Origin of the sequence: Bradyrhizobium sp. BRP22, assembly GCF_020194175.1 — a bacterium.
Classification (GTDB): Bacteria; Pseudomonadota; Alphaproteobacteria; order Rhizobiales; family Xanthobacteraceae; genus Bradyrhizobium.
Window position 1 is genome coordinate 56,948 of sequence record NZ_JADYVX010000001.1, and the last position, 115,343, is coordinate 172,290.

Here is a 115,343-nt window from a genome sequence, read left to right on the forward strand (position 1 = left end):
TCCACATCATCAACCGCCCCGGCCAGCCGTTCCTCGGCAGCGGCGAGACCGGCCAGGGCCCCGCCGCAGCCTCGATCGCCAACGCCATTGCCCATGCCACCGGTAAACGCCTGCGCGACCTGCCACTGACGCGCAAGCGCATCAAGGACGCGATCGATGCGTGAGGGCTACTGATACGTCGCGACGATATCCGACACCGCGCGTTCGAGCTGCTGGGCGGTGGCGCATTGGCGCACCACGCTGCAGAAGGTGGCGTAACGCGGCATCTCCGAATCGCCGAAGCCCCAGGTCATGCGGCCTTCGGGATTGAGCCAGACCAGGCGTTTTGAACGTTCCGCTATGCGGCGCAGGATGTCGGCACGCGGATCGAGATTGTTGCTGCGGGCATCGCCGAGCACGATCACGGTGGTCTGCGGCGTGATCGTGTCCATCCATCCCTTCTCGAAATCGTCAAAGGAGTTGCCGTAGTCGGAGGAGCCGAAGCCGACCTTCGACATGATCTCGGCCATCGCTGCTTCCGGCGATTTCTCCTCGAGGATATCGCTGAGCTCGATCAGATGGCCGGAGAACGCAAAGGACCGGACGTCGTCGACCACTTCGTGCAAGGAGTGGATCAACAGCAGGAAGAAATCGGACACGCGCGCCACCGAGCCCGAGACGTCACAGAGCGCAACGATCTTCGGCCGGTCGCGGTGCTTGCGTTTCCAGGCGGTGAGGAAGGGCACGCCGCCCCAGGCCGCGTTTCGCCGCAGCGTGCGGCGCACGTCGAGATGGCCGCGGCGCTGGCGCTTGCGCGGCTTCGAGTAGCGTTCGCGCAGGCGGCGGGCGATCTGGCGGATCAGCGCGCGCATCTGCTCGACCTGGCGCGGCTCGATCCGGGCGAGCGGCGCATTGCGCAGGATCTCGTTGCGCAGGTTCTCGGCCTCCTCGCGGCCGTAGAGCAGCAGCGCCTGCGAGACCGTGTCGCGGACGGTGCCGCGCAATCCGTCGAGCGCGGCCTGCAGCCGCTCGGCCAGCGCCGGGTTGGTCGCCGTCAGGTTGTCGAGATCGTCGCGCAGGCGCTGGAGGCCCATCGCGTCCAGGATGCGGCCCGAGAAGATGCCGCGCTGGGTGAAGTATCTGATGTTGGAAAGCGAGGCCGCGCCGGAGGCGTTGGCGATCGCCGCCGATATCGCGTTGCGATCCTGCAACAGCAGCATCTGCGCGAGGGGGCCGAGAGTCTCGGTCTGATCTCCATCGCCGCTTTCGCTCGAAGCATCGGAGAAGCCTGCGCCGGAATCATCCTGTTCCGAATTGCCGGCCTTGGTCCCTTCCGTCGCATCCTGCGCCGGCTCGGGCTTGCTGAAGAAGAGATCAAAACATTCGCCGAGTGCGCGCTTCTCGTCCTGTGACTTCGCGAGCGTCAGCAGGAAGGTGTCGCGCAGGACGTCACGGTCGGCAAAGCCGATCCGCGACACCGCGCGCATCGCATCGATGCTTTCGGCGGGCGAGACCCGGACCCCGGCGCCGCGCGCGGCACGAAAGAACCGATGAAGGTTCTCGCGCATGGCGTCTATCCGAACACGTTCTGCCGCGACGCCTTGGCGATGAAGGCGGTGAGTTGCGGCCGCGCGGCCTCGATGTCGGCCTCGTATTTGAGCAGGACGTTGAGCGTGTCCTTGACGATCTCATGGTCGAGCTCGGTCGCCTGCAACAGCACCAGCACGCGCGCCCAGTCGATGGTCTCGCTCACCGACGGCAGCTTCTTCAAGTCGAGGGTGCGGATCTCGTGGATGAAGCCCACCATCTGCCGGCGCAGCGTCTGCGAGATGCCGGGTACGCGACTCTCGACGATACGCTCTTCCAGCTTCTGTTCGGGAAAGCCGATATGCAGATGCAGGCAGCGCCGCTTCAGGGCGTCGCCGAGATCGCGTTCGCTGTTGGAAGTGAGGATCACGGTCGGCGGCGCGATCGCCGAAACCGTGCCGAGCTCGGGAATGGTGACCTGGAAATCGCTGAGGATTTCCAGCAGCAGCGACTCGAACTCGGCGTCCGACTTGTCGATCTCGTCGATCAGCAGCACGCAGCCCGCCGCCTGCTCCAGCGCCTGCAGCAGCGGCCGCGGCTCGACGAATTCCTTGGAGAAGAACACGTCGCCGAAGGTGTGGAGCTGGTCGAGCGCCTGATGCAGCGTCTGTGCGCCGCCCAGCACCTCGCCGAGCTTGTCCTTCAAGATCTGCGTGTAGAGGAGCTGCTTGGCGTATTTCCACTCGTACAGCGCCTTGGCCTCGTCGAGCCCCTCATAGCACTGCAGGCGGATCATCTTCATGCCGCGCCAGGCGGCGATCGCCTTCGCCAGCTCGGTCTTGCCGACGCCGGCAGGGCCTTCGACCAGGATCGGTTTCTCGATCTCCTGCGACAGATAAACCGCGGTCGCGATCTGCCGGCTCGCGATGTAGCCCTGCGCGGCGAGGCCGCTTTCGACAGCCTCGATCGAGGCCGCAGGCCGATTGTCAGCCACCGATGTGAGCTCCGGATTTGCCTTGGTACATCAGGTTGTTGTGCCTGCCTTGGCGGCAAAGCACAAGGCTCGTTTGCGTGAGGGCAGCCCCGGTTCCGGCATTTTCCGCCTAGCGCAATACCAGCCCTGTGGCGGCCTCTAGCTCTGAAAGGGCCTGGCCCGCGCTGACCACCTTGATCGTGGTCATGCCTATTTGGCGCGCCGGCTTCAGGTTGACGCCGAGATCGTCGAGATAGACGCAATTGTTTGGATCGACCTTCAGCGCTTCCACCATCATCCGGTAGATGCGCGGGTCGGGCTTGCGCAGGCCGATCTTGGCGGATTCGATCACGTGATCGAACAGCGCCATCACCTCGGCGACATAGAGCGTGCGGCCGCCTTTGCTCCCGATCGCGTTCGCCGGCAGGTTGTTGGTGATGCAGCCGGTCTTGAATTTAGCATTGATGCGCTTCAGCGCCTCGACCATTTCCGGGCGCAGGTCGCCCTGCAGGAGCGGCAGCACGTCCCTGCCGCGCACCTCGGCGCCGAGCGCCAGTGATTCCGCTGCGAACAGCGTATCGAAGGTCTCGATATCCACCTCGGCGCGCTCGAATTTGGCCCAGGCGTTTTCCAGGTGATTGGCGGCGTTGGTGCGGCGGATGATGTCGGCTGGCAGGCCGCGCTCGGTCTCGAACCGGGTGAACGCCTCGAACGGCGAGGTGGTCAAGACGCCGCCGAAATCCCAGATCACTGCCTCGATCATTTCCCTCTGCCTGCTGTTGTGCGTGTTGTGGCCACTTCGCTCGAAAACGCTTTAGCCTGAATCCGGCGGCTTGGCGATGCGCGCGGCGCAAGCTATTGCTGTGCCCATGAAAGCCTTGCTTGCGATATCGGCAGCGCTTGCGCTGCTCGCCTCCACGCCGGCCTCCGCCATTGTCGGCGGCGGCGTGCCGACCGCCGAGGGCGTCGGCCGTTCCATCATCACCATCGTCGGCTCGCGCGGCAATTTCTGCACCGGCGCGCTGATTGCGCCGAAGGTGGTGCTGACGGCCGCGCATTGCGTGCAGCCCGGCGCGGACTACAAGATCGTCGAATATGGCCCGGACCGGCAGCCGCAGTTGAAGGACATCAAGAGCATCGCGATCCATCCCGCGTTCAGGATGGACGCCATGACCTCCCATCGCGCCACCGCCGACGTGGCGTTGCTGCAGCTTGCCGCGCCCGCCGCCGGCAAGGCGCCCGCGGCGCTCGGCGCGCCCAACATTCCCGTCATCGTCGGCAGCCGCTTTACCATCGCGGGCATCGGCGTCACCGTGCGCGGCGAGGGCAAGAGCGGCGGCATCGTCCGCGTCGCCGGGCTGATCGCGACCGGGCAGCCGGGCACGCTGCAGATCCGCCTGGTCGATCCGCTCAGTCAGGGTGCGCGCGACGGGCTAGGGGCATGCACCGGCGATTCCGGCGGGCCGGTGTTCGAGGACAAGCAGACCGGGCCTGCGATCATCGGCGTCATCAGCTGGTCGACCGGGCCGAACAATTCTGCCGGCTGCGGCGGCATCACCGGCGTCACGCCGCTGACGCTGTATCGCGATTGGATATTGCAGACCGCAAGGCAGTGGGGCGCGGTGTTTTGACGTCCACCCGCAATGGTGGGCATGCGACGCTTTGCCCAGCCTACGGATTTCACGAATTTTCCGCTGTTATTCCGGGGCGCGCGAAGCGCGAACTATGATGTGCAATCGCACATCAGAGAATCCATTTCTCCGCCTGCGCCTGTGGCCCGATGGATTCCGGGCCTGCGTGCTTTGCACGCATCCCGGAATGACGATAGAGAACTCGCTCACAGCCTGCTGGGATCAATGCCCCGCCGCTTTGTTCGCTGCGGCATTGTTCAGCACGATCAAGGCATCCACGGCAACACCTAGCTTCATGTTGATCAGGAACGGATTGACGTCGATCGAAGCGATGCGGTTGCCGGCGTCGGCGATCAGGTTGGAGAGCCCGACTAGGGCCTTCACCGCGGACGTTTCGTGCAGCGCCGGCTTGCCGCGATAGCCTTTCAGCTTGATACCGGCCTTGGTCTTGGCGATGAGCTGTTTTGCCTCTTCCGCATCGAGCGGTGCGCCGGCGAGCGCGACGTCCTTCAATAATTCGATGTCTACGCCGCCGGTGCCGAACAGCACGACCGGGCCCATCTCGGCATCGAGCGAGGCGCCGACCACGAGCTCCAGATCGGCCTTGACCTGCTGGGCGATCAGGATGCCCTCGAGCTTCGGCTTGTTCTTGAGCTTCCTGACCCGCGCCGTGATGTCGTTGAATGCCTTCTTCACCTCGGCGGCGCTGTTGAGGTTCAGCACCACGCCGCCGATATCGGACTTGTGCAGGATATCAGGGCTGACCACCTTCGCGACCACGGGGAAGCCGATCTTCCTGGCGATGGTCGCCGCCTCGGCTGCCGTCCGCGCGATCGCCTCCTTCGAGATCGGGATGCCGTAAGCCTTGAGCAGTTTCTTCGAGGCAACCTCGTCGAGCGCGGCGGCGCCGTTGGCGCTGTTCAGAACCTTCTCCAGCACGGCTCGCGCGGACGCCGTCGAACTCGAGGCGATATCCGGCACTTCCTTGCGGAGCTGCGCGTATTCGATCAGCGACTTGATCGCGCCGACCGCGCGGTCGAGGCCCTGCAGCACGGCGACGTTTGGCAGCGTCTTGCGTAGCGCCTTGGTGTGATCGGTGAAGCCGATCGACATCGCGCTGATATAGATCACGGGTTTGCCCGCCTTCGCGGCCATCTCGTTGACGATGCGAAGATTGCGCTCGCGCAGCTCATGCGGCGCCTTTGGCAGCTCGGCATCGATGATGACGATATCGGTGTCGGGATCGTCGATCATGATCTTGATGGACTTCATGTAAACGGAGGGATCGACCACGGCGGCAAAGCCTGCGTCCAGCGGATTGCCGACGATGCTGCCGGGGCCAAGCATTGTTGCGAGCTGCTCGGTCGCGCTCGGGCCGAGCGGCGCGAAATTCAGTCCCGCCGCATAGAACGCGTCGATCAGCAGTCCACGCTTGCCGCCGGACAGCGACACCGCGGCGAGCCGGTTGCCCTTCGGCAGATCGGCATGCACGAAGCATTCGGTGGTCTCGATCAACTCGTCGAGGCCGCGGACGCGGATCACGCCTTCCCGGGTCGATATCGCGTCAAAAGTCTCGATCGAGCCGGCGAGCGCGCCGGTGTGCGCCATCGCCGCGGCGCGGCCGCCTTCGGAGGCGCCGAGCTTGAGCGCGATCACCGGCTTGCCGGCGGCGCGCGCGGCCTTGCAGGCATCGCGGAATGCTTTGGTGTTCCGCACGCCTTCGAGATAGACCACGATCACGCGGATGCTCGGATCGGCGGCGAAATAATTCATCAGGTCGGGCGTGGTCAGCCCCACCTCGTTGCCGGTCGTCACCATGTAGCCGACACCGACGCCGCGATCCTCCAGCGTCTGGCGGATCGCCATCACGATGGCGCCGGATTGGCCGGCGATCGCCACCGGTCCGGCTTCCATGGTGACGATGCGGTCGTCGATATTGGTGAAGAGGTTTTCGCCGGCGCTCAGGTTTCCAAGACAATTGGGTCCCGTCACCGCAAGCCCGGTTTCCTGCACCGCCTGCTTCAATTCGACCGCGAGCCGCTGGCTCTCCTCGTCCTGCAATTCGCTGAAGCCCGAAGTGACGATGGTTGCCGAGCGCGCGCCGGCTGCGGCCGCATCGCGGATCACTTGCACCGCAAAGCGCGCCGGCACCAGCACCAGCACGTGATCTGGCTCTTCGGGAAGGCTCGCAAAATCCTTGTAGCAGGTGACGCCCCAGATCGTTTCGCGCTTGGCGTTAACGGGATAAAGCCCGCCGCGATATCCGTACTTGATCAGGTTGTTCCAGATGCGCTCGGCATAATTGCCGGGCTTGTCGGTGGCCCCGACCAGCACGATGTTGCGGGGGTGCAGCATCGCATGGATCTGCTTGACGATGTCGCTGGCATCACGCGACGGCGACCATTTCTCGGGTGCAGCGGACGCGGGGCTGAACTGTGCTTCCATGGACCTCGCCTTGTCGTTTCCTGCGGCGCTGCAGCGAACGCTGTGCGCCATGCTTTTTGCTATTTCTATTGAGGCTTGTGCAGCGTGGCAACTTACACTGGCTGCATGCGGCTACGCGCTGCTGCGATATCCCACCATGCGGATAATTCTTTCGGCTGCCACGCTTCAGGAGCCGGATTCGATCATCGTGGCGGGCAGAAGATAGCGTTCCGGTCCCGATGTCAGCGCGTCGAACGGCCAGCAGGTCGAGAGCACCAGCTCGTATCCATTCGACAGCGGATCGATGCCGGAAGCATCGAAGCGCATTACGGAGCTGGCGAGAGCCGGAACGGGCGTCGCCCGGCTTGATGAACGCGGCCGGCGGCTTGATCGCGGCCGACCATACCGGCGCGAAGTTCACGAACAAGGCCGCGAACCCGATGATGAGCGCGGCAATGCCTTCGACCAGGAAGAACAGCACTATTCGCATCCAGCGTGACAGCCGCGGGCGGCCGGTCACGATACAATCGCACGTCGTTATTTCCCTCTCCCGAGGGACGTCTAGGACGCGCAAAGTTTTTCGAGAAAGTGCGTCGAGGCGCGAGCAGAATGATCGGCATTGTTCAGCCACAAGGAGGCGCGGCGCGCCGCGCTGTTGCCCGGCTTTGTGCGGTTTTGTGCCGAAATGTGCGGTCTGGTAGAGTCGGCGTGAATCTTCCTGCCGGGCTAGTGACCCTAAGCCCGTCGCAGCGGCGAGGGCGAAACGACGGCGGCGAGCAGCACGGCGAGAATGCCGGTCAGGAACACGCCGTCAAACGTGCCGGCGCCGCCGATCGAGGCGATCGGCGCACCCAGGCTGCCGATCTTGTCCAGGTTGAGAAGATCGGCGCCGATCAGCGTTCCGACTGAACCCGCGATATAGGCGAGCGGCGCGGCATATTCACGCGAAAGCAGCAGCGCGATGATCGCGACGCTGACGACGGGCACGAACACCGGCACCGCGATGCCAATTCCCGGCACCGGCGTCGCCAGCCAATGGACGATGAGCGCGATGATGGCGGTCGCGATCGCGGCCCTGACCCAGAGCTCGTATCTGACGACCAGATAGATCGACATCAAGGTCGGGATCAGCGCGCCGCCGACATTCACGGCCAGGATCGTGCTGGGCGCGGTCACCAGCGGCACGACATAGCGCATGCCGAAGAAGTCGACGACCTCGCCGGATCTGACAGGCGGGCCAGACAATTCCGTGATCGGAATATTGAGATAGCTGCCGATCAGGGAGCCGAACAGCAGCAGGAATGCAGCTCCCGGACTCACACCGAGGCTCAGATAGGCATATCTGAGGATGCGGAGCTGGATCAGGATCACCAGCACCAATGCGAGGAACACCAGGATCGAAAACGATCCCGGCGTCATCGGCAGATAGTGCATCTGGCTATCCACGATCGGTGGCTCGCTGTGCTTTACCACCTGGTGAAGTGGGGAGCCGTCAGCATGATCTCAAGCTCTCGACTTACCTCTCCCGCTTGCGAGGGAGGTCGGCGCGAAGCGCCGGGTGGGGGGTCTCTCCATACGAAGAGTGTTCATCGTGGAGACACCCTCACCCCGGCCCTCTCCCGCAAGCGGGAGAGGGAGCGCCTCGACCCTACCCGACTAACCGCCCGTCTCGGCACTGATGATGTCGCCGAACAATTCCCATTGCCCCTTGGTGAACCGCATCATCTTGAGCTGCTCGATCGGAGCGAAGTCGTTCGGGCCGGTGCTGATCTTGATGCCGGGGATCAGCGTATCCGGCGCGAAGTCCTTCAGGCTTGCGGCCTGCTTCATCACGTTTTCGCGGGTGAGATTGTCGCCGCACTGTTTCAGCACCTGCACCAGCGTCTGGGCTGCGGCGTAGCCATAAACGGTGTTGGCGTCGGAGATGTTGGCGCCCGGCATGTATTTGTCGATGAAGGCCATGAACTTCTTCATGCCCTCGTCGTCCTTCCACTGCGGATCGGACGCATCCTTCAGGTAACCTGCCGACAGCACGCCTTCGGAGGCCTCCAGCCCTGCCGGCTTCATGACCGCGCCGATCGAGATCGAGACATCGGTCATTACCTGCATCGGCTTCCAGTCCAGCTCGGCGATTTTCTTGATCGCCTGCGCCGCGAATTTCGGCGTCGCGATGTTGACGAAGACATCGGCGCCGGTGCCCTTCAGCTTGACGATGTGGGAATCGATCGAGGGCTCGGTGGTCTCGTAGCTTTCCTCGGCGACGATCAGGCTGGACGCCTTGTCGCCGAAGATCTCCTTGATGCCAGCGAGATAGTCTTTGCCGAAATCGTCATTGGCATAGAAGATGGCGACCTTGGCATTGGGCTTGGTCTTGAGAATGTATTTCGCGAAGATCCTGGCCTCGACGCGGTAGCTCGGCTGGAAACCCATGGTCCAGGGAAAATCCTTCGGGTCGTTCCACTTGCTGGCGCCGGTGGCGAGGAAGAGCTGCGGCACCTTCTTGGCGTTGTGATATTTCTGCACCGCGGTCTGGGTCGGCGTGCCCAGCGCGTTGAACACCAGGAACACCTCGTCGCCCTCGATCAGTTTGCGGACCTGCTCCACTGTCTTCGGCGGCGAATAGCCGTCGTCATAGGAGATCCAGTTGATCTTGCGGCCGTTCACGCCGCCCTGGTCGTTGATCATCTTGAAATAGGCTTCTTCGGTCTTGCCGATGATGCCGTAGGCCGAGGCCGGCCCGCTATAGGCCTCGACATTGCCTATCCTGATCTCGGTGTCGGAGGCGCCGGTGTCGTATTTCTTCTGCGCGAACGCGCCCTGGGCAGAGAGCAGCGAAAGCGCCGCGACGGCGGCAAGCAAGGCGATTTTCTTGTTCTTCATACAGCAGTTTCCTCGGCTTTTTATGGTTAAGGACGAACGCACGAAAAATCGCCGCCGGACCTGGCAGGCGGCGGCGAATCTTGTCACCGGATCATATCATGAAGCTTGCGCCAGATCGGTCGGCTTTAATTCCGCGAATTGCTTGCGCAGCGTCGGCTTGTGGATCTTGCCGGTCGCATTGCGCGGCAACGCTTCGATGAATTCGATTCTGCGCGGGCATTTGAAGCGCGCCAGATTGGCCGCGCAATGCGCGTGGACCTCCGCCGGCGTCAGTCTCTCGCCCGGCTTGACCGCGACGATCGCCATGCCGACCTCGCCCCATTGCTCATCGGGAATGCCGATCACGGCAGCCTCGGAAACGGCCGGGATCTGGTGCAGCACATTCTCGACTTCGGCCGGATAGACGTTCTCGCCGCCGGAAATGTACATGTCCTTCCAGCGGTCGACGATATAGTAGAAGCCTTCCTCGTCGATGCGCGTCGCATCGCCCGTGTGCAGCCAGCCGTCGGTGAAGGAAGAGGCATTGGCGTCGGGCCGGTTCCAATAGCCCGGCGTGATGTTCGGGCCGCGGACCCAGAGCTCGCCAAGTTCGCCGACCGCGGCGTCGGTGCCGTCGGGGCGCACGATCCGCACTTCCGTGTGCAGCACCGGCTTGCCGGCGGAGCCCGCTTTGCGCGCGGCGTCCTCGCGGTCGAGCGCCATTACCGCGGGCGATGTCTCGGTCATGCCATAGCCCTGCTGCAGCGCCACGCCGCGCGCTTCCCATACCTTGAGCAGCGGCACCGGCATCGGCGCGCCGCCGACCCCGCCGATGATCAGCCGGCCGAAATCGGCGCTCGCAAATGAGGGATGCTGCGCCATGAACTGGTAGATCGCGGGCACGCCGAAGAAGACGTTGATGCCCTCGGTGGGATCACTGATCAGCCGCAATGCCTCGCCGGGATCGAAGCTGCGCATGATCAAGACGTTGCCGCCGGCGTGCAGCACCGGATTGGTGTAGCAATTGAGCCCGCCGGTGTGGAACAGCGGCAGCACGCAGAGGAATACCGAGGACGGCGAGATATAGGCGAGGCCGCCGAGATTGACGCAATTGAAGAACGTCATGCCGTGGGTGATGATGGCGCCCTTCGGCTGGCCTGTCGTGCCCGAGGTGTACATGATGGTCGAGATGTCATCGAGCGTGACAGGCTCAAAGCTCTCGATCGGCTGTGCGGAGGCGATGCCGGCTTCATAGGAGCCATCCGGGCCGAGCAGCAGCGTCGAGGACACGTTGCAGAGCCTGGCGACACTGAGCGCCGTCTCGGCGAGGTCGCCGTCATGGATCATCACTTTCGGCGAGGCGTCGCCGACGATGAACTGCAGCTCAGGCACGGTGAGGCGGGTGTTGAGCGGCAGGAACACGGCGCCCAGCCGCCCGCAGGCGAACTGCACTTCCAGCGTGTCTGATGTGTTCAGCGCCAGCACCGCGACGCGGTCGCCGCGCGCGACCTTCAGCGTGTCGCGCAAATGCGCGGCGAGCCTCGAGATCCGCCTGTCGGATTGCGCATAGGTGAAACGGCGGCCGCTGGCGAGATCCACCATCGCAACCTTGTCGGGCGTCCTCCGGCCGTAATGGGCGATCCAGTCGTAGTAACGAACCGGCAAATTTCCCTCCCACGCTGGGCGGTCTGGCGCCGCCTGATCGTGATCCGCAAGGCTGCAGTGGACGGGCGGGGGCCGGAACCTGTCTTGCGTTTAGTGGCTGGAACCGGGCTGGATGGGCGCGCATTCGCCGCCGGCAGCCACTCGACGCAAGTTGGCGCGGCGATTTCCGGACATCGTCGGGCAGAAGAATCGATGGAGCAAGGGGATGGCGAGCCCATTCTACGGCAGCGAGCACGAGGTCTTTCGCGAAGCGGTGCGCCGCTTCGTGCAAAAGGAGATCGAGCCCCACGCCCATGAGTGGGACGAAGCGGGCGAGTTTCCGCGCGAGCTCTATCGCAGGGCCTCCGAGATCGGGCTGTTGGGGCTCGGCTTCCCGGAGGAATATGGCGGCATTCCCGCCGACCAGTTCATGAAGATCGTGGCGTCGCAGGAACTGGCGCGGGCCGGCGCCGGCGGCGTCTCGTCGAGCCTGATGAGCCATACCATCGGCTCGCCGCCGATCGCGCGTGCCGCCCGTCCCGAGGTCAAGGCGCGCGTGCTGCCGGAGGTGCTGCGGGGTGAGAAGATTTCCGCGCTCGCGATCACTGAGCCGAGCGGAGGCTCCGATGTCGCGAACTTGCGCACCAAGGCGCGTCGCGACGGCGATCATTATATCGTCAGCGGCGAGAAGACGTTCATCACCTCGGGCGTGCGCGCCGATTATCTGACGGTCGCCGTGCGCACCGGCGGCGAAGGTGCCGGCGGCGTCAGCCTGCTGCTGATCGAAGGCGATACGCCCGGCCTGTCGCGGACCAAGCTGAAGAAGATGGGCTGGTGGGCGTCGGATACAGCGACGCTGCATTTCGACGAGTGCCGGGTGCCGGCCGGAAACCTGATCGGCGAGGAGGGCCAGGGCTTCAAGATCATCATGCAGAATTTCAACAGCGAGCGCATGGGCATGGCCGCGAGCTGCACGGCCTATGCCCGCGTCTGCGTCGAGGACGCCATTGCCTATGCCAAGGAGCGCAAGACCTTCGGCAAGCCGATCGCCCAGCACCAGGTGATCCGCCACAAGATCGTCGACATGGCGCAGAAGGTCGCCGCCTCCCAGGCGATGCTGGAGATGCTGGCCTGGCGGCTGGAGCAGGGCGAAAGCCCGGTCGCCGAGATCTGCATGATGAAGAACCAGGCCACCCAGACCATGGCATTCTGCGCCTCGGAGGCGGTGCAGATCTTCGGCGGCGCCGGCTTCATGCGCGGCGTCAAGGTCGAGCGCATCTACCGCGAGGTCAAGGTCAACGCCATCGGCGGCGGCACCGAGGAGATCATGAAGGACCTCGCCAGCCGCCAGATGGGATTGTGAGAGCACACGCCGCCGTCATTCCGGGGCGCGCAAAGCGCGAGCCCGGAATTTAGAGATGAGTCCGACAATGCCGAGATTCCGGGTTCGACGCTGCGCGTCGCCCCGGAATGACCAGGAAAGCAGAAAAAATGATCTTCACCGCCGACCACGACGAACCACGCCGCATCTTGCAGAAATTCATCGCGGCCGAGATCAATCCTTTCGTTGACGAATGGGAGGATGCCGGCATCTTCCCCGCGCATGAGCTGTTCAAGAAGCTCGGCACGCTCGGCTTTCTCGGCCTCAACAAGCCGGAGCAATTCGGCGGCCAGGGGCTCGACTACAGCTATGCGCTGATGATGGCGGAGGAGCTCGGCGCTATCAGATGCGGCGGCGTGCCGATGGCGATCGGGGTGCAGACGGATATGGCGACGCCGGCGCTGGCGCGGTTCGGCTCAGACGAGGTGCGGCGCGAGTTTCTGGCGCCGGCGATCTCAGGCGATCAAGTGGCCTGCGTCGGCGTTTCCGAGCCAGGCGCCGGCTCCGACGTCGCCTCGATCAAGACGCAGGCGCGTTCCGATGGCGACGATTACGTCATCAATGGCGGCAAGATGTGGATCACCAACGGCACGCAGGCGGACTGGATCTGCCTGCTCGCCAACACCAGCGACGGCCAGGTCCATCGCAACAAGTCGCTGATCTGCGTTCCCATGAAGAGCAAGGGCGTCACCATCGCGCGAAAGCTCGACAAGATGGGCATGCGTTCCTCCGATACCGCGCAGATCTTCTTCGACAATGTCCGGGTGCCCAAGCGCAACCGGATCGGCGAGGAAGGCAAGGGTTTCACCTACCAGATGATCCAGTTCCAGGAGGAGCGGCTGTGGGGCGCGGCCGCCTGCCTGAAGGCGCATGAATTCATCATCAACGAGACGATCGAATACACCCGCAACCGGAAAGCGTTCGGCGGCACGATCCTCGACAACCAGGTGGTGCACTTCAAGCTCGCGGAACTGCAGACCGAGGTCGAGCTGTTGCGTTCGCTGATCTATCGCGCGGGCGAGGCGCTGGTCGCGGGCGAAGACGTCACGCGGCTCGCCACCATGGCCAAGCTGAAGGCGGGTCGGCTCGGGCGCGAACTCACCGACGCCTGCCTGCAGTTCTGGGGCGGCATGGGCTTCATGAACGAGACCCCGGTCAGCCGCGCCTATCGCGACAGCCGCCTGACCTCGATTGGCGGCGGCGCTGACGAGGTGATGCTGATGGTGCTATGCAAGATGATGGGGACGCTGCCAGGGCTGAAGAAGGGAAGTCAATGATCACGCTCTATCACTGCGACGCCGCGCGTTCGTTCCGGCCGCTCTGGATGCTGGAAGAGCTCGGGCTTCCATACGAGCTCAAGATGCTGCCGTTCCCGCCGCGCGTGTTCGCGAAGGACTATCTCGCGCTCAACCCGCTCGGCACGATTCCCTTCCTGATCGATGGCGAGACGCGGATGACGGAGTCCTCCGGCATCTGCCATTATCTTGGTACCAAATACGGCCCGACCCCTTTGATCGTCGGGCCCGACGAGCCGGCCTATGGCGCCTTCCTGAACTGGATGTATTTTTCCGACGCCACGCTGACCTTTCCGCAGACGCTGGTGCTTCGTTATAGCCAGCTCGAACCGGAGGAGCGGCGCAATCCGCAGGTCGCCGGCGATTACGCGAAATGGTTCCTCGGCCGCCTCCGTGCGGTCGAAGCAGCGACCGGCAAGGCCGAGACGCTGTGTGCCGACCGTTTCACTGCCGCCGACATTGCCATCGGCTATGCGCTCCGGCTCGCGGACAATATCGGCCTCGGTAAGGATTTCGGTCCCAATGTCTCAGCCTATTGGGCAAGGCTGCAGCAGCGCGAGGGATACCAGCGGGCGGTGGCTGCGGAACGCAAGGCAGGCATGGAGCAAAACGTCGCGCCACGGGTGCGGCCGTAGCGCTCTGTCATTCCGGGGCACGCGCAGCGTGAACCCGGAATCTCGAGATTCCGGGTTCGATGCGTCGCATCGCCCCGGAATGACGGCGGCTCTGACCACCACTTTGTAACGGTGACTTCAGCCAGATTTCGGCTATGGTTGGCGCCGCAGCGGCCGAAAGAGCCGCGCGAGGAGGAACCACCATGGACGATCTGGCCCGCGAAGTCGGCCATCTGATGCTGATCACGCCGGAGCGCGTGTTTTACGCCGGACTGCTCGGCCGGCCGCGCGAGCGCTGTCCGGGCGCATTCCATGTCTATGTCGCGATCAGGGGCGGCCTGCACCTCGCGACCAGCGACGGGCGGGAAGCCTATGGCGACCTCGTCGTGACCATGCCGAACCTGCGCCATACCATCGCGAGCGACTATCGTTCCGCGATCTGCGTCGCCATCGAGCCCGAAAGCGTCCGCGTCGGCGCGCTCGAATTGTTCGCCAAGCAGTTGATGGGTCCTGAGAGCCAAGTCTTCGCCGACCGCATTCGGGCCGCCTACGCCGCGCTCGGACGACGGCAATATGGCGACGACCTCTCGAACGCCGAGTTCGACATCATGTGTTTCGGCCAGGCGTTACCGCAGCGTGCGCTCGATCCGCGCGTGATGCGGGCGATCGCGCGCATCGGCAAGTTCTCCGGCGAACCGGTGACGGCGGTGGACTGCGCGACGGATGCCTCGCTGTCGCCCTCGCGCTTCCTGCATTTGTTCAAGGAGGAGACCGGGATCTCGTTCCGTTCCTTCCGGGCCTGGAAGCGGGCGCGGCATCTCTTGCATTTCGCCAACCAGGACATCAACCTCGCCCATCTGGCGCAGGACATCGGCTATCCCGACTCCACCCATTTCAGCCACTCGATCCGCCGCTTCTATGGCCTGAAGCCGCGCGCGATCTTCTCCGGCTCGCGCGATCTGGCGATCTATCGCAGCAGCGGATCGTTTACGGAGGTGGTGGTCCCCTAATCGTCATGCCCGGGCTTGTCCCGGGCATCCACGTCTTCCTTTGGCGTCGCCAGCACGTGGATGGCCGGGACAAGCCCGGCCATGACGGAGAGGGCGTCTACAAATTCGCCCCACCTGGCCGAACCGAGGCCAGCTGCCGCCATCAATGCGACAGCAGCACGGGCAGGGGCGGGTGCGACATCATGCTGAGCGTGGCGCCGCCGAGCACGAATTGGCGGAAGCGGGAGTGGCCGAAGGCGCCCATGACCAGAAGATCGCTGTCATGGCTCGTCAGCGCGGCCTCCAGCGCATGCGCAACCGTGCGGCCCGCGGCGTCGACGGTGTCGAGGATCACCTCGACGCCGTGGCGGGCGAGATGTTTCGCAAGTTCCGGACCGGACCGCTTGGTGTCGATGCGCTTCTCGTTGGTCACCGTCACGATGTGAACGCGCTTGGCCTGCGTGAGCAGCGGCAGCGCATCCGCAACCGCCCGCGCGGCCGGACGGCTGAAATCCCAGGTCACCGTTGCCGTATTCAGGACAAACGGCTTGCGGCTGGTTTGCGGCAGCAGCAGGACCGGGCGGCCGGATTCGAAAATGATCGGCTCGGCATTCCAGGCACCGAACAGCGCGTCGTCCTGAACCGGGATGATAGTGAGGTCGCGAAGGCGCGCATAGTCGACCAACAGCTCGCGCAGCTCGGAGGTCAGGCCGCGCTCCAGGATGCGCTCCTCGAACACGCCGCGCTTTTCCGCGGCGGCCTGGAATGCCGCGAGCGAAGCCTCGGCTTGAAGGCGTGATTTCTTTTCGTCGCTGGCGGCGATGCCGGGAACGTCGAGCAGCGCCGGGCTCAGGAAGCTGCCGGGTATCGCGACCCGGATCTCACAGGCGATCGCGGAGATCCTGGCGCCGATCGCGGCGGCGAAATCGGTCGCCAGATCGATCGCCGATGGCGGCGTCGTTTCCGGGTAGCTCGCGAGCGTCAAGAGAAGGTCTTTGTAGGCCATGTCTGCATCTCCGCAAGTACAGGTAACTCATAGCCCCGACCCGGCCAGCCGGTTTGATGCAGAGCAAACTTTTCATGCGCGCTAGTGCCGCGGCAATCGGCCTGCCGTTGCGGCATTAGCCAGTCAACGCAAGAGGGCTCGGGCCAAATCCCGCATCATGCAAAAAATCGAGCCATTCAAATACGTTGGACGGGATGCATGAGTGACAAGGCCGTGATCACCTGCGCGCTGAACGGCGTGCTGACCGATCCAAAACAGCACAATGTGCCGGTGACGCCGGAACAGATGGCGCGCGAGGCCAGGGCTGCGTTCGACGCCGGCGCCAGCATCATGCATATCCATCTGCGCCAGCAGGCCCCCGGCAAGGGCCACTTGCCGTCCTGGGAGGTCGGCGTCAGCAAGGAGATCCAGCAGGCGATCCGCGAGGCGTGCCCCGGCGTCATCATCAACCACACCACCGGCACCTCCGGCCCGAATTACCAGGGCGCGCTCGATTGCGTGCGTGAAACCAGGCCCGAGATCGCCGCCTGCAACGCCGGCTCGCTGAACTATCTGAAGGTGAAGGCGGACAACACCTGGGCCTGGCCGCCCATGCTGTTCGATAACGCGGTCGAGAAAGTGCAAGACTATCTCGACGTCATGAAGGATGCCGGCACGATTCCGGAATTCGAATGTTTCGACGTCGGCATCGTGCGCTGCGTCGGCATGTACCGGCAGACCGGCATGTATTCCGGCCCGCTCGAATACAATTTCGTGATGGGCGTCGCCTCCGGCATGCCGGCCGATCCGGAATTGCTGCCGATCCTGTTGAAGCTGAAAGCGCCGGACGCGCATTGGCAGGTCACAGCGATCGGCCGCGCCGAGATCTGGCCGCTGCATCAGCGCGCCGCCGATCTCGGCGGGCACCTGCGCACGGGATTGGAAGACACCTTCTATCTGGCTGATGGCACCAAGGTGACATCCAACGGCCAGTTGATCGATGCGATCGCCGCCTGCGCCCGCAGGGCGGGGCGCGAAATCGCCAGCCCGGCGGAAGCGCGGCAGATTTTTGGGGTGAGGCACTGAGCCCCGTCATTCCGGGGCGCGCGCAGCGCGAGCCCGGAATCCATCAGGCCGCATTGTCCGCGGCGAAATGGATTCCGGGCTCATCGCTTCGCGATGCCCCGGAATGACGGTTGGTCGAGGGGGAGGGATCAAAATGAACAATCTCATAGCAACCGGCGGCGTGCCGGGCCCGGGGCAGATCGGGCGGATCGCGATCGGCGATCTCCTGAAGCGCGCGGCACGGCGTTTCCCTGGCCGGATCGCGCTCACCGACGGCGCGCGTCGCGTCACCTTCACCGAGCTCGAACGTGACGCCAACCGCTTTGCCAACTATCTCGTGCAGCGCGGCCTGAAGCCGGGCGAGAAAATCTCGACGATCTGCAACAACTCGGTCGAATTCGTCAAAGCGCTGTTCGGCATTCATCGCGCCGGCCTGGTCTGGGTGCCGATCAACACCATGCTCGGTCCCGCCGACATGGATTACATCCTCGGCCATGCCGAGGTCCGCTTTGCGCTGATCGACGACAATCTGCATGCGCAAGCGGAGCGGCGCGCGGCGCTGGAACAGCGCGGCATTCAGATGGTCGCGATCGATCTTGCCGGAAAAGTCGCAGCGACCGGCCTCGAGAACTTCAACGATCTTATCCAAGGTCAGTCCGACATCGAGCCGGAGATCGAGATCAACGATCGCGATCTGGCCATGATCATCTACACCTCGGGCACGACCTCGCGGCCGAAGGGCGCGATGCACTGCCATCTCGCGGTGGTGATGGCCGTGATGAGCAATTGCATCGAGATGCAGCTCTCGCGCGATGACGGCATCACCGGGCAGTTCCCGCTGTTCCACTGCGCCGGCCATGTGCTGCTGCTCAGCTATCTCTCGGTCGGCGGCCGCATGGCGCTGATGCGCGGGTTCGATCCCGTGGTCTGCATGGAGGCGATCGTCCGCGACAAGCTCACCGTGTTCGTCGGGCTGTCGCTGATGTACCAGGCGATCCTCGATCACCCGCGTCGTCGCGAGTTCGATCTCTCCGGCTTGCGCTGCTGCATCTACACCATGGCGCCGATGGGCCGCCCGCTGCTGGAGCGTGCGGTCACCGAGCTCTGCCCGAATTTCGTGCTCTCCAGCGGCCAGACCGAGATGTACCCGGCGACCACGATGTCGCGGCCCGAGGTGCAGCTCAATCGCTTCGGCAATTACTGGGGCGAGTCGCTGATCGTCAACGAGACCGCGATCATGGATGACAACGGCAACCTCCTGCCGCGCGGCGAGATCGGCGAACTCGTGCATCGCGGGCCGAATGTGATGATGGGCTATTACAAAGACCCAAAGGCGACCGAGGAGGCGCGCAAATTCGGCTGGCACCACACCGGCGACCTCGCGCTGATCGATGAGAGCGGTGAGGTGCTGTTCCTCGACCGCAAGAAGGATATGATCAAGTCCGGCGGTGAGAACGTCGCCTCGGTGAAGATCGAGGAGACGCTGCTCGCCCACCCCGCCGTGCAGAATGCGGCGGTGGTCGGCCTGCCGCATCCGCAATGGGGCGAGGCCGTATCCGCCTTCGTCAAACTGAAGCCGAATGCCGTGGTCGACGAAGCCGGGATCATCGAACATTGCCGAAAGCATCTCGGCGGCTTCCAGGTGCCGAAACTGGTGCGTATTCTCGAGGAGCTGCCGATGACGGCGACCGGCAAGCTGCGCAAGGTCGAACTGCGGCAGGCCTATAGTGAGCATTTCTCGGAAGCGAAAAGCGCGTGATGCTGGCCAAGAACACTCCTGTCATTCCGGGGCGCGCGAAGCGCGAGCCCGGAATCCATTTCTCCACAAGCGTCCGCGGCCCGATGGATTCCGGGCCAGCCCCAAGAGGGGCGCCCCGGAATGACGGAGAGGGCTGAGCCCATGGCCATCATCGAAAACACCATCTCGCCCTCCGGCGCCGCGTTCCAGGCCAATCGCGATGGCATGCTCGCGCTGGTCTCCCGCATGCGTGCGCTGGAACAGCGTACCCGCGCGGCGTCCGCCGCGGCAAAGGACCGCTTCCACAAGCGCGGGCAGCTCCTGCCGCGCGAGCGGGTGGCGCTGGTGCTCGATCCCGGTTCGCCCTTCCTCGAACTGTCGACGCTCGCCGGCTACATGTTCGACGTCGCCGACGCCGAAAAGAGCGTGCCGGGTGGCGGGCTGATCGCCGGCATCGGCTTCGTCTCCGGCATCCGCTGCATGGTCAGCGCCAATGATGCGGGCATCGATGCCGGCGCGCTGCAGCCCTATGGCCTCGACAAGACGCTGCGGGTGCAGGAACTGGCGCTGGAGAACAAGCTGCCTTACGTGCAGCTCGTCGAAAGCGCCGGCGCCAATCTGTTGCGCTACCGCGTCGAGGACTTTGTCAGGGGCGGCAACATCTTTCGCAATCTGGCGCGGCTGTCGGCCGCCGGCCTGCCGGTCGTGACTGTGACGCATGGCTCGTCCACCGCCGGCGGGGCCTATCAGACCGGGCTCTCCGATTACATCGTGATGGTGCGCGGCCGCACCCGCGCCTTTCTCGCCGGGCCGCCGCTGCTGAAAGCCGCAACCGGTGAGATCGCGACCGAGGAGGAACTCGGCGGCGCCGAGATGCACACCTCGATTTCCGGCCTCGGCGATTACCTCGCCGAGGACGACCGCGACGCCATCCGGATCGCGCGCGATATCATGTCCGGTCTCGAATGGGATCGGCGCACGGTCGCGAACGCGTCGTTCAAGCCGCCGCGCTATGATGCGGAAGAATTGCTCGGCATCATGCCGATGGACCACAAGCGTCCCGTCGACATGCGCCAGGCGATCGCGCGTTTCGTCGACGATTCCGATTTCACCGAGTTCGGCGCCAATTACGGCCCGGCCACCATCTGCGGCCATGCCCGCATCGAGGGGCAGGCGATCGGCATCATCACCAATAACGGCCCGCTCGACCCGGCCGGCGCCAACAAGGCCACGCATTTCATCCAGGCCTGCTGCCAGTCGCGCACGCCGCTGCTCTATCTGAACAACACCACCGGCTACATGGTGGGCAAAGCCTATGAAGAGGCCGGCATGATCAAGCACGGCTCCAAGATGATCCAGGCGGTGACCTCGGCGACGGTGCCGCAGATCACGATCTACTGCGGCGCCTCGTTCGGTGCCGGCAATTACGGCATGTGCGGCCGCGGCTTCCATCCGCGCTTCTGTTTCTCCTGGCCCAATGCCAAGACCGCGGTCATGGGCGGCGAGCAGGCCGCCGAGACCATGGCGATCGTCACCGAAGCCGCCGCCGCGCGGCGCGGCAAGCCGGTCCCGAAAGAGAAACTGGATGCGATGAAGGCCGAGATCATCGGCGTGTTCGACGGCCAGATGGACGTGTTCTCCACCAGTGCGCGCGTGCTCGACGACGGCGTGATCGATCCGCGCGACACCCGCAGCGTGCTCAGCGAGGTGCTTGCGATCTGCCGCGAGGCGGAGGCGCGCAGTCCCCAGCGCATGCAGTTCTCTGTGGCACGGCCATGATTAGAGCATGATCCGGAAAAGTGGAAACCGGTTTTCCGAAAAGATCATGCTCAAAGCAAAGAGATGAGATCATGATCCGATTTTCGTCTAATCGGATCATGATCGAGTGACGGGGGTGGGATGTTCTACCGGATCCTGATTGCCAATCGCGGCGAGATCGCGCTGCGGATCATGCGCACCGCGCGGCGGCTCGGCTATGGCGTGGTCGCCGTCTATTCCGATGCCGACCGCGATGCGCTGCATGTCCGCGAGGCCGATCACGCGGTGCGCATCGGCGAGGCGCTGCCGTCGCAATCCTATCTCAAGATCGATGCGATCATCGCCGCGGCCAAGGCGAGCGGCGCCGGCGCCGTGCATCCCGGCTACGGCTTCCTCGCCGAGAACGAGGAGTTTGCGCAGGCTTGCCACGACGCCGGCCTCGTCTTCATCGGTCCCGCGCCGGAGGCGATCCGCGCGATGGGCAACAAGGCCGGTGCCAAAGAGATCATGCAGAAGGCCGGTGTGCCCTGCGTGCCCGGCTATCAGGGTGCCGACCAGAGCGACGAGGTGATGCTGGCGGAAGCCAGGAAGATCGGCTTTCCCGTGATGATCAAGGCGGTCGCCGGCGGCGGTGGCCGCGGCATGCGGCTGGTTGCCGACGCTGCGTCGTTCCCGGATGCGCTGCGCAGCGCGCGCTCGGAAGCGCAGGGTGCCTTCGGCGATGCAACGGTCATCCTGGAGCGCGCGATCATTAATCCCCGTCACATCGAGATCCAGGTGTTCGGCGACCGTCACGGCAACGCCATCCATCTCGGGGAGCGCGACTGCTCGGTGCAGCGCAGGCACCAGAAGCTGATCGAGGAGGCGCCGTCGCCGGCGGTGTCGCCCGAGTTGCGGGCGCGGATGGGCGCGGTTGCGGTCCAGGCGGTGAAGGCGCTTCACTACGAGGGCGCCGGCACGCTGGAATTCCTGCTCGACGGCAGCGGCGATTTCTACTTCATGGAGATGAACACGCGCCTGCAGGTCGAGCATCCCGTCACCGAGGCGATCACTGGGCTCGACCTGGTCGAACTGCAGTTGCGCGTGGCCCGTGGTGAGCCGCTCGGCGTGAAGCAGGAGGACATCACATTCTCCGGCCACGCGATCGAGGTGCGGCTGTGCTCGGAAGACGCGGCCCATGATTTCATGCCGCAATCCGGCAGGATGGCGCGCTGGCGGATGCCGGAAGGCGTCCGCGTCGAGCACGCGCTGCAATCGGGCTCGGAAATCCCGCCGTTCTACGACTCCATGATCGCCAAGATCATCAGCCATGGCGCCGACCGGCGCGAGGCGCAGAGCAAGCTGATCGTCGCGCTGGAGCAGGTTGAAGCCTTCGGCGTCACCACCAACCAGGATTTCCTGATCTCCTGCCTGCGCCACCAGGCATTTGCGCGCGGAGAGGCCACGACATCGTTCATTCCGGCGCATCGCAATGAGCTGCTGGCGCCGCGCCCGAACGAAAGCGCCGATGTGGCGCTGGCGGCGCTCTTGCTCTACGTCACCCATCCGCACGCGCCGCCCTGGCGCAGCGGCCGCTCGCTCGCGGCGACGTTCCCGCTGGCATTGCGTGTCGATCTCGGCCGCGGCCTGCGCGAGGTCGAGATCGTGCGCGAGCGCGACGGCTTCTATGTCGCCGACGTCGGGGGGCGCGCGCATCGCTTCGAGATCGATGACCTTGGCGCGGACGCGATTCGCTATCGCACCAATGGTCTCATGGCGCGCGCGAAATTCCTGCGCGACGGCGATCGTCTCTATATCCTGAATCATGACGTCACCCTCGCGGTCCGTGACCTGACGCTGGCGCCGCCTGAAGCCGCCACAGGAGCCAATGGCGACGGCAAGGTCCGCGCCGCCATGAACGGCCGCGTCGTCGCGGTGCTGGTCAAGCCGGGCGACCAGGTTGCCGCCGGCCAGCCCGTGATGACGCTGGAAGCGATGAAGATGGAGCACGTGCACACGGCCGGCGTGGCGGGCACGGTGTCGGCGATCGACGTCGCCGAAGGCGAGCAGGTGACGACGGGGAGGATTGTCGTCGAGATCGAGGCGGCGGCCTAACCACCGTCATTGCGAGGAGCAAAGCGACGAAGCAATCCATAACTCCGCGTGTGGTGACATGGATTGCTTCGCTTCGCTTGCAATGACGGCGATTAAGCTGAGTTCGCCCGCCCCGTTCCCTCATTCAGCCAGCACGCCACCTGATGTCTTGCGCCCGCGTCCACCAGCGGCGGTCGCTCGAGCTTGCAGCGATCCATCGCGTAGCGGCAGCGTGTATGAAAGGCGCAGCCGGAGGGCGGGTTGATCGGGCTCGGCACGTCGCCTTCGACCAGCGGCGTCAGCCGCCTGATCCGAGGGTTGGCGACCGGCACCGAGGCGAGCAGCGCCTGGGTGTAGGGATGGCGTGGATTGGCGAATAGCTCGGCCTTGTCAGCGATCTCGACGATGCGGCCGAGATACATCACGGCGACGCGGTGGCTGATATGGGCGACGACGGCGAGATCATGCGCGATGAACAGATAGGAAAAGTTGCGCTGGCGCTGCAGGTCGATCAACAGGTTGATCACCTGCGCCTGGATCGAAACGTCGAGCGCGGAGACCGGTTCGTCGCAGACGATCAGGCTCGGCCCGAGCGACAGCGCGCGTGCGATGCAGATGCGCTGGCGCTGGCCGCCGGAGAACTGATGCGGATAGTTCTTCATCTGGTCGGGCCGCAGGCCCACCTGCTGGAACAGTTCCGCGACGCGTTCCCGCTTCTGCTCGCCCGAGGCCAGTCCGTGTACGCTCAAGGGTTCGCCGACGATGTCGCCCGCGGTCATGCGCGGGTTGAGCGAGGCGAACGGATCCTGGAACACGATCTGCATCGAGCGCCGATAGGGACGCAGCTCCGACTTGCTCAAGCGCGTGATCGCCTCGCCGTTCAGCCGGATCTCGCCGCTCGATGGCTCGACCAGCCGCAGCACGCTGCGCGCCACCGTCGACTTGCCGCAGCCGGATTCGCCGACCAGCCCGAGCGTCTCGCCGGGAGCCAGCGAAAAGCTGACGCCATCGACCGCATGCACGGTGCCGACCTGCCGCCGCAGCACGCCGCCGCGCACCGCATAGTGCTTCACGAGGTCGGTGACTTCCAGCAGCGGCTGCACCTCGCTCATGACGCCTCCGCCATTTCGCCCGCCCGCCAACACGCAGCAAGATGCCGGCCGCCGAAATCGCCGAGCGGCGGATATTCCTCGCGGCAGCGTGGGATCGCGAACCGGCAGCGCGGCGCGAACGCGCAGCCCTGCGGCAGTTTCGTCAGCGATGGCACCATGCCGGGGATTTCGACCAGCCGCACATCGGCCTTTGCGTCAAGCGCGGGCACAGCCGGGATCGAGGCCATCAGGCCGCGCGTATAGGGATGCAGCGGATTCTCGAACAGCGCCTCGACGCTCGCCTCCTCGACCTTCCTGCCGGCATACATCACGATCACGCGCTGCGCGGTCTGCGCGACCACGCCGAGATCGTGCGTGATCAGGATCAGTCCGGTGCCGAGCTTCTTCTGCAGGTCGACCATCAGCGCCAGGATCTGCGCCTGGATCGTCACATCCAGCGCAGTCGTCGGCTCGTCCGCGATCAGCAGCACCGGCCGGCAGGCCAGCGCCATCGCGATCATCGCGCGCTGGCGCATGCCGCCCGAGAGCTGGTGCGGATATTCCTGCGCGCGCCGCTCCGGCTCGGGGATGCGGACCAGGCGCAGCATGTCGACTGCCTGTTTCCAGGCTTCCCTGCCGCTGATGTCCTGATGCAGGCGCAACGCTTCCGTGATCTGGTCGCCGATCCGCATCACCGGATTGAGCGAGGTCATCGGCTCCTGGAAGATCATCGAGATGCGGTTGCCGCGGATCTTGCGCATCGCCTCGTCATCGAGCGCGAGCAGATCCTTGCCTTCGAGCACGATCTCGCCGCCGACGATCCTGCCGGGCGGATCCGGCACCAGCCGCATCACTGAGAGCGCGGTCACGCTCTTGCCGCAGCCGGATTCGCCGACGATCGCCAGCGTCTCGCCGCGGCGGACGCTGAAGGAGACGTCGTCGACCGCCTTGAACAGTCCTGAATTGGTGAAGAACACGGTTTTCAGGTTCTTCACCTCGAGGACCGGTTCTGTCTTGCTTGCTCCGTTCATCAGATCGGAATGCCTCTTCTTCGAATTGTCATTCCGCTCTGTCTCCTTTGTTTGAGCATGATCTTTTCGGAAAACCGGTTCCCCACTTTTCCGGATCATGCTCTAGCCGCGCTGCCTTGGATCGAGAATGTCGCGCAGGGCGTCGCCGAACAGATTGGTGCCGAACACCGCCAGGCTGATCGCGATTCCCGGGAAAATCACGAGCCATGGCGCGACGCGCACATATTCGGCGGCTGATTCCGAAAGCATGCGGCCCCACGATGGATAGGGCTCGGGAATGCCGAGACCGAGAAACGACAAGGACGCCTCCGTCAGGATGGTGGAGCCGAGCTGCGCGGTCGCGAGCACGATCAGGGGCGCCAGCGTATTTGGCAGCACGTGGCGCAGTGCGATCCGCATCTCGCTCATGCCGATCGACTTGGCCGCTTCCACGAACGGCAGTTCGCGCAGCGCCAGCGTGTTGGCGCGGATCACGCGCGCGACCGTCGGGATCAGCGGGATCGCGATCGCGATGATGACGTTCGGCAGCGACGGGCCGAGCGCGGCCGTCATCACCAGCGCCAGCACCAGCAGCGGCAGCGACTGCAGGATGTCGGTGATGCGCTGGAACAGGAGATCGACCCAGCCGGAGAGATAGCCGGAGGCGAGCCCCACAATGACGCCGATCGAGGCGCCGAGCGCGGTCGAACCGATACCGACCGCCAGCGAGATCCGCGCGCCATAGATGATGCGGCTCCAGACGTCGCGGCCGAACGAATCGGTTCCGAACCAGTGCCGTGCGTCCGGCGCGGCCAGACGATGCGCCGAATCGACCGCAAGCGGATCGTAGCGGCTGATCAGGTCGGCCGAGAGCGCCATCGCGACGAACAACACCATGATGATGAGGCCGATCGTGCCGAGCAGATAACGCTGCGCAAGGAAGGTCAGCCGCCGCCACCCGTGAGTGGCGTCAGCGCCGGCGCGTTTCAGTTCGGCATCGAAGTTGATGACTGCCAAGAGTTAATCTCCGTAGCGAATGCGCGGGTCGATCGCGGCGTAGAGCATGTCGACCGTGAAGTTGACGACGACCACGACGACCGCGAGGAACATCACGAGGTTCTGCACGATGGGATAATCGCGCCAGCGCAGCGCCTCGACCAGGAAGCGGGCGATGCCGGGGATGTTGAACACGGTCTCGGTGACGATCAATCCGCCGATCAGGAACGCCGCCTCGATGCCGATCACGGTGATGACAGGCAGCACCGCGTTCTTCAGCGCGTGGTGATAGTTGACGGAAGCCTCGGAGGCGCCCTTGGCGCGGGCGGTGCGGATATAATCCTGCCGCAGGATCTCCAGCATCGAGGAGCGGGTGATGCGCATGGTCAGCGCCGCGCTGCGGAAGCCGACCGCCATCGCCGGAATGCAGTAGATCGCGAACGCCTCGGCCCAGGTCTGCGGATTGGGGTTGAAGATCGGCATCCAGCCGAGCATCGACACCGAAGCCATCAGGATCAGAAGCCCGAGCCAGAACGATGGCAGCGACAATCCGCTCAGGCTGACCACGCGCAGGGCATAGTCAAGCCGCGTGCCCTGATGCACCGCGCTGAGCACGCCCAAGGGAATGCCGATCGAGGCCGAGAACAACAGCGCAAGGCCGGCGAGCTTTGCCGTGATCGGGATCCGCGGCAGGATCTCCTGCAGCGCCGGTTTCTCGGAGACATAGGAATAGCCGAGATCGCCGTGCAGCAGGCCGCCGATCCAGCTCAGATATTGCATCACGATCGGCTGGCTGAGGCCGAGTTCCTTCTCCAGATTGGCCTTGTCGGCAGGATCGACATAGCCGGCAGCGTCGAACAGGATATCGACGATGTTGCCGGGCACGACGCGCAGCAGCACGAAGATGATGACCGAGATCCCGAACAGGGTCACGAGCATCAGGAAGAGGCGCCTGACGATATAGGCTAGCACCTGGCCTTCCTCCCTGATCCGCCTTCGACGCCTATCTCGCGTGCGACCGGAGATTACTTATCCATCCAGACGTCTTCGTAACGGTAGCCGTTGTAGGAGCTGTTGGACATCACCGTGACGTTCTTGACGTAAGGCTGCCAGCAGGTTCCGGTGCGGCTATGCAGGATGATGGGCCGCGCCACGTCTTCCTGCAGTTTCTTGTCAATCTCCCAGACCAGCTTCTTGCGCTTGTCGGCATCGGTTTCGGCCGACTGCTCGTTGAACAGCTTTTCGATCTCGCGATTGCAGTAGTTGGTGTAGTTCCGCTCGGATTCGCAGGAATAGTTCTCGTAGAAAGACTGGTCAGGCTCGTCGACCGCGTTGCCGGTGAGGTTCAGGCCCAGCGAATAGTCCTTGCGCGCGACCTTCGGGAACCATTGCGCGGTGTCGACAACGTCGAGCTCGGCGTCGATATAGATGGTCTTGAGCTGGTCGATCAGGATGATGGCCGGATCGCGGTAGATCGGGATATTGCGGGTCGATACCTTGATCTGCAAATGCTTGTCGGGCCCGTAGCCCGCCTTCTGCATCAGCTTGCGGGCCTGCTCGCGGTTGGCGTTGACGTCGGGGTCATAGCCCGGGATCGTCTCCAGCATCTCCTTGGGCATCGCCCACAGTCCTGATGGCGCGGGCTGCATGGTGCCGCCGATATCGGCCTGGCCCTCGTACAGGATCGAGATGAACGCCTTGCGGTCAATGGTGAGCGCGAGCGCGCGGCGGATGTCGAGATTGTCGAACGGCGGAGCCGACGAGTTGATGATGATGTTGGTGGCGACGTTGCTTGGCTCCACCACGCATACGGCATTGGGCGCCTGCGTTTTGACGTCCTTGAGCAGCGGGATCGATACTTCGGTCGGGAACGTCATGTCGAACTTGCCGGAGACGAAGCCCAGGATCGCCGTCGAGCGGTTCGGGACGATGGTGAATTCGATGCCGTCGAGATAGGGCAGGCCCTTCTTTAGGTAGTCCGGGTTCTTGGTCAGCTTGATCGACTCGTTGGCCTTGAACTCGACGAACTTGAACGGACCGGTGCCGATCGGCTTGGTGCGCATCTCCGCCGGCGTAACGTGGCAGGGGTAGATCGGCGTATAGCCGGAGGCGAGCAGCGATAGCAGCGCCGGTTGCGGCCGCTTCAGGTTGAAGGAGGCCTCGTAATCGCCATTGGTAGAGACGTCGCTGACCTGGTCGTACCAGGACTTGCGCGGGTTCTGGCGGAACTTCTGCTGCGACTTGCCCATCAACAGGTCGAAGGTGCATTTGACGTCAGCCGATGTGAACGGCTTGCCGTCATGCCACTTGACGTCCTTACGCAGCTTGAATGTCAGCTTTTTCTTGTCGTCGCTCCAGGCCCAGCTCTCCGCCAGTTCCGGCATGATCGTGTGGACGCTGTTCTGCGGAACATGCTGGTCGAAGATCACCAGGTTGTTGAAGACCGGCATGAAGGGAACATTGAAGGAATAGCTTGCGCCCTCGTGGATCGAGGCGCTGCCCGGACTGTCGCGGTGATACATTTTGAGGATGCCGCCGGACTTCGGTTCCTGCGCCAGCGAAACATCGTAAGCCGAAAGCCAACACAACGCTGCCACGGCAAGCGCTCGCACGCTCCGCATCATTTCCTCCCGATGTTCGGTCTCTATGGCCGATTTGGCATGGAGGATACCATGGCGAGACATCTGAGCAACCAGCGTCGTGCGCGTGAGGCTTGGCAATTCGCATGAATTGCCGAGCCTGCGACCTTCGGCGCTGCACTGCGGCCGCTATTCCGCCGCTTGCGGCGACGGCAGGCCCATGGTGGTGAGACCGTCGGCCTCGGTTGCCGAGATCGTGGTGCGGATCATCAGTCGCGGCTCATGCGCCGGCCATGGCCGTCCGCGATGCATGGTGGCGCGATTGTCCCACATCACGACGTCGCCTTGCCGCCATTTGTGCAGGTAGGCCGTTCCCGGCGCGGTCGCTGCCGCCATCAGCTCATCGATCAGCTTCTTGCCCGCGGCAGCGCTCATGCCTTCGACTGCATAAGCGTGCGATGCGAGATAAAGCGCGCCACGGCCATTGGCGGGATTGCGCCACACCATGCGCCAGCACACCGGCGGCAGCACCGCCATCTCCTCGGGCGTCGCAAGGCCCGGTGCGATCTGGCCGCGCGAATGCGCGTAGGAATGCCAGGCGAAGGAATTTTCGAGCTGCTTTGCCAGCCCGTCGTCGAGCAGCTCGAACGCAAGGCGCGTGGAGACGAATTCGGTTTCGCCGCCATGACCGGGAATGACTCGCGCCGACAGGATCGAGGTCAGCGCCGGCACGCGCTTGAAGGAGGAATCGGTATGCCAGAGCTGGTTGGCCTTGCTGCGCAGGGCCTGACGGTGATCGGGCGGCACCACCCTGCCGTCGGGACCGATGGTCGTGAGGATCACGAAATGCGACCCCGTCCCCATGGAACCGACCTTTGTCACTTCCGGCGGGCCGAAGCGGCGCGAGAATGCCAATTGTTTTTCGTCTGATACATCCTGGTCGCGAAACACCAGGACGGAATGCGTTTCAAACGCCGCACGCATTGCAGCATAGGCAGCATCGCTTCTTGCGACTTGGTCAAGCGTCACGCCGCGAATTTCCGCAGCGAATCCCGGACCCACCCGGACCACGTCCATCGGCCGTTCTCCCCGAATTTTCTTGTTACGAAACGTTTAGGGGAAATCCCGATACCGAGCAACGCGGCGGCCTATCAACCCATCGCGATCAGGCTCTGTCGTCCACGTCGAGCCCGATGCGCCACGTCACACGATGCGTGAGGTCTTGTTGCCCCAATAGCGGTCGCGCAACAGGCGCTTGTAGAGCTTGCCGGTCGGCAGCCGCGGCAGTTCCGCCTCGAAATCGATCGAGCGCGGCACTTTCTGGCGCGACAGCGATTGCGCGCAGAACGCGATCAGCTCCTCGGCAAGGTCCGGTCCCGGCGTCACGTCGCTCATCGGCTGCACCACCGCCTTCACCTCCTCGCCGAGATCGGGATTGGGGACGCCGAACACCGCGGCGTCCGCGACCTTGGGATGGGTGATCAGGAGGTTCTCGCATTCCTGCGGGTAGATGTTGACGCCGCCGGAGATGATCATGAAGGTCGAGCGGTCGGTGAGATAGAGATAGCCGTCGTCGTCGACATAGCCGACGTCGCCGACCGTGCTCATGCTGCCGTCCGGCGAACGCGCCTCGCTGGTCTTGGCGGGATCGTTGAAATATTCAAAGGGCGAGGCGGTCTTGAACCACACCGTGCCCGGCGTCCCTTTCGGGCTGGGCTGCATGTTCTCGTCGAGGATATGCAGGTCGCCCAGCAGCACCTTGCCGACAGTGCCGCGATGCGCAAGCCACTCCTCGGTGTTGCAGGCGGTGAAGCCGAGACCTTCGGTCGCGCCGTAATATTCGTGGATGATCGGCCCCCACCAGTTGATGATGTCCTCCTTCACGAGCGCAGGGCAGGGCGCGGCGGCGTGGATCGCGATCTCCAGCGACGACAGGTCGTAGCGGCTGCGCACTTCCTCCGGCAGCTTCAGCATCCGCGAGAACATGGTCGGCACGAGCTGCGAGTGCGTGATGCCCCATTGCTCGACGAGCTGCAGATAGCGCTCGGGATCGAAACTCTCCATGATCACGACGGTCCCGCCGACGCGGATGGTGAGATTGACGGCCGCCTGCGGCGCCGAATGATAGAGCGGCGCCGGCGACAGGTAGATCATCCCTTCGCGGTAGTGCCAGAGTTTCTGCAGGAAATCGAACAGCGGCAGTTGCTGCGATGGCGGCTGCTCCGGTAACGGCCGCAGGATGCCTTTGGGCCGGCCTGTGGTGCCGGACGAATAGAGCATCGCGGTGCCGATGGCTTCATCCTCGATCGGCGTCGCGGGAAGGCTGGAGGTCGCCTCGCGCAGGCCGACGATGCGATCGCTTTCTCCATCACCGTCGGCGACGATACAGAGCTCGACCCGCGGACATTCCTTCAGCGCCTCGCGCGCGACGTCGAGCTTCGCCTTTGATGTGATCAGGATGCGCGACTGGCTGTTGGTGAGGATATAGGCGAGCTCGCCCGGGGTCAGATAGGAGTTCACGCAGGTGAAATAGAGGCCGGAGCGCTCGCCGGCGCCGCAAGCCTCGAGATAGCGACTGTTGTTTTCCATGAAGATCGCATAGTGGTCGAGCCGCCTCAATCCGCGCTTTCGAAACAGATGCGCCAGCCGGTTGCTGCGCGCCTCGAGTTCGCGATAGGTGACGGTCTCGCCCGTCGCAGCCATGATGAAGGCGGGTTGCAACGGGCGCAGATAAGCATGCTTTCCAGTGTACATTGGTGGACAATTTCCCTCATGCTGCCAACAGAAGAATTTCGCGGACCTGCTCAGGGCTCGCGATCGTGCGCGGGTTGCGCGGCACCCATGGCGTCTTCATCGCCTGCGCGGCAATGCGGTCGAAATGTTCGGGGCCGATCCGCACGTCCTGGAGGCTGCGTGGCAGCCCGAGCCCGCGGATGAAGGTGTCGAGCACGTCGCCGGCGTCCTCACCGGGATGACCCATGACGGCGGCGACCTGCGCCTGCCGCTCGGCATTGGCTGATTTGTTCCAGCGCATCACCGCCGGCAGCATCACGCAGGAGGTGTAGCCATGCGGCACGTCGAATTCGGCGCCGAGCACATAGCCGATGCCATGGCTTGCGCCCATCGGCACGCCGGAGGCGAGTGGCCCCGTCGACAGCCAGGTGCCGATCTGGCAGTCCAGCCGCGCGTCGACGTCGGTCGCATCGGCTTTGACCCGCGGCAGCGCCTGCGCCAGCATCGACAACCCCTTCAGCGCCTGCGCATCGGCATAGGGGTGCGATTCATTGGAGCAGATGCCCTCGACGCAGTGATCAACCGCACGGATGCCGGTCGAGAGCCAGAGCCATTCCGGCGTATGCACCGAAAGCCAGGGATCGAGGATGACCGCGCGCGGCATCGTGCGCGGGTGGTGCAGCAGCTCCTTGACCCGCTTCTTCTCGTTGGTGACGCCGGCGATCGCCGTGAACTCGCCGCCCGCGATCGTCGTCGGCACGCTGATCTGGCGCACGTTTGGCGCGTTGACTTGCGGCGATACGCCGTGGCTGGTGCGAACCTTGTCGATATCGACTGCGCTGCGGATGTCGTTGGCGAGGCAAAGCTGCACCGCCTTGGCGCCGTCGGTGATCGAGCCGCCGCCGATGGTGACGATGAGATCGGCGTTCGAGGCGCGCGCCTGCTCGGCTGCCGCGATCACGGCCGCGCGCGGCGTATGCGGCGGCATCGCATCGAAGGTGCCGACGCAGGCTGCGCCCAGAGCAGCGCGGATCCGCTCGATCTCGTCGGTTGCGCGGTTGAGCGTACCGCTGACCATCAGGAAGGCGCGTTGCGCGGCCACGCGCTCCACCTGCTCGACGATCGCCTCGGCCGCCTGGCGGCCGAACACGACCTCCTCCATTGCGCCAAATACGACACGTCCTCGGTGCACGAGCCGACCCCTCCTTGAAAGATTTATTTTCTTTGATGACAATCTAACGGAGCCGGACCGGCTCGTCATGCCTGAAGATGCGGCGTTCAGCGGGTGCGGCTTCCGGAGGCGATCGCCGCCTGCGTCGGCGTGCGGTCACGAAAATTGGACAGCGATTTTGCTTGATCCCGCCGCCCCCTTGAACACACTGGCTGACGGTCACATCTTTGACCTCCGCTGCGTGTAAGGTATGCGGCCGGGGGCGCGTCGAGCGCACCCGCTGTGCCGTTCATGGGGAGATCGACTTGGGCGCGACCGACAGAACAGGAAGCCTCACGGCCCACTCACGGCGCGGCGTCAGCGCGCCTGGCCTGCTCGTTGCCTTGGCAATGTCAGCCGTGGCATTGGCAGGCTGTGGCGACAAGCCGCAGCCGCAGGCGGCAACGCCGGCCCCCGCGGTCACGGTGGCGCAGCCGACCAAGCGCACGGTCACGGATTGGGACGAATTCACCGGCCGGTTCGAAGCGATCGAGGAGGTCCAGGTTCGCGCCCGGGTCGGCGGCTTCGTCACCAGCGTCGAGTTTCGCGATGGCGCGATCGTCCGCACCGGCGACCTGCTTTACGTGATCGATCCACGTCCGTTCGAAGCCGTCGCCCTGCAGGCCGACGGGCAGCTCTCCGATGCCCGCGCCCGCGCCGAGCTGGCAAGGCGTGAGCTCGACCGCGCGCTGGTGTTGAACCAGACCCAGGCGGTCTCCGATTCCATCGTCGACCAGCGCCGCCAGACCCTGCAGGCGGCGCGCGCGGCAGAGATGCAGGCCGAGGGCGCGCTGAAGGCGGCGCAGCTCAACATCGAATTCTCCCACGTGGTGGCGCCGATCACCGGCCGCGTCAGCCGCCACCTCGTCAGTGCCGGCAACCTCGTGCACGGCAGCGAGGGTGGCGCGACGCTGCTCACCTCGATCGTGTCGCTCGATCCGATCTACATCTATTTCGACGTCGACGAGGCGACCTATCTGCGCAACAACCGGCTCTGGTTCGAGGGCAAGCGCCCGAGCTCGCGCGACACGCCCAATCCGGTCCAGGTGACGTTGACCGGCGAGACCAAGCCGTCGCACGAAGGCAAGATGGATTTCCTCGACAACCGGCTTGATGTCTCGACCGGCACCCTGCGCAGCCGCGCGGTGGTTTCGAACAAGGATCTCTCGATCCTGCCCGGACAGTTCGGCCGCGTGCGGATCATCGGCAGCGCGCCCTATGAAGCGCTGCTCGTGCCCGACACGGCTGTTGCCACCGATCAGTCGCGCAAGATCGTGTTCGTGGTCAAGGACGACGACACGGTGGAAGCCAAGCCCGTGACGCTCGGCCCGCTCGACGAAGGCCTGCGCGTGATCCGCGAAGGGTTGAAGGCTGAAGACCGCGTGATCGTCGATGGCCTGCAGCGCGCCCGCGTCGGCGCCAAGGTGAGCCCGCATCCGGCCCAGCCCGCCGCCGGTGGCAAATCATGAATCTCGGCCGGCTCTCCATCAACCAGCCCATCCTGGCGATGGTGCTGTCGATCGTGCTCCTGATCGTCGGCGCGATCGCCTACACCACGCTGCCGGTTTCGGAGTATCCGCAAGTGGTGCCGCCGACGGTGGTGGTCACCACGAGCTATCCCGGCGCCTCCGCGCAGACCGTCTCCGATACCGTGGCAGCTCCGATCGAGCAGGAGATCAACGGCGTCGAGGACATGCTGTATCTCTACAGCCAGGCGACGTCGAACGGGCAACTCACCATCACCGTCACCTTCAAGCTCGGCACCGATCTCGACAAGGCCCAGGTGCTGGTGCAGAACCGCGTCGCGATCGCGCAGCCGCGCTTGCCGGAAGAGGTGCAGCGCAACGGCGTCGTCACCCGCAAGAACAGCCCGGACATCCTGATGGTCGTGTTCATGCTGTCGCCGGACGACACCTTCGACCAGCTCTACATCTCCAACTACGCGCTGCTGCAGGTGCGCGACCAGTTGCTCCGACTCGATGGCGTCGGCGACATCCAGATCTTCGGCGCGCGCGATTACTCGATGCGGCTGTGGCTGGATCCCGACCGCCTCGCCAATCTCGGCTTGACCTCAACCGAGGTGCTGGCGGCGATCCGCGCGCAAAACCTGCAGATCGCGGGTGGACAGATCGCGGAGCCGCCGATTGCGGATCGTGCGTTCCAGCCCAACCTTGTCTTCACCGGCCGTCTCAAGGATCCGAAGCAATTCGAGGATATCGTGGTCAGGGCCGGGGCCGACGGCCGCACCGTGCGCCTGCGCGACGTTGCCCGCGTCGAACTTGGCGCGCTGTCCTACACCACCAACAGCTTCCTGTTGCGGAAATCGGCGGTTGGCATGCTGGTGACGCAGCGGCCCGGCTCGAACGCACTCGCCACCGCCAAGAACATCTCCGACACGATGGTCAAGCTCAAGGCGAGCTTCCCGAAAGGACTCGACTACAATATCGGCTACAACCCGACCGAATTCATCGCGCAATCCATCCAGGAGCTGATCAAGACCATCTACGAGGCGATGCTGCTCGTCGTCATCGTGGTGCTGGTGTTCCTGCAGGGCTGGCGGCCGGCGATCATTCCGATCATCGCAATCCCAGTGTCGCTGGTCGGCACCTTCGCGGTGATGGCTGCGCTCGGCTTCTCGATCAACAATCTGACGCTGTTCGGCCTGGTGCTGGCGGTCGGCATCGTGGTCGACGACGCCATCGTGGTGGTCGAGAATGTCGAGCGACATCTCGAGCACGGAATGAGCCGGCGCGATGCCGCGCTCAAGACGATGGAGGAGGTCGGCGGAGCGCTGGTCTCGATCGCGCTGGTGCTGTGTGCGGTGTTCGTGCCGACCGCATTCCTCGGCGGCATCTCCGGGCAATTCTTCCAGCAGTTCGCCGTCACCATCGCGGTCGCGACCGCGATCTCCTGCTTCTGCTCGCTGACGCTGTCGCCGGCGCTGGCTTCGCTGATCCTGGTGCCGCATCAGGAGAAGCGGCCGCCGGCGCGCTGGAATATCATTGCCCGTGGCTGGGACAAGTTCACCGGCGTCTTCAACCGGATCTTTGACCGGCTGTCGCATGGCTATGCCGCGGCGGCCGACTTCGTGATCCGCCATACGGCGGTGATGCTGCTGATCTATGTCGCGCTGATCGGCAGTGCCGGCTGGTTGCTTGTGACCACGGCGCAGGGCTTCATTCCGTCGCAGGATCGCGGCTACATCATCATATCGGTGCAATTGCCGGGGGCGGCATCGCTGGCTCGCACGACGGCGGTGGTGCGCGAGATCGAGCGAATCGCGCTCGATACGCCGGGCATTGTTCGCGTGGCGGCCTTTGCCGGCTTCTCGGGCGCGACGCGCACCCAACAAGGTAATGCCGCGGCGCTATTCCCCGTGTTCGATGAGCCGGAGGCGCGTCTGAAGAAGGGGTTGTCGGCGGCCGCGATCACGGCCGAATTGCGCAAACGTCTGTCCGTGATCCAGGGCGCCTTCATCATCGTGATTCCGCCGCCTGCGGTGCCGGGTATCGGCACCGGCGGCGGCTTCACCATCCGCATCCAGGATCGCCAGGGCCGCGGCCCCGAGCTGCTAGCCGCCGCGACCGACGAGCTTGTCGCGGCCGCGCGCAAGTCACCATCTCTCACCTCGGTGTTTTCGCCGTTCACCGCGAATACGCCGCAAGTGTTCGTCGACATCGACCGCGTCAAGGCGCAAAAGCTCGGCGTGCCGATTGCAAGCATCAACGACACCATCCAGACCTATTTCGGCTCGACCTACGTCAACGACTTCAACCTGTTCGGCCGCACCTACCACGTCACCGCGCAGGCCGACCTGCCGTTCCGCAAGGAAGCCTCTGATCTCGCGCGGCTGCGCACACGCAATGCGGCGGGCGACATGGTGATGCTTGGCAGCGTGGTCGAATTCCGCGACGTCTCCGGGCCCGACCGAGTCGCGCGCTACAACCTCTATTCGGCATCCGAACTGCAGGGCGAGCCGGCGCCCGGCGCGAGTTCGCAGACCTCGCTCGACACCATCAAACAGCTCGCCGATGCAACGCTGCCGAGCGGTTTTGCGTTCGAATGGACCGATCTGTCGTACCAGCAGGTCACCGGCGGCAATGCCGGGCTATATGTGTTTCCGATCTGCGTGCTGTTCGTCTATCTCGTGCTCGCCGCGCAGTATGGCAGCTGGAGCCTGCCGTTCGCGGTGATCCTGATCGTGCCGATGTGCCTGCTTGCCGCGACCATCGGCGTGCGCATCATGGGGCTGGACATCAACATCCTGACCCAGATCGGCTTCGTGGTGCTGGTCGGCCTCGCCGCCAAGAACGCGATCCTGATCGTCGAGTTCGCGCGCGACATCGAGGCTGAGGGCAGGCCGCGGCTGGAGGCTGTCATCGAGGCCTGTCGCCTGCGGCTGCGGCCGATCCTGATGACGTCGTTCGCCTTCATTCTCGGCGTGCTGCCGCTCGTGGTCTCGACCGGCTCGGGATCGGAGATGCGCCAGGCCGTCGGGGTTGCCGTGTTCTTCGGCATGCTCGGCGTCACCCTGTTTGGCCTGATCTTCACGCCGATCTTCTACATGGTGGTGCGCCGGCTCGCCGATCCCAGGCATCCGAAGAAGCCGGTGGAAGCGTGAGGCAGGGGCCGGCCCGCTTACCGCCGCCGTCATTCCGGGGCGCGCGTAGCGCGAGCCCGGAATCCATCGGGCCGCATACGCTGGCGGGGGAAATGGATTCCGGGTTCATCGCTGCGCGATGCCCCGGAATGACGAGAGCTGCAAGCCCCACTAATGGCTGATCTGAAATAGATGGGCAGCCGCAGGGTTATAAAATATCATTCGCGCATATTCCGAACAGAAACTGCAGGGAGATCATTTATGAAATCGGGATTGTTCGCCGTCGTCGCCTTTGGCGGTCTTTTGCTGTCAGCTCCTGGCTTCGCGCAGGGCGTCAAGATCGGCATCCTGAACGACCAGTCCGGCGTCTATGCCGATTATGGCGGCAAATACTCGCTCGAGGCGGCACGGATGGCGATCGAGGATTTCGGCGGCGAGGTGCTGGGCCAGAAGATCGAGCTCGTCACCGCCGATCACCAGAACAAGCCCGATCTTGCGGCTGCGATCGCGCGCCGCTGGTATGACGCCGAAGGCGTCGACATGATCACCGAACTCACGACCTCGTCTGTGGCGCTGGCGATCCAGGAGCTCTCCAAGGAAAAGAAGAAGATCGACATCGTGGTCGGTGCGGCGACGTCGCGGATCACGGGCGATGCCTGCACGCCCTACGGTTTCCACTGGGCCTATGACACCCGCGCGCTCGCGGTGGGCACCGGCGGCGCGCTGGTGCAAGCGGGCGGCGACACCTGGTTCTTCCTGACCGCCGACTACGCGTTCGGCTACGCGCTGGAAAAGGACACCAGCGACATCGTGAAGGAGAAGGGCGGCAAGGTGCTGGGCTCGGTCCGCGTGCCTCTGAACTCGTCCGATTTCTCGTCCTTCCTGCTGCAGGCGCAGAGCTCCAAGGCGAAGATCGTGGGCCTCGCCAATGCCGGCCTCGACACCACCAACTCGATCAAGCAGGCGGCCGAGTTCGGCATCGTCAAGAGCGGGCAGAAGCTCGCCGGCCTCCTGATGACGCTATCCGAAGTGCACGGACTCGGGTTGGAGGCTGCGCAGGGTCTCGTGCTCACCGAAGGGTTCTACTGGGACCACGACGACGCCTCGCGTGCCTTCAGCGAGCGCTTCATCAAGCGCACCGGCCACATGCCGAGCATGATCCATGCCGGCACCTATTCGGCGACGCTGTCCTACCTGAAGGCGGTGAAGGCCGCCGGCACCAAGGACAGCGACGCGGTGGCCAAGAAGCTGAAGGAGCTCCCGGTCGACGACGCCTTCGCCAAGGGCAAGGTGCTGGAGAACGGCCGCATGGTGCACGACCTCTATCTGTTCGAGGTCAAGAAGCCCTCGGAATCGAAGAAGCCGTGGGACTATTACAAGCAGATCGCCGTGGTGCCCGGCGACAAGGCCTTCTTCACCGCCAAGGAAAGCGGCTGCCCGCTGACGAAGTGATCGCGTCTCGCGAACCAATCACCGGTGTCGTCCCCGCGAAAGCGGGGACCCATAATCACAGGCCTGCGTTGTGTGAGGACTGGGGTTATAGGGTGCCGCAACCACAAGCATTCGTGGTTATGGGTCCCGGCTCAAGGCCGGGACGACATGGGAGTTTGACGCGCCGTCAATCTCAATTAACCCTCTCAGGAAATCACCTTCCACATCGCCGCCCCTAAAGCTCCGCACCACAGGACGATACACACCAGCGCCTGGATGCCGAAGCCGGGGCCGCGCTTTTCGACGGCTTGGCGATAGCCAATGAAATAAATGATGCGGCCGATGATCCAGATAACGCCGAGCGCGGCGGCGATGGCGTCGCTGACGTAGAACGCGAACAGCCATAGCGAGGGCAGGAAGATCGGCATCCATTCCAGCGTATTCATCTGCACCCGGAATATGCGCTCGAAATCAGGATGCCCTGTGATCGCCGGCAGCTTGACGCCGAATGTGTGACGCGCCCGCGCCACTGTTGCCGAGGTGAAGAAGTAGAATGCGATGGCGAGACAGGTGACGATTGCTGTGTAGTGGTACATGGAGCGCTTGCCTCGATGATGCCGCTCAATAGCCAGTCAGCTCGAGATAGCCGACGCCGATGTGGCTGCCGGCAAAGCTGATCGGCCCTTCCCAGTAGGAAAAGCTCGTCCCCATCCAGCTTCGCGCGTTGAGCGGCTTGGTTTCGATCTTTACCCCGCGCGCAGGGATCGCGACACGCCATGACGTCGGCACCTTGCGGCCGCCGATGTCAGTGAAGGCGGTCGGCGTGATGCTGTTGTCGCTTGCGGCGATCTCGCTTGATTGGCCGTCCGGCGTGATCCAGTTGCCGAACAGATTGCTGCGTCCGTCCTTCTGGCGGAGCCGGTAGAGCATCAGCTTTTCGTCGTTTGGCAAATGCAGCGAGAACCAGTCCCAGCCGGTCTGGTCAGAGGCGAGCGGCTGGCTGCTCCATTCGCGGTCCATCCAAGCCTGCCCGGTGACGTCAACAGACTTGTCGTCGATGACGATGCGGCCGGCCGCCTTGAAGAACGGCTGGCTGTAGTAATAGGACGCCTGTCCGCGATCGGACTTCCTGCTGTAGCCGCGGTCGCCTTGCAGCACCAGTGCGTGCCCGGCATCGAGGCGGAGCTCGCAGCTGAAGTCCGCGCCGGTCGCGCTGAGTTTCAGCGGCGCAACCTTGTCCGCGCTGAATCCATCGAGCGCGCGCATCTCCCAGGCATCGATCCAGCCGACAAACGGGCTCGTCTCGACGCCGGCCTGTCCGACGCCGCCGCGCGCAAATGTTTCGGAATAGCGGTGGGTGTCGGCGCGCGTGACCGCCGCATGTCCCATCCAGACCTGCTGGTTGGCCCAGCCCTCGAGCTGCGCGCCCGCGCGCATCGCCTGCCGGAACAATGTCCATTGTGCGCCATGGGCCGTGCCGGCCGCATCGACCAGATTCGCTGTCACATACCACCACTCGATGCGGAATTCCGGATGCGGACCGTGGTCGAGCGGAAAGACGAAGTTTTTGCCCGGCACCACCGGCGCGAAACCGTCGGCGGTCTCGCTGAGTCCCGCAAAGCCCTGCGCATGCGCGCGGCTTCCAAAGCCAACTGCAAGTGCGCCGCTGACGAAGGCACGGCGCGAGATTTTCACCTCTCCCGCTTGCGGGAGAGGTCGGCGTACCCGGATCGGCGCCTCGCGCCGTCCGAGTACAGGCTCCGCGCCGGGTGAGGGCTCTCTCCACACGGACTGTCCCATCGTGGAGATGCCCTCACCCCAGCCCTCCCCCGCAAGCGGGGGAGGGAGCCCAGTATCGAATGCGGATACAATCCGGCCCATTCTCATCTAGCGTTCATTGGCAAAGATCCGTATCAGGCTGGCGGGCTGCATCCGCGCCAGTCTGATGACCGGCAGCAGCGCCGCACCCAGCGCGGCCGCCAGGGCAACGCCGAGCAGCTCCACCAGTTGCACTGGAAACACCTGGAACGGCAAGCGCCAGCCGAACGCCTTCACGTTCACGACCGCCAGCAGGCACCACGCCACTAATAGTCCGAGCGGCAGCGCGAACAGCGAAGTGATCAGCGCCATCGCCATCGTCTTCAATAGTTCGATCTTCGCGAGCTTCTCGCGTGTCAGCCCGATCGCCCACAGCGGCGCAAGCTGCGGCAGGCGGGAATTCGCCAGGGTCAAGAGGCTCGTGAGCAGCGCAACGCCGGCGACGCCAAGCGTGAAAGCGTTCAGCGCTGTCGTGACCGAGAAGGTGCGGTTGAAGATGCGCCTGGACTCGGCCTTCATCGTCGTCTGATCGGCGACGCTGCGGTCATCGAGGACGAATTTCCGTTGCAGTTCAGCAATCAGCGCGGGCACGGCCTCCGGTACGACGCGCAGGCCGAACCGCGTCTGCGGCACCTCCGGAAAGTGTCGCGTCAGCGCGGCAAAGTTCACCGCCACCTGGCCCTTGGGATTGCCATAATCGGCATAGATGCCGACGATCTCGAGCGACCAGTTGCCGCCGGGCGCGGGCACCTCGATCCGGTCGCCGATCGCAAGCCTCAAGCGCCGCGACAACTGCTCGCTGGCAAAGCAGGTGTCGCCGGCGCGCAAACGGTCCCACCCATCCGATCTCGATTCCAAGAGCGGCCAGTTGTCGCGAAAGGTGGCCTGATCGGGCAGGCCGAGCACCTCGATCGGCATGCCCGCAAGCTGCGCATCCGCGCGGCCGCCGGGCAGGATGGCCTGAATCTCGCTCCGCCCGCGCAGCCAGGCCTTCATCTCGGCGGCCTGCGCATCGCTGGTGGCATTGACATAGACGTCGGCGGCGAGCCGTCCGTCGAGCCAGACCAGGAAGGTGCGGCTGAAACTTTCCACCATGGTGCTGACGCCGACATTGACCGCGAGCGCCAGCAAGAGCGCCATCAGCGCCAGTGACAGTCCCGAGAGCTGCTGACGGCTGTCGGCCCAGAACCAGATGCTGACCGGTTGCCCGGCGCTGCGCTCGCCGAGCGCGAGTGCGATCTCCAGGATCGTCGGCAGGATCAGCGCCGCGCCGAGCATCAGCGCGGCGAGCACGGCAAAGCCCGCGAGCAGGGAATCGCCGAACCAGAGCAAGCCGCCGGCCACGGCAAAGGCGGCGAGTGCGGCGGCGCTCTGAAACACCAGCCAGCGCCGCTGCGCCTGTTGCCAGGCCTGCGGCTGCGCTGACGCCAGCACCGGCATGCGGATCGCCTTGGCAAGGCTTGCGGCAGCGGCCGCCAGCGCCCCGAGGATGCTGATGGCGATGCCGGCGAGCCACCACTCTGCCTTCAACGTCAACTGTCCAGGAATCTGCGCGCCATAGAGTCCGCGCAAGGAGGCGGCGACGTCGGGCAGCAGCGCTGCGGCGATGAAATAGCCGCAGACCAGTCCCACCAGGCCGGCAAGCAGCGCGAGCGAGACCAGCTCGGCGACCAGCACGCTGTTCAGCATCCGCGCCGACACGCCGCAGGCGCGCAAGGTGCGCAGCATCGGCAGCCGCTGCTCGAAGGCGAGCCCGATCGCGGAGTTGACGATGAACAGGCCGACGAAGAACGACAACAGCCCGAACGCGGTCAGGTTGAGATGAAAACTGTCAGTGAGGCGCTCGAGATCTGTTTCCGCATCGGGCTCGACCAGGCGTAGCCGGTCGCCTGCGATGCTCTCCAGCGGCGCGCGCCTGGCGCCGGATTTTCCGACCATCAACCGCGAGATCCGATCCGGCATTCTCAGGATCTGCTGCGCGATTCCGATATCGACCACCAGCACGCCGGGCACGAGCTGCGGCTGCACGCGCAGTGGCGGCAGCAGCACGCCGCCATTCGACGAAGACTGCTCGCCCTCCTTGAGGCCGAGGTCGGTCAGCGTTTCCGGCGCCGCCAGCATTTCGCCGGGCGGCGTGACGAAGGACTGCAGATCGGTCCGGCCGATCACGGGCGCAGTGCTGACTTCGCCCGGCAGCGTCACCGGCTCGATGCCAAGCAGCCGATACGATCGTCCGCCGATCTGCACGCGTCCCTCGACGACCGGCGAGACCGGCCAGCCGGCGCGGCGCAGATCGACGAAGAGCTGTTGTGGAAAACCGGTGCCGTCGCGACTGATCAGCATCGCGGTGCGGCTGCCGCCGAAGGTCGCCGCCGCGCGATCATAGGCGTTGCGTGCCTGCTGGTTCAGCGCCTGCACGCCGCTCCACAGCGCGGTTGCCGCGATCAATCCGATCAAGAGCGTCGCAAGCTGCATCGGATGCCGACGCCAATGGCTCAGCAGCACCGCCAGCGTCCACAGCACCCGGCTCACGCGATCACTCCTGCGTGTAGATTCACCTGGCGGTCGAGCGTCGCGGCGAGCCGCGCGCTGTGCGTTACCATCAGGAAGCCGCAGCCGGTCCGCGCCACCAGATCGCGCGCCAGCGCCAGCACCTCGTCCGCGGTCTCTTCGTCGAGATTGCCGGTCGGCTCGTCCGCGAGCAGCAGCAGCGGCTTTGGCGCCAGCGCGCGGCCGATCGCGACGCGCTGCTGCTGGCCGCCGGATAACTGCTCCGGATATCGTTTCAACAGACGCACCAGCCCGAGCCGCTCCACCAGTTCGTCGTGCCATTTCGGGTCATCCCGGCCGGCGATCCGCGACTGAAAGGTCAGATTGTCCAAAACCGTCAGGCTCGGGATCAGGTTGAATTGCTGGAACACCAGCCCCAGCCGGTCGCGACGCAGCGCCGCACGGCCGGCATCGCCGAGCTCGGAGAGACGCGTGCCGTCGAGGATGATCTCCCCGCCATCGGCGGCATCGAGCCCGGCGATCAGGTGCAATAGCGTGCTCTTGCCGCTGCCGGATTCCCCGGTCAGCGCCACGCTTTCGCCCGCGGCGACCGCAAGGTTGACGCCGCGCAGCACAGCGATGTCCTCGCCGGCCGAACGATAGCTTTTCTTCAGGCCGGTGACTTCGAGCACGGGGCGATTTCCACTTGCCATGCGCTGTCGATGCCACGGCAGGGCCGGCAGGTCAAAATCGACGGTTGCCTTGCCGGGAAACCCAAGGCTAGCATCGGTTTTCGGGCTGGCCGACAGAGCCGAACAACAGAGCCGAGCAAGAGAGATAACGACGGGGAGAACCACGCATGACTGTACAGCCGACGCCGAAAGGCGCCTGGAAGATCACCTTCCTCCTGTTCCTGTTCATGCTGGTCAACTTCGCGGACAAGATCGTGGTAGGCCTCGCCGGCGTGCCGATCATGACCGAATTGAAGCTCGATCCGGAGCAGTTCGGCCTGCTCGGTTCGTCCTTCTTCTTCCTGTTCTCGATCTCGGCCATCGTGGTCGGCTTCATCGTCAACCGCGTCGAGACCCGCTGGGTGCTGCTGGTGCTGGCGCTGATCTGGGCGCTGGCGCAGTTCCCGATGGTCGGCACCGTCGGCTTCACCACGCTGCTGGTCTGCCGCATCATCCTGGGCGCGGGCGAGGGGCCTGCGGCATCGGTGGCGGCTCATGCCATCTTCAAATGGTTCCCCGACGAGAAGCGGACCTTGCCGATTGCAATCCTGTCGCAGGGCTCGGCGTTCGGCGTGATCCTCGCGGTGCCTGCGCTGAACTGGATCATCGTCAATCATGACTGGCATTATGCGTTCGGCGCGCTCGGCATCGTCGGGCTGATGTGGGTGGTGGCGTGGCTATTCCTCGGCAAGGAAGGCCCGCTGACGGAGACCGCGGCGACTGCGGCCAGTGAGCCGCGGATTCCCTATTCCCGGCTTCTGACCTCGCGGACCTTCGTCGGCTGCGTCGCGGCCACCTTCGGCGCGTATTGGGCGCTATCCCTTGGCCTCACCTGGTTCACGCCGTTCATCGTCAAGGGGCTCGGCTTCTCGCAGCATCAGGCCGGGTTCATTTCCATACTGCCCTGGGTGTTCGGCGCCGTCGTCGTCATGCTCACGGGCTGGATTTCGCAATTGATGCTGGCGCGCGGTTTCACCACCCGCGGCGCGCGCGGCGTGCTCGGCTCGGTGCCGCTGATCATCGGCGGTACGATCATGGCGATCATGCCCCACGTCGCGCCGGGCGGAATGACGATTGCGCTGCTCGTGTTCGGCTCCGGCCTTTGCGGGTCGATCTACGTGGTCTGCGCACCGATGATCGGAGAGTTCACGCCGGTGTCGCAGCGCGGCGCCGCGATCGCGATCTACGGCGCGCTCTACACGCTGGCCGGCATCGTGGCGCCGGCCGTCATGGGCAGCGTGATCCAGCACTCGGCGAGTCTGTTCGACGGCTACATGACCGGCTTCACCATCAACGCCGCGATCATGATCGCATCCGGCTTGCTCGGACTGCTCCTGCTCTGGCCAAACACCGAGCGCGCGCGGCTGCACGGCACAGTGGTGCAGCAGGGCGAACTGAAGAGCGCGGTGTCGCCGACGTAGCGCCGATGTCGTCCCGGTCTTGCGCCGGGACCCATAACCACAGGCGCTTGTGGTGTGCTCCGCCGCAACCGCTTGCTCGCCACAACAACTGCCGGTGGTTATGGATCCTCGCTTTCGCGGGGACGACACCGAAGGGGTGTTGATGCCGTCGTGCCCACCTTACGCTGCCTAGACTAATGCATTTCCTGCGTGCCGCGGATCAACCGGCCGGGCCTTGCGCCAGTGGCCGTGCCGTCCCGTTGCGTCACCACGCCGGAGACGATCGTTGCGTCGTAGCCGTCGACCTGCTGCAACAGGCGGCGGCCGCCGACGGGGAGGTCGTAGTGCACCTTCGGTGGATGCAGATGCAGGCGGTCGTAATCGATCACGTTGACGTCGGCCTTATAGCCGGGCGCGATCAGACCGCGGTCGGAGAGGCCGAATGAGAGCGCGGTCTTGCGCGATTGCACTGATATCACGAAGGGGATCGAGAGCTTCTCGCCGCGGGTGCGGTCGCGGGTCCAGTGCGTCAACAGATAGGTCGGGAAAGAGGCATCGCAGATGATGCCGCAATGCGCGCCGCCGTCGGAGAGGCCGGGCACTGAGTTCGGGTCCAAGAGCATCTCGCGCGTTGCGTCGAGATTGCCGTCGGAATAGTTGAGGAACGGCACATAGAGCATGCCGCGGCCCTCGTCGGTCAGCATCGCGTCATAGGCGAGTTCCTCGGGGCGCTTGCCGAGTCGGCGCGCCTGCGCGCCCAGCGTGTTCTCCGGCGGCTGCTCGTAATCGGGCGGATTTCCGAGCAGGTACATCTTGTCGTAGTTCGGCCGGAAGAACAGCGGATCGTCGGTGTCGCTGGCATTCTCGGCAAGGATCGTGGCGCGCGTCTCGGCCTGGCGCAGCCGCGCCACCCGCTCCTTGAGCGGCAGGTGCGCGATCGCCTTGTAGCTCGGATGCGTCTGGAACGGATTGCGCGACAATTCCAGTCCGAGCATCAGCCCGACCGGACGCGCGGCGATCTGCGCGGTGATCGACAGGCCGCGGCGTGTGGCCTCGCTGATGGTGTCGAGCGTCTGGCGCCAGCGCCGCGGCGCCTTGTCGTTCTGGGTGATCGAGAACGAGATCGGGCATTTGGTGTTCTCCGCCACCCGCAGCATCATCGGCAGGTCTTCGTGGACGGTGGAGAGATCGAGCACGAATTGCAGCACGCTGCGGCCGACGCCATGCATCGCGCCGGCGATCGCGGTCAGTTCGTCCTCGCCCGCCTTCAAGGTCGGCGTGAAGTCGCCGGTCGAGGTGCGGTGGTTGAGCGTGCGCGAGGTGGAGAAGCCGAGCGCGCCGGCACGCACCGCATCGCCCGCCAGCGCCGCCATCTGCCTGTTGTCCTCCACTGTGGAGGGATCGCGGCGCGCGCCGCGCTCGCCCATCACATAGACGCGCAGCGCCGCATGCGGCAGTTGCGCGCCGATGTCGACGTCGAAACTGCGCTTCGACAGCCAGTTCATGTAGTCGGGAAAGCTCTCCCATTCCCAGGGAATGCCTGCGCTCAAGACCGGCTCGGGAATGTCCTCGACGCCTTCCATGAGCTGGATCAGCCTGGTGTGGTCGCTCGGCCGGCACGGCGCGAAGCCGACGCCGCAATTGCCCATGATCGCGGTGGTGACGCCGTTCTGCGAGGAGGGCGTGATATCCTGGCTCCAGGTCACCTGGCCGTCATAGTGGGTGTGAACATCGACGAAGCCCGGCGCCACCAGTTTGCCGCGCGCGTCGATCTCTTCCTTGCCTTTGCCTGAGACCTTGCCGACCTCGGTGATCTTGCCATCCGCGATCGCCACATCGGCTTCATAGAGTTCGCCGCCGCTGCCGTCCGCAAGGGTGCCGCCGCGGATCACGATGTCAGGCGCTGAGGTCATGACGCTTCATCCCGGTGTGTTGTTGTTGGCCAGCATCATGGATTGTCCCCCGATGCAGTCAACCAACGCGGATGAAGCCCAGCAATGCACGTGGCCCGGGTATCAGGCCGCCGCGCGGACTTCCGATACCTGCGGCTTGCGGTCGGTGACGAGCGCGAGCAGCACTGTCGCCACCATGAAGGCGGCGGATGCGCCGAACACCCAATGCGGCAGATGATGGTCCATGATCCAGCCGAACAATAGCGGGCTGGCGATGCCGCCGAAGTTGAAGCCGGTGGAGACGATGCCGAAGGCGCGGCCGGCCGCGCCCGGCGGCGCTGCGTTCAGGACCAGCATGTCGCGCGAGGGTGTGATCACGCCGCCGAGGAACCCGGCCAGGCCCATCGCCGCGGTCAGCACCGCCGAGGGCAGATTGACCAGCGCAATGAGCAGCACGATCGCTGTATTGACCGCAAAGCAGCCAGCCGCGACCTGGCCATGCCGGCGGGTGCGGTCGGCGAGATAGCCGCCGGCCAGCACGCCGACGGCGCTGGCGCCGAGAAACGCGGTCAGCGCGATATTGGCCGATGAGAACGACACCCCATAGCCGGCCATCAGCGCCACCAGGCCGAAATTGTTGATCCCCGCGGTCGACAGGCTGAGCAGCGTGAAGAACACGGTCAGCACCATGATCGCCGGCGTGATCACGCTGGCTTGCACCTTCTCAGTGCCCTCGGGCCTGTCCTTGGCGGCACCGGCGTCGGGAATGCCCATGACGACGAGCAACAGCGCCACCAGCGGCCCGACGGCGCCGGCCACCATCAGCGCGCCGAGCCCGCCGATCCATGCCATCAGGGCTGCCATGATCGCCGGCGCCACCGCGCCGCCGAGAAAGCCGGCAAACGTGTGGATCGCGAACGCACGACCCATCCGCGCCTCCATATGCGCCGACAGGATCGCATAATTGGCGGGATGATAGACGCTGTTGGCGAGCCCCAGCGCGATCGCGCTTATGATCAGCGCCGGATAGCTCAAATGCGCGCCGAGCCCGATCAGGGCAAGGCCGCCCACGCAGAGCCCGATCAGCAGAATTTTTCGCGCGCCGATATGGTCGGCGAGATAGCCGATCGGCGCCTGCGTCAGGCCGGAGACCAGCGCGAACGCGGTCAGCGCGAAGCCGAGCTCGATATAGCCGACGCCGAGTTGCTCCTTCAGGAACGGGAACAGCATCGGCAGCACGAAGATATGGAAATGGCTGACCCAATGCCCGATCGAAATCCCCGTCAGCGTGCGCAGCGCGCTGTCGGTCTTCAGTTGCTGCGGCGCAGCGAGAACATCAGCCATATCAGTGAGAAGCCCATCAAAATCATGACGCCCGGCAAGGCCTCAAGCCTGATCCGGAAAAGCGGGAACCGGCTTTCCAAAAAGATCATGCTCAAACAGAAAAGATCAGATCGTGATCCGATCGGATCCTGATCTGGCCGGAAAATATCGGCTGGGCGTTATTTGTCCATGAAGGCCGTTGCATGGCAGCCCCGGCAAACCGCGTCCTAGCGACGTGCGGCATTAAGGCGGCAAGACAAGCACCTGCGTTGCAGCAATGATCTGGCATGGTCGATCCGGCGAGAAAGCTGCGCATCCTGATCCCCGAGGGGGCGAGCACCTCGGCGCGCGAGGCGATCACGATCCTCGGTCTTGCCGGGCACCATGTCGAAGTCTGCGATCCCTCGCCCTGGTGCCTGTCGCGCTATTCGCGCTTTGTACGGAAATTCCATCGCTGCCCGGGATTGCGCCACGACCCCGAAGGCTTCCTCGGCTATATCGACCGGCTCCTGAAGCAGACACCTTTCGATGTGCTGCTGCCGACGCATGAACAGGGTTTTCTGTTCGCGCGCGCCGAAGCGCGGCTGAAGGGCCGTGTCGGCCTGGCGCTGCCGCGGTTCGACAGCTATCGCCAGGTGCACAGCAAGGCCGGCTTCAGCCGCCTGCTCGAGCAATTGGGCCTGCCGCAGCCGCCGACGCGGATCGTGACCTCGGAGAGCGAGCTGCGCGAGGCCGTCCGCTTCCCTTCCGTGATCAAGACCTCGGTCGGCACTGCCAGCCGCGGCATCTGGTTTGTGCGCGACGAAGCCGATTTCAACATCGCCCTGTACGAGCTCGGCACGACCGACACCTTCGCCGACGAGCTTCTGGTGCAGGACCTCGTCACCGGCACCACGGAGAAGGCGCAGTCGGTGTTTTGCTTTGGCAAGCTGGTCGGTTTCCATGCCTATCGGCAGATCGCCCCTGGAGTGGGCGGCGGCGAGGCGATCAAGGAGAGCGTCAGCCGTCCGGACGTGCGCGCTTATCTGGAGAGAATCGGACAAACATTGGCCTGGCACGGCGCGCTGTCGGTCGATTATGTCGTGCCGATCGACAGCGCCGTGCCGCTTTTGATCGACTGCAATCCGCGCCTGGTCGAGCCGCTCAATGCTTTCCGCGCCGGCACTGACCTGGTCGATCTTTTGCTGCGCGTGTCGCTCGGCGAGACGCCGCAGCCCTTGCCCGAAAGCCGTACGGGCGTGCGCACGCACCTGGCGATGCAGGCGCTGCTCGGCCACGCCTCCCGCGGCGGCACTAGGCGGGACATCTTGGTCGAGTGCAGCGATCTCCTGAAGACCTCAGGGCCGTACAACGCCAGCACCGAGGAGCTGACGCCGGTGCAGCTCGATTGGCTCAGCGCGGTGCCGCTGGCCATGACCGCCGGCCTGACGCTGGTCTCGCCGAAACTGGCAAGGACGGTCGCCCGCGGCGGCTTCGGCGCGCATCTGCTGGATCTCAAGAGCATCCGCAAGATCGAGCGCGAGGATTTCGCGGGGCTGTGTCGTCCCGGCGAAGGCCGGGACCCATAACCACCGGCCGTTGTTGGCCGGCCGATGCTCTGACCCCGTCATTGCGAGCGAAGCGAAGCAATCCATATCTCCGCAAGCGGCGCGATGGATTGCTTCGCTTACGCTTGCAATGACGGAGCGCGCCTCACAACGGCTCGTCGTCCGGGCCGTAGCGGTCGCGCTTCGGCGTTGCGATGTCGCCGTCCTCGTGGTCGTCGTCCTCGTCGTGAGGCGCAGGTTGAGGCGGCGGCTTCTGTTTGCCGCCCTCCTGCTTCGGAGGTTGGTTTTTCTTCCAGATCCCGCCCATGGCAATCTCCCGCCACCACGACATAGTGGCTGAATCGGGCGGAACAAGCCGACCCGCGCGCATCGCGCGGACCGGCCAAATGCTTCAGAACGTCGCGCCCGCCTTCACCAGGAAGGTCCGGCCCGGCAGCGGATAGGCGTTGAAGCGGCCGGGCGTGAAGGTCGAGGCGATCGCGTAGTCGTAGTAGAGCGCGTTCAAGACGTTGTTGACGCTGACCGACCAGAAGAAATGCTCATAGGCGCCGCTCAGCTTGAGGTCGATCGTCGCATCGCCCGGAATGCGGGTCTGCGTATTGGCCTGGTCGTTGTCCATGATGCGCGAGCTCCAGGCGCGGAGCGTGGCGTCGAGCACGAGATAGTTCTGCCAGATATTCCAGGTCACGCCGAGATTGCCGCTATAGCGGGACACCAGCGGCACGTCGTGGCCGGCGAACTGTCCCTCGCGAAAGACAGCACGCGTGTAAGCCATGCCGCCGCGCAACGACACGGTGTCGCTGATGCGCAGCGAGGCCTGCGTCTCGGAGCCGTAGCGCCGGGTCGGATCGAGGTTGACGTTGTAGAACAGCACCGGATTGAAATGGATCTCGTTCTCGAGGTCCATGTTGTAGATGCTGGTCTGCACCTGGAAGCGGCCGGTCTTGACGCGGAAGCCGCCCTCGACGTCGTGCGAGGTCTGGGTCTTCAACCGGAAATTCTGCGGCAGCGCATTGAAATCCGCATCGAACGCAGGTCCCGTCGACACCCGCTCATCGACATCGGGCGTTCGGAAGGCGTGTGCGGCGCGGGCGAACACCGAGAACACATCGGTGAAGCGATGCTCGACGCCGACATGCAGTGCATAATTGGTCTCGCTCTGGTCGAGCGGCGTCGCCTGCGCGTCAAAGGCAAATGGCGCGTTGGGATCGTACCGGTCGCGCGCGCTGAGCCAGGTGTTCTGCACCCGCGCGCCATAGGAGAAATCGGTGGTCGGCAACAGCCCGACGGTGTGCTGCCAGTAGCCGGCGAGCGACTGCTGCGACAGGTCGTAGGTGTGGATCGGCGGCACGCCCTGGAATGCGCCGCGCAACTGGTGGAATGTCGCGTCGTAATAGTCGATGCCGGTCAGGATCGACGAGGCAATCCCGAAGATCGAATTGTTGACGCTCAGCCGCGGCGTGATCGACCATGTCTGCAGCGCGGCGTCATTGTAGGTGGAGGCCGCGCTGATGAACGGCGAGGCACCGAAGAATCCGCTTTGCGTGTCCCTCTGGCGGTAGCCGCCATCGACGATCAGATCGACGCCGTTCAAGAGCGTCTTGGTGAAGCCGGCCGTGGCGCTCGCGCCCTGCTGATTGCCGAAATCGAACGGCGTGCTGGTGCCCCGGCGGTTGGTGACGAGTTCGTTGACTCCGATCGAGGGGTCGACGATCCGCCCGCCCGGAAAACCCAGCTTCTGGTCGTCGCCGGTCACGGTCAGGAATGCTTTCAGGTCGGGCGTGTTGTAGTTGAGGTTGCCGACGCCGTTGCGCTGGTCGAGCGCATTGTTCACGCGGTAGCCGTCGGACTTGATGCCGTTGCCGTAGAACGATGCCGACCAGGGTCCGGAATTCACCGCGGTCGAGATCGCCGCCATGCGCTGGTTGAAGGAACCGTAACCGGCCTCGCCCCGGATCGAGACCGGCGGTCCGCCGGCGCCGGTCTTGGTGACGATGTTGATCACGCCGCCGATCGCATTGTCGCCGTAGAGCACGGCGCCGCTGTTGCCGCGGGTGATCTCGATGCGCTCGATCGAATCGAGCGGGATGGTCGACAGATCGACCTGCGCCATGTCGATGTCGTTGAGCCGCCGCCCGTTGAGCAGGAACAGCGTGTTGGCGGTGGCGAACGCGCCGAAGCCGCGCAGATCGACCGACGTCTTGGCGCCGTTGACGCCGCCATAGAGCGATTGCAGTTGCACGCCGGGCGCCTGCGCGATGATCTCCGCCAGCGTGTGCGATGGCGAATGCGCGATGTCGTCGGCGGTGATCACGGTCGCCGACGTTCCGACGATGCCGGCGAACTGCCGGCCGCCGCCAGTGCCGCCGGATGACGCTCCGGTCGTGGCGGCGCCGCCTGAACCTGCACCACCGGCCGGCTGCGCGCTGGTCGGCACCTGGCCGGGCGCCGGGCGGCGCGGGCCGGTGGTGTCGTCGGAGGTGGGTCTGGCGCGCGTCCGTGTCTGGTCGACCGGCGCCCTGATCTCGACCGGCGGCAATTGCTCGGAAGCCGCCTGCTGCGCCTGCGTGGCAGGGACGTGCAACACGGACGCCAGCATGGTCGACGCGAGCAGGAGCGCCCGGCGCCGCTTGGTGGCTGTGACAGTGAAAAGCATCGGCGAGACCTCGGTATGACGTCAGTGGCACGTCACAGCGAACCAAGGCTCACCATCGCGTCTTGCGCTTCAGGTGAAGCTAATGCCTGTACTCCCCGACCGACATCGTCGCGTGTGACCACGTATGACGGCAGGTCTCCTGGCTCGCGGGTCGTTACCCTTCGTCGCCTTCCCAGGACCGAGACGCCCAGTGGCATAAGACGAAGGATTCACCGCCTACAGTTGCGGGGGCAGCCGCGGCTTTACGGGAAGTTTCCCGGTACCGCATTCCCTTTTGATCCCGATAGGAACCGTCGCAGCCATCTAGGATTTTGACGTCGCCAGAGTCAATCCCGGCGAAACTGCGGCGCGCGCGCTTTTTTGTTCTGGTGTCGCTTGTCTGCCACCCAATTCGCTGCAACAAGCAGGGCGCGATGAGCGTTCAGGATTTCACGATAGCGGCCGGTCTTGCCGCGCGGCGGCGGTGGGGAGCGACCGTTGCGATGTTGGCGTTGGTCGCCGTGCTGATGCTGATCTCGCTCGGCACCGGCCCGGTGCGGCTGTCGCCGCTGACGGTGATCGAGGCCCTGTTCGGTGGCGGCAGCGACGTGTCGCAGGTGATCGTGCGCGAGATCCGTCTGCCGCGCACCATTCTGGCGTTCGCGATCGGCGCCATCCTCGGTCTGTCGGGCGCGGCGCTGCAAGGCCTGTTGCGCAATCCGCTGGCCTCGCCCTCGCTGTTCGGCGCGCCGCAATCGGCGGCGTTCGGCGCCGTGCTGGTGATCGCGCTGGGCCTTGCCGATGTCCGCTCCTATGCGCTGCCGGTCGCCGCCATCGTCGCGGCGTTCGGCTCGGTGTTCGTGCTGCTTGCGATCGCCGGCCGCAATGCGGGGCTGTTGATCCTGATCCTTGCCGGGCTTGCGATCTCGAGCCTGGCGGGCGCTGCGACCGCGCTGGTGATGAATCTCGCCAGCAATCCCTTCCTGGTACTCGAAATCGCGTTCTGGCTGCTCGGCTCGCTGGAGGACCGCAGCTTCCAGCATGTCGCGCTGGCGCTGCCGTTCATCGTTGCGGGTGCTGCGATCCTGCTTTCACAGGCCAGCGCCTTCCGCGCGCTGACGCTCGGCGAGGAGACCGCGCAAAGCCTCGGCGTCAACGTCGGCCGGCTGCGGCTGTTCGTGATCTGCGGCGTCGCGCTCGGTGTCGGCGGGGCCGTGGCGGTCACCGGCACCATCGGCTTCATCGGCCTGGTCGCGCCGCACCTGATGCGGCCGGTGATCAGCCACGACCCGGCGCGGCTTCTGGTGCCGAGCGCGCTCGCCGGCTCGGCGCTGTTGCTCGCGGCCGATATCGCGGTGCGCATCATCCCGTCGACCAGCGACATCAAGGTCGGCGTCCTGACCTCGATCATCGGCGTGCCGTTCTTCCTCTATCTCATCATGCGCGAGCGCCGCGCACTCGGTGGGAGCGTCGCATGACGGCGCTCTCAACAGAACGTCTCAACGTTGCGCTCGCCGGCCGCCGCGTGCTCGGCGATGTCTCGCTGCAGCTCTCTTCGGGTCATCTCGTCGCCCTGGTCGGTCCGAACGGCGCCGGCAAGACCACGCTGCTGCGTGCGCTCGCCGGCCTCATTCCCTCCGAGGGCATCATCAGGGTCAATGGCGAGACGCTCGCCGTGCTGTCACTGCGCGAGCGCGCCAAACGCTTCGGCTATCTTCCGCAAGGGCACATGGTGCATTGGCCGCTGCCGGCGCGCGACATCGTCGCGCTCGGCCGCTATCCGCATGGCGCGACCGATCCGGCGCGGCTGTCTCCGCGCGACGCCGAGGCGGTGGCGCGGGCGATGCAGGCGGCCGATGTCATGGAGTTCGCCGAGCGGCGCGTCACCGAGCTTTCCGGCGGCGAGCGCAGCCGCGTCGCGCTCGCGCGCGTGTTCGCGGTGGAGGCGCCGATCATCCTGGCGGACGAGCCGACCGCCTCGCTCGATCCACGCCATCAGATCGACGTCATGAAGGGTTTGCGCGCGGCAGCGGACAAGGGCGTGCTGGTGATCGTGGTGACGCACGATCTCGGCCTTGCCGCGCGCTTTGCCGATCACGTGCTGGTGCTTTCGCAGGGACGTCTCGCATCGCAGGGCGCGCCGGCACACGCGTTGTCGGAAGCCGTGATGGCCGATGTGTTCCGCATCAGCGCCTTCCGCGCCGAATATCAGCGCGAGACGGTGATCGTGCCGTGGGCCGAAATCTGATCCGCCGGCCCGCTGCGTTCCTTGCAGCATTCGCCTTGTCCACCACAGCCGCGCTTGCGGCGAGCCCGCCGCGCATCGTCTCGATGAATGTCTGCAGCGATCAGCTCCTGCTCTCGCTCGCCGATCCCCAGCAGATCCTGGGCCTCAGCCGGTTTTCCCGCGACGCCTGGCAGTCCTTTGCGGCCGACAAGGCGCGGCGCTTCCCGATCCTGTCGGGTGGCGCGGAGGACGTGCTGGTGCTGAAGCCCGACATCGTCGTCGCCAGCCTGTTCGACAAGCGGGCCACGCGCGAACTCTTGAAGGCGAACGGCCTCCATCTCGCCGAGTTCACCGTGCCGCGCACGCTGGACGAGGTGAAGGACCAGATCCGCAAGATGGGCGAGGTCGTGCAGCATCCGGGCCGCGCGCAGGCCGCTATCGCGAGGCTCGACGCCGCGATCGCCCGCGCGCGCCAGGCCGCGACCGGCAGGCACTATCGCGTGCTGCCGCTGTCGCGCCGCGGCTGGGTGTCCGGCAGCGACAGTCTGGTGTCGTCGCTCTTGGCCGAGGCCGGCCTTTTCAATCCCGCCGCCGACCTCGGCGTCGCCGCCGGCGGCTACGCCTCGCTGGAGGCGATCATCGAGCTGAAGCCGGATTTCATCCTGGTCTCGGAGGCCGGCGACCGCGCCGAAGATGACGGCCGCGCCTTCCTGCTGCATCCCGCGCTGGAGCATTTCTATCCGCCCGAGAAGCGCCTCGTGCTTCCCGATCGTCTCACCGTCTGTGGCGGTGTCATGCTCGCCGACGCGCTCGATGTGCTGACCGAGGAGTTGAAGCGGGTGGCGCGATAACTCCATCCCCTCGTCGGTGCGAGGCGGCACCGCGTCCCGCGGTAGCTTAACGAGCGAGCGATCCATCTCTCAGCTCGTCATTCCGGGGCTCGCGAAGCGAGAACCCGGAATCCATTTCTCCACGGGCGCACGCGGCGCGATGGATTCCGGGCCTGCGCCTGGCGGCGCATCCCGGAATGACGAACGGAGAAATGGGTACGCTCGCCCCGTATTACGCTTCGGGCTACGAACGTAACCATTATGACGGAGCCGCGCCTAAATTGCGCATTGCGACGACGCGAACGGAATAGCACGATCGTTCTGGTGTTGCGTTTTGTACGACAGGCGAAGGAGAACACCGTGGCAGAGTTCGTAGTGGAGTTCGGCAAGGACGGCGGACGGGTCGAGGCTGATGGCCGGCTGGATGCGGCTGCCTTTCATCGCAACCATCAGCCGATCTGGGCGGTGCTGGAAAAATTCCTCGCAAGGCGTTCCGGCGACGTGCTGGAGGCCGGCAGCGGCACCGGCCAGCATGTGGTGTATTTCGCCGAGCGGACCCCCGACATCACCTGGTGGCCGAGCGACCTCAACGAGGCGCATCTGAAAAGCATCGCGGCCTGGCGCGCGCACTCGGGTCTTCCCAACATCCGCCCGCCGCTGCGGATCGATCTCTCCGATCCCGCCTGGCCTGGTGCTGCGCCTGAAGGCGGCGAGCTGCCAAAGCTGCTCGCGGTATTCTGCGCCAATGTGATCCACATCGCGCCCTGGCGGGTCGCCGAGGGCCTGTTCGAAGGCGCCGCACGTCGCCTGCGCGACGACGGCCGGCTGTTTCTCTACGGCCCCTTCAAGCGCGACGGCAAGCACACCGCGCTCAGCAACGCGGTGTTCGACACGTCCTTGCGCAACGAGGACCCCGACTGGGGTGTGCGCGACATCGCCGACGTCGAAAAGCTGGCCGCGCGTGTCGGCCTGTCGCTTGGCGAGACGTTCGAAATGCCCGCGAACAACATGATTTTGGAATTCGCGCATGGCTGATTCCTTCTCGTCATTCCGGGGCACCCGAAGCGTGAACCCGGAATCCATGGCGCAGCATACGCAAGCGGAGAAATGGATTCCGGGCTCGCGCTGACGCGCGCCCCGGAATGACGGCGGTGAGCGGTGCGATCACGCATCATCTGCCCAACCGATCTTCTCCCGCAAGAACCCAAGCCCCAGCGCCGTGAATGCGGCGCGCTCCTTGTTGTCCTTGCCATAGCCATGGCCGCCGGCCGCGGGCTCGTAGAGATAGGCCTCATATCCCATCGCCTGCAGCTTGGCCGTCATCTTGCGGGCGTGGCCGGGATGCACGCGGTCGTCGCGGCGCGTGGTCGCGATCAGGATCGGTGGATATTTCTGGCCTGGCTTGGCCGTGTGATAGGCGGAGTAGGTTTGCAGCCAGGCCCATTCGTCGGGCTTGTCGGGATCGCCATATTCGGCGATCCAGCTCGCGCCGGCGAGCAGCCTGGTGTAGCGGCGCATGTCGATCAGCGGGATGGTGCAGAACAGCGCGCCGAATCGTTCAGGGTAGCGCACCAGCATGTTGGTGATCAGGATGCCGCCGTTCGATCCGCCTTCGGCTGCGATCCGCTCGGGCCGCGTGACGCCGCGCTTCACCAGATCGGCGGCGACGGCGGCAAAGTCGTCATGCGCCAGTCGCTTGCCCGCATAGCGGCCGGCATCATGCCAGCGCGTGCCGAACTCGCCGCCGCCGCGGATATTGGCCTGCACGATGGTGCCGCCGCGCTCCAGCCACAGCTTGCCGAGTGCGGGGTTGTAATACGGCTTCATCGCCAGGCCGAAGCCGCCATAGGCGGTCAGATGGACCGGTGCATCGCCGGTCTCGGTCGCGGGGCCGGTCTGCACATAGGGGATGCGTTCGCCATCGATGGAGATCGCCTCGTGCTGGGTCACGACCAGTCCATCGGCGTTGAACGTCCGCGGCGCCTGCTTCAGCACCGTGGGCGCTCCGACCTTCTCGATCAGCATCAGCGAGGACGGCGTCAGCGGGTCCTGCACGTTGGCGAACAGGTCGCCCTGGCTTTCGGATATATGACTGTCGAGGCGCCAGACATCGACGACGCCGATCTCGGGCAGCCCTTCGAGCCGCTCGCGCGCCCAGCCGTCGGCTGACGGCGTGCAGATCTCGAACACCGGCTGAAGTTCGTCGAGGATCGACAGCACCAGCCGGCCCGCGGTCCAGAAGAAGCTCTGCAGTGCCCGCCGCGGCTGCGGCTCGAACACCACGGTGAAATCGCGGCTGCCTGCGAGGAAGGCCGACAGCGACGCGCCGAGCACGGTATCGGGCGCATAGGTCTTGCCATCGACCGTCCACGCCTCGCGGAGCTTGACGACAAACCAGTCCTGATAGGCGAGCAGCCAGATGCTGGTCGGCAGATCGAGCCTGGTCTTCGCACCCGTTCCGTCGCCGAGCCAGGCAGTCAGATTGAAGAAATCGAGCCGGTCGACGAACCATATCCGAGGGACCGGTCCGGAATCGTCGACATGGCTCGACGCGCTCATGTGCTCGGGCGGCACTTCAAACACCACTGGCGCTTGTTCAGCGGCCTCGCCGCGGCGCCACAGCCTGACGGTTCGCGCATAGCCTGACGTGGTTGCCATGCCATCGCCATAGGCGCTCGACAGCAGCAGGGTATTGTCGTCGATCCAATCGACGCCGCCCTTGGCTTCCGGCAGCACGAAGCCGTCGGTGACGAAGCGCTTCGCGTCCATGTCGAATTCGCGCAGCGTCACTGCATCGCTGCCGCCGCGCGACAGTGAGAGGATCGCACGCCGGTCATTTCCCGCGCGCATATGCGTCCAGTTCAACAGCCAATCCTGGCCTTCGTCGGCGGCGAGCCGGTCGACATCAAGAAGGATTTCCCAGTTGGGATCGGGCTTGCGGAACTCGTCGAGCGTCGTGCGCCGCCACAGGCCGCGCGGATTGTTTGTGTCCTTCCAGAGATTGTAGAGCAGCCCGCCGCGCCGGCCGACATAGGGAATGTTGTCCGGCCGGTCGAAGATCGCCGCCAGCGTGTCGCGATCGGCGGCAAAGGAGGCGCCGGCGAATTTCTCCAGCGTCAAGTGGTTCTGCCGCTCAACGAAGTCCAGCGCCCGCGCGCCTTCGATCTCCTCCAGCCAAAGATGGGGATCGTCATCGGGCGCAGCGATCGTGGGCCTGTCGTCAATGGGCATCGCGAGAACTCCAAGGGCAGTCACAGATACTTCGATGTAGGCACTCGCACCTGCGCTGTCCAATGGGCGCCATTCGCTCGCCCCAAACTCCGCCGTCGTCATTCCGCGGCGCGCGCAGCGCGAGCCCGGAATCCATCGTGCTGCACACGCTGCGGCTGGATGGATTCCGGGCTCATCGCTCCGCGATGCCCCGGAATGACAACCTTCCCGTCATTGCGAGCGAAGCGAAGCAATCCACGTCTCCACGCGTGGCGCTATGGATTGTTTCGCTCTGCTCGCAATGACGATGTGGCTACTTTGGGTGCGACAAATCAACCCGACGGGCAAATCAGCCAAAAGTCTGTCCAGACTATCAGCGAAAAATATTCCGCTTCCGTCGTCGGGCAAATCAGTGATTTAACTCCGCGCGTCTCACGGCGGATGAGGGGCGGCTCGCGATCGTCACGAACGTTGCGGTGAGATGCGGTGGACGAGAGTGTCACGACTGACGAGCGTGGCATTCACGGACGGCGAAGTCGTATGGTCCTGGCGCCCCGACGCTGGCGCTAAGCGCGCGAGCAGCAAGAGCTGCCGCGGGCGACGGTGGCAAGAAAGCCCGGTCACCGGGGAGAGTACGAAGTAAACCGTAAAACCATCGCGCAGGGAAAGCCGGAGTTGCTTCGGTTGAACCTGTGGCCCCACCCCCGTGCTTTTTGTTGCACGGGGCCCACGGGTGCAACCGGCACCCGGCTTTCCCTGCGCCCTCTGATATCGAGGAGGGTGGGAAGTGAAACAAACCTCGGACGCAATGCGCCGCGAGAACGCGAACTCACATCCACTCCACCGTCATGCCCGCGAAGGCGGGCATCCAGTACTCTGCGGCCTCTCGGCATAAGCACGACCGCCTCTGGAATACTGGATCGTCCGCTTTCGCGGACGATGACAGCGAGCGCTGTTTGACATTTGAATCAGAAGCCTCCCCGTCATTGCGAGCAAAGCGAAGCAATCCATGCTTCCGCAAGCGGCGAAGTGGATTGCTTCGCTGCGCTCGCAATAACGGGGATAGAGCGACGTACTCCGACCTATCGCCTACTCCGACGTATCCCCTCATCCTGAGGAGACCGCGCAGCGGTCGTCTCGAAGGGCGAGGCTACAGGCGGGGCCTCATCCTTCGAGACCCGGCTTGCGCCGCTCCTCAGGATGAGGGTCTAGAGCGTTTTCGAGCGAAGTGGACACCGGTTCGCGTGAAGAAAACGCGTCAAAACAAGAATCTAGAGCTTCGGTTCTGATTCAATCAGAACCGAAAATGCTCTAGCCACCTCACACGCCTTCTTCGTTGAACTTGCTGGCGACGAGTTCGGCGATGGCGTCGAGAGCGGCTTCGGCTTCGGGACCTGTGGCGGAGACGATGACGGAGGTGCCGGGGCCGGCGGCGAGCATCATCAGGCCCATGATCGAGGTGCCGCCGACGGTTTCGCTGCCGCGCGTCACCCAGATCTCGGCGTTGAAGCGCTCGACCATCTGCACGAATTTGGCGGAAGCGCGCGCGTGCAGGCCGCGCTTGTTGACGATCTGGAGTTCACGGGAGATCGCGCCCGCAGGAACGATCGGGCCGATTTCGTTTTCGCCCGAGCCCTCGGCGCTCATTTGCCGGCAAGGACGCGGCTGGCGATGGTGACGTATTTGCGGCCCGCTTCCTGGGCCATCGCGATCGCATCGGGCAGCGAGCGCTCTTCGCGAACCTTGGCAAGCTTCACCAGCATCGGAAGATTGATGCCTGCGAGCACCTCGACCTTGGGCCGGCTCATGCAGGAGATCGCAAGGTTCGACGGTGTGCCGCCGAACATGTCGGTCAGGATCGCAACACCATCGCCGCTATCGACGCGGTTGACCGCTTCGATGATATCGCTGCGACACAGATCGGCGTCGTCTTCGGCTCCGATCGTAATTGCTTCAATTTGTTTTTGTGGGCCCATCACGTGTTCAAGCGCTGCCTTGAACTCGTCGGCAAGGCGCCCGTGGGTCACAAGCACTAGACCAATCATCGGAAACTCCTCGCGGGTGCTTCTTGGTGCACCGCACGAACGCGCCACTTTGACCATCCAGAGGCCCCGCGCAAGAGGGCATCTTGGCAATTTCCCGGAATTTGGGGGCGGAGAAATACGGGTCTGCCGGTCTATTCAGTGGCTATATTGCGGCTGATATGGTTACCGATCTGCCCCAAGCAATCATCCGCGACATTACGGGAACATGAACTTTCAGTTGTCGTCAAAGCTGCGACAACCAGTAGCAGGGGTGAAATGCCCTCACCGATGGGGATTCGAGGTAAAATAATACCGTTTATCTCGGTCTGCAGGGCTTCCGGCGGCGGCATCCGCTCGGCGTCGCCGGCGGCGAGATCGACCACCAGCCCCACGACCGCCTCATGTGTGAACTCGCAGCGGCGGATGCCGAGCCCTCGAATCTCCATCAGCCCGGCCAATTCGGGGGCTGGGCGCACCCGCAATTCTTTGCCGGCTGTGTCGAGATGGACACGGTCATCGCCGACCAAAATGGCGGGCGGAAGCTGTCCTGAGCGCCCGGCGAGAATCAGATCGAAGGCAAGGCGCGACTTGCCGGAGCCGGACGGTCCGCGGATCAGCACCGCGCGTTCTCCCACCAGCACCGCGGACGCATGCACGCTGGCGCTGTGGCTCATAGCGCCGGCAGCCTGACCACGAAACGCGCGCCCGCGATCGTCGGCTTGCCGTCGACATCGGCAGGGCCGAGCCGGTTCTCCGCCCAGATGCGTCCGTTATGCGCCTCGATGATCTGCTTGGAGATCGACAGCCCCAGTCCGGAATTCTGGCCGAAGCCCTGGTGCGGCCGGTCGGTGTAGAAGCGCTCGAAGATGCGCTCGAGTGCGTCCTGGCCGATGCCGGGGCCGTCGTCGTCGACGACGATCTCGATCTCCGAGCGCACGCGGCGGCAGACGATGCGCACCTTGTCGCCTGGCTGCGAGAACGACTGCGCATTGGAGAGCAGGTTGGAGATCACCTGGCCGAGCCGCGAATCGTGGCCGGGCACCGCGAAGGTATCGGTCGGGCCGCGACCCTCGAAGCGGGCTTCGACCGCGACGTCGTGGCCGAGCTTGGTCTCATTGGCGACCGAGGTCAGCGTCGTCAGCAGGCGGCGCAGATCGACCGGCGCCATGTCCTGGCGCTGCAGTTCGGCATCGAGCCGGCTCGCATCGGAGATGTCGGAGATCAGCCGGTCGAGCCGCCTGACGTCGTGCTCGATCACGGCGAGCAGGCGCGCGCGGCTGCTTTCGGTGCGCGCCAGGGGCAGCGTCTCCACCGCCGAGCGCAGCGACGTCAGCGGGTTCTTCAGCTCATGGGCGACATCGGCGGCGAACATCTCGATCGCCTCGATCCGGCTGTAGAGCGCGTTGGTCATGTCGCGCAGCGCGCCGGAGAGATGGCCGATCTCGTCGCGGCGGCGGGTGAAGTCGGGAATCTCGACGCGGGTCTGGATGCGGCGGCGGACGCGTTCGGCGCCATCGGCGAGACGACGAACCGGACCGGCGATGGTGCTGGCGAGCAAGAGCGACAGCACGATCATCACGGCGGCGGCGACACCGCCGACCTTAAGGATCGCGAGCCGCTCGGCGGTCACCATCTGGTCGATGTCGTCGCCCTGGGTGGAAAGCATCAGCGCGCCATGCACGGCGCGGAAGCGCTGCACGGGGACGGCGACCGAGACGATCACTTCGCCGCGATCGTTGACGCGCACCATGCTGCTCTTCTGGCCGTTGAGCGACTGTGCGACCTCCTGATAGCCGGTGCCGTTCTCGGGGCCGAGCTCGCGGTAGAGCGGGAGATCGCCGCGGTTCAGCCAGGTGCGGATCGCGATCGTGGTCCGCTCGGCGAATCCCGGCTTCTCGGCAGTCGGTGGCGGCAGCTCGATCCTGAACACATCGCCCTTGCCGTAAAGGCTGCGGCTGTCGAGGATCAATCCGCCCTCGCGATCGAAGATGCGGGCGCGCGTCTTGGTCGGCGAGATCAGCCGCCGCAGCACCGGCGCGACGCGTTCGGGATTGATCGGGAAGTCGGAATATTCGTCCGGCACGCCGTAGCTTTCGCCGGGCTTGAGGTCGAGCAGCCGCTCCGGATCGATGGTGATGGTGTTGGTCTCGACGGTGGCGGAGGCTGCGATGGCGCCGGCGATGATCTCGGCCTGCACCAGAAGGCTCTGGGCGCGCGCATCGATCAGGCCGGCGCGGAATTGCGAGAGGTAGAGGATGCTGGCGACGAGCGCGACCAGGCCCGCGAGATTGAGCGAGACGATGCGGCGGGTCAGGCTCGAGAACGACAGCGCGAAGAAGAACTGCCCGGCGCGGCTCAGCCAGTCCAGCGGCCGCCAGCGCCTTGCCTTCGCCTTGTCGGTAACGTGGTCTTGCTCGAGAAGCGCGTGCGCGTCCTCGACGGTCTCGCCTGGCTCTAGCTGTATTCGATCAAGCACTGGCAGAACTGCCGGTTCGTTGACGAGGGGTCTCACCATGCACGCTACTGGGCCCGCACCCTACCCCATGGGTGCAGTCCGTGTCAGTTAACAAAGCGGGCGTTGGCCGCAGATCAGGCTTCCTTGAAGCGATACCCCACGCCGTACAAGGTTTCGATCATCTCGAAGTCCTCGTCGACCACCTTGAACTTCTTGCGCAGCCGCTTGATGTGGCTGTCGATGGTGCGATCATCGACATAGACCTGGTCGTCATAGGCGGCGTCCATCAGCGCATTGCGGCTCTTCACGACGCCGGGCCGTGTCGCCAGCGCCTGCAGGATCAAAAATTCCGTGACCGTCAGCGTCACCGGCTCGTTCTTCCAGGTGCAGGTGTGGCGCTCCGGGTCCATTCTGAGCAGGCCGCGATCGAGCGCACGCGTATCCGGCTCCTTCGGCGCTGCTGTCGGATCCTTGGGCTGACCGCGACGGAGCACCGCCTTCACGCGTTCGACCAGCAGGCGCTGCGAGAACGGCTTGCGGATGAAATCGTCGGCGCCCATCTTGAGGCCGAACAATTCGTCGATCTCTTCATCCTTGGAGGTCAGGAAGATCACGGGCAGATCGGATTTCTGCCTCAGTCGTCGCAGCGTTTCCATGCCGTCCATGCGCGGCATCTTGATGTCGAGGATCGCCAGATCCGGTGGCGAGGTGCGGAAGCCGTCAAGCGCCGACGCACCATCCGTGTATGTCATGATGCGGTAGCCTTCGGCTTCCAACGCGATCGAGACAGAGGTGAGAATGTTGCGGTCGTCGTCGACCAGGGCGATTGTGGGCATGAGCCTGCTTTCAGTTTGCAGTTGGCTGAAACGGCGAGCATTCCGGTGATGCGCCGCATAAGTGGGCTTCGGACGCGGTCAGCCAGCAATGCAAGGTAGGCTGAAATGTGACCGAGTTCCGCCGAACGCCTCGTCCCCTGCGACGCGTCCGACCCGTCTGGAGCCCGTTTACCCGAGAAAAGCCCCGAAGTGCAACCACATGCCAGAGAATTGCTAGGTAATTTCGATGCAACCGACCGCTGATTTCGACCCCGCCAGGCTGGCCCGCTCCCTGCTCCGGAGGAGCCGGCAGGGGGCCCTGGCGACGCTGATGCCGGGAACCGGCGATCCCTATTGTTCCCTGGTCAACGTCGCAAGCCACCCGGACGGTTCCCCGATCCTGCTGCTGTCCCGGCTGGCGGTCCATACCACGAACCTGCTGGCCGATCCTCGGGTATCGCTGATGCTGGACGAGCGGGCCGAAGGCGACTCCCTGGAGGGCTCCCGGATCATGCTGGCCGGCCGGGCGGAAGAGGCGGAAGGCGAGGCGGCAGCGCTGTTGCGCCGCCGCTATCTCGCCGCCCATCCCTCCGCGGAAGCCTTTGTAGACTTTAAGGATTTCTCCTTCTTCCGGATCATCCCCTCCGCCACCCACCTCGTCGCCGGCTTCGGGCGGATCGTGGATCTCAGGCCGGAACAGTTCCTGACTGATCTGGCCGGGGCGAAGGGGATCGTGGAGGTGGACGCCGGTGCCGTCGACCATATGAACGAGGAGCACCGCGACGCCATGGAGCTTTATGCGACGCGGCTGCTGGGGGCCGAAAGCGCCGACTGGCGCTGCACCGGCTTCGATCCTGACGGAATGGATATGCAGGCTGGCAACCGGACGCTGCGGCTCGAATTTCCGGAGCGCGTGCGAAACGCTGCGGAGCTGCGGAAGGCGCTGGCCCAACTCGCCGGCGAAGCCCGCGCAAAGGAATAGGCGCGAGGGGCGCCGTGTCGCAGCGTGCAGCGCACGCAGAAGCGCAGTCGTCAACGCGACTGGCATCATGCTGCTTATGCGCAATCGCGCGGAACGTTCTCGCACGCAGCGCATTCTTAAGGGCCGTCGAATTCGATGATGGCTTGTTGACGTCGAGTGAGGCCGTGCAATCAACTCTCAGCGCCGATCGGATGGTGCGATCCAACTGCAGCCGCATTGCCGGCAACAAGACCGACGTCTTAATTCCCCCAAACTGCATATCCGGTATTCTGCACATTGATCGACAACGACACAGCGTGTCGAATGGCATCAATTGTGCATCGCAATGACATGCCCCGTGGTGTTCATCGCGGCGGATCGTCGCGCGATCCATGGGCAGGAAAGCTGCAACCTTGCGCTGCAGCAAGTGCTTGAACCACATGGGAGCGGATGCCTTGGAATAAACCAAAATTCGGGGACTAGCTTGGCAAGCTCGAATTGCCCCATTATGAGGTCGCTGGACCGGGGCCTTCGGGCTATATTTGTTGTTGGAAAAGGTCACCGCGACTGAGCGCGTTTAGCGACATTCGCGCAATGGGAAACGCGGGTTCGAGGAGGTTCTTCGTGCAAAACACGGGCGTGTACAACGGTGCCTTTGGCGCCGACAAATTCGGCTTAAAAAATCTCAAGCGCGTGCATTGGAATCTTCGCGCGCCGCAGCTCTATCAATATTCGCTTGCGGCAGGCGAGGCGGTGCTCTCGGCCGATGGTGCGCTCTGTGCGGACACCGGCGAATTCACCGGCCGCAGCCCGAAGGACAAATTCACCGTTCGCGACGCGACCACCGACAAGAGCATGTGGTGGGCCGGCAATCAGTCGATCACGTCAGAGCAGTTCGAAGCGCTCCATCAGGATTTCCTCAAGCACGCCGAAGGCAAGACGCTGTTCGCGCAGGATCTCTATGGCGGCGCCGATCCGACCTATCGGATCAAGACGCGCGTGTTCACCGAGCTCGCCTGGCACTCGCTGTTCATCCGCACGCTCCTGATCCGTCCCGAGGCGATCGAGCTTTCGAGCTTCGTGCCCGAGCTCACCATCATCGACATGCCGAGCTTCCGCGCCGACCCCAAACGTCACGGCGTGCGCTCGGAGAACGTTGTCGCGATCGATTTCGCCCGCAAGATCGTCCTGATCGGCGGGTCTTATTATGCCGGCGAGATGAAGAAGTCGGTGTTCACCACGCTCAACTATTATCTGCCCGCGCGCGGCGTGATGCCGATGCACTGCTCGGCCAATGTCGGGCCGAAGGGCGACAGCGCGATCTTCTTCGGCCTCTCCGGCACCGGCAAGACGACGCTGTCGGCCGATCCCAACCGCACGCTGATCGGCGACGACGAGCATGGCTGGGGTCCGGACGGCGTCTTCAATTTCGAAGGCGGCTGCTACGCCAAGTGCATCAAGCTGTCGAAGGAAGCCGAGCCGCAGATCTATGCCGCGAGCAAGCGCTTCGGCGCAGTGCTCGAGAACTGCGTGCTCGACGAGGACACCCGCGAGGTGGATTTCGACGACGGCTCGAAGACCGAGAACACCCGTTCCGCCTATCCACTCGATTTCATCCCGAACGCCTCGCGCACCGGCCGCGCGCCGCATCCGAAGAATGTGGTGATGCTGGCGGCGGATGCCTTCGGTGTGCTGCCGCCGATCGCGAAGCTTTCGCCGGCGCAGGCGATGTATCACTTCCTGTCCGGCTACACCGCGAAGGTCGCCGGCACCGAGCGCGGTCTCGGCTCGGAGCCGCAGCCGGAATTCTCCACCTGCTTCGGCTCGCCGTTCCTGCCGCTCGATCCGTCCGTCTACGGCAACATGCTGCGCGACCTGATCGCCCAGCACAATGTCGATTGCTGGCTGGTCAACACCGGCTGGACCGGCGGCAAGTATGGCGTCGGCTCGCGCATGCCGATCAAGGTCACGCGCGCGCTGCTCACCGCGGCGCTCGACGGCAGCCTGCGCAATGTCGAATTCCGCACCGACGAATATTTCGGCTTCGCGGTGCCGACTGCGCTGCCGGGCGTGCCGAACGAGATCCTCAATCCGGTCAACACCTGGAAGGACAAGGCCGAGTTCGACAAGACCGCCCGCGCCTTGGTCGGCATGTTCCAGAAGAACTTCGCCAAGTTCGAGAGCAAGGTCGACGCCGAAGTCCGCGCCGCTGCGCCGGACGTGAAACTCGCGGCGGAATAGACTTAAGATTTCCTTGGACGAAAAGAGCGGCCCGCGGGTCGCTCTTTTCTATTCCGAAACATGTCTGTCGATCCGACGGCCTATCAGGGCACCTGGGACGGCACCCATTCGAACGGTCAGAAATTCCAGTTCAGCATTTCGCAGGTGAACGGCTTCCGCGCCCAGGTGAAATACCAGAGCGGCACGACCGTCCAGTACCAGCAGGTGCTGATCAAGGACAATTCGTTTCGGATCGGCGACACCAAGTTCACCCTTACCTCGCAAGGCAATGCGCAAGTGAGGAACGTGATCACCGATCCCGTATCGGGCAACACATCGCTCATCACGGGGAATGCGACGCAGGATACTTAATCCGGCAGCACGGCGTTGGTCGGCGTCGGGCGGTCGGTGATCTGCAGGCCGAACAGGCTGCCGATCAGCTCCACGACAACACGTGCGGTGCGGCCACGCTCGTCGAGGAACGGGTTGAGCTCGACGATGTCGACCGAGCGCACCAATCCGGAATCGTGCAAGAGTTCCATGATCAGGTGCGCCTCGCGGTAGGTGGCGCCGCCCGGCACCGTGGTGCCGACGCCGGGCGCGACGGAGGGATCGAGGAAGTCGACGTCGAACGAGACGTGCAGCACGCCATTCTTCGCCTTGACGCGCTCGATCACGCGGCGGATCAGCACGGCGACGCCAAACTCGTCGATGGCGCGCATGTCGGCGATGGCGACACGACGCTCGCGCAACAGCTTGCGTTCCAGCGGGTCGATCGAGCGGGTGCCGATCAGGTCGAGCTGATCAGGTGAAATCGAGGCGCGCGGCAGGCCGCCGAGCAGGTTTTCGAGCCCGGGCTCGCCGCAGAGGAAGGCGGCAGACATGCCGTGCATGTTGCCGGTGATCGTCGTGTCGGGCGTGTTGTAGTCGGCATGCGCGTCGACCCACAGCGCGAACAGTGGCCGGCCCTTCTCCTGCCAGAACCGTGCAACCCCATTGATCGATCCCATCGAGAGCGAATGGTCGCCGCCCATGAAGATCGGCACCGCGCCGGATTGCGCCAGCCAATAGGCGCGCTCGGAGAGCAGGCGGATCCAGGTTTTCACCTCATCATAGAACTTCGTATTCGCGGGCGCCGGCCCGTCCGAAACCCCCGCGGGGATGGCGAGATCGCCGTGGTCGTCGACGCCGAACTCCAGTTGCTCCAGCACGCGCGCGATGCCGGCGGTGCGCAGCGCCGCCGGCCCCATCAGGGTGCCGGCCTGCGCGGCGCCGATCTCGATGGGAACTCCGAGGAGTGCAATGCGCGATGGTCTTGAATTGTCAGCTTCGGGCATGCGGCGGTGCTCTCAGTGCGCAGGGTGGCCAAAACGTCGCGTGCCACCCTACGATTTCTACGCTTTCCCGCCTACGCCTTGAAATAGGCGATCTGCGTCGTCGTGGCGAGCAGGCGGCCGGAGGGCGACCACAACTCGCCATTCTGATCGCCATAGCTCTTGTGGAAGATCTTGGCATCGGCCTCCGCCAGCACGCGGGTGATATCCTCGGCGGCGAGGTCGGCGGCGTCGACGTGGAAATAGGTCGTCAGCGACACCGTGCCGAACGGCACCAGTTCGCGCTTGGCATGAAAGATGCGGCCGAAGAAGGCGTCGGACATCGCGATCAGCGACAGCGCGTCGATCTTGCGTGGCACGCGGTCGGCGATCCAGAGCTTTGAATAAGCGTCCGGCGCCGCGCTCGATGGCGCGCCGAATTTCGGCTCACCCTCGACGAAACGGAAGTCATATTGCTTGACCCACGAGGCGGCGGTCTTGGGATAGGGCAGGGTCTGTTCGAACGGCGTTGCGTCCGGAAACTTCGCCTGCTGGTGCGACCAGGAGGGGCGACGCTCGGCGAACACGGCGGTCGCAAGCGTTGCCACGTCTCCGCCGCCCTGCGTCATCTCCACGGACCAGTGCTGGCTCGAACGGTTGGCCTTCACCAGGCGGACATCGAGATCGAAGGCGCCTTGCGCGACCGGAGCGCAATAATTGACCGTGAGCGCGAGCGGATCGCCGGCGCGTTGCGGATGGTCGATCAGTGCCCGCAGGATGGTCGCAGCGGTGGCTCCGCCGAACGGGCCGACAAACGCCCAATAGTCATCACTGGTCTTGCCCTGCCAGCGGCTGTCGCCGGCCGTGACCGTGGTGGCGTCGTCGAACAAATGCGGGGTTTTGGTGAGCATGTGGTTCCTCAGCTGCAGCCCAAGCGACAGCGTCATTGCGAGGAGCGATAGCGACGAAGCAATCCATCCTTCCGCGCGGGTGGAGAGATGGATTGCTTCGCGGAGCCTGTCATCGGGCGGCGCTTCGCGCCGACCCGTTGGCTCGCAATGACGGCGCGCGTCATCTGCAGTATCGCGGCTGTTCGGCGGAATTCAATGATGTTGGAGGTAATCGATTTCCGCCACGTGGGATTAGCGCTTTGCTCCCCACTGCGCCTGTTCCTTGAGCGTACGCGGCGTGGGCGGCCGCACCGGCACGTTCCAGATGTCCTCGGCGTATTCGCGGATGGTGCGATCCGACGAGAACCACGGCATCCGCGCCACGTTGAGGATCGAGGCCCGGGTCCATGCCGGCACCACCTGCCAGCGCGCGTCGATGGCACGCTGGGTGTCGTAATAGGACTCGAAGTCCGCGCTGACCATGTAATGGTCGAGATAGCGCAGCGCATGGCCGATCGAGGCGAAGCGGCCCGGATCGCCGGGCGAGAACGCGCCGCTCTCGATCGCAGTGATGGCGCGTGCCAGTCGGGGCGAGCGGCCGATCATATCGCTGGCGTCGAGCCCTTGCTTGCGGCGGACCATCACGTCGCCAGCTTCCATGCCGAAGATCGCGATGTTCTCGGCGCCGACCTGGTCGCGAATCTCGATATTGGCACCGTCGAGCGTGCCGATGGTCAGCGCGCCATTGAGCGCGAGCTTCATGTTGCCGGTGCCGGAGGCTTCCATGCCGGCGGTCGAGATCTGCTCGGACAGGTCGGCGGCCGGAATGATCACCTCGGCAAGGCTGACATTGTAGTCGGCGAGGAAGGCGATCTTCAGCCGACCCTTGATCGCGGGATCATTATTGACGACTTCGGCGACGTCGTTGATCAGCTTGATGATCAGCTTGGCGTAGCGGTAGCTCGCAGCCGCCTTGCCGGCGAAGATCTTCACGCGCGGCACCCAATCGCGTTGCGGCTCATCCTTGATCGCCTGGTACAGCGCGACCGCTTCCAGGATGTTCAAGAGCTGCCGCTTGTATTCATGGATGCGCTTGATCTGCACATCGAACAGGGCCGACGGGTCGACCTTGATGCGGTTGCGCTCGCCGATCAACCGCGCCAGCACCAGCTTGTTGTGGCGCTTGACCTCGCGGAATTGCTGCTGGAACGCATTGTCGCTGGCATGCGATTCGAGCCGCTCGAACAGCGAGAAATCGTCGAGCACAGCCTCGCCGCAGACGTCGCGCAGCAGGCCGGTCAGTCTCGGATTGGCCAGCATCAGCCAGCGGCGGAAGGTGATGCCGTTGGTCTTGTTGGTGATGCGCGTGGGATAGAGATGGTGGAGATCGTGGAATACGGTCTCCTTCATCAGATCGGAATGCATCGCCGAGACGCCGTTGATGCGATGCGAGCCGACGAAAGCGAGCTGCCCCATCCGCACCCGGCGGCCCGACTTCTCGTCGATCAGCGACACCGACGCACGGAATTCGATGTCGCCGGGGCAGCGTTCTTCGGCGAGCGCAAGGTGCTGCACATTGATGCGGTAGATGATTTCAAGATGCCGCGGCAATAGCCGCTCGAACAGTTCGACCGGCCAGGTCTCGAGTGCCTCAGGCAGCAGCGTGTGGTTGGTGTAGGACAGCGTCGCAACCGTGATCTTCCACGCCTCATCCCAGCGGAAATGGTGCAGGTCGACCAGGATCCGCATCAGCTCGGTGACGGCGAGGCTCGGATGAGTGTCGTTGAGCTGCACGGCCGCTTTCATCGCAAGGCTGCGGAGCTGGCCGTCGGCCGAAAGGTGCCGTTTCACCAGGTCCTGCAGGGAGGCCGAGACGAAGAAAAATTCCTGGCGCAGACGCAGCTCGCGTCCCGCGGCGCTTTCGTCATTCGGATAAAGGAATTTGCAGATCGCCTCAGCGCGCGCCTGCTCCGCACTGGCCGAGACATAGTCGCCGGTGTTGAACACGTCGAGTTTCAACGGATCCGGCGCATGCGCCGACCAGAGCCGGAGCGCGTTGACGCGCTGGCCGCGCCAGCCGACGATCGGGGTGTCGTAGGCCATCGCCTCCACGGTTTCCGCCGGGTGCCAGATGGCGAGGTCGCGGCCGTGGTCATCGACATGCTCGACGGTACCGCCGAAATGGATGTTGTAGACGACTTCCGGCCGCTGGAATTCCCAGGGGTTGCCGAAGCCCAGCCACTCGTCCGGATATTCCTGCTGCCAGCCATGGTTGATGATCTGGCGGAACAGGCCGAAGTCATAGCGGATGCCATAGCCGATGGCGGGGATCGCCAGCGTCGCCATGCTCTCCATGAAGCAGGCCGCGAGCCGCCCGAGGCCACCATTGCCCAACGCGGCATCCGGCTCGCATTTGCGAAGTTCATCGATGCCGACACCAAGGTCGCCCAACGCCGCTTCGAACACCTGCAACAGGCCCATATTGTTGAGCCCGTCGGTGAACAGGCGGCCGATCAGGAATTCCAGCGAAAGATAATAGACCCGCTTGGCGCCAGCGTCGTAGCTCTCCTTTTCCGCCGTGAGCCAGCGATGGGTGATGCGATCGCGCAGCACGAGCGCCGCCGCCCTGTACCAATCGCGCCTGGTCGCCACGCTGGCGTCCTTGCCGATCTCAAGCCTCAGCTTGGCGAGGATCGCGCCCTTGATCTCTGCCAGCGCCAATTCATCGATCGGCTGATTCAGCGCCGGATAGCTTCCTGGGAAAGACTGTTCTTGCAACGCGGCAATCCTGAACTTGGGGGACTCGACCATGATCCGATTAGCGGACTCGGATCATGGTCTAATCTCTTCGTTTGAGCATGATCTTTTCGGAAAGGCGGTCTCCACTTCCGGATCATGCTCTGGATAACAAATGATACGCGTCTTGCACGTCAATCGGAACCGCCCAGCCGGTTGTTGTGCACCGCGCTGGTATGATTTTATGCAAGGACCGGGCCGATTTTGCCGCCTCGAGGCAGGGCGCTTCAGTGGTATGATTAGATGTTAGGCGGCACAACCAACATCATCGAGAGGGACACCATGAGACTGCTGATCGAGATCGCAGCCGCCGTGCTGTTCATCGTCTGCATCACTGTCACCAGCGCCGCTTACGCCATGGGCAAAAGCGGGCGCAGCGCCGACGGCCTGACCTGTGGCTTCAGCATCCCGCAAAACGCCTCCCCTGCTGCCCGTTGCGCCGCCATCAGGCGGCAATGTGGGGGCAAGTTTTACGCGAACCATTGTGGCGACAAGATGCTGTCGGCGATGTGAGACGGGGCGATCTATCTCCGTCGTCCCGGCGAAGGCCGGGACCCATAACCACAGGATTTAGAGTAGGTGCGAGAGGTCGGCCCACTCAAGATTGTTTTCTTCGATGAGCAGTCACGCCGCCAAGTCTTCAATTGCTTCTCGCGTGCAATGCTTCTTGTGGTGTTATGTAGGTTTCCACGGAGACTAGGCGCGTTACGCCATATTTCTTGACGACTGCGAGCCGCGTCCCGAACGATGTAGCGTAAGCCGATTGGCGAGATCGTTGCAGATGCCGATATAGAGCGTGCCATGACGGCGGCTCGCGAGGATGTAGACGTAACGGGCACCTGCAGCACTCATGGATTGCACGACCTCGCGCAAAATCAGGCGGTAGTGGTTATGGGTCCCGGTCTTCGCCGGGACGCGCGGAAATTCTGGAACAAATTAAGAACAATTTAGCAAGTACTTGATATATCATTGTGATTCGGCGTGTTGCCGACACAACATCTATGGCCTGTCCGTTCCCGCGAGGACTACATGTCCACCATTGCCTTTGACCAATTCGCGCTCACCCGCATCGCCGACTTCGCGCGCTCGCTGTCGCGCCTGCATCAGGCGTCTCGCCGCCAATGGGTCGATGACGACCAGATCGACCGTGAGTTCAACGCCGTCTGCATGTCGATCTGGGGCTACACCATCGACGACATCAGCGACGATCTGTTCTCACCCGGGGATCACGCCTGGCTCGATTCGCTCGACGAGGCGCATGCGCGCATCTTCGCGGCCGAGCAGGGTTATGACCTCGTCGACGACCAGGGCATGCTGACGGACTGGTGGGGCTATTGCTGGATGATCCTCGCCGAGAAGCGCGGGCTGCTGACGCCCGAGAACCGTGCTGCAGCGCGGGCGGCGATCGAGGAGAAATATCTCACCGCGCCGAATGTGATCGGGGTGATCGTCGGGCGGTGACGTTCGCCGTCATTGCTAAATATCCGCGCTGTCATTCCGGGGCGATGCGAAGCATCGAACCCGGAATCTCGAGATTCCGGGTTCGCCTCTTCGAGGCGCCCCGGAATGACGGCTCAGGTGGCTAATTCACCTCCGCCCGCTTCGCCTTCGGCGCAGACGATTTCGGCGCGACGGTCACGGGCGGTGCTGCGTCATTGCCGGTCTCCGCAGGCGGCGCTTCGCCGACCGTCTCGGCTGCGACCGGCGCCACCTTCATCTCGCCGAGACGAGCGCGGAGCTCGGCGGTAAGGCCGGGGTAGGACGCGACCGGCGTGAAGTCGGCGCTCTGGTTGTTGCCGACCCGGACGCCGGTATAGGCAACCAGGCCATCGGTGGTGGCGACCACGTCGCCGGCGCGAAGCGACGTATCGAGCGCGAGGTCGACGGGCGCGAGGCCGGCGGGGTCGCGGCCGTTGCAGGTGCAGTCCGCGCGCAGCGACTTGCGGTAGGCGAAGGCGTTCTCGCTGTCGGCATAGCGTTCGCCGGTCGAGGAGGCCGCGCCATCGATGCTGCCACCGTAATAGACCTTGGTGGCGCTCGCCGGACAGAACGCCTGGCAGAGCTGAACCGGCGTCGCGCTGCCGCGCAAGATCAGCGGGAAATATTTGCCGTCGCAGCTTCGGACGCAAAAGGCAGGGCCGGAACCCGCAACGCGCGGCGCCGGCGCGGCTTGCTGCGGCTGTTGCTGCTGGTTGAGGCCGAACGGATCGAAGAAATTGGGTTGCGGCTGGCCCTGTCGCGCCTGCTGCTTCTGCGCGCCGCCGAAGAAGAAATCGAACAGCCCTTCCGCCGAGGCCTGCGCCGGCGCGAGCGTCAGCGAGCCCAGAAGGATTGCGGCGGCAAGCGTCACGTGGCGCCGCACGCGCCGATCGGTAAAGCCCATACGCAACGCCAACTCCACCCAAGATAGCCAACGGTGCCGAGACGTCGTCTCTGCGCGAGACACCATAGGACGGGATGGTAAACGAGCAGTTGATTGCGGAAGAACTATGGAAGGCGCGCGCAATTCGACGCCGTGTGCCTGCGCGGCAACAGTGCAGACTATTGAGTTCCGATTGAAGCAGAGCCGAAGCTCTCGATTCCTGCTCTGAGGCGTGTTCTGCGCAGAGACGTCCACGCAATCTGCGTAGACTTGATTGCTATGCGAACCGGCGTACTTCGCTCGAAACAGCTCTAACTCTTCAGGAACTCGCCCGCTCGGTACAGCGAGCGGAACGGCAAGCCGGCTTGCGCGAACGTTTCCGTCGCGCCTTCCTCGCGGTCGATCATGGTGAAGACGAGCACGACATCGCCGCCGGCCTCGCGCACCGCTTCCACCGCCTTCATCGCCGAGCCGCCGGTGGTGGTGACATCCTCGACGATCACGATGCGCTTGCCTTGCAGCGCCTCGCCTTTGGCAAGGCCCTCGACCGCAAGTTTCGCGCCATGCTCTTTCGGCTTCTTGCGCACGAAGAATGCCGCGATCGGATGGCCCTTGATCCAGGAGAGCTGCGCGATCGCGCCGGCGAGCGGCACGGCACCCATCTCCAGGCCGCCGACGAAATCGAGATTGTCGTCCTTCAGCGCCTCATAAGTGAGCTCGGCGAGCAATGTGGCGCCCTCGGGGTCCAGCATCGTCGGCTTGAGGTTGAAGTAGAAATCGCTCTTGCGGCCCGAGGCCAACGTGATCTCGCCGCGCCCGAAGGAGCGCTTGCGGATGATCTCGGCGAGGCGGGCGCGGGAGGCTGATTTGGACAAGGCGGCTTTCCGGGTCGTTTTACGGTGGCGCGCAATCTATCGACGGTCATGCCGAGATTCCAGCGCCGAAAGCTCCCCGTCAACAGCGCCCCGCGTCGCATGTCGCGCGGACCCATATTCGCAAAGGCTGGTTGTAACCACGTCCGTTTCCGCGGTAGGGAAGCCTCAAATGATTGTGGGGGAAGCGAAAATGACCATCGAGCTGCACACCTGGAACACGCCGAACGGCCGCAAGATCTCGGTTGCGCTGGAGGAGATGGGGCTGCCCTACAAGGTCATCCCGGTAAACATCACCAAGGGCGAGCAGATGGCGCCCGCCTTCCTCGAAATCAGCCCGAACAACAAAATCCCCGCGATCGTCGACCCGGACGGACCCGGCGGCAAGCGGGTCAGCGTGTTCGAATCGGGCGCGATCCTGCTCTATCTCGGCGAGAAGACCGGAAAGTTCCTGCCCCAGCCCTTGATCGAGCGCATCCCGGTCTATGAATGGCTGATGTGGCAGATGGGCGGTTTCGGGCCGATGCCGGGCCAGGTGCATCATTTCATCGCGCTCGAGAATGAGCATGACCGCGCCTACGGCCTGAAGCGCTTCATGACCGAAACGCTCCGCCTCTACGGCGTGCTGAACCGGCGGCTCGAGGGTCGCGACTTCGTCCCCGGCGATCTGTCGGTTGCCGATTTCGCCATCCTTGGCTGGGCCTGGCGCCACCCGCGGCACAAGGTCAATCTCGGCGATTTCCCCAATGTCGAGCGCTGGTACAACAAGCTGATGGCCCGGCCCGGTGTGAAGCGCGGCATGGAAGCGAAGCTGGATTGACGGGGTGCCGTCATCGCCCGCGCGGGCGGGCGATCCAGTATTCCAGAGACGTTTGTGCTTGAGCGGGAACGCCGCCGAATACTGGATGCCCCGCCGGAGCCTGTCATCGGGCTCGCGGCAGGCGAGACCCGGTGGCGGGGCATGACAGACTCACGCCCGTCGCGCCTCGAACGCCATCTTCACCGCAAGTCCCGCCAGCACGGTGCCCATCAGCCAGCGCTGCAGCAAGAGCCAGGTTGGCCGGGTACCGAGGAACAGCGCGATCGAGCCCGCCGCGAGCGCGATCATCGCGTTCACGCTGACGCTGATAGCGATCTGGATCGCGCCGAGCGCGAGCGACTGCATGAGTACGCTCTCCGCAGGATCGATGAACTGCGGCAGCAGCGCCAGATAAAGCATCGCGATCTTCGGGTTCAGCAGGTTGGTGACAAATCCCATCGCAAACAGCTTACGGGGGCTGTCGACCTGCAGCTTTTTCACCTGGAACGGCGATCGTCCGCCGGGCTTCAGCGCCTGCCAGGCCAGCCACAACAGATACGCCGCGCCGGCAAAGCGCAGTGCGTCATAGGCATAGGGAATGGCAAACAACAGCGCGGTGATGCCGAACGCCGCGCACAGCATGTAGAACACGAAGCCGAGTGCCACCCCGCCGAGCGACACGATCCCCGCCGCCGGCCCCTGCGTGATCGAGCGTGAAATCAGGTAGATCATGTTCGGCCCGGGCGTCAGCACCATGCCGAAGGAAAGAAGTGCAAAACCGAGCAAAGCGGAGGTGTGGGTCATGGAGGACTCGCGGCAGGTTGCACGTTTCTAACGTGCGACGAGCTGCAAGGCCATGACGCAATTGCTCCGAGAGCATTTTCGCTGTCGGCGGGGCGAGGGGGCTTAGTGCGCTTCGTCCCAATTGTTGGCGGCGCGGGCGTCGACCTGCAGCGGCAGCGACAGGATCACGGCCGGAAACGGCGCATCCTGCATCACGTGCTGCACCACCGGCAACGTCGCGGCGACTTCCTCGTCGGGGACCTCGAAGATCAGTTCGTCATGCACCTGCAACAGCATCTGCGCCGATAGCTTCTTTTCGGTGAGCGCATCCTCGATGCGGATCATGGCGCGGCGGATGATGTCGGCGGCCGAGCCCTGCAGGCGCGCGTTGATCGCGGCGCGCTCGTTGAAGGCGCGGACCGAGGCGTTACTGGCCTTGATGTCAGGGTAGTAGCATTTGCGGCCGAACAGCGTGGTGACGTAGCCATTGCGGCGGCAGAAATCCTTGGTCTCGTCCATATAGGCGCGGATGCCCGGGAAGCGCTCGAAATACTTCCTGATGTAGGCGGAAGCCTCCTCGCGCGCGATGCCGAGCTGGTTGGCGAGGCCGAACGCCGAGATGCCGTAGATGATGCCGAAATTGATCGCCTTGGCGCGGCGGCGCACCTCGCTCGGCATGTCCTTGATCGGCACGCCGAACATTTCGGACGCCGTCATGGCGTGAATATCGAGGCCGTCGCGGAACGCCTGCTTCAGCACGGGGATGTCGGCGATTTCCGCGAGCAGGCGCAGTTCGATCTGCGAATAATCAGCCGATACCAGCTTATGGCCGGGCGTCGCGACAAAGGCGCGGCGGATCTTCCTGCCGTCCTCGGTGCGCACGGGGATGTTCTGCAGGTTCGGCTCGTTCGACGACAGCCGCCCCGTCGTGGTTGCCGCCAGGGCATAGGTGGTGTGGACGCGATGGGTCTGCGGATTGACGTAGGTCGGCAGCGCGTCGGTATAGGTCGATTTCAGCTTCGAGACCTGCCGCCATTCCAGGATCTTTTTGGGGAATTCGTGGCCCTGCTCGGCGAGCTCGTCCAGCACCTGCGCGGTCGTCGACCAGGCGCCGGTCTTGGTCTTGGTGCCGCCCGGCAATCCCATCTTGCCGAACAGGATGTCGCCGATCTGCTTCGGGCTGCCGACATTGATCGGCTCGCCCGCGATCTCCTGGATCTCGGCCTCGACGCGCGCCGCCGTCTGGGCGAAATCCCCTGATAGCCGCGACAGCACCTGGCGGTCGATCGAGATGCCACGCCGCTCCATCCGTGCGAGCACCGAGACCAGCGGCCGCTCCAGCGTCTCATAGACCGTCGTCATCCGCTCCGCGACCAGACGCGGCTTCAATACGCGCCACAGCCTCAGGATCACGTCGGCGCTCTCGGCGCAATGTTCGGTCGCCTTGTCGATTGAAACCTGGTCAAACGTCAGCTTGTTCTTGCCGCTGCCGGTCAGGTCGTTTTCGGCGATCACCGCGTGCCCGAGCCAGCGCTCGGAAAGCGATTCGAGTGCATGCGAGCCACGGCCGGCGTCGAGCACGTAGGAGATCAACTGCGCGTCGTCAAAGTTGCGCAGCGTGATGCCGGCCTGCGCCAGCATCACCGCGTTGAACTTGACGTCGAAGCCGACCTTCAGGATGCCCCGCGATTCCAGGATCGGCCGCAAGGCTTCGATCGCCTGGTCGAACTTGATCTGGTCCGGGGCAAGCCCGGCGTCGAACAGCCCACTGCCGCCGCCCGCCTGCTTGTGGGCGAGTGGGATGTAGGCGGCGTCATTGGGGCCGAGCGCCAGCGCGATGCCGGAAATCTCCGCCTGCATCGGATCGATCGAATTCGCCTTCGCCTGGACCGCGACATGGCCGGTATCGTGAATCCGCGCGATGAACGCGCTGAGCTGATCGAGGCTCTTGATGGTTGGGTACTTGCTGCGATCGATCTTGGTTTTGCGTGCCGCCTCCACGCGCGCTTCCGCCAGCGCGATCGGCGTGCCCTTGAGACTGGAGGCCTTGTCCTCCTTGCCGGCGGGCTTGTTGCGCTCCTTGGCGGCGGGCGCGGGCTGTGCGGACGTGCCGGGACCAGGCGCGGGCTCGACGCCGGAAGGCGGCAATGGCGTGAACACGCTCGCGCCGCTCTTGTTGCCGGGATCGGGCTCGATATCGGAAGGATCGATCTGGGAATATTCGGCGACGCGACGGGTCAGCGTCGAAAACTCCATCGCCTTCAGGAAGGCGATCAGCCGGCGCGGATCGGGCTCGTGCACGGCAAGGTCGCCGAGCGGCACTTCGAGCTCGACCTTGTCGTCGAGCAGCACGAGCTGGCGCGAGATCCGCGCCTTCTCGGCATTTTCGATCAGCGCATCGCGTCGCTTCGGCTGCTTGATCTCGCCGGCGCGGTTGAGCAGCGATTCGAGATCGCCATATTCGGTGATCAGTTGCGCCGCGGTCTTGACGCCGATGCCGGGAACGCCAGGCACGTTGTCCGTGGAATCGCCGGCCAGGGCCTGGACCTCGACCACTTTTTCCGGCGGCACGCCGAACTTCTCGATCACCTCTGCTATGCCGATGCGGCGATCCTTCATGGTGTCGTACATGGTGACGCAATCGGTCACGAGCTGCATCAGGTCCTTGTCGGAGGACACGATCGTCGCGCTTGCGCCGCGCTCGCAGGCGATCCGGACATAGGTGGCAATCAGGTCATCGGCCTCAAAGCCGACCTGTTCCAGGCAGGGCAGGTCGAAGGCGCGCACCGCCTCGCGGATCAGGGCAAATTGCGGGATCAGGTCATCAGGCGCAGGCGGCCGGTGCGCCTTGTAGTCGGGATAGATCTTGTTGCGAAAGGTGATCTCGGACTTGTCGAAAACGATGGCGAGATGGGTCGGCCGGTTGTCCTCGGGCATGTCGCGCAACAGCTTCCACAGCATGTTGCAGAAGCCGAGCACGGCATTGACCTGCAGCCCGTCGGATTTGCGGTTCAGCGGCGGCAGCGCGTGGTAGGCGCGGAAAATGTAGGAGGAACCGTCGACCAGGAACACATGGTCGCCCCTGGCCGGAGCCTTGGCGGCAGCGGGCTTGGGCGCGGCTTTGGGTTCTGTCTTGGCTGAAGTCTTGGAGGCTGTTTTCGGCATGGCCGAAATTTAGGGATTTTTGTAGGAAATGACAGCCTTGAGGTGCAGGAATCTTGGCGAACCGCACACCGAATTTGTCGTCCCGGGCAAGCGAAGCGCGACCCGGGACGACGGGGAGATTATTCCGCCGGCTGCAGCACGGCCGCTTTCTTCGGCGCGATCCAGAACGCGGCGGGGCGCTCGAACAGGAAGTTGGCGCGCAATGCGAGCGCCAGACGCCAGATCACCAGCGAGCCGATGAGGCCCGCGATGGTGACGAGCAGCGAGATCAGGCCGATGTCGTGGATCACGCCGCTACGCAGCAGGCCGACGCGTGCGATCACCATCGGCAGGAAGAAGGCGAGATAGATCACGATCGAATGCTCGCCGCAGAAGCGCAAGGCAGTGAGCCACTTCATCCGCGCCAGCAACGTGCCCGTCACGACGATGGCAAAGGCGCCGGCAAATCCCAGCGCCAGTGAGATGAGCGGCCATTCGCTCACTCCGGCGATCACCAATCCGCCATTGACCAGCGCCCACAATGCGAGCCCGACCAGCGCGGATAGCGGCGCGGAACGCGCACGGTCCGACAGCTTGAAGACGTGAGGCGCGCAGAGATAGCCGGCATAGAAATAGACGAAGCGCGAGCAGAATTCGTCGATCACGGTCCAGCCGGTCACGATATGCGCCATCTCGAGTCCGGCGCCCAGCGCCAGAATCGCGAGCGGCGGGACATTGCGTGTCAGTTTTGTGACGACGAAGAAGATCGGCAGCAAATAGATGAACCACAGCGTGCCAAACGGCTCGATGAAGGACTCGAGATAGAGATAGCCGGTGTGGCTCCAACTGGTCTCGGCGGCGAAGGCCGGCGCCTTGAACGCGAACTGGATCGTCACCCACAGCACATAGAAATAGGCGAAGTGGACGACCTTGCGATCGAGATAGGTCCGCCAGTCACGGCCGATCACGAGCGAGAGGAACAAGCCCGAAATCAGGAAGAAATCCGGCATCCGGAACGGCTTTGCGAACATCACGAACGCATGCATGAAGCCGGTCTCGCCGGCGGCGGCTTCCACCCCCAGCACCGAATGCATCATCACGACCATGACGATGCAGATGCCCTTGGCGTAATCCACCCAATCGACGCGCGCCTCCGGTGATGCGGAAGAACGTAGGCTCGCGGAGGCTGTGCCGTTTGTGGTCATGGCTGTCCTGTTTCGGCGCGCATTTGGCGCATCTTCGGCCGGATCGGTTGCTATCCCCTTTATTCATACAAATGACATGCCGCGCCTGCCTGCTTTTTGCCGTTTCCTCGTGGCTGGCAAATGTTCTAAGACGCTGATCCGAGTACGGAATCGTTAACGATAGCAAGCGGGTGGTTTCATGCGCATCGCCATGATTGGCACGGGTTATGTGGGATTGGTGTCCGGCGCGTGTTTTGCGGATTTCGGACATCACGTCACCTGCGTGGACAAGGATGTCGAGAAGATCAACGCCCTCCGCCGCGGCGAAATCCCGATCTTCGAGCCGGGACTGGACGCGCTGGTTGCCGCCAATGTGAAGGCGAGGCGGCTCGACTTCACCACCGATCTAAAGGACCCGGTCGCCGAAGCCGACGCGGTCTTTATCGCGGTCGGCACGCCGTCGCGCCGCGGCGATGGTCATGCCGATCTCTCTTATGTTTACGCTGCCGCCGGCGAGATCGCCGGCGCGCTCAAGGGCTTCACCGTGGTGGTAACCAAATCGACCGTGCCGGTCGGCACCGGCGACGAGGTCGAGCGCCTGATCCGCGAAGCCAACCCGGCCGCCGATGTCGCCGTCGCCTCGAATCCGGAATTCCTCCGCGAGGGCGCGGCGATCCGCGACTTCAAGTTTCCGGACCGTATCGTGGTCGGCACGTCGGACGAGCGGGCCCGAAAGGTGCTCGGCGATATCTACCGCCCGTTGTCGCTCAATCAGGCGCCGCTGATGTACACGGCGCGCCGCACGGCGGAGCTGATCAAATACGCTGCGAACGCATTCCTTGCGACCAAGATCACCTTCATCAACGAGATCGCCGATCTCTCCGAAAAGGTCGGCGCCGACGTTCAGGAAGTCGCGCGTGGCATCGGGCTCGACAACCGCATCGGCTCCAAGTTCCTGCACGCAGGCCCCGGTTTCGGCGGCTCCTGCTTCCCCAAAGACACCCGCGCGCTGATCAAGATCGCGCAGGATCACGACGTGAATCTGCGCATCGTGGAGGCCGTGCTCGGCGTCAACGACAACCGCAAGCGCGCGATGGCGCGCAAGGTTGCGGGCCTCGCCGGCAATCTGCGCGGCAAGACGGTGGCCGTGCTCGGCCTCACCTTCAAGCCCGAGACCGACGACATGCGGGAGGCGCCCTCGATCCCGATCGTCACCGGCCTCTTGGACATGGGCGCGAAAGTACGGGCGCATGATCCCGTTGGCATGGAGCAGGCACGCAAGGAGCTGCCGGAGATCCAGTACTGCGATGATCCCTATGAATGCGTGACCGGCGCCGACGCCATGGTCGTCGTCACCGAGTGGGTCCAGTACCGCACGCTCGACCTGGAGCGGCTGAAGAACCTGTTGCGGCAGCCGGTCGTGGTCGACCTCAGGAATATCTACCGCCCTGAGGACATGGCCGCGCACGGCTTCAGCTATGAAAGCGTCGGCCGCGCATCTGAACCGCCGGTCTGAGATCGCTGTTGTTGTCATACCCTGCGCAGGGTATCCAGTACGGCCGATCTTGGTGATCGGTCTCGTCTGAGTTTACTGGGTCATCCGCTTCCGTTGCGCAACTGCGCATGCGGCGGGTGATGACGGATTCGAGATATTGCCCCGTCATTTCGACACGCCGCTTCCGATCGATGCAGTGCTCCCCGAGCTCGCGGTGACGCTTGCGGCGAAGAACACGGCCGTGCTGGTTGCGCCGCCCGGCGCCGGCAAGACCACGCGCGTGCCGCTGGCGCTGCTCGACGAGCCGTGGGTCAGGGACAAGAAGATCATCGTACTGGAGCCGCGACGGATCGCGGCGCGCGCCAGCGCCGAGCGGATGGCGCAGACGCTTGGCGAGCGCGTCGGCGAGACCGTCGGCTACCGCGTTCGCTTCGGCTCGAAAGTGTCGCGCGCAACCCGCATCGAGGTCGTCACCGAAGGCATCTTCTCGCGGCAGATCCTCGATGATCCCGAACTGTCAGGCATCGCCGCCGTCCTGTTCGACGAGTTCCACGAGCGCTCGCTCGATGCCGATCTGGGGCTTGCGCTGGCGCGCGACGCGCAGCAGGGCCTGCGCGAGGATCTTCGCCTGCTCGTGATGTCGGCGACGCTCGACGGCGCCCGTGTCGCAACGCTGCTCGGTGACGCTGCCGTCGTGGAGAGCGAAGGCCGCGTCTTTCCGGTCGAGACGCGCTATCTCGGCCGCAAGGTGGACGTGCCGCTGGAGCGGCAGATGGCGGAGGCGATCGCAACAGCGCTTCGCGCTGATCCCGGCTCGGTGCTGGCGTTCCTGCCGGGCGCCGCCGAGATCCGGCGCACGCAGAATTTCCTTCAAGAGCGCATCCATGATGCTGCGATCGAGATCGTGCCGCTGTTCGGCGCGCTCGACGCTAGCGTTCAGGATCGTGCCATCGCGCCGGCGCCCAAAGGTCACCGCAAGGTGGTGTTGGCGACCTCGATCGCGGAGACCTCGCTGACCATCGAGGGTGTCCGCATTGTCGTGGATTCCGGCATGGCGCGCGTTCCGCGCTATGAGCCCGACATAGGCTTGACTCGCCTGGAGACCGTGCGCGCCTCGCGGGCCGCGGTTGATCAGCGCCGCGGCCGCGCCGGCCGCACCGAGCCGGGTATCTGCTACCGGCTGTGGGACGAGCCGCAGACCGCTTCGCTCGCCCCCTATACCCAGCCGGAAATCCTTTCCGCCGATCTCTCCTCGCTGGTGCTCGACCTCGCGCAATGGGGCGTCAGTGACGCCTCCGGCCTTGCTTTCCTCGATCCGCCGCCGGCGCCGGCCTGGAACGAAGCGAGCGTGCTCCTGCACGAACTCGGCGCGCTCGATGCCGACGGCCGGATCACGGCGGAAGGCAACAGCCTGCGCGCGCTGGCGCTGTCGCCACGGCTCGCCCGCATGATCGTGGATTCGGCCCGGTTTGGCGCGGCGGCAGCGGCCGCGGAGATCGCGGCAGTGCTGACCGAGCGCGGGCTCGGTGGCGACAGCGTCGACCTCGATGTCAGGCTCGACCAGTTCCGCCGCGACCGTTCGCAGCGCGCTTCCAGCGCGCGCAGCCTTGCGCAGCGCTGGGCCTCGCAGGTCGCTTCGTCGAAGGCTTCCGATGTCAACGGCGAGCTCTCCACCGGCACGATGCTGGCCTTCGCCTTCCCCGATCGCGTCGCGCGCAACCGCGGCAATGGCAGCTTTGTACTCGCCAATGGCCGCGGCGCCAGCGTCGAGCAGACGTCGTCACTTGCGCGTTCACCCTATATCGCGGTCGGAGAATTGACCGGCACCGCCGCAAGCGGCCGGATCCTGTTGGCGGCGCCGATCACACTGGAAGAGATCGAACTGCGTTTCGCGGGTGAGATCGAGATCACGGAAGAGATCTCCTTCGACCGCAGTGCGATGGCGCTGCGCGCGCGGCGCAAGCGGACGCTGCATGCGATCACGCTCTCGGAGGCGCCAATGGCGCTGTCACCGTCCGCGGACACCGCGCGCGTGCTCGCCGACGGGCTGGCTGCCGCAGGCCTCGACAAGCTGCCGTGGTCGAAAAACCTGAAGCAATGGCGTGACCGCGTGATGTTCCTGCGCAAGGCCGAAGGCGATAGCTGGCCGGACGTGTCGGACGCGGCGCTGGCGCAGGAGCGCGAGGCGTGGCTGGTGCCTGTTCTCTACGACAAGACCTCGCTGAAGGAGCTCTCGGCCGGCGATCTCTCGGATGCATTGATGGCGCTGCTGCCCTGGAATCTGCGTGCCCGGCTGGAGCAGGAAGCGCCGACCCATTTCGAGGCCCCGACCGGCAGCCAGCTTGCGATCGACTACGAGGCCGAGCAAGGGCCGACCATCGCGGTCCGGCTCCAGGAATTGTTCGGGCTCAACACCCATCCGTCGATCGCCAGGGGTGCGGTGCCGCTGGTGCTGGAATTGCTGTCGCCGGCACAGCGCCCGGTGCAGGTGACGCGGGATCTGCCGGGCTTCTGGCGCGGCAGCTACGCCGCGGTCCGCGCCGATCTGCGTGGGCGCTACCCGAAACACCCCTGGCCGGAGGACCCGGCCCATGCCGCCCCGACGCGCCGGGCCAAGCCGCGGGGAACGTAGTCCTCGCTTCGTCATTGCCGGGCTTGACCCGGCAATCCATCCCAAGAAGCTTTTCTGAAGATCGATGAATACGCGGGTCAAGCCCGCGTATGACCGCGTTGCCGTTAACGCTTCACTCATCCTTTTCGCGAAAATGGCAGGCTCCATTGCCGCCGCCGGTCGCGACGTGGCGGATGGCGTGGTGAAATCGGCCAGTTCCCGGAAATGTGCGTGGCGTCATGCGTAACATAATGATCTTCGCCGCCATCCTGATCGGCCTCGGCAGCTTCATGGCGCAGATGGCGGACAAGATGACGCCGGCCTCCGCTTCCGCCACCACCACTTCGAAGAATATCCCCGTGCAAACCGTCGCGCAGGGCGGCCGCACGCTGAGCATTTCCCGCGACTCCCGCGGACATTTTGCCACTGACGGCCGCATCGACGGCCAGCGCATCGCCTTCATGGTCGATACCGGCGCGTCGGTCGTCGCCCTGAACGAAAAATCCGCCGCGCGTTTCGGCCTGCGCCCATCGCGCGGTGACTACACCGCGATCGTCACCACCGCCAACGGCACCATCAAGGCCGCGCGCGCCCGCCTTGCCATGATCGATCTCGGCGGCCTCATCGTCCGCGACGTCGATGCCATGGTGCTGCCGGACGAAGCGCTCTCGGAGAACCTGCTCGGCTTGTCCTTCCTGTCGAAGCTGAAGCGCTTCGAATATGCCAACGGCAGGCTGGTGCTGGAGCAGTAAGATAGCTTGCTTGCTGCCGCGATCGAGATCGCCAGTGATCGCTGACGCGATTTATGCCTTCTGAGTGGGCATTTCCCGGCCAACAAATCCGCCGCAATTGTCGGCCAATAGCAGCCGATCCCACCTTTCGCCGCAGTCCGCCTTTGGCTATTGGCTGCTGCGTTGCCCTTCATGCTCGCGAGGCTGCTGCAAGATGTTTCCAAAGCCCAAGCCCGTTCTGGTTCCGAACACCTACGCCTACGAATCCGAACCGATGGTGAAGCCGACCGGGTTTCGCGAATATGACGCGCGCTGGCTGTTCGGCAAGGAAATCAATCTGATGGGGGTGCAAGCGCTCGGCATGGGCCTCGGCGCGCTGATCGCGGAACTCGGCGTCAAGCCGGAGATCGTTACCGGCCACGATTTCCGCGGCTATTCCGCCTCGATCAAATATGCGTTGATCTCCGGCCTGATGGCGGCGGGCTGCAAGGTGCACGACATCGGGCTGGCGGTGACGCCGATGGCCTATTTCGCGCAGTTCGATCTCGACGTGCCCTGCGTCGCCATGGTCACCGCCTCCCACAACGACAATGGCTGGACCGGGGTCAAGATGGGCGCCAACCGCCCCCTCACCTTCGGGCCCGACGAGATGACGCGACTCAAGGAGATCGTGCTCGGCGCCAGCTTCAGCAACAAGGCCGGCGGCGCCTATCAATTCCACGAGAACTTTCCGGCGCGCTACATCGCCGACCTCACCGACCGTCCGAAGCTGAAGCGCAAGCTCAAGGTGGTGGCGGCCTGCGGCAACGGCACCGCCGGCGCGTTCGCCCCGCAGGTGCTGGAGAAGATCGGCTGCGAGGTGATCCCGCTCGACACCGAGCTCGACCACACCTTCCCGAAATACAACCCGAACCCGGAAGACATGGAGATGCTGCACGCGATCCGCGACGCGGTCTTGCAGCACAAGGCCGATGTCGGCCTCGGGTTCGATGGCGACGGCGACCGCTGCGGCGTGGTCGACAACACCGGCGAGGAGATCTTCGCCGACAAGGTCGGCGTGATGCTGGCGCGCGACATGTCGGCGATCCACAGTAACGCGCAGTTCGTGGTCGACGTGAAATCGACCGGGCTGTTCGTCACCGATCCGGTGCTGCAGAAGCAGGGCGCCAAGACCGCATACTGGAAGACCGGCCACTCCTACATGAAGCGCCGCACCAACGAGCTCGGCGCGCTCGCCGGCTTCGAGAAGTCCGGGCATTTCTTCTTCAACAAGCCGTTCGGCCGCGGCTACGACGACGGCCTGGTCTCGGCGATCGCGATCTGCGAGATGCTCGATCGCGCGCCCGGCAAGTCGATGGCCGATTTGAAGAATGCGCTGCCGAAGACCTGGTCGTCGCCGACGATGTCGCCGCACTGCGCCGATGAGGCCAAATACGGCGTGGTCGACGCCGTGGTGAAGCACTTCGAGGATTTGCAAAAGAAGGGCGCCAGGATCGGCGGCCAGGCGATCCGCGATCTCGTCACCGTCAACGGCGTGCGCGTCACCGTGGAGGACGGCAGCTGGGGCCTGGTGCGCGCCTCCTCCAACAAGCCGGAGCTCGTGGTGGTGGTCGAAAGCCCGGTCAGCGAGCAGCGCATGCACGACATGTTCGAGACCGTGGATAGCGTGCTGCGCACCCATCCGGAGGTCGGCGAGTACAATCAGAAGATTTGATTGAGATGCTTGCCGCGCCCGCTGTCATACCCCGCGCATGCGGGGTATCCAGTACGCGGCAGCCTCTCCATCGAAAACCGAATGTCTCTGGAATACTGGATCGCCCGGTCAAGCCGGGCGATGACAGTGCAGGGACTTACGCCGCCGGCACCGGCAGCGCGGTCACCGACTTGATCTTCTCCATCGCAAAGCGCGAGGTGACGTTCTTCAGCGGCACGGCGCTGATCAGCTTCTTGTAGAAGATGTCATAGCTCGACATGTCCGCGACTACGACGCGCAGCATGTAGTCGACGTCGCCGGCCATCCGGTAGAACTCCATCACTTCCGGCATGGCGCTCACCGCGTCGGCGAATTTGCGCAGCCAGGCCTCCGAATGGTCGGCGCTCTCGACCGACACGAAAACCGTGATGCCGAGCCCGATCTTGTTCTGATCGACCAGCGCGACCCGGCGCAGGATCACGCCATCGGCCTCGAGCCGCTGAATGCGCTTCCAGCAGGGGGTGGAGGACAGGCCGACCCGGTCGCCGATCTCGGCGACGGAAAGGGAGGCATCCTCCTGCAATACGGTCAGGATTTTGCGATCGATGGCGTCAAGCCGGCGGTTGGCGTCATGCAGCGGAACGGCGAGCTCGGTCATGAGAAGAAAGTTCCATATGAAGAGGCTAAATCCCTCATATAGAGAAAAATCTTCTAAAGCAAGCCTATTGGCTGCTCTCGGCCGGGCGGGCGCCGTTATCCCGGTTCTGGTCTTGGCCCAAAAGCTCTTCAACTTCAGTACGTTGCGGGGCGGCGAAAGCGCCGCCAAAACGGGTGCATTTCAGCGCGGCCGCGGCTGAGGCAAACTGGAGGGCGTCCCGCAGCTCCCGCTTTTCGGCGATGGCGAGCGCGAACGCGCCATGGAAAACGTCGCCGGCCCCGAGCGTGTCGACGGTGTGCACGGGGAAGGCCGGCGTCTCCTCCAGTTCACCCTGTTCGTTCAGCCAGATCGTGCCGCGCGGCCCTCGCGTTCCGGCCAGGAACGACGGCGTCAGCCTGGCGATTTTCTTCAGCGCCTGGCCGTCATCGGTGACGTCGGCCGTCTCCTGTAATGGCTCGCTCGAGAACACGAGATGGGAGGAGGCCGTGAGCAGCCCCTCCCTGAGCGACATCGCACGATCGACGTCGACGATGACCGGGATGTCGCGTTTCCTCGCCTCGGCGCAAAGGTCGGTGCAGAACTCGGCGCAGCGGCTCTCGGTCAGGACGGCCGCGCAATCGTGCAGCAGGATTTCGGGGCGGGGCAGGCGGACCTTCCACAATTCCGGATCGCGGAAGGTGACGATGGTGCGCTCGCCGGTCGGGTCGATCATGATGGTCGAGATCGGCGTCAGCAGGCCCGGCATATGCACGATGTGCTTGGCCTCGATGCCCTCATGGGCCAGCTTTTCGAACATGTATTTCGACGACGTCTCGCGCGCATCGCCGATCGGTCCGCAGATCGAGGCGCGGCCGCCGAGTCGCACGATCGCAATCGCGGCGTTCAGCGCATTACCGCCGCAGATCTCCTCGAAATGGGTGGCGTTTTCCTTGGATCCGCGGCCGGGGACGCCGCTCACGCGAAAGGTCAAGTCGCGCACCGGGATTCCGATGCAGAGGATGCGCGGCGGAATTTTTGGCGCGGCAGCGTGGAAATTCATTCCGTGGTCCATGGTCATGACCCCGGACCCGACCGGAGCCAATCTGCCGTAATAGATTGGTGCATGGACCAGTTCCTGCTATGCGCCCGCGACCTCATCCCCATGCAGCCAACGTCCGACCAAATGATGGGCAATGGCAAAGGGATGCGGGCCGGCCAAGCCATCCGGATGTTGGCGCTTGAGCATCAGGATTGCCTCCGCGCGGTCGAACCAGCGCGCATCTTCGAGCTCGGTGCGGTCGACGACGATTTCGTCATTGGTCGCGCGCGCGGTGCATCCGATCATCAGGGATGACGGATAGGGCCAGGGCTGTGTCATGTAATAATTGACATCCGTGCAGCGGATTCCCGACTCTTCGAAGATTTCGCGGCGAACCGCGTCCTCGATGGTCTCGGCGGCTTCAACGAAACCCGCAAGGCAGGAATACATCCCCGGCGGAAACTGCTTCTGGCGGCCGAGCAGGCATCTGTCGCCGTAGGTGACCAGCATGATGACGACCGGATCGGTGCGCGGAAAATGCTCGGCCTTGCAGCTCGGGCATTCGCGCTTCCAGCCGCCCTCCTTCATCGCGGTGCGGGCGCCGCAATTGGCGCAAAAGCCGTGGCGCTGATGCCAGGTCACCATAGATTTCGCCATTGCGATCGCCGAGAGCTGGTCGGGTGGGACCGTGCCCTGCATCGCCATGCCGCGCAGCTCGGTGACCGCGACATCGCTGCGGCCAACCAGCTTTTCCGCAGCCTGCGGCGCAATGCCCATGCCGAATACCGGCGCGCCATCGCGCAGGCCCAGGAAGACCGTGCCCGGATTGGCGCCGAATTTCAGCGCTTCCTCGACCGAAAGCAGCGCTTGCGGACCATTTTCCCCCTGCTTTACCACCAGCGAGTCGCGATAGATCACGTAGGCGCGAGCGTCGCGGCGGCCCTCCAGCGCGAACAGCTTCTCTTCGTTGGTGCGCAGATGCGCGGCGCGGTCGAGAATATTGGTGACGAAGGCCGGCTGCCCCAGCGGAAAACTATCGAATGCTGACATCTATTCTCAACCCAACCAGATCTTGCGGCGAAGCGCGCTGATGAAATTCTGCACTTCTTGGGCATCATGCGCCAGCGGCGGCGCCACGCCCCACACCGGACGCGGCCAGGCGGCGTCGCTGGTGCGGCGCGCGATGATGTGAACATGAAGCTGCGGCACCGCATTGCCAAGCGCTGCGATGTTCAGCTTGTCGCACTTGGTGATTTCCTTCAGGGCGCGCGCGACGCGGGAAATCTCGGTCATCAACTGCGCCTGCTCGACCTCCTCGAGGTCGATGATCTCCACCGCGCCGGCGCGGCGCGGCACCAGCAACAGCCAAGGATAATTGGCGTCCTTGATGACCAGCACCCGGCTCAGCGGCAGGTCGCCGATGTCGATCGTGTCTTCCTTGAGCCGGGCGTGCAGCGACCAGGCGGCGGTGTCAGAGGGCATGTGGGTTCCAGTGCGGGCGTCGCTGTTCCGACGGCTTCGGGCTGAAAGTGACCTGAAATGGACACCGGCCTTAGCGCGATATCAAGGTGTCATCATCCGCGAAAGCGGATGATCCAGTATTCCTGGGTAGCGGTGCTCGAGCCGTGAGGGCGCGGCGTACTGGATACCCCGCCGGAGCCGGTCATCGGGCTCGCCGAAGGCGAGACCCGGTGGCGGGGTATGACCGGACAAGAGCGGCTTGCTTTCCGGCCCTTTTGGCCCCAAATAGGGACCGGGAGATTGGCGGTGGACGAGCCACTCGCCAACCGGGTCAGGTCCGGAAGGAAGCAGCCCTAACGAGGTCCGGATCGGGTCGCTCGTCAGTCTCCTACCTGTTTTTCCGAGCGAATCATGCACAAGGCGGCCTGTTCCCGCGGTTTGCGTCTGATTCCGCTCCGTTCCGCAAAGCCGGCCCGAGAGACATTCAATTGCGGATCGACCAATGAACGACGCTGGCGCTCCCCCAAATCAGGCTGACGGCGCCGGCCAGACCGGTGGCGCGCCCGCGGCGGCCCGACCCTACCGGGTGCTGGCGCGTAAATACCGCCCCTCCAGCTTTGACGACCTGATCGGCCAGGAGGCCATGGTCCGCACAGTCTCGAACGCGTTCGAGACCGGACGAATCCCGCAGGCCTGGATCCTGACGGGGGTGCGCGGGGTCGGCAAGACCACCACCGCCCGCATCCTCGCCCGCGCGCTGAACTATGAATTGCCCGACGGTTCGGTGAAGGGGCCGAGCATCCAGATGCCGACGCTGGGCCTGCACTGCCAGGCGATCATGGAAAGCCGGCACATGGACGTCCTGGAGATGGACGCCGCGTCCCATACTGGCGTCGACGACGTCCGTCAGATCAATGACAGCGTACGCTATGCGCCCGCGAGCGCCCGCTACAAGGTCTACATTATCGACGAAGTCCACATGCTCTCGACCGCGGCCTTCAACGCGTTCCTGAAGACGCTGGAAGAACCGCCGGAGCACGCCAAGTTCGTCTTCGCCACCACTGAGATCCGCAAAGTCCCGGTCACGGTGCTGTCGCGCTGCCAGCGCTTCGACCTGCGTCGGGTCGAGGCCGACGTGCTGATGAAGCATCTCGGTAACATCGCGGCCAAGGAAGGCGTCGAGGTCGAACCGGAAGCGCTCGGCATCATCGCGCGCGCTGCGGAGGGCTCGGTGCGCGATTCGCTGTCGCTGTTCGACCAGGCGATCGCGCATGCGGCCGGAACCGTGCGCGCGGAGGAAGTGCGGCAAATGCTCGGGCTTGCCGACCGCACGCGGGTGATCGACCTTTTTGATTCGCTGGCACGCGGCGACATCGCGGCTGCCTTTACGGAATTTCGTGCGCAGTACGACGTCGGCGCCGATCCGGTCGTGGTGCTGTCCGACCTCGCCGAATTCGTCAATTTCGTTACCCGTGTGAAGATCGTGCCGGCCACCGCCGACAACGTGGCGTTCGGCGAGACCGAGCGCGTCCGCGCCCGCGAGTTTGCCACCAAGCTGTCGATGCGGGTGCTGTCGCGGATGTGGCAGATGCTGCTCAAGGGCATCGCCGAAGTGCAGACCGCCACCCGACCGGCCGCCGCCGCCGAGATGGTGCTGGTGCGGATCGCCTACGTCGCCGACCTGCCGACACCGGATGAAGCGATCCGGATGCTGGATCAGAACGGCGGCGCCGCGTCGCCGGCGGTTTCGGGTGGCGCAACCGCATCACGGGCTGCGCCATCAGCGCCCGTCTCTTCGATCGCGTCGTCGCCGGTGCGTGGTTCTGCAGCAGCGCCGCGGGGCAGTGCGGAGCCCTCGCTGCGACCGCAGGCCGCAGCGCCCCAAACGCAGTCGGCGCCGGCGCTGCGCATCACCAGCTTCATGCAGCTCCTCGCGCTGGCCGGCGAGAAGCGCGATTTGATGACCAAGGGCGCGCTCGAAGCGGATGTACGCCTGGTGCGGATCGAGGACGGACGGCTTGAGATCGCGCTGGAGCCGCAGGCCTCGCGCGGCCTCGTCACCGATCTCTCGCGCAAGCTGGAACAATGGACCGGCCGCCGCTGGACCGTGATCGTCTCCAATGAGGCCGGGCAGCCGACCATTCGCTCGCAAAATCTCGCCGAGAAGAGCCAGCGTGAGCGGGCGGCGGAAGCCGATCCGCGGGTGAAGGAGGTCCTGGCCCGCTTCCCCGGCGCCAAGGTCGTCGAGGTGCGCAGGCTTGCCGCCGAGCCGGCGGAAACCGATATTGTCGGTGAAGACCCCATCGAGAGCGGCGACGGCGACGATTAGCGTGATCCGGAATCGTGCTCGAACAAATTGAGGGACCACCGATGGCTGATTTTCTCGGCATGATGAAGCAGGCGGCGCAACTGCAATCCAAGATGCAGGCGATGCAGGAAGAGCTCGGCAATGTCGAGGTCGAAGGCATTTCCGGCGGCGGCCTCGTCGCCGTGCGCATGAGCGCGAAGATGGAAGTGAAGGGCGTCAGCATCGATCCGTCGCTGATGAAGCCGGAGGAACGCGAGATCCTCGAAGACCTCCTGGTCACCGCGCATAATGATGCGCGACGCAAGGCGGAACTGGCGGTGCAGGAGAAGATGCAGGCGCTCACCGGCGGACTCGGCCTGCCGCCCGGACTCGGTCTCACCTGAAATGGCCGCAAGCGTCGCCGGCCCTGAGATCGAGCGCCTGATCCAGCTTCTTGCGCGGCTGCCGGGCCTTGGTCCACGCTCGGCCCGGCGCGCGGCGCTGCACCTGATCAAGAAGCGCGAAGCGCTGATGACTCCGCTCGCCTCGGCGCTGCAGGTGGCGATCGACAAGATCCAGGTCTGCAAGACCTGCGGCAATATCGATACGCAGAATCCCTGCACGGTCTGCACCGATCCGCGACGCGATCCTTCCATCATCGTCGTGGTCGCCGACGTCGCCGATCTCTGGGCCCTGGAACGGGCGAACGCGACCAATGGCCGCTATCACGTGCTCGGCGCGACGCTGTCGCCGCTGGACGGCGTCGGCCCGCAGGATCTCACCATCGACCAGCTCGTGGCGCGCGCGCATGATTCGCAGGTGAACGAGATCATCCTGGCGCTGAATGCAACCGTGGATGGCCAGACCACGGCGCACTACATCACCGATCTGCTTCAAGAGGCCAATGTCCGGGTGACGCGGCTGGCACACGGCGTGCCGGTCGGCGGGGAGCTTGATTACCTCGATGAAGGTACGCTATCCGCAGCCATGCGGCAGCGAACGCTCTTCTAACTAGACATCAACGGAACTGAACGAGATGACGAAACACCGATTCGGCATTCGCCTGTGCTTTGCGATCATGCTGGCGGCCGCACTTGCCGCGCCCGCCGCGATGGCCCAGGAGGAGGAGTCTTCGCCGAAGCCGGGCAAGCCGATCCATGCCGGCGACGTGCTGTCGGGCGAGCTGAACGCCCTGCGCATCCGTGACGCCAAGAAGGGCAAGCGCGTCGCCACCTATCAGCTCACCAGCGAACCGCGCCGCCTGCCGCCGCCAAATGGACTCTGTGATCTCGAGACCGGTCCGGAGACGTTCCAGCTCGTCCCCGCCAACGACGCCCAGGCCGCGCAGCTCAGGCCTTTTGTCGGCAAGGAAATCTCGGTGAAGGTGGATGAAGTGGCCTGCGCGCAGGAAGCGGGGCAGATGAGCGAGGCGGTGGTCACCAAATGGAGCGTGGTGACGAAGCACTGATGCGTCGTAGCGGCTCTTGATGCAGATAACGCTATTGTCAGCGGTAGCGCGGCTTGACCGGGCGATCCAGTATGCGGCGGCTTCGCCATTGATCTCGAATGGCAGTGCGATACTGGATCACCCGGCTTCGCGGGTGATGACGAGCGGAAGCCTAAACCTTGACCGGCCCGAGTTCGTCGAAATGCTTGCGGCGCTGCAGCCAGGCAAGCAGGATCAGGCTCGGGATTGCGACCACAACGGAGATGGCGAAGAACATCGGCCAGCCCGTCGCTTTCGCCACATAGCCCGCGCTTGAAGACAGATAAGTTCGCGCCACGGCGGCCAGCGCCGTCAGCAGCGCATACTGGGTCGCGGTGTGCAGCGGGTTCTGGCACAGCGCCGACAGATAGGCGACGAAGATCACGGTGCCGATGGCGTTGCAGAAATTGTCGGACGAGATCGCGATCGCCAGCGCCCATTCATTGACGCCGACCAGGGCGAGCCACGAAAACGATACATTGGAGATGGCCTGCACCACGCCGCCGATCCACAGGCTCGTGGCAAGCGAATAGCGCCGCGCCACGTAGCCGCCGGCAAAACCGCCGAGCAGGGTCGCCACAACCCCAACGCCCTTGACGATCACGGCATAGTCGTTGCGGGTGAAGCCGATGTCGATCACGAACGGCACGGTCATGTTGCCGGAAAACGCGTCGGTGAATTTGAACAGCACGACGAAAGCAAGCGCCGCCCATGCGTCCTTGCGCCCGAGAAAGTCCCAGAACGCACCCAACGCGGCATGGAACACCCGCATCAACGCGCTGTCCGCCTGCGTGGCGGCTTCGGCGCGCGCGGATTGCTTCGGCTCGGTGGCGGCGAGCGCAGTGACCGTGCCGATCAGCACAAGCGCGGCCATCACCACATAGCCCCACATCCACGCGGCGCCGCGCGGGAATCCGCTGCTCTCAAAGCCGCTGACGATGAACAGCGCGCCCGCGGTGGAGACCAGCATGCCGATGCGGTAGGCGGCCACATAGGACGCCATGCCGGCGGCCTGTTCATCCTCGGGCAGGCTCTCGACGCGGAACGCATCGACCACGATGTCCTGGGTCGACGACATGGTCGCTACCAACAGCGCGCCCAGCGCGACGAACAACGGCGAGCGTGCGGGATCGGTCACGGCCAGCAGCAGGATCGCGCCGATCAAGAGCAGTTGCGAGAACACCAGCCAGCCCCGCCTGCGGCCGAAGGCGCGGGTGAAGAACGGCACATGCAGCGCATCGACCAGCGGCGCCCACAGGAACTTCAGCGTATAGGGGGTGCCGACCAGCGCAAACAGGCCGATGGTGCCGAGATCGACCCCGGACTCGGTCATCCACACCAGCAGCGTCGATCCCGACAGTGCCAGCGGCAGGCCCGACGAAAAGCCCAGCATCAGCACGATCAGCACCCGCGGTTGCAGATAGACGGCGAGGCCGTCGCGCCAGGAGGTGGCGGGTTCGGTCTTCTCCGTTGTGGCGGCGGTCGCCTCGGGCGCGGTCATGCCGCCCTGTTAGCAGATTCGACGGGAAAATCCGCCCCGGAAGCGTGGCGATTGTAGGATGGTAGAGCGAAGCGAAACCCATCAACCTTGCATCGCCGCCACAATTGATGGGTTTCGCTGCGCTCTGCCTACTCCCCAGCCTGCAGCTTGGGTGGGGCGGGAAACAGCTCCGGCCTGCCGCCGGTGACGATCCGTGGCAGTTCCACAGGCGCGTCGGACTTGCTGAAATCGAGTTCCTCGATCCGGCCGGCCCGCTTCTCGATCTTGTCGGCGGAGATCAGGATCTGGCGCACGTCCTCGTTCACCTGCGAGAAATGGTTCTGCAGCTTCAGCACGCGGTCGCGTAAGCGTGACAGATCGTCGCCGAGCTTGATCACCTCGGTGCGGATCTGGTCGGCGGCGTCGCGCATCCGCGCGTCCTTCATGATCTGCTGCATCACCTGGATCGCGAGCATCAATAGCGAGGGTGACACCAGCACCACGCGGGCGCGGTAGGCCTTCTGGATCACGTCGTCGAAGCCGTCATGAATTTCGGCATAGACCGACTCCGACGGCACGAACATCAGCGCGGTGTCCTGGGTCTCGCCGGCGATCAGGTATTTTTCCGCGATGTCGCTGACATGCTTCATCACGTCGTTGCGCAGGCGCTGGCTGGCGATCTTGCGCTCCTCGTCGCTGCGCGCGTCGTGCAGCGCCGTCATCGCCTCCAGCGGGAATTTCGCGTCGATGCAGAGCGGACGCTGGTCCGGCAGGAACACCACGCAATCCGGCCGCTTGCCGGATGAGAGCGTGAACTGGAATTCGTAAGAATCCTTCGGCAGTCCGTCCTGCACGATCGCTTCCATCCGCGCCTGGCCGAAGGCGCCGCGCGACTGCTTGTTGGCGAGCACGTCGCGCAGTGTCGTCACCTGCGTCGTCAGGTCGGTGAGGTTCTTGTGCGCGTTGTCGATGATGCCGAGCCGCTCATGCAGATGCCGCAGGCTGTCCATGGTGTGGCGTGTGGTCTGTTCCATGGATTGGCCGACGCGGTGGGTGACCGAATCCAGCCGCTCGTTGACGGCGCGCGCCATCTCGGCCTGACGGCCGGCGAGCGCCTGCGTCATCGCATCGACCCGGCCGCTTGCCTCGCTCTGGGCGCGCAGCACCTCGCTCAGCCGCTCTTCCAGCTCATCGGCGCGGATGGTCTGGGCCATCGCCAGTTCCGCACCGCGCCGGGAGGACCGCGCGATCACGATGGCGATCGTCAGCAGCAACGCGAGCGCGAGCACGCCGAACGCAACCAGCGCGTCGGCGATGCGGACCGGCCAGTCGCCGACCGTGAAGAGAATCTCGTTCATGCAAGCGCTATAGCCGATTCGCCGACGGGAGCGAACGAAAGTGGAACATTTATGGTTAACAAGTGGTGAAGTTTCATGGTTAACAATGACCGAAGAAATCACGGTTAAGGTCGTCTTAACCAGTTCCGGATCGATTGACCCCGGCAAATCAAGCGCTTAAATCGCCCGCCATGGCCTTAAGAGAAATCATCATCCTGCCGGACAAGCAGTTGCGGCTCGTTTCCAAGCGCGTGGAAAAGATCACGCCCGAAATCCGCAAGCTGGTCGACGACATGTTCGAGACCATGTATGCGGCGCCCGGCATCGGGCTGGCCGCGATCCAGGTCGCGCAGCCGCTGCGCCTGGTCACCATGGATCTCGCCAAGAAGGACGAGAACGGCGAGACCACGCCGAAACCGCGCGTCTTCATCAACCCGGAGATCATCTCGGCGTCCGAGGAGAAGTCGGTCTACGAGGAGGGCTGCCTGTCGATCCCCGAATATTACGAGGAGGTCGAGCGGCCGGCGCGGGTGCGCGTGCGCTTCACCGACCTCGACGGCAAGGTGCATGAAGAGGACGCCGAGGGCCTCTTCGCCACCTGTATCCAGCACGAGATCGACCATCTGAACGGCATTCTGTTCGTGGACTATCTGTCGAAGCTGAAACGCGACCGCGTGCTGAAGAAATTCGCCAAGGCCGCCAAGCGCGCGGCGGAGTAGAATAGCGCCTGCTCCGCCCTCAGCGCCGGGAGCCGATTTCGCCGGACGCCTGCGCTGCCTTCAGCCAAGGTAATCTGACCCATGCCCCTCCGCCTGATCTTCATGGGTACGCCCGCTTTCGCCGTGCCGACGCTGCTCGAACTGGCCGGCCACGGCCACGAGATCGCGGCCGTCTATACCCGCGCGCCGAAGCCGGGCGGGCGGCGCGGCCTGCAACTGCAGCCGACGCCGGTCGAGCAGGAGGCACGGCGGCTCGGCATGGCCGTGCTGACGCCGAAGACATTGAAAACGCCGGAAGCGCTGGAACAATTCCGCGCGCATCAGGCGGACGCGGCCGTCGTGGTTGCCTATGGCATGATCCTGCCGCAGGCGATCCTCGATGCGCCACGGCTCGGTTGCTACAATCTGCATGCTTCGCTCTTGCCGCGCTGGCGCGGCGCCGCGCCGATCAACCGCGCCATCATGGCCGGCGATACCGAGACCGGCGTGATGGTGATGAAGATGGATGTCGGCCTCGACACCGGCGATATCGCGATGGCCGAGCGGCTTGCGATATCAGACCGGATGACGGCCGCCGACCTGCACGATGCGCTGGCGCCGCTCGGTGCCGACCTGATGGTGCGGGCGGTGGCCGCGCTGGAACGCGGCGGGCTGCAACTGACCAGGCAGCGCGAAGATGGCGTCACCTATGCCGCCAAGATCGAGAAGGCCGAGGCGCGGATCGATTGGAGCAAGCCTGCGCCCGCCGTGCTGCGGCATATCCACGGCCTGTCGCCATTCCCCGGCGCCTGGGCCGAATTGTCAGGCGATGGAGAGCCGGCGCGCATCAAGATTCTTCGCTGCGAACTGGCGAACGGCTCGGGCGCGCCAGGCACCGTTCTCGACGATAATCTCGCGATCGCCTGCGGCGAGGGCGCCATCCGCGTCCTTGAACTGCAGCGCGAGGGCAAGGCGCGCATGAAGTCGGCCGACTTCCTGCGCGGCACGCCGCTGCAGGCCGGCGCGCGGTTCACGTGAGCGGCCATGCCCCGTTACAAGCTCACCATCGAATATGACGGGACGCCGTTCTCCGGCTGGCAGGTCCAGGACAATGCGCCGACCGTGCAGGGCGCGCTGGAGGCCGCGGTGAAGGCGATGTGCGGCGAGGACGTGCGCGTCCATGGCTCCGGCCGCACCGACGCCGGCGTGCATGCACTCGGACAGGTCGCGCATTGCGACATCGCAAAACCATTTCGGCCGGATCGCCTGCGCGATGGCCTCAACGCTCATCTGCGTCCAAACCCGGTCGCGGTGCTCGCGGCCGAGATCGTGCCTGATGATTTCGAGGCGCGCTTCTCCGCGAAGAAGCGCCATTATCTCTATCGCATCAGGAACACACGTGCGAACCTCGCGCTCGATATCGGCCGCGTCTGGCGCATGCCGCGCCATCTCGATACGGACGCGATGCACGAAGCCGCACAGCGCCTGATCGGCAAGCACGATTTCACGACCTTCCGCGACACCGAATGCCAGGCCAAGTCGCCGGTGAAAACGCTCGACCAGCTCGACGTCACGCGCAATGGCGATGCGGTCAGCATCATCACCTCGGCGCGCTCATTCCTGCACAGCCAGGTGCGCTCGATGGTCGGCTCGCTGGTCTGGGTCGGCGAAGGCCGCTGGACCGCCGACGACCTCGCCGCAGCACTCGCCGCCCGCAACCGCGCCGCCTGCGGCCCGGTGGCGCCGCCCGAGGGACTGTATCTGGTGCGGGTGGAGTATTGAGGGACAACTCTCCCTCGTCATACCCCGCGAAGGCGGGGTATCCAGTAAACGGCGGCGTCTGTTGTTTGACCGAGACGCCGGCGTTTACTGGATCGTCCGCCTTCGCGGACGATGACAGCGAGAGTGCGTGACTGTCAGTTGAGCTTGACCAAATGCAGCGGTCAGCCGAGACTTCCATAATGCCGTCGCGAAACTTCTACGTTTATATTCTTGCAAGCAAAATCGGCGGGACACTCTACATCGGAGTGACAAACGATCTTATCAGGCGTGTCGCCGAACATCGCTTGAAGGTCGTGGAAGGCTTCACCGAGAAATATGATGTCGCACGGTTGGTGTACTTCGAACAGTTCGATGATCCCGAGAATGCAATCAAGCGCGAAAAGCGATTGAAGAAATGGAATCGGACGTGGAAGATACGCCTGATCGAAGAGCACAACCCGAACTGGGACGACCTGTATCCGGGAATTGCCGGCGCTCCGTAGGATTTGCCACACTCTTCCCGTCATACCCCGCGAAGGCGGGGTATCCAGTACTCCGCGGCACCTGTGGTTCGACCGAGATGCCGGCATTTACTGGATCGTCCGCCTTCGCGGACGATGACGGCGGAGTGGGTAGCGATGGCTGAGGAAAGCCCCAGCACTTACCCAAAATACCTGTCCAGCACGCCGCGATAGACTTGCGTCAGTTTTTCCAGATCGGCGACCGGCGCTCGTTCGTTGATCTGGTGCATGGTCTGGCCGACCAGGCCGAACTCGATCACCGGGCAATAGCTGGAGATGAAGCGCGCATCCGAGGTGCCGCCCGAGGTCGAAAGCTCCGGCTTGCGTCCCGTGACCGCCTCGATCGCTGCCACCGCAAGGTCGGTGAACGGGCCCGGCTTGGTCACGAACACGTTCGAGTTCGACGGCTCCCAGACGATGCGGGCGCGGATGCGGTTGCCGCAGGCTTTTACCAGGCGCTCTTCGACCAGGCTACGCAGGCTCTCCTGGGTATGGTTGTCGTTGTAGCGGATGTTGAATTTCGCCCGCGCCTGGCCGGGGATGACGTTGCTTGCGGCATTGCCGACGTCGACAGAGGTGAATTCGAGGTTGGAAGCCTGGAATTGCGCGCTGCCATGATCGAGCGGCTCGTCACTGAGCGCCACGATCAATCGCGAAATATCCGGCACAGGATTGGAAGCGCGGTGCGGATAGGCGACATGGCCCTGCACGCCCTCGACATAGAGCGTGCCGGATTGCGAGCCGCGGCGGCCGACCTTGATGGTGTCGCCGAGCACCTCGACATTGGAAGGCTCGCCGAGCACGCAATGATCGAACTTTTCGCCGCGCTCCGCCGCCCACTTCAACAGCTTGATCGTGCCGTTGACGGAGATGTCCTCCTCGTCGCCCGTGATCAGGAACGAGATCGAGCCTTTGGGCTTGCCGTCATGATCTTTCAGATAGTCCAGCACGGCGGCGACGCTGCAGGCGATGCCGCCCTTCATGTCGACGGCGCCGCGGCCGTAGAGGAAGCCGTCCTTCACCTCGCCGGAGAACGGGCCATGCGTCCAGGCGGACTCATCGCCCGGCGGTACCACGTCGGTATGGCCGGCAAAGGTGATGTGCGGCGCCTGATCCCCGATACGCGCATAGAGATTGTCGATATCGGCGGTGCCGGGCTCGCTGAAGACGACGCGGTGCACCTCGAAGCCGGCAGCTTTCAGGATGTTCTCGAGCACGCCGAGCGCGCCGGCGTCGGCGGGAGTGACGGAAGGGCAGCGGACAAGGTCGCGCGTGATGGAGACGGCATCGGTCATGCCACGGACTTACCACGCCGATGCCGCGGCGGGCCAGCCTTGTGCGCCACGATTTCGTGTTGCCCGTGCGGCGCGGTGCCGCTCGCGTGAGGTCAGCTCTAGTCCCGCAGCAGTTCGTTGATGCTGGTCTTGGCGCGGGTGCGCTCGTCGACGCGTTTGACGATCACGGCGCAAGCGGTGGCCGGTCCCGGCTGGCCGTTCTTCATCGGCTTGGGCGGCAGCGTGCCCGGCACGACGACGGCATATTCCGGCACTTCGCCGACGAAGGTCTCGCCGGTGTCGCGATCGACGATCTTGGTCGACGCCCCCAGGAACACGCCCATCGACAGCACCGCACCCTTGCGCACGATCACGCCTTCGGCGACCTCGCTGCGGGCGCCGATGAAGCAATCGTCCTCGATGATCACGGGCTCGGCCTGCAGCGGCTCCAGCACGCCGCCGATGCCGACGCCGCCAGAGATATGCACGCGCTTGCCGATCTGCGCGCAGGAGCCGACGGTCGACCAGGTGTCGACCATGGTCGCTTCATCGACATAGGCACCGAGATTGACGAATGACGGCATCAGCACGACATTGCGGGCGATGAAGGCGGAGCGGCGCACGATCGCGCCCGGCACCGCGCGAAAGCCGGCGTCGCGAAACCGGTTCTCGCCCCAGCCGTCGAACTTCGACGGCACCTTGTCCCACCACGATGCCTTGCCGGGACCGCCGGGAATCTGGCCCATGTCATTGAGGCGGAACGACAGCAGCACCGCCTTCTTCAGCCATTGGTTCACCTTCCATTTGCCGCTCGTCTCGCGTTCGGCAACGCGCACCTCGCCCTTGTCGAGCAGTTCGAGCGCGTAATCCACGGCCTCGCGCACCTCGCCCGTGGTCGAGGTCGAAATGCCGTCGCGGGTTTCGAACGCGGCGTTGACGATGGACTCGAGGGCAGACAGCGACATCAGGGCGATTCCTTCGGGCGGGGAGGTATTTGGGGCTTTTTCGGGATTCGGGGCAGGAGAGTCAAGGCAAACTCGCTGTCTGTCGTCACCCGCGAAGGCGGGTGACCCAGTAAGCCGCGGCGGATGTAATTGGTCGAGATGCCGGCGATTACTGGATACCCCGCCTTCGCGGGGTATGACGGCTTAAGTTCGCTGAGGCAGCTTCTCCAAAAACCCGGTCAGATCGTCCGTGACATGGTCGACATGCGCTGCGTCGCGGCCCTCGAGCTCCCAGTCCTCGCGCACCACGTCCTGGGTCCCGTCGGGCACCACCAGCACCGTGGTCATGCCGAGCTGATGCGGCACGATCAGGTTGCGCGCGAGGTCTTCGAACATCGCGGCCTTGGTGGGATCGACATCGTGCAGCGCCAGGAAGCGCTGATAGGTCTGCGGCGCCGGTTTCGGTTCGAGCTCGGCAGCGATGATGTCGAACACCGCCTCGAAATGCTCACCGATGCCGAGGCGCGCCAGCACCGCGTCGACATGGTCGGTCGAGCCATTGGTCAGGATCAGCTTGCGGCCGGGTAGCATCGCGATCGCAGCCCCCATCGCAGGGTTCGGCTCCAGCGGCGAGTGATCGATCTGGTGGACATAGGCGAGGTAATCGTCCGCGCGCACGCCGTGCTCGGTCATCATGCCGCGCATGGTGGTGCCATAGCGCAGATAATAGTCCTTCTGGATGCGACGGGCTTCCTCCGCCGTGACGCCCAGCCAGTTGCTCACGAACTCGCCGATCCGCGCATCGACCTGCTGCCACAGATTGACGTGATGCGGATACAGGGTGTTGTCGAGGTCGAACACCCAAGTGTCGATATGGTCGAAGGTGCGGGAAGCCATGATGCCTACTCTCCGTCATGCCCGCCACCGGATCGGCGCGCAGCGCCGCCCGATGCCAGGCTCCGGCGGGCATCCAGTACACGGCGGCCGACGAGGGATACGACAGGCGCTGAGGAATACTGCGTCACCCGCTTTCGCGGGTGACGACGCCTGAATGCGCGGGTGCGGGTCCATGAAATCATCATCACGGCATCGCAAAGCGCAGCGTCTTGCCGCCGCTGGTCATGTCGACCGGCGCAAAGCCGATCGCGGCAAGACCGCGCGTGGCGCAATCGCCCTGCTCGGCGATCTCGAACTTGCTCTCGCGGGTGCAGAACTGCGTCGCGCCGCCCCAGTTGAGCGGCTTGTCCCTGACCCGGATCGTGCGGTTCTCGGCATCGACGGCTTCGGCAAAGGAGAAAATCTGTTTCGGCTGACCGGCGACGTCGGGATGCAGGCATTTGCCGGGATCGATGCGATACCAGCCGCGGCTGGTGACGGACTTGCCGTCGTCGGTCGCCACCGCCGCCATGATCTTGTGCGGCGTGTCGTTGCACCAGGTCAGTCCGGTCGCGGATGGCTTCTGCACGGCATCGATCATGGTGGTGAAGAAATTCGGCGATTGCACGACGTCGCTGGAGAGGCCGCGGCTCTTGAGGAACGCCGCCAGCGCCGATTGTGTCTTCGGCCCGTCGACGCCGTCGATCGGCGCGGCATCGTAGCCGGCGATGACGAGCAGACGCTGGATGCCGGCCAGCCGTGCCTGCTCCTCGTCATATTCCGAGCCTTCGGCAAGATAGGCTATGAGGTTGCCGTCCTCGGTCTGGGTCGGCGCTATCTGCGTGAATTGCGCCGGCGTCTGGCCGCTGCGGCACTGGCGGGCGGCGGCGATGACGAAATTGTCCTGCGCGACACAGAGCGTATCCGTGCCGTTTTGCGGGATCGGCGAGGAGCCGTAGACGCCGAGCGCACGCGCATTCAAGAGCACGCGGTCGGCGGACAGCGCGCCCTGCACCACCACGCGGCAGGCGGCGGGGTCGATGCGGAACCAGCCCCGCGTCGCGGTCGCCGCTTTGTCGTCGATGCCGATCGCGGCCTCGACCACGTAACTCATGCGGTTGCAGAGCTTGAGGTCGGCCAGCGCCGGCTCGGAGGAAAACAAGAACGAGAAAGTGGCGGCCGGTAGCGCCGTCAAGACCCGCGCGAGCACCGAGCGAGGTGTTCTTGCCTTGTCGTGCCGGGACCTGGTCCGCGCTTTCGTTCCCTTCGCACCACCGGCAAACGGGACGTGCATGGCCGGAACAAATCCGGCGCGCACGGCCCTCGCTTGCTCGACCGCTCGTGCCATCACTTATGGATCAGCGTGCCCGTACCCTGATCGGTGAACAACTCCAGCAAGACCGCGTGCTGCGTCTTGCCGTCGATGATGACGACGCCCTGCACACCCTGCTCCAGGGCATAGATGCAGGTCTCGACCTTCGGGATCATGCCGCCGGAAATGGTGCCGTCGGCGATCAGCTTGCGCGCGTCCTTCACCGACAGTTCGGGGATCAGCTTCTTGGACTTGTCGAGCACGCCGGGGACATCGGTGAGCAGCAGCAGGCGCTTGGCCTTCAAGGCGCCCGCGACTGCGCCGGCAAAGGTGTCGGCGTTGATGTTCAGCGTCTGGCCGTTTTTGGAGGTCGCCAGCGGCGCCAGCACCGGAATCAGCTCATAGCCGATGAGCTGGTTGAGCAGCGTGAGGTCGACCTTCTCGGGCTCGCCGACGAAGCCGAGATCGATCGCCTTCTCGATGTTGGAATCGGGATCGATCATGGTGCGCGTCGTCTTCGACGCCTTCACCATGTTGCCGTCCTTGCCGGAGAGGCCCACCGCCTTGCCGCCGGCCTCGTTGATATACCCGACGAGCTGCTTGTTGACGGAGCCGGCCAGCACCATCTCGACGATCTCGATCGTCGCCGCATCGGTGATGCGCAGGCCGGCCGCGAATTCCGACTGGATGCCGAGCCGCTTGAGCATGGTCGCGATCTGCGGGCCGCCACCATGCACGACCACCGGATTGATCGCGGTCTGCTCGAGCAGGACAATGTCGCGTGCAAAAGCCTTCGCGGTCTCCTCCGCGCCCATGGCATGGCCGCCATATTTGATGACGATGGTTTCCTCGTCATATTCCTGCATATGCGGCAGCGCCTCGGACAGGATGCGGGCCTGATCGAGCGGGCTGATCGGTGTGTCGGTCATGGAGCGGGTCTCGCTATTCCCAGAAGGCGGCGTCGGTCGCGGTTCTATCTGATTGGCGGGCAAGGCGCAAAGCGCGTCTCACGCCTTGTCCCGCCGCGGCCATATCGCCGCGACCGCCAGTACCAGCCAGCTCGCGATCAACAGCGTTCCGCCAGTCGGCGCGGCCATCGGAAACAGGCCGTGGCCGGCATATTGGCGCAGGCTGAGATCGCCGGCGAACAATGACGGGCCGATGACAAGCCCGATTGCCGCAACACTCCCGATTGAACGGTTCAGCAGGCCGCGATCAACGAGGGCGATCGCTCCGAGCACGGCACTGGCATGAAACAGCAGCATCGACGACGCCGCCGCAAGCCGCGTCGCGTCGGGAAGATGGGCGGAGCCAGCGGCCAGCATCACGCCACAGGCGCCCATGATGCCGGCCAGGACCAGCAGGATCCGATGCAGGCTGCTCATCCGCGGCGTTCCTCGAGCAGACGTACCATCGCGGCGCGCAGCTCCGGCATGCCGGCGCCGGTGCGCGAAGAGGTCGCCAATACATCCGGAAAGGCGGCCGGGTGTTTCGCCAGCGCCGCCGCGGTCTGTTCGATACGCGTCGTGAGTTCGGAGGCCTTCACCTGATCCGCCTTGGTCAGCACCACCTGGTAGCTGACGGCTGACTTGTCGAGCGTCTTCAGGACGTCGAGATCGACGTCCTTGATGCCGTGGCGGGCGTCGATCAGCACATAGACCCGCGCCAGGGTGGCGCGGCCCTGCAGGAATTTATGGATCAGCGCGGTCCAGGACGCGACCTTGGCCTTGGGCGCGGAGGCATAGCCATAGCCGGGCATGTCGACCAGACGGAAGCCGGCTTTCTCCGGACCTTCGAAGAAGATCAGTTCCTGCGTGCGGCCCGGCGTGTGCGAGGTGCGCGCCAGCGTGCTGCGGCCGGTGAGCGCGTTGATCAGGCTCGACTTGCCGACATTGGAGCGTCCGGCGAAGGCAACCTCTAGCCCCGCCATCGGCGGCAGCGTCTCGATCGACGGCGCAGCCCAGATGAAGTGCCAGTCGCCGGCGAACAGTTTTCGCCCCGCTTCGATCAGCTCCGCATCGGTTTCGGCGGTCATGTGGGAAACCCTGACGGTAGTCCGTCACGACGAGAAGGTGCGCCTATTGCCCCTCATGGTGAGGAGCCGCGCGAGCGGCGTCTCGAACCATGAGGCCCCGGTGCTTGTGGCCATCCTTCGAGACGCGGCCTGAAGGCCGCTCCTCAGGATGAGAGCTCAGGTGGCTACGTTGCCTTCTTCGGCGTGAAGGTGGCCTTGAGGTTGTCGAATAATTCCACCTTCACCCCGTTGCGGTGCATGATGTAGCTCTGCTGCGCCACCGAGAGCAGGTTGTTCCAGGCCCAGTAGATCACGAGGCCCGCCGGGAAGCCGGCCAGCATGAAGGTGAAGATCAACGGCATCCAGTCGAAGATCATCTTCTGCGTCGGATCGGGTGGCGTCGGATTGAGCTTCATCTGCACCCACATCGTGATGCCCATGAAGATGGGCCAGATGCCGAGCCAGAGATAATGGCCGAACACCGGGATCGTGGTGGGGTCAAACGGGATCAGGCCGAACAGGTTGAACAGATTGGTCGGATCCGGCGCCGACAGGTCCTTGATCCAGCCGAAGAACGGTGCATGCCGCATTTCGATGGTGACGAACAGCACCTTGTAGAGCGAGAAGAACACCGGGATCTGCAGCGCGATGGGAAGGCAGCCCGCGATCGGGTTTATCTTCTCCTTCTTGTAGATCTCCATCATCTCCTGCTGCTGCTTCACCCGGTCGTCCGGATAGCGCTCCTTCAGCGCGGCCAGTTGCGGCTGGATCGACTTCATCTTCGCCATGGAGGCGTAGGACTTGTTGGCCAGCGGGAAGAACAACAGCTTCACGATCACCGTCACCAAGAGGATCGAGACGCCGAAATTGCCGAACAGGCGGAAGAACCAGTCGAGCGCCAGGAACATCGGCTTGGTGATGAAATAGAACCAGCCCCAGTCGATCAAGAGATCGAAATGGTTGAGGCCGAGCTCCTTGTTGTAGCCGCCAAAGCCGACCAGCGGGAAATTGATGCCGACTACGCCGGCTTCCTTGGCGCCGGCGAACAGCCGCGTATTGTTGCTGATGGTGCCGCCGGCCGCGAGCGTCTGCGGCTCCTGCAGGTAGTCGGTCTGATAGGTCCTGGTCGTGCCGACGAGGTTGGACGAAAAGCGCGCCTGCAGCTTGGCGGTGGTCTCCGGCAGCAGCGCGGACGCCCAGTATTTGTCTGTGATGCCCAGCCAGCCGTCGGTGACGTTGAAATTCACCGTCTTGGCGTCATCGATCTTCTTGTAGCTGTATTCCTGCAGGCCCTGGTCGCCGAGATAGCCGATCAGGCCCTCATGCAGGATGTAATAGCCGGAGACCTGCGGCGTGCCGTGGCGCGAGATCAGCGCGAAGGGATAGAGCGTCACCGGCGCGCTGCCCGTATTGGTGACTTCATCCTTGATAGTGAAGAGATAGCGATCGTCGATCGCAATCGTCCGGCGGAAGGTCAGGCCCTCGCCGTTGTCATATTTCAGCGTCACCGGGGTCGTCGGCGTCAGCGCGCCGGAACCTTCCTGCTGCCACACCGTGGTCGCATCCGGCATCCGCAACGTGGCGCCGGTCCCGGGCACCCAGCCGAATTCCGCGTAATAGGGCGCCGCCGTCTGCGACGGCGAGAACAGCACGATCGGCGGCGACTTCGGGTCGACCGTCTCGCGGTATTTCTCCAGCGACAAGTCGTCGATCCGCGCGCCCTTCAGCGAGATGCTGCCGGACAATGTGGGTGTGTTGATCTTGACGCGCGCGCTGCCTTCGATGGCGGCTTCACGGCTGACGACCGGCGTGCCGGAGGCGGGCTGCGTGGCCGATGGTGTGGGCGCCGATCCCGGCTGCTGCGGTGCCGTGCCCGGGGTTGCTTGCGGCGTCGGCTTCTGCAACTCGGACTGCACCTGCTGCTGTGCGCGCTGCTTCTCCATCTGCGGCACGTTGTAGAAATATTGCCAGGCGATCAGCACGAGGCCGGACAGAATGACGGCGATGATGGTGTTGCGGTTGTCGGTCATCTCTTCAAGGTCTCGTCATTCAATTCCGGTTGCCGCCGCTCTTTATATTATTGTGGCTGCCGCCGCGTGGGGCCGGTTGCCGGTCGAGGCGGCGGAGCGCCGCGCGCAGGTCGTCGAGCATGGCCGCGAAATCGCGGCTCAGTGCATCCCGGCGGCCGACTAACACATAATCATGGTGTGGTCGCATCGGTATGACGTCGAGCCGCTGCACCAGCGCGCGAAGCCTGCGCCGGATGCGGTTGCGCTCGGTGGCGGTACCGTTCTTCTTGGTGACGGTGAAGCCGACGCGGATCGGGCCGTCATCGTCGCGGGCGCGGCCCTGCAGCACAAAGGCCGGGCTGGTCGCCCGCGCACCATTGGCAACGGCGACGAAGTCCGCCCGCTGCCTTAGCCGATCCATTTAGAATCTCCGGAAGACGCCCGGGCTCAGGCGCTCAGACGCTTGCGGCCACGCGCGCGGCGCGCAGCGAGGACCTTGCGGCCACCGGCCGTGGCGAGACGGGCGCGGAAGCCGTGGCGGCGCTTGCGCACCAGTTTGCTGGGTTGATAAGTCCGCTTCACGGGTCGTTCTCCGCTGAACAGGCAATCTGCCGATGAATTGAGATAGGGTGTCCGGTAATGCTGGCTGGCCCAAAATGGGCCACTCGCGGCCCCAAATGAGCCGCCCCCGGCAAACCGGGCCATCGCGGACAATTGGCGCGGCTTATACGGGAGCGCCTCCATTTCGTCAATGTCGCGCGGTGCGTCAAAAACGGTTGTTCGAAAGGTCGCAATCGGCGAAATAGTCCTGATTCTGTGGGGTTGTTGGATGTGTGGACCGGCTTGAGCCGCGTCCGCGCGGGCTCATGGAACCTGCTTACATTAGCGATCCGTAATTTGACCGGCGATGGTGCACGGCAGCATGCTGAATGTGCGCCATAGAAGGCCTATATCGTGTCAGTGACCGACGATCAGCCGACGACGGAGAAGTCTCGGGCGCAGCCGGCGCACCGGCTTGGGCTGTCCGGCAAGCTTCTGCTGCTCACGATTCCCCTGGTGATGATTGCCGGGATGCTGATCTTTGTGCCCGCGATCGCCAACTTCCGGATCAACCGGCTGAACGACCGGCTGGCTGCGGCGAACACCGCGGCGCTGGTGCTGGACGCCGCGCCGTCTGGCTACGTCCCGGAATCGCTGGCGCGCCAAATCCTGACCAGCATCGGCGCCCGCGCGGTGGCGATCAAGATGGGCCAGCAGCGGCGGCTGCTTGCCAGTGCCGATCTGCCGGCTGCGATCGACCATGACGTCGACATGCGCGAGATTTCGGTGTGGTCGGCGATCGTCGATGCGTTCGAGATGATGCTGGAGCACGGCGACCAGACCATCCGCGTGGTCGGGCCGGCGCCGGGCCAGGCGCAGTTCATCGAGGTCGTGATCGACGAGAAGCCGCTGCGGCAGGCGATGTACCGCTTCTCGCGCAACGTCCTGATCGTTGCACTCTTGATCGCCGGCTTCACCGCCGGCCTGGTCTATCTCGCCCTCCACTATCTGTTCGTGCGTCCGATGCGGCGGCTGACCGCGAGCCTGATCGGTTTCCATGAGAACCCCGAAAGTTCGGCGCGAATCATCGTGCCGAGCCAGCGCGGCGACGAGATCGGCGTCGCCGAGCGCGAGCTCTCCGACATGCAGCGCGACCTGGTCTCGATGCTGCATCAGAAGAGCCGGCTCGCCGCGCTGGGACTGGCCGTTTCCAAGATCAACCACGATCTGCGCAACCTGCTCGCTTCCTCGCAACTGCTGTCCGATCAGCTCGCAAGCGTCCCCGATCCAAGGGTGCAGCGCTTCGCGCCGAAATTGCTGCGCTCGCTCGAACGCGCCATCGCCTTCTGCCAGTCGACCCTGTCATATGGCCGCGCCCAGGAGGCCGCGCCCGACCGCCGGATGATCCTGGTCGAGCCTGTCGTTGCCGAGGTGCGCGAATCGGCAGGGCTTGCGTCGGATGCCTCCATCACCTGGATCAGCGCGATCGAGCGCGGGCTTGCGATCGACGCCGATCCGGACCAGCTGTTTCGCGTACTGCTCAACCTGGTGCGCAACGCCGCGCAGGCGCTGGAGAGCCGTCCGGCGAGCGATGGCGGCGCGCAGCAGATCCGGATCACCGGTCGCCGCGAGGGGACGGTTGCGATCATCGAGGTCTCCGACACCGGCCCCGGCGTTCCCCAGAAGACTCGCGATCACCTGTTCGAGGCGTTCCAGAGTTCCGGCCGACCCGGTGGCAGCGGGCTTGGCCTTGCGATCGCCGCCGAGCTGATCCGCGCCCATGACGGCGAGATCAACCTCGTCGAGGGCACCATCGGCGCCACCTTCCGCATCGCTATTCCCGACCGGCCCGTGGAACTCCAGATCGTCCGCACCGAGCGCGCACGGGCATGAGGCGCCCTGGAACAAGCGGAAATCCCGGACTTTGACCGCCCCAGGGCGCACTTTCCGCCCCCAAATCAACCCCGAGAACCCCATCCCAGACCTTGCCAACGGGACCGGGAGCCTGTAGCTAGAGCGCTCTTTCGCTGGTGCTTCCGAGCCCTCTCGGACAGACCCGGGCCCTCAAGCCCCTCACGCGAAAACGCGCCCGTAGCTCAGCTGGATAGAGCATCAGACTACGAATCTGAGGGTCGGACGTTCGAATCGTTCCGGGCGCGCCATTCGGTCTCGGCCAGCCAGTTCAAACCGTTGTTCTTTATGTGAGGGCTGTTGGCACCACCGCATTGGCGCCGGTACGCAGATCGCTTCAGTTGTTGGCTGAAATGCCGGGTTTCGGATCGCTGCGATCACTAAGGCAGGCGCCGCGCCAGGTTCAAGTTTCTGGCCTTGTCCAGATTGCGGGCCTTTTCCAGCGCGGCTGGGCTCGGCAAGAGGGCCGACGCGAGGTCCGTCTCGGTGAAATCGGCGCCTGCGAGATTGGTGTTGGACAAGTCGGCTCCCGAAAGGTCGGCACGGCTAAGATTGCAATTCGCCAGATTGGCGTTCTGCAGCTGCGCGAATTGGAGATCGGCGCGCGCGAGATTGGCGCCGTTCAGATCGGCATTCCTGAGATCGGCGGATTTGAGCACGCCACGCATCAGGCCCATCGATTGGTTGCGCATATCAGCGCTCAAATCGGCGCCGGCAAGCTTGGCCCCGATCAAGCTGGCACCAGAAAGATCCGCGGTTATGCGAGCGCTGTTCAAATCGGCGCCGCCAAGGTTGGCGCGCTGCATCTGCGTGCCGAGGAGTGATGCCTTTACGAGAGACGCCCCGGTCAGATCCGCGTCGATCAGCCAAGCCTGGTTGAGGATGGCACGATCGAAGCGTGCGCCTTTCAGGCTAGTCCGGTTGAGCTTGACGAGGCGGAGATTGCTGCCGGAGAAATCGAGCCCCGAGAGATCGAGGTGCGACAGCCGCTTTCCTTGCAAATCCGCAGAGCTCTGGTCCGCGGCGTCTTGAGGCGCCGCCTTGAGCAGCGTCTCGACCTCGGCCCGCGTCATCTCGGATGTCGACATTTCGGAGCTGTTGAGGTCGACGCTGCGCAGCATGTCCTGCGACACGGCGTCAATGGGATCAACCAACAGCGCCGTCATCGATACAAGCGCAAACGCGAGACGAAACAGCATCGCTGTCTCTCCGCTTTCCAGTAACCCGGCATTGTCTCTTGCATTTTTGGGGTTGGTCGCACCGTCACGTTAGCCGGCTGAGGTGCGCCTCCGGGCTAGGCGAGAGTATGAAACCGGATTGCGGTCCTCGCAATGCCCGTGATCGCCCCTGTCCGAGGAAAAGCTGCTCGCGAAGTCGTTGCGCCCCTTTTATGCAGCCTCACGAAGTGAGCGTGGCGCTGAAATGAACCTCGACCTTCATCAGTTTGGAAACGGGGCAGCCGGCCTTTGCGCTCTCGGCGATCCTCTGGAACGTGTCGTGGTCGATGCCCGGTATCTTCGCTGTGGTGGTGAGATGCACCGAGGTGATCGAAAAGCCGTCCCCGTCCTTCTCGATGGTGACTTCTGACTTGCTGTCGACCTGCTCCGGTACGAAATTCGCCATACCGAGCTGCCTGACGAATGACATGGTGAAGCATGCGGCATGCGCCGCCCCTAACAGCTCCTCGGGATTGGTGCCCGGTTTCTCGCCGTAGCGGCTGAAGAAGGTGTAGGGATGGTTCTCCAGCGCGTGGCTCTCGGTCGAGACCGAACCCTTGCCCTCACGCAGGCTGCCGTTCCAGGCGGCGGATCCGAAACGTTTCATCGTTCTCTATCCTCTCGTGTTGTGCATGCCGCCACTATGAGGGCGGCAGCGCCGTCCGTGCGGCCGTGCAAACGGCGTTCACCCTCACGGGCGTTGGCCTGCAGCCTCCAGGATCAATTGCGTGATTGCATCAGGTTGAGAGATCAGCGACAGGTGACTCGCTTTGACTTCAATGGTCTTGGCTCCCATGCGCTTGGCCATGAATCGCTCGAGGTCCGGATTGATCGTGCGGTCCTCGGTCGAGACCGCGTAATAGCTCGGCTTTGATCGCCAGGCCGCGTTCGTGGTCTTGCCGGCGAGCAGCGCCTTGTGAAACGGCTGCTGGACCGCATAGAGCACCTTGGCCTTCGCCGCCGGCAGGTCGCCCGCGAAGTCACGCAGGAAAGCCTCCTCGGAAAGCCGTCCCTCATCGCCGTCGAACAGGATGCCGGCCGTCGCCGGCGGGGTCGGATAGGTCTTTGCGAGCGCCGTGTAGTCCTCGCCGGCATCCGGCGCGCGCGCCGCGACATAGACGAGCGCCGAGACGTTCGGATGCACGCCGGCTTCGGTGACGATCATGCCGGAGAAGGAATGGCCGACCAGAACCGTCGGGCCGTCTTGCCGAGCCAGCACGCGCTCGGCTGACGCGACCGCTTCGGGCAATGTGGTCAGCGGATTTTGCACAGAGGTCGCATTGAGGCCGGCCTTCTGCAATCGCGCGATCACTTCGGACCAGCACGAGCCATCGGCGAACAGCCCGTGCACGAGCACGACGTTGCGTGCCTTCGGCGGCGTTGCGTTTGCGGCCATGCCGCGACTGGAGATCAGCGAGGCTGCTGCGCCGGCAAGCAGAGCGGTCGAAAAAACTCGTCGGTTCATCATGGTGGTGTCGCTTCCTTTGATCACGAAAGGGATCATCTTGATGGCGCAGAATGGCTGCGCGGTCTCAAGCAGATCCCTGCATCGGCGCCTCGATGTCGGGTGAACGCTCATCGGTGATGCCGCGCACGAAGGCCTCGTGGCTGTCTGCCTTAGTGGTCGTGAAGATAGTCGACCATGATGCCGAAAGATTTCTGGATCGCACGAGTTCGATGTTGCCGAGCCAGTTGATCCGCGCGCCGCGCCGTTGCCGGGTGAAAACACGCTACCGGGTCGATGCGATGGCCGGTCATGCGCCATTGCTTCGATCCCGAACGGGGATCGCTGGCGTGAAATCGGATGATGTCTCGTGGCGCCTGCGCCGGCCCGGCAAATCGGGCTACGACGTCAGGCAATCAGGCGATGAGGGGTCTCGGCGCGCGTCACAGCGCGCCGGATCCGCCCTCCACGATCTTCTCGTTGAGCTTCTGATCGACGATCTGGACCGTACGGTCGATCTCGGCATTGGGCACGCCAAGCTGATGCGATATCAACTTCACCAGCAGGTCGACCCGCTCGATGAAGGGCGCCCCGCTGGCCACAGCGCGCGCCGCCGATGAGGGCTTGAGAAGGCTTTCGGCCGCCTTGGCGTATTTCTCGAATGGCACCTGATCCTTCGGATCGGCTCCCAGGCGCCGAGCGATTGCATCGACGTGCTCGTAGATCGACTGCGAGCGCTTCAGATCGGCGTGCACCGCGTCGCGGATCGACTGCGGATCCTGCGGCGTGATGCAGCGGTAATTGCCGGTCAACAGCATTGACCATTTGGCTAGGGGGACGAACAGCGAGTCGAACACCTTGAGCTTCACCGGAACGTCCTGGCCGTCCAGCTTCACCGCGTCGATGTCCGCTTCCAGCTCGCGAAGCAGGCGGTTGTGCGTCTCGTCTGCGAATGCCGCCGCCTTGAAGTTTGTCGGCAGGCCGACATGAAGCACATTCGCCGCCTCGTCCGGTGGGCGGAAGGCCTGCGGATCGGGCGAGCAGAGCGACACCAGCTCCGGCTTGAACCGCTCCCACACCTGGGCATTGGTATAGGCTTCTTCGAGATCCATGTCCGCCAGCGCCGGGATCCGTTTGAGATAGGGCAGGGGCGGCATGTTCATGATCGAAAGGCAAGGCAGCTTCGCCTCGGCGATCTTGATCATCAGAACCCGGATCGTATGGTTGGTGTATTGCGGCTCCTGCATGGCAAGACCAAC

General features: G+C 64.4%; 96 protein-coding genes, 1 tRNA gene, 1 other RNA gene, 2 pseudogenes and 1 riboswitch (2 of these 101 running past the window's edge). Of the genes and pseudogenes, 40 read left to right on the forward strand and 60 right to left on the reverse strand.

Annotation, left to right across the window (positions count from 1 at the left end; all coding sequences use genetic code 11):
* Positions 1-164, forward strand: the 3' end of a protein-coding gene (locus tag I6F35_RS00260; protein ID WP_225115632.1) for a molybdopterin cofactor-binding domain-containing protein. The gene continues 2,065 nt to the left of window position 1, outside the view; 164 of the gene's 2,229 nt are visible here — the last part of the coding sequence; its start codon lies beyond the left edge, outside the window; the stop codon is at positions 162-164.
* Positions 165-167: 3 nt separating this feature from the next.
* On the opposite strand, the gene I6F35_RS00265 is transcribed toward I6F35_RS00260, so the two are convergent.
* The 3 genes from I6F35_RS00265 to I6F35_RS00275 all read right to left on the reverse strand — a co-directional run bounded on the left by I6F35_RS00265 (position 168) and on the right by I6F35_RS00275 (position 3,242).
* Positions 168-1,547: a VWA domain-containing protein gene (locus tag I6F35_RS00265; protein WP_225115633.1), complete on the reverse strand. Its 1,380-nt coding sequence runs from the start codon at positions 1,545-1,547 to the stop codon at positions 168-170.
* A 5-nt stretch (positions 1,548-1,552) separates the two neighbouring features.
* Positions 1,553-2,500 carry a MoxR family ATPase gene (locus I6F35_RS00270; RefSeq protein WP_225115634.1) on the reverse strand — a complete coding sequence of 316 codons (948 nt, stop codon included), beginning with the start codon at positions 2,498-2,500 and terminating at the stop codon, positions 1,553-1,555.
* Between the two features lie 109 nt (positions 2,501-2,609).
* On the reverse strand, positions 2,610-3,242 hold the full coding sequence (locus I6F35_RS00275; RefSeq protein WP_225115635.1) for an HAD-IA family hydrolase: 633 nt from the start codon (positions 3,240-3,242) through the stop codon (positions 2,610-2,612).
* A gap of 106 nt (positions 3,243-3,348) precedes the next feature.
* Here I6F35_RS00275 and I6F35_RS00280 point away from each other — a divergent pair, with 106 nt between their 5' ends.
* Entirely contained in the window at positions 3,349-4,110 is a 762-nt protein-coding gene (locus I6F35_RS00280) for a trypsin-like serine protease (RefSeq protein WP_225115636.1), read from the forward strand.
* 222 nt (positions 4,111-4,332) lie between these two features.
* On the opposite strand, the gene I6F35_RS00285 is transcribed toward I6F35_RS00280, so the two are convergent.
* The 5 genes and pseudogenes from I6F35_RS00285 to I6F35_RS00305 all read right to left on the reverse strand — a co-directional run bounded on the left by I6F35_RS00285 (position 4,333) and on the right by I6F35_RS00305 (position 11,058).
* On the reverse strand, positions 4,333-6,555 hold the full coding sequence (locus tag I6F35_RS00285; RefSeq protein ID WP_225115637.1) for an acetate--CoA ligase family protein: 2,223 nt from the start codon (positions 6,553-6,555) through the stop codon (positions 4,333-4,335).
* A gap of 165 nt (positions 6,556-6,720) precedes the next feature.
* Positions 6,721-6,879: pseudogene (locus I6F35_RS00290) on the reverse strand (class GN sortase); the annotation flags it as partial.
* Between the two features lie 390 nt (positions 6,880-7,269).
* Positions 7,270-7,980 carry a DUF1614 domain-containing protein gene (locus I6F35_RS00295; RefSeq protein WP_225115638.1) on the reverse strand — a complete coding sequence of 237 codons (711 nt, stop codon included), beginning with the start codon at positions 7,978-7,980 and terminating at the stop codon, positions 7,270-7,272.
* 210 nt (positions 7,981-8,190) lie between these two features.
* Complete coding sequence (locus I6F35_RS00300; RefSeq protein WP_225115639.1) at positions 8,191-9,414, reverse strand: ABC transporter substrate-binding protein; 1,224 nt, start codon at positions 9,412-9,414, stop codon at positions 8,191-8,193.
* 96 nt (positions 9,415-9,510) lie between these two features.
* Positions 9,511-11,058 carry a long-chain fatty acid--CoA ligase gene (locus tag I6F35_RS00305; RefSeq protein ID WP_225115640.1) on the reverse strand — a complete coding sequence of 516 codons (1,548 nt, stop codon included), beginning with the start codon at positions 11,056-11,058 and terminating at the stop codon, positions 9,511-9,513.
* A gap of 205 nt (positions 11,059-11,263) precedes the next feature.
* Between I6F35_RS00305 and I6F35_RS00310 the strand changes: the two genes are divergently transcribed.
* The 4 genes from I6F35_RS00310 (at position 11,264) to I6F35_RS00325 (ending at position 15,337) form a co-directional block, all read left to right on the forward strand.
* Positions 11,264-12,400, forward strand: a complete 1,137-nt coding sequence (locus I6F35_RS00310) for an acyl-CoA dehydrogenase family protein (RefSeq protein ID WP_225115641.1) — start codon at positions 11,264-11,266, stop codon at positions 12,398-12,400.
* Between the two features lie 128 nt (positions 12,401-12,528).
* The gene (locus tag I6F35_RS00315; RefSeq protein WP_225115642.1) at positions 12,529-13,695 is read left to right on the forward strand and encodes an acyl-CoA dehydrogenase family protein; all 1,167 of its coding nucleotides are present in this window, start codon (positions 12,529-12,531) and stop codon (positions 13,693-13,695) included.
* Positions 13,692-14,348 carry a glutathione S-transferase family protein gene (locus I6F35_RS00320; RefSeq protein WP_225115643.1) on the forward strand — a complete coding sequence of 219 codons (657 nt, stop codon included), beginning with the start codon at positions 13,692-13,694 and terminating at the stop codon, positions 14,346-14,348. Before I6F35_RS00315 ends, I6F35_RS00320 begins: the two co-directional genes overlap by 4 nt.
* A 182-nt stretch (positions 14,349-14,530) precedes the next feature.
* On the forward strand, positions 14,531-15,337 hold the full coding sequence (locus I6F35_RS00325) for a helix-turn-helix domain-containing protein (RefSeq protein WP_225115644.1): 807 nt from the start codon (positions 14,531-14,533) through the stop codon (positions 15,335-15,337).
* Between the two features lie 142 nt (positions 15,338-15,479).
* Here I6F35_RS00325 and I6F35_RS00330 read toward each other — a convergent pair whose 3' ends face one another.
* Positions 15,480-16,322, reverse strand: a complete 843-nt coding sequence (locus tag I6F35_RS00330; RefSeq protein WP_225115645.1) for a universal stress protein — start codon at positions 16,320-16,322, stop codon at positions 15,480-15,482.
* A 198-nt stretch (positions 16,323-16,520) separates the two neighbouring features.
* Here I6F35_RS00330 and I6F35_RS00335 point away from each other — a divergent pair, with 198 nt between their 5' ends.
* The 4 genes from I6F35_RS00335 to I6F35_RS00350 all read left to right on the forward strand — a co-directional run bounded on the left by I6F35_RS00335 (position 16,521) and on the right by I6F35_RS00350 (position 22,956).
* A complete protein-coding gene (locus I6F35_RS00335) occupies positions 16,521-17,387 on the forward strand; it encodes a 3-keto-5-aminohexanoate cleavage protein (protein WP_225115646.1) in 867 nt (288 codons plus the stop codon).
* 133 nt (positions 17,388-17,520) lie between these two features.
* Positions 17,521-19,125, forward strand: coding sequence for an AMP-binding protein (locus I6F35_RS00340; protein WP_225115647.1), 1,605 nt, complete (start codon positions 17,521-17,523; stop codon positions 19,123-19,125).
* Positions 19,126-19,266: 141 nt separating this feature from the next.
* Positions 19,267-20,883, forward strand: a complete 1,617-nt coding sequence (locus I6F35_RS00345) for an acyl-CoA carboxylase subunit beta (RefSeq protein ID WP_225115648.1) — start codon at positions 19,267-19,269, stop codon at positions 20,881-20,883.
* A gap of 120 nt (positions 20,884-21,003) precedes the next feature.
* On the forward strand, positions 21,004-22,956 hold the full coding sequence (locus I6F35_RS00350; protein WP_225115649.1) for an acetyl-CoA carboxylase biotin carboxylase subunit: 1,953 nt from the start codon (positions 21,004-21,006) through the stop codon (positions 22,954-22,956).
* Positions 22,957-23,048: 92 nt separating this feature from the next.
* Here the strand turns inward: I6F35_RS00350 and I6F35_RS00355 are convergent, their stop codons facing one another.
* The 8 genes from I6F35_RS00355 to I6F35_RS00390 all read right to left on the reverse strand — a co-directional run bounded on the left by I6F35_RS00355 (position 23,049) and on the right by I6F35_RS00390 (position 32,536).
* A complete protein-coding gene (locus I6F35_RS00355) occupies positions 23,049-24,047 on the reverse strand; it encodes a dipeptide ABC transporter ATP-binding protein (protein WP_225115650.1) in 999 nt (332 codons plus the stop codon).
* Entirely contained in the window at positions 24,044-25,057 is a 1,014-nt protein-coding gene (locus I6F35_RS00360; protein WP_225115651.1) for an ABC transporter ATP-binding protein, read from the reverse strand. Before I6F35_RS00360 ends, I6F35_RS00355 begins: the two co-directional genes overlap by 4 nt.
* A gap of 102 nt (positions 25,058-25,159) precedes the next feature.
* The gene (locus I6F35_RS00365; protein WP_225115652.1) at positions 25,160-26,053 is read right to left on the reverse strand and encodes an ABC transporter permease; all 894 of its coding nucleotides are present in this window, start codon (positions 26,051-26,053) and stop codon (positions 25,160-25,162) included.
* A gap of 3 nt (positions 26,054-26,056) precedes the next feature.
* On the reverse strand, positions 26,057-27,004 hold the full coding sequence (locus I6F35_RS00370; RefSeq protein WP_225115653.1) for an ABC transporter permease: 948 nt from the start codon (positions 27,002-27,004) through the stop codon (positions 26,057-26,059).
* 53 nt (positions 27,005-27,057) lie between these two features.
* On the reverse strand, positions 27,058-28,653 hold the full coding sequence (locus I6F35_RS00375; protein WP_225115654.1) for an ABC transporter substrate-binding protein: 1,596 nt from the start codon (positions 28,651-28,653) through the stop codon (positions 27,058-27,060).
* 147 nt (positions 28,654-28,800) lie between these two features.
* Positions 28,801-29,688, reverse strand: coding sequence for a TauD/TfdA family dioxygenase (locus I6F35_RS00380; RefSeq protein WP_225115655.1), 888 nt, complete (start codon positions 29,686-29,688; stop codon positions 28,801-28,803).
* 126 nt (positions 29,689-29,814) lie between these two features.
* Positions 29,815-31,365, reverse strand: coding sequence for an AMP-binding protein (locus I6F35_RS00385; protein ID WP_225115656.1), 1,551 nt, complete (start codon positions 31,363-31,365; stop codon positions 29,815-29,817).
* 16 nt (positions 31,366-31,381) lie between these two features.
* Positions 31,382-32,536, reverse strand: a complete 1,155-nt coding sequence (locus I6F35_RS00390; RefSeq protein WP_225115657.1) for an iron-containing alcohol dehydrogenase — start codon at positions 32,534-32,536, stop codon at positions 31,382-31,384.
* Between the two features lie 350 nt (positions 32,537-32,886).
* Here I6F35_RS00390 and I6F35_RS00395 point away from each other — a divergent pair, with 350 nt between their 5' ends.
* The 3 genes from I6F35_RS00395 (at position 32,887) to I6F35_RS00405 (ending at position 38,606) form a co-directional block, all read left to right on the forward strand.
* Entirely contained in the window at positions 32,887-34,023 is a 1,137-nt protein-coding gene (locus I6F35_RS00395; protein ID WP_346283131.1) for an efflux RND transporter periplasmic adaptor subunit, read from the forward strand.
* Positions 34,020-37,175, forward strand: a complete 3,156-nt coding sequence (locus tag I6F35_RS00400; protein ID WP_225115658.1) for a multidrug efflux RND transporter permease subunit — start codon at positions 34,020-34,022, stop codon at positions 37,173-37,175. Before I6F35_RS00395 ends, I6F35_RS00400 begins: the two co-directional genes overlap by 4 nt.
* A 240-nt stretch (positions 37,176-37,415) precedes the next feature.
* Positions 37,416-38,606 (forward strand): ABC transporter substrate-binding protein, encoded by a 1,191-nt coding sequence (locus I6F35_RS00405; protein ID WP_225115659.1) that lies wholly within the window; start codon positions 37,416-37,418, stop codon positions 38,604-38,606.
* A 185-nt stretch (positions 38,607-38,791) separates the two neighbouring features.
* On the opposite strand, the gene I6F35_RS00410 is transcribed toward I6F35_RS00405, so the two are convergent.
* The 4 genes from I6F35_RS00410 to I6F35_RS00425 form a co-directional block, all read right to left on the reverse strand.
* The gene (locus tag I6F35_RS00410; RefSeq protein WP_225115660.1) at positions 38,792-39,181 is read right to left on the reverse strand and encodes an MAPEG family protein; all 390 of its coding nucleotides are present in this window, start codon (positions 39,179-39,181) and stop codon (positions 38,792-38,794) included.
* 25 nt (positions 39,182-39,206) lie between these two features.
* On the reverse strand, positions 39,207-40,280 hold the full coding sequence (locus I6F35_RS00415; protein ID WP_225115661.1) for a lipocalin-like domain-containing protein: 1,074 nt from the start codon (positions 40,278-40,280) through the stop codon (positions 39,207-39,209).
* A 192-nt stretch (positions 40,281-40,472) separates the two neighbouring features.
* Entirely contained in the window at positions 40,473-42,935 is a 2,463-nt protein-coding gene (locus tag I6F35_RS00420) for an ABC transporter permease (protein WP_225115662.1), read from the reverse strand.
* Positions 42,932-43,585 carry an ABC transporter ATP-binding protein gene (locus I6F35_RS00425; RefSeq protein WP_225115663.1) on the reverse strand — a complete coding sequence of 218 codons (654 nt, stop codon included), beginning with the start codon at positions 43,583-43,585 and terminating at the stop codon, positions 42,932-42,934. The genes I6F35_RS00420 and I6F35_RS00425 overlap by 4 nt, the downstream gene beginning before the upstream one ends.
* A gap of 167 nt (positions 43,586-43,752) precedes the next feature.
* On the opposite strand from I6F35_RS00425, the gene I6F35_RS00430 reads away from it, so the two are divergent.
* Entirely contained in the window at positions 43,753-45,045 is a 1,293-nt protein-coding gene (locus tag I6F35_RS00430) for an MFS transporter (RefSeq protein WP_225115664.1), read from the forward strand.
* 173 nt (positions 45,046-45,218) lie between these two features.
* Here the strand turns inward: I6F35_RS00430 and I6F35_RS00435 are convergent, their stop codons facing one another.
* Together I6F35_RS00435 and I6F35_RS00440 are read right to left on the reverse strand one after the other, a co-directional pair.
* Complete coding sequence (locus tag I6F35_RS00435; protein WP_225115665.1) at positions 45,219-46,937, reverse strand: amidohydrolase family protein; 1,719 nt, start codon at positions 46,935-46,937, stop codon at positions 45,219-45,221.
* Between the two features lie 102 nt (positions 46,938-47,039).
* Positions 47,040-48,260: an MFS transporter gene (locus I6F35_RS00440; protein WP_225115666.1), complete on the reverse strand. Its 1,221-nt coding sequence runs from the start codon at positions 48,258-48,260 to the stop codon at positions 47,040-47,042.
* 266 nt (positions 48,261-48,526) lie between these two features.
* On the opposite strand from I6F35_RS00440, the gene I6F35_RS00445 reads away from it, so the two are divergent.
* Positions 48,527-49,807, forward strand: coding sequence for a hypothetical protein (locus I6F35_RS00445; RefSeq protein WP_225115667.1), 1,281 nt, complete (start codon positions 48,527-48,529; stop codon positions 49,805-49,807).
* Between the two features lie 124 nt (positions 49,808-49,931).
* On the opposite strand, the gene I6F35_RS00450 is transcribed toward I6F35_RS00445, so the two are convergent.
* Positions 49,932-50,093, reverse strand: a complete 162-nt coding sequence (locus tag I6F35_RS00450; RefSeq protein ID WP_225115668.1) for a hypothetical protein — start codon at positions 50,091-50,093, stop codon at positions 49,932-49,934.
* Positions 50,094-50,177: 84 nt separating this feature from the next.
* On the reverse strand, positions 50,178-52,442 hold the full coding sequence (locus I6F35_RS00455; RefSeq protein WP_225115669.1) for a TonB-dependent receptor: 2,265 nt from the start codon (positions 52,440-52,442) through the stop codon (positions 50,178-50,180).
* Positions 52,443-52,553: 111 nt separating this feature from the next.
* Positions 52,554-52,752: riboswitch (cobalamin riboswitch) on the reverse strand.
* A 103-nt stretch (positions 52,753-52,855) separates the two neighbouring features.
* Here I6F35_RS00455 and I6F35_RS00460 point away from each other — a divergent pair.
* The 4 genes from I6F35_RS00460 (at position 52,856) to I6F35_RS00475 (ending at position 56,513) form a co-directional block, all read left to right on the forward strand.
* Complete coding sequence (locus I6F35_RS00460) at positions 52,856-53,899, forward strand: iron ABC transporter permease (RefSeq protein WP_225115670.1); 1,044 nt, start codon at positions 52,856-52,858, stop codon at positions 53,897-53,899.
* A complete protein-coding gene (locus tag I6F35_RS00465) occupies positions 53,896-54,669 on the forward strand; it encodes an ABC transporter ATP-binding protein (RefSeq protein ID WP_225115671.1) in 774 nt (257 codons plus the stop codon). The genes I6F35_RS00460 and I6F35_RS00465 overlap by 4 nt, the downstream gene beginning before the upstream one ends.
* An 83-nt stretch (positions 54,670-54,752) precedes the next feature.
* Positions 54,753-55,499 (forward strand): ABC transporter substrate-binding protein, encoded by a 747-nt coding sequence (locus I6F35_RS00470; protein ID WP_225116018.1) that lies wholly within the window; start codon positions 54,753-54,755, stop codon positions 55,497-55,499.
* Between the two features lie 339 nt (positions 55,500-55,838).
* Positions 55,839-56,513, forward strand: a complete 675-nt coding sequence (locus I6F35_RS00475; RefSeq protein ID WP_225115672.1) for a DUF938 domain-containing protein — start codon at positions 55,839-55,841, stop codon at positions 56,511-56,513.
* A 129-nt stretch (positions 56,514-56,642) separates the two neighbouring features.
* Here I6F35_RS00475 and I6F35_RS00480 read toward each other — a convergent pair whose 3' ends face one another.
* The 6 genes from I6F35_RS00480 to I6F35_RS00505 all read right to left on the reverse strand — a co-directional run bounded on the left by I6F35_RS00480 (position 56,643) and on the right by I6F35_RS00505 (position 64,003).
* Positions 56,643-58,709, reverse strand: a complete 2,067-nt coding sequence (locus I6F35_RS00480) for a prolyl oligopeptidase family serine peptidase (RefSeq protein ID WP_225115673.1) — start codon at positions 58,707-58,709, stop codon at positions 56,643-56,645.
* A gap of 1,299 nt (positions 58,710-60,008) precedes the next feature.
* Positions 60,009-60,335 (reverse strand): HPr family phosphocarrier protein, encoded by a 327-nt coding sequence (locus I6F35_RS00485; protein ID WP_225115674.1) that lies wholly within the window; start codon positions 60,333-60,335, stop codon positions 60,009-60,011.
* Positions 60,332-60,733 (reverse strand): PTS sugar transporter subunit IIA, encoded by a 402-nt coding sequence (locus I6F35_RS00490; protein WP_027579987.1) that lies wholly within the window; start codon positions 60,731-60,733, stop codon positions 60,332-60,334. The genes I6F35_RS00485 and I6F35_RS00490 overlap by 4 nt, the downstream gene beginning before the upstream one ends.
* Before the next feature lie 131 nt (positions 60,734-60,864).
* Positions 60,865-61,386, reverse strand: a complete 522-nt coding sequence (locus tag I6F35_RS00495; protein WP_225115675.1) for an HPr kinase/phosphatase C-terminal domain-containing protein — start codon at positions 61,384-61,386, stop codon at positions 60,865-60,867.
* On the reverse strand, positions 61,383-63,188 hold the full coding sequence (locus I6F35_RS00500; protein WP_225115676.1) for a sensor histidine kinase: 1,806 nt from the start codon (positions 63,186-63,188) through the stop codon (positions 61,383-61,385). Before I6F35_RS00500 ends, I6F35_RS00495 begins: the two co-directional genes overlap by 4 nt.
* Before the next feature lie 113 nt (positions 63,189-63,301).
* Positions 63,302-64,003, reverse strand: a complete 702-nt coding sequence (locus I6F35_RS00505) for a response regulator transcription factor (protein ID WP_027579989.1) — start codon at positions 64,001-64,003, stop codon at positions 63,302-63,304.
* A gap of 226 nt (positions 64,004-64,229) precedes the next feature.
* Here I6F35_RS00505 and I6F35_RS00510 point away from each other — a divergent pair, with 226 nt between their 5' ends.
* The 3 genes from I6F35_RS00510 to I6F35_RS00520 all read left to right on the forward strand — a co-directional run bounded on the left by I6F35_RS00510 (position 64,230) and on the right by I6F35_RS00520 (position 67,535).
* On the forward strand, positions 64,230-64,964 hold the full coding sequence (locus tag I6F35_RS00510; RefSeq protein ID WP_225115677.1) for a DUF2470 domain-containing protein: 735 nt from the start codon (positions 64,230-64,232) through the stop codon (positions 64,962-64,964).
* A gap of 603 nt (positions 64,965-65,567) precedes the next feature.
* Entirely contained in the window at positions 65,568-67,184 is a 1,617-nt protein-coding gene (locus tag I6F35_RS00515) for a phosphoenolpyruvate carboxykinase (RefSeq protein WP_225115678.1), read from the forward strand.
* A 60-nt stretch (positions 67,185-67,244) separates the two neighbouring features.
* Positions 67,245-67,535, forward strand: a complete 291-nt coding sequence (locus tag I6F35_RS00520) for a hypothetical protein (protein WP_225115679.1) — start codon at positions 67,245-67,247, stop codon at positions 67,533-67,535.
* On the opposite strand, the gene rocF is transcribed toward I6F35_RS00520, so the two are convergent.
* The 3 genes from rocF to I6F35_RS00535 all read right to left on the reverse strand — a co-directional run bounded on the left by rocF (position 67,532) and on the right by I6F35_RS00535 (position 72,177).
* Positions 67,532-68,500: an arginase gene (gene rocF, locus I6F35_RS00525; protein ID WP_225115680.1), complete on the reverse strand. Its 969-nt coding sequence runs from the start codon at positions 68,498-68,500 to the stop codon at positions 67,532-67,534. The two genes, I6F35_RS00520 and rocF, sit on opposite strands and share 4 nt — an antisense overlap.
* Before the next feature lie 71 nt (positions 68,501-68,571).
* Positions 68,572-69,387, reverse strand: coding sequence for a thioesterase family protein (locus tag I6F35_RS00530; protein WP_225115681.1), 816 nt, complete (start codon positions 69,385-69,387; stop codon positions 68,572-68,574).
* A 231-nt stretch (positions 69,388-69,618) separates the two neighbouring features.
* Positions 69,619-72,177, reverse strand: a complete 2,559-nt coding sequence (locus tag I6F35_RS00535) for a glycogen/starch/alpha-glucan phosphorylase (protein WP_225115682.1) — start codon at positions 72,175-72,177, stop codon at positions 69,619-69,621.
* Positions 72,178-72,444: 267 nt separating this feature from the next.
* Between I6F35_RS00535 and I6F35_RS00540 the strand changes: the two genes are divergently transcribed.
* Positions 72,445-72,675 carry a hypothetical protein gene (locus I6F35_RS00540; protein ID WP_225115683.1) on the forward strand — a complete coding sequence of 77 codons (231 nt, stop codon included), beginning with the start codon at positions 72,445-72,447 and terminating at the stop codon, positions 72,673-72,675.
* A 57-nt stretch (positions 72,676-72,732) separates the two neighbouring features.
* Here the strand turns inward: I6F35_RS00540 and I6F35_RS00545 are convergent.
* Positions 72,733-73,014: pseudogene (locus I6F35_RS00545) on the reverse strand (GIY-YIG nuclease family protein).
* Between the two features lie 177 nt (positions 73,015-73,191).
* Here I6F35_RS00545 and I6F35_RS00550 point away from each other — a divergent pair.
* Entirely contained in the window at positions 73,192-73,623 is a 432-nt protein-coding gene (locus I6F35_RS00550; RefSeq protein WP_225115684.1) for a hypothetical protein, read from the forward strand.
* 121 nt (positions 73,624-73,744) lie between these two features.
* On the opposite strand, the gene I6F35_RS00555 is transcribed toward I6F35_RS00550, so the two are convergent.
* Both I6F35_RS00555 and pyrE read right to left on the reverse strand, forming a co-directional pair.
* Positions 73,745-74,545: a DUF2865 domain-containing protein gene (locus tag I6F35_RS00555; RefSeq protein ID WP_225115685.1), complete on the reverse strand. Its 801-nt coding sequence runs from the start codon at positions 74,543-74,545 to the stop codon at positions 73,745-73,747.
* A gap of 290 nt (positions 74,546-74,835) precedes the next feature.
* Positions 74,836-75,399, reverse strand: a complete 564-nt coding sequence (gene pyrE / locus I6F35_RS00560) for an orotate phosphoribosyltransferase (protein WP_225115686.1) — start codon at positions 75,397-75,399, stop codon at positions 74,836-74,838.
* Between the two features lie 190 nt (positions 75,400-75,589).
* On the opposite strand from pyrE, the gene I6F35_RS00565 reads away from it, so the two are divergent.
* A complete protein-coding gene (locus tag I6F35_RS00565) occupies positions 75,590-76,216 on the forward strand; it encodes a glutathione S-transferase family protein (protein WP_225115687.1) in 627 nt (208 codons plus the stop codon).
* A gap of 150 nt (positions 76,217-76,366) precedes the next feature.
* Here I6F35_RS00565 and I6F35_RS00570 read toward each other — a convergent pair whose 3' ends face one another.
* From I6F35_RS00570 to I6F35_RS00580, 3 genes are all read right to left on the reverse strand, one after another.
* A complete protein-coding gene (locus I6F35_RS00570) occupies positions 76,367-76,999 on the reverse strand; it encodes a LysE family translocator (protein ID WP_225115688.1) in 633 nt (210 codons plus the stop codon).
* A gap of 102 nt (positions 77,000-77,101) precedes the next feature.
* The gene (polA, locus tag I6F35_RS00575) at positions 77,102-80,143 is read right to left on the reverse strand and encodes a DNA polymerase I (protein ID WP_225115689.1); all 3,042 of its coding nucleotides are present in this window, start codon (positions 80,141-80,143) and stop codon (positions 77,102-77,104) included.
* A gap of 119 nt (positions 80,144-80,262) precedes the next feature.
* On the reverse strand, positions 80,263-81,327 hold the full coding sequence (locus tag I6F35_RS00580; protein WP_225115690.1) for an acyltransferase family protein: 1,065 nt from the start codon (positions 81,325-81,327) through the stop codon (positions 80,263-80,265).
* Between the two features lie 178 nt (positions 81,328-81,505).
* On the opposite strand from I6F35_RS00580, the gene I6F35_RS00585 reads away from it, so the two are divergent.
* The 4 genes from I6F35_RS00585 to I6F35_RS00600 all read left to right on the forward strand — a co-directional run bounded on the left by I6F35_RS00585 (position 81,506) and on the right by I6F35_RS00600 (position 87,857).
* Positions 81,506-82,822 (forward strand): UDP-glucose/GDP-mannose dehydrogenase family protein, encoded by a 1,317-nt coding sequence (locus tag I6F35_RS00585; RefSeq protein WP_225115691.1) that lies wholly within the window; start codon positions 81,506-81,508, stop codon positions 82,820-82,822.
* A 136-nt stretch (positions 82,823-82,958) separates the two neighbouring features.
* Positions 82,959-85,433, forward strand: a complete 2,475-nt coding sequence (hrpB, locus tag I6F35_RS00590) for an ATP-dependent helicase HrpB (protein ID WP_225115692.1) — start codon at positions 82,959-82,961, stop codon at positions 85,431-85,433.
* A 230-nt stretch (positions 85,434-85,663) separates the two neighbouring features.
* On the forward strand, positions 85,664-86,164 hold the full coding sequence (locus tag I6F35_RS00595; protein WP_225116019.1) for a TIGR02281 family clan AA aspartic protease: 501 nt from the start codon (positions 85,664-85,666) through the stop codon (positions 86,162-86,164).
* A 193-nt stretch (positions 86,165-86,357) separates the two neighbouring features.
* Positions 86,358-87,857 carry a phosphomannomutase/phosphoglucomutase gene (locus I6F35_RS00600; RefSeq protein ID WP_225115693.1) on the forward strand — a complete coding sequence of 500 codons (1,500 nt, stop codon included), beginning with the start codon at positions 86,358-86,360 and terminating at the stop codon, positions 87,855-87,857.
* A 136-nt stretch (positions 87,858-87,993) separates the two neighbouring features.
* Here I6F35_RS00600 and I6F35_RS00605 read toward each other — a convergent pair whose 3' ends face one another.
* The 4 genes from I6F35_RS00605 to I6F35_RS00620 all read right to left on the reverse strand — a co-directional run bounded on the left by I6F35_RS00605 (position 87,994) and on the right by I6F35_RS00620 (position 90,994).
* Positions 87,994-88,494, reverse strand: a complete 501-nt coding sequence (locus tag I6F35_RS00605; RefSeq protein WP_225115694.1) for an Lrp/AsnC family transcriptional regulator — start codon at positions 88,492-88,494, stop codon at positions 87,994-87,996.
* 64 nt (positions 88,495-88,558) lie between these two features.
* A complete protein-coding gene (locus I6F35_RS00610; protein ID WP_225115695.1) occupies positions 88,559-89,533 on the reverse strand; it encodes a sugar kinase in 975 nt (324 codons plus the stop codon).
* A 78-nt stretch (positions 89,534-89,611) separates the two neighbouring features.
* Complete coding sequence (gene nudC / locus I6F35_RS00615) at positions 89,612-90,562, reverse strand: NAD(+) diphosphatase (RefSeq protein ID WP_225115696.1); 951 nt, start codon at positions 90,560-90,562, stop codon at positions 89,612-89,614.
* A 6-nt stretch (positions 90,563-90,568) separates the two neighbouring features.
* Complete coding sequence (locus I6F35_RS00620) at positions 90,569-90,994, reverse strand: HIT family protein (protein WP_225115697.1); 426 nt, start codon at positions 90,992-90,994, stop codon at positions 90,569-90,571.
* Between the two features lie 274 nt (positions 90,995-91,268).
* Here I6F35_RS00620 and ffs point away from each other — a divergent pair.
* From ffs to I6F35_RS00645, 5 genes are all read left to right on the forward strand, one after another.
* An RNA gene (ffs, locus tag I6F35_RS00625) (signal recognition particle sRNA small type) lies at positions 91,269-91,365 on the forward strand.
* Positions 91,366-91,475: 110 nt separating this feature from the next.
* On the forward strand, positions 91,476-93,302 hold the full coding sequence (locus I6F35_RS00630) for a DNA polymerase III subunit gamma/tau (protein ID WP_225115698.1): 1,827 nt from the start codon (positions 91,476-91,478) through the stop codon (positions 93,300-93,302).
* A 41-nt stretch (positions 93,303-93,343) separates the two neighbouring features.
* Entirely contained in the window at positions 93,344-93,664 is a 321-nt protein-coding gene (locus I6F35_RS00635; protein WP_225115699.1) for a YbaB/EbfC family nucleoid-associated protein, read from the forward strand.
* Between the two features lies 1 nt (position 93,665).
* Entirely contained in the window at positions 93,666-94,271 is a 606-nt protein-coding gene (gene recR, locus I6F35_RS00640) for a recombination mediator RecR (protein ID WP_225115700.1), read from the forward strand.
* Between the two features lie 25 nt (positions 94,272-94,296).
* On the forward strand, positions 94,297-94,728 hold the full coding sequence (locus I6F35_RS00645) for a hypothetical protein (RefSeq protein WP_225115701.1): 432 nt from the start codon (positions 94,297-94,299) through the stop codon (positions 94,726-94,728).
* Positions 94,729-94,879: 151 nt separating this feature from the next.
* Here the strand turns inward: I6F35_RS00645 and I6F35_RS00650 are convergent, their stop codons facing one another.
* Positions 94,880-96,247, reverse strand: a complete 1,368-nt coding sequence (locus I6F35_RS00650) for an MFS transporter (protein WP_225115702.1) — start codon at positions 96,245-96,247, stop codon at positions 94,880-94,882.
* Between the two features lie 128 nt (positions 96,248-96,375).
* Entirely contained in the window at positions 96,376-97,584 is a 1,209-nt protein-coding gene (gene rmuC, locus I6F35_RS00655; protein ID WP_225115703.1) for a DNA recombination protein RmuC, read from the reverse strand.
* Between the two features lie 170 nt (positions 97,585-97,754).
* On the opposite strand from rmuC, the gene def reads away from it, so the two are divergent.
* The 4 genes from def to I6F35_RS00675 all read left to right on the forward strand — a co-directional run bounded on the left by def (position 97,755) and on the right by I6F35_RS00675 (position 100,525).
* Positions 97,755-98,282, forward strand: coding sequence for a peptide deformylase (gene def / locus I6F35_RS00660; RefSeq protein WP_225115704.1), 528 nt, complete (start codon positions 97,755-97,757; stop codon positions 98,280-98,282).
* An 81-nt stretch (positions 98,283-98,363) separates the two neighbouring features.
* Complete coding sequence (gene fmt / locus I6F35_RS00665; RefSeq protein ID WP_225115705.1) at positions 98,364-99,299, forward strand: methionyl-tRNA formyltransferase; 936 nt, start codon at positions 98,364-98,366, stop codon at positions 99,297-99,299.
* A gap of 6 nt (positions 99,300-99,305) precedes the next feature.
* Positions 99,306-100,043: a tRNA pseudouridine(38-40) synthase TruA gene (truA, locus tag I6F35_RS00670; protein ID WP_225115706.1), complete on the forward strand. Its 738-nt coding sequence runs from the start codon at positions 99,306-99,308 to the stop codon at positions 100,041-100,043.
* Between the two features lie 179 nt (positions 100,044-100,222).
* Positions 100,223-100,525, forward strand: coding sequence for a GIY-YIG nuclease family protein (locus I6F35_RS00675; protein WP_225115707.1), 303 nt, complete (start codon positions 100,223-100,225; stop codon positions 100,523-100,525).
* Positions 100,526-100,683: 158 nt separating this feature from the next.
* Here I6F35_RS00675 and dapE read toward each other — a convergent pair whose 3' ends face one another.
* From dapE to rpmH, 10 genes are all read right to left on the reverse strand, one after another.
* Complete coding sequence (dapE, locus tag I6F35_RS00680) at positions 100,684-101,838, reverse strand: succinyl-diaminopimelate desuccinylase (protein WP_225115708.1); 1,155 nt, start codon at positions 101,836-101,838, stop codon at positions 100,684-100,686.
* A 98-nt stretch (positions 101,839-101,936) separates the two neighbouring features.
* Complete coding sequence (gene dapD / locus I6F35_RS00685; RefSeq protein WP_225115709.1) at positions 101,937-102,782, reverse strand: 2,3,4,5-tetrahydropyridine-2,6-dicarboxylate N-succinyltransferase; 846 nt, start codon at positions 102,780-102,782, stop codon at positions 101,937-101,939.
* Between the two features lie 183 nt (positions 102,783-102,965).
* A complete protein-coding gene (locus tag I6F35_RS00690) occupies positions 102,966-103,658 on the reverse strand; it encodes a pyrimidine 5'-nucleotidase (RefSeq protein WP_225115710.1) in 693 nt (230 codons plus the stop codon).
* Positions 103,659-103,842: 184 nt separating this feature from the next.
* The gene (locus I6F35_RS00695) at positions 103,843-104,832 is read right to left on the reverse strand and encodes a DUF1036 domain-containing protein (RefSeq protein WP_225115711.1); all 990 of its coding nucleotides are present in this window, start codon (positions 104,830-104,832) and stop codon (positions 103,843-103,845) included.
* Positions 104,833-104,984: 152 nt separating this feature from the next.
* A complete protein-coding gene (gene argB / locus I6F35_RS00700) occupies positions 104,985-105,878 on the reverse strand; it encodes an acetylglutamate kinase (RefSeq protein ID WP_225115712.1) in 894 nt (297 codons plus the stop codon).
* Between the two features lie 78 nt (positions 105,879-105,956).
* Positions 105,957-106,334 carry a DUF423 domain-containing protein gene (locus I6F35_RS00705; protein WP_225115713.1) on the reverse strand — a complete coding sequence of 126 codons (378 nt, stop codon included), beginning with the start codon at positions 106,332-106,334 and terminating at the stop codon, positions 105,957-105,959.
* The gene (yihA, locus tag I6F35_RS00710) at positions 106,331-106,984 is read right to left on the reverse strand and encodes a ribosome biogenesis GTP-binding protein YihA/YsxC (protein ID WP_225115714.1); all 654 of its coding nucleotides are present in this window, start codon (positions 106,982-106,984) and stop codon (positions 106,331-106,333) included. The genes I6F35_RS00705 and yihA overlap by 4 nt, the downstream gene beginning before the upstream one ends.
* A gap of 164 nt (positions 106,985-107,148) precedes the next feature.
* Entirely contained in the window at positions 107,149-108,993 is a 1,845-nt protein-coding gene (gene yidC, locus I6F35_RS00715) for a membrane protein insertase YidC (protein WP_225115715.1), read from the reverse strand.
* Positions 108,994-109,012: 19 nt separating this feature from the next.
* Positions 109,013-109,393, reverse strand: coding sequence for a ribonuclease P protein component (gene rnpA / locus I6F35_RS00720; protein WP_225115716.1), 381 nt, complete (start codon positions 109,391-109,393; stop codon positions 109,013-109,015).
* Between the two features lie 26 nt (positions 109,394-109,419).
* Positions 109,420-109,554 (reverse strand): 50S ribosomal protein L34, encoded by a 135-nt coding sequence (gene rpmH, locus I6F35_RS00725; RefSeq protein ID WP_008542748.1) that lies wholly within the window; start codon positions 109,552-109,554, stop codon positions 109,420-109,422.
* A 372-nt stretch (positions 109,555-109,926) separates the two neighbouring features.
* Here rpmH and I6F35_RS00730 point away from each other — a divergent pair, with 372 nt between their 5' ends.
* Positions 109,927-111,405 (forward strand): HAMP domain-containing sensor histidine kinase, encoded by a 1,479-nt coding sequence (locus tag I6F35_RS00730; protein ID WP_225115717.1) that lies wholly within the window; start codon positions 109,927-109,929, stop codon positions 111,403-111,405.
* Between the two features lie 192 nt (positions 111,406-111,597).
* Positions 111,598-111,674, forward strand: a tRNA-Arg gene (locus I6F35_RS00735).
* Positions 111,675-111,803: 129 nt separating this feature from the next.
* Here the strand turns inward: I6F35_RS00735 and I6F35_RS00740 are convergent.
* The 4 genes from I6F35_RS00740 to I6F35_RS00755 all read right to left on the reverse strand — a co-directional run.
* On the reverse strand, positions 111,804-112,622 hold the full coding sequence (locus I6F35_RS00740; RefSeq protein ID WP_225115718.1) for a pentapeptide repeat-containing protein: 819 nt from the start codon (positions 112,620-112,622) through the stop codon (positions 111,804-111,806).
* A gap of 199 nt (positions 112,623-112,821) precedes the next feature.
* Positions 112,822-113,247, reverse strand: coding sequence for an OsmC family protein (locus I6F35_RS00745; RefSeq protein WP_225115719.1), 426 nt, complete (start codon positions 113,245-113,247; stop codon positions 112,822-112,824).
* An 84-nt stretch (positions 113,248-113,331) separates the two neighbouring features.
* Positions 113,332-114,108, reverse strand: coding sequence for an alpha/beta hydrolase (locus I6F35_RS00750; protein ID WP_225116020.1), 777 nt, complete (start codon positions 114,106-114,108; stop codon positions 113,332-113,334).
* A 419-nt stretch (positions 114,109-114,527) separates the two neighbouring features.
* Positions 114,528-115,343, reverse strand: partial view of a 2-dehydropantoate 2-reductase gene (locus I6F35_RS00755; RefSeq protein WP_225115720.1) — the 3' portion only. 249 nt of this gene lie beyond the right edge of the window; only the last 816 of its 1,065 coding nucleotides appear in the window; its start codon lies beyond the right edge, outside the window; its stop codon occupies positions 114,528-114,530.

What these genes read in the sequence shown, in the direction of transcription:
- I6F35_RS00555 (WP_225115685.1), bottom strand. Translation starts at nt 74,545, where the DNA reads ATGGGCTTTACCGATCGGCGCGTGCGGCGCCACGTGACGCTTGCCGCC.
- I6F35_RS00565 (WP_225115687.1), top strand. Translation starts at nt 75,590, where the DNA reads ATGACCATCGAGCTGCACACCTGGAACACGCCGAACGGCCGCAAGATC.
- dapD (WP_225115709.1), bottom strand. Translation starts at nt 102,782, where the DNA reads ATGTCGCTGTCTGCCCTCGAGTCCATCGTCAACGCCGCGTTCGAAACC.
- I6F35_RS00315 (WP_225115642.1), top strand. Translation starts at nt 12,529, where the DNA reads ATGATCTTCACCGCCGACCACGACGAACCACGCCGCATCTTGCAGAAA.
- I6F35_RS00535 (WP_225115682.1), bottom strand. Translation starts at nt 72,177, where the DNA reads ATGGTCGAGTCCCCCAAGTTCAGGATTGCCGCGTTGCAAGAACAGTCT.
- I6F35_RS00550 (WP_225115684.1), top strand. Translation starts at nt 73,192, where the DNA reads ATGTCCACCATTGCCTTTGACCAATTCGCGCTCACCCGCATCGCCGAC.
- I6F35_RS00530 (WP_225115681.1), bottom strand. Translation starts at nt 69,387, where the DNA reads ATGCTCACCAAAACCCCGCATTTGTTCGACGACGCCACCACGGTCACG.
- I6F35_RS00490 (WP_027579987.1), bottom strand. Translation starts at nt 60,733, where the DNA reads ATGATTGGTCTAGTGCTTGTGACCCACGGGCGCCTTGCCGACGAGTTC.
- I6F35_RS00310 (WP_225115641.1), top strand. Translation starts at nt 11,264, where the DNA reads ATGGCGAGCCCATTCTACGGCAGCGAGCACGAGGTCTTTCGCGAAGCG.
- I6F35_RS00600 (WP_225115693.1), top strand. Translation starts at nt 86,358, where the DNA reads ATGTTTCCAAAGCCCAAGCCCGTTCTGGTTCCGAACACCTACGCCTAC.
- I6F35_RS00325 (WP_225115644.1), top strand. Translation starts at nt 14,531, where the DNA reads ATGGACGATCTGGCCCGCGAAGTCGGCCATCTGATGCTGATCACGCCG.
- I6F35_RS00405 (WP_225115659.1), top strand. Translation starts at nt 37,416, where the DNA reads ATGAAATCGGGATTGTTCGCCGTCGTCGCCTTTGGCGGTCTTTTGCTG.
- I6F35_RS00385 (WP_225115656.1), bottom strand. Translation starts at nt 31,365, where the DNA reads ATGTACACTGGAAAGCATGCTTATCTGCGCCCGTTGCAACCCGCCTTC.
- I6F35_RS00705 (WP_225115713.1), bottom strand. Translation starts at nt 106,334, where the DNA reads ATGAGCAGCCTGCATCGGATCCTGCTGGTCCTGGCCGGCATCATGGGC.
- I6F35_RS00745 (WP_225115719.1), bottom strand. Translation starts at nt 113,247, where the DNA reads ATGAAACGTTTCGGATCCGCCGCCTGGAACGGCAGCCTGCGTGAGGGC.
- I6F35_RS00410 (WP_225115660.1), bottom strand. Translation starts at nt 39,181, where the DNA reads ATGTACCACTACACAGCAATCGTCACCTGTCTCGCCATCGCATTCTAC.
- I6F35_RS00495 (WP_225115675.1), bottom strand. Translation starts at nt 61,386, where the DNA reads ATGAGCCACAGCGCCAGCGTGCATGCGTCCGCGGTGCTGGTGGGAGAA.
- I6F35_RS00320 (WP_225115643.1), top strand. Translation starts at nt 13,692, where the DNA reads ATGATCACGCTCTATCACTGCGACGCCGCGCGTTCGTTCCGGCCGCTC.
- recR (WP_225115700.1), top strand. Translation starts at nt 93,666, where the DNA reads ATGGCCGCAAGCGTCGCCGGCCCTGAGATCGAGCGCCTGATCCAGCTT.
- I6F35_RS00280 (WP_225115636.1), top strand. Translation starts at nt 3,349, where the DNA reads ATGAAAGCCTTGCTTGCGATATCGGCAGCGCTTGCGCTGCTCGCCTCC.
- rnpA (WP_225115716.1), bottom strand. Translation starts at nt 109,393, where the DNA reads ATGGATCGGCTAAGGCAGCGGGCGGACTTCGTCGCCGTTGCCAATGGT.
- I6F35_RS00750 (WP_225116020.1), bottom strand. Translation starts at nt 114,108, where the DNA reads ATGATGAACCGACGAGTTTTTTCGACCGCTCTGCTTGCCGGCGCAGCA.
- I6F35_RS00450 (WP_225115668.1), bottom strand. Translation starts at nt 50,093, where the DNA reads ATGGGCGGGATCTGGAAGAAAAACCAACCTCCGAAGCAGGAGGGCGGC.
- rocF (WP_225115680.1), bottom strand. Translation starts at nt 68,500, where the DNA reads ATGCCCGAAGCTGACAATTCAAGACCATCGCGCATTGCACTCCTCGGA.
- dapE (WP_225115708.1), bottom strand. Translation starts at nt 101,838, where the DNA reads ATGACCGATGCCGTCTCCATCACGCGCGACCTTGTCCGCTGCCCTTCC.
- rmuC (WP_225115703.1), bottom strand. Translation starts at nt 97,584, where the DNA reads ATGAACGAGATTCTCTTCACGGTCGGCGACTGGCCGGTCCGCATCGCC.
- yihA (WP_225115714.1), bottom strand. Translation starts at nt 106,984, where the DNA reads ATGACCGCCGAAACCGATGCGGAGCTGATCGAAGCGGGGCGAAAACTG.
- I6F35_RS00355 (WP_225115650.1), bottom strand. Translation starts at nt 24,047, where the DNA reads ATGAGCGAGGTGCAGCCGCTGCTGGAAGTCACCGACCTCGTGAAGCAC.
- nudC (WP_225115696.1), bottom strand. Translation starts at nt 90,562, where the DNA reads ATGTCAGCATTCGATAGTTTTCCGCTGGGGCAGCCGGCCTTCGTCACC.
- I6F35_RS00335 (WP_225115646.1), top strand. Translation starts at nt 16,521, where the DNA reads ATGAGTGACAAGGCCGTGATCACCTGCGCGCTGAACGGCGTGCTGACC.
- I6F35_RS00675 (WP_225115707.1), top strand. Translation starts at nt 100,223, where the DNA reads ATGCCGTCGCGAAACTTCTACGTTTATATTCTTGCAAGCAAAATCGGC.
- I6F35_RS00435 (WP_225115665.1), bottom strand. Translation starts at nt 46,937, where the DNA reads ATGACCTCAGCGCCTGACATCGTGATCCGCGGCGGCACCCTTGCGGAC.
- I6F35_RS00480 (WP_225115673.1), bottom strand. Translation starts at nt 58,709, where the DNA reads ATGCCCATTGACGACAGGCCCACGATCGCTGCGCCCGATGACGATCCC.
- I6F35_RS00690 (WP_225115710.1), bottom strand. Translation starts at nt 103,658, where the DNA reads ATGGCTTCCCGCACCTTCGACCATATCGACACTTGGGTGTTCGACCTC.
- I6F35_RS00510 (WP_225115677.1), top strand. Translation starts at nt 64,230, where the DNA reads ATGCAACCGACCGCTGATTTCGACCCCGCCAGGCTGGCCCGCTCCCTG.
- I6F35_RS00460 (WP_225115670.1), top strand. Translation starts at nt 52,856, where the DNA reads ATGAGCGTTCAGGATTTCACGATAGCGGCCGGTCTTGCCGCGCGGCGG.
- I6F35_RS00265 (WP_225115633.1), bottom strand. Translation starts at nt 1,547, where the DNA reads ATGCGCGAGAACCTTCATCGGTTCTTTCGTGCCGCGCGCGGCGCCGGG.
- I6F35_RS00505 (WP_027579989.1), bottom strand. Translation starts at nt 64,003, where the DNA reads ATGCCCACAATCGCCCTGGTCGACGACGACCGCAACATTCTCACCTCT.
- def (WP_225115704.1), top strand. Translation starts at nt 97,755, where the DNA reads ATGGCCTTAAGAGAAATCATCATCCTGCCGGACAAGCAGTTGCGGCTC.
- truA (WP_225115706.1), top strand. Translation starts at nt 99,306, where the DNA reads ATGCCCCGTTACAAGCTCACCATCGAATATGACGGGACGCCGTTCTCC.
- I6F35_RS00440 (WP_225115666.1), bottom strand. Translation starts at nt 48,260, where the DNA reads ATGGCTGATGTTCTCGCTGCGCCGCAGCAACTGAAGACCGACAGCGCG.
- I6F35_RS00645 (WP_225115701.1), top strand. Translation starts at nt 94,297, where the DNA reads ATGACGAAACACCGATTCGGCATTCGCCTGTGCTTTGCGATCATGCTG.
- I6F35_RS00350 (WP_225115649.1), top strand. Translation starts at nt 21,004, where the DNA reads ATGTTCTACCGGATCCTGATTGCCAATCGCGGCGAGATCGCGCTGCGG.
- I6F35_RS00465 (WP_225115671.1), top strand. Translation starts at nt 53,896, where the DNA reads ATGACGGCGCTCTCAACAGAACGTCTCAACGTTGCGCTCGCCGGCCGC.
- fmt (WP_225115705.1), top strand. Translation starts at nt 98,364, where the DNA reads ATGCCCCTCCGCCTGATCTTCATGGGTACGCCCGCTTTCGCCGTGCCG.
- I6F35_RS00585 (WP_225115691.1), top strand. Translation starts at nt 81,506, where the DNA reads ATGCGCATCGCCATGATTGGCACGGGTTATGTGGGATTGGTGTCCGGC.
- I6F35_RS00275 (WP_225115635.1), bottom strand. Translation starts at nt 3,242, where the DNA reads ATGATCGAGGCAGTGATCTGGGATTTCGGCGGCGTCTTGACCACCTCG.
- I6F35_RS00485 (WP_225115674.1), bottom strand. Translation starts at nt 60,335, where the DNA reads ATGAGCGCCGAGGGCTCGGGCGAAAACGAAATCGGCCCGATCGTTCCT.
- I6F35_RS00375 (WP_225115654.1), bottom strand. Translation starts at nt 28,653, where the DNA reads ATGCGGAGCGTGCGAGCGCTTGCCGTGGCAGCGTTGTGTTGGCTTTCG.
- I6F35_RS00635 (WP_225115699.1), top strand. Translation starts at nt 93,344, where the DNA reads ATGGCTGATTTTCTCGGCATGATGAAGCAGGCGGCGCAACTGCAATCC.
- I6F35_RS00540 (WP_225115683.1), top strand. Translation starts at nt 72,445, where the DNA reads ATGAGACTGCTGATCGAGATCGCAGCCGCCGTGCTGTTCATCGTCTGC.
- I6F35_RS00620 (WP_225115697.1), bottom strand. Translation starts at nt 90,994, where the DNA reads ATGCCCTCTGACACCGCCGCCTGGTCGCTGCACGCCCGGCTCAAGGAA.
- I6F35_RS00595 (WP_225116019.1), top strand. Translation starts at nt 85,664, where the DNA reads ATGATCTTCGCCGCCATCCTGATCGGCCTCGGCAGCTTCATGGCGCAG.
- I6F35_RS00400 (WP_225115658.1), top strand. Translation starts at nt 34,020, where the DNA reads ATGAATCTCGGCCGGCTCTCCATCAACCAGCCCATCCTGGCGATGGTG.
- I6F35_RS00445 (WP_225115667.1), top strand. Translation starts at nt 48,527, where the DNA reads ATGGTCGATCCGGCGAGAAAGCTGCGCATCCTGATCCCCGAGGGGGCG.
- I6F35_RS00650 (WP_225115702.1), bottom strand. Translation starts at nt 96,247, where the DNA reads ATGACCGCGCCCGAGGCGACCGCCGCCACAACGGAGAAGACCGAACCC.
- I6F35_RS00570 (WP_225115688.1), bottom strand. Translation starts at nt 76,999, where the DNA reads ATGACCCACACCTCCGCTTTGCTCGGTTTTGCACTTCTTTCCTTCGGC.
- argB (WP_225115712.1), bottom strand. Translation starts at nt 105,878, where the DNA reads ATGACCGACACACCGATCAGCCCGCTCGATCAGGCCCGCATCCTGTCC.
- I6F35_RS00630 (WP_225115698.1), top strand. Translation starts at nt 91,476, where the DNA reads ATGAACGACGCTGGCGCTCCCCCAAATCAGGCTGACGGCGCCGGCCAG.
- I6F35_RS00345 (WP_225115648.1), top strand. Translation starts at nt 19,267, where the DNA reads ATGGCCATCATCGAAAACACCATCTCGCCCTCCGGCGCCGCGTTCCAG.
- I6F35_RS00740 (WP_225115718.1), bottom strand. Translation starts at nt 112,622, where the DNA reads ATGCTGTTTCGTCTCGCGTTTGCGCTTGTATCGATGACGGCGCTGTTG.
- I6F35_RS00300 (WP_225115639.1), bottom strand. Translation starts at nt 9,414, where the DNA reads ATGAAGAACAAGAAAATCGCCTTGCTTGCCGCCGTCGCGGCGCTTTCG.
- yidC (WP_225115715.1), bottom strand. Translation starts at nt 108,993, where the DNA reads ATGACCGACAACCGCAACACCATCATCGCCGTCATTCTGTCCGGCCTC.
- I6F35_RS00520 (WP_225115679.1), top strand. Translation starts at nt 67,245, where the DNA reads ATGTCTGTCGATCCGACGGCCTATCAGGGCACCTGGGACGGCACCCAT.
- I6F35_RS00470 (WP_225116018.1), top strand. Translation starts at nt 54,753, where the DNA reads ATGAATGTCTGCAGCGATCAGCTCCTGCTCTCGCTCGCCGATCCCCAG.
- I6F35_RS00330 (WP_225115645.1), bottom strand. Translation starts at nt 16,322, where the DNA reads ATGGCCTACAAAGACCTTCTCTTGACGCTCGCGAGCTACCCGGAAACG.
- I6F35_RS00430 (WP_225115664.1), top strand. Translation starts at nt 43,753, where the DNA reads ATGACTGTACAGCCGACGCCGAAAGGCGCCTGGAAGATCACCTTCCTC.
- I6F35_RS00360 (WP_225115651.1), bottom strand. Translation starts at nt 25,057, where the DNA reads ATGAACGGAGCAAGCAAGACAGAACCGGTCCTCGAGGTGAAGAACCTG.
- I6F35_RS00610 (WP_225115695.1), bottom strand. Translation starts at nt 89,533, where the DNA reads ATGAATTTCCACGCTGCCGCGCCAAAAATTCCGCCGCGCATCCTCTGC.
- polA (WP_225115689.1), bottom strand. Translation starts at nt 80,143, where the DNA reads ATGCCGAAAACAGCCTCCAAGACTTCAGCCAAGACAGAACCCAAAGCC.
- I6F35_RS00580 (WP_225115690.1), bottom strand. Translation starts at nt 81,327, where the DNA reads ATGACCACAAACGGCACAGCCTCCGCGAGCCTACGTTCTTCCGCATCA.
- I6F35_RS00605 (WP_225115694.1), bottom strand. Translation starts at nt 88,494, where the DNA reads ATGACCGAGCTCGCCGTTCCGCTGCATGACGCCAACCGCCGGCTTGAC.
- I6F35_RS00455 (WP_225115669.1), bottom strand. Translation starts at nt 52,442, where the DNA reads ATGCTTTTCACTGTCACAGCCACCAAGCGGCGCCGGGCGCTCCTGCTC.
- I6F35_RS00340 (WP_225115647.1), top strand. Translation starts at nt 17,521, where the DNA reads ATGAACAATCTCATAGCAACCGGCGGCGTGCCGGGCCCGGGGCAGATC.
- I6F35_RS00285 (WP_225115637.1), bottom strand. Translation starts at nt 6,555, where the DNA reads ATGGAAGCACAGTTCAGCCCCGCGTCCGCTGCACCCGAGAAATGGTCG.
- I6F35_RS00380 (WP_225115655.1), bottom strand. Translation starts at nt 29,688, where the DNA reads ATGGACGTGGTCCGGGTGGGTCCGGGATTCGCTGCGGAAATTCGCGGC.